Raw genomic sequence first — 110,382 nt, 5'->3', positions numbered from 1 at the left:
CGCGTGGCCGAAGTTCGTCGACGAGTTTTTCAGCAAGAAACATACCGTCGCGATCATCAGATATCACAGCGTGAGCAAGGCGTAGCGCTAAGCGCTTGGTCACCTTGCGATGGCAGTGGTGGGCGATTTCGTGTTCCAAAACCGTTTTAAGGTTTTGGACTTTTGCCGGAAGGTTACCTGCCAGAGTAACAGGATGAAAACGGCTTTGAGATTGATGTTTCATTTGGGTTTTCCCCTATGATGAAGTTACAGGATTGCCCGCAATTGCGATGCATCCTGAGAATTTCAGAACGTGAACCAAAATGCTGGAGCGGCAGACATGGGCAAAAACTCCAAGATTTTTGATGAGATTTCAGAAGCGGCAGAGCTTGAACCCGGCGACGCAAAGAAGGCATGGCGCTTGCTGTCAAAGAGCATTGGTGACAGCGAATTACCTACGTGGGTCAAGGACTATGTTCGTAGATCGGCTGCAGTTGTCGCCGAGTTCAACCTAGAAGACGGGGATCAATCCAAACTTGCGCAGATGCTTGGGTTTTATCGTGAGAAAAACGTTCGACCCGGAGGCAACTATGATCTCGACGACATCTTTGAATGGTTCACGGATCGAATGATGGCCGACCTGAAGATAGGCAAAAAGATCAACGTCTCACGCACAGCCCGTGAATATCGCGAGGAAAAACGACTTTTCAACAGTTCGCCCAATGGCATCCGAAAAGCCTATGAAAAGGCGCGCAACCGGCATGCAAAACAAAGGCAAGCAGATGCCGAACTTGAACGTTTGCTCTCTGAAAGAAGCCGCTGAGGCGCGCTCGTGTTGCACGACAGGATACGGGCCTATCTCATACTTTGGTGAACCTTGCCGACGCCTTCGATGTAGTGAAACGCATCATAGCGCTCTGGTGGATACTCACGTTCAAAGACTTCGATCTGGCGCTCTGTGGGGTATCCAATCCACTGAACCGAAAGCTCGGTGCGTTCGACAGGATCACCCGTCGTTGCGTTTGGGTTTGGTTCAGGAGTTTTGACTACTTGAACGTCGTAAGTCGCTTGTTTGGCCATGTCGTTTCCTTTCCTATGCCCAGCCTTGAAGATGAGAGACAATAATTTTTTGCGCGGACACGTACTGCGACGCGAACGCGCCGACGATCAGCGCAATGCCGAGGTCGCCGTGTCCCGCCGACGACCGCTTCTGTGTGATGATCTGATTGCCCGCGTGCGTCGTTGTCAGCGAGAACGATGCCAAGTCGGCTTCGATCTCGTCACGCAGGGGCAGGTCATGCGCGAACTTGAGGTCGCCAGACGAGAAGAGAACTGATGTGTTCTCGATCATGAACGTCTTGCCCGCGTTGATGTACCGCCCATGATCAGTCGACCAAGATTGCCCGCCTGTCATCTGAACGGCGCGGTGGTCGATGCTTTGGTTCCAAAGCATGTCGGAAACAACGCGCCCGAGCGACGTGCCGTCGATGATTAATTCTGCTTTGCCCGCGAACGGCTTTGCCTCGGTCAGTCGAATGAGGTGGTCGCAGACATCGACATAGGACACACCGCGAAACTTGTCCGCATAAACGACCGTCCGCTGCCGAGGACCAAGGATCACGCCATCGGCATCCAAAATCGGCAAGCATTCGTCCTTAATGCCCACAATCGCCGTGAAGTCGTTTGCCTGTCCGAGATCGGCGGCTAACCAAAACCTTTGATACCCCTCAACGCGAGGGATTGCTGGGTCCTGGCCTGTCTCGTTGATGACCGTCCCGTCATCTTTGAAGATCAGGTCTAGTTTATCGACCCTGTAGCTCACAAAATCGGGCATACTGCTGCCTCCTTGGATGTCGCCGCCTCAATCACGTCCATTGCGAAATACGCCTGACCATCGGCCAGCAATTCGCATTCGATCTCTTGGCGGAATTTCGTTGCCGACATGATGCGCCGCATCCGTTGGACCTTGTCCGACATGCGAGGGATGTCGGTCCCGCGAACAACGATCCGGTGAACGTCGTCGCCTTTGCGGGGGCGTCCGTCGTCGTCGATGAACAGGCGGGCGAAGTAATTGTCCCGACCCGCAGGCGTGGACGAAAAGAACACTTGCCCGTCCTTCGTGAGCATAGGCAGCACGGAGGCGATTAGTCCCTCATCATCGCCCATCTCCGCCTTCAAGAACGCGCACTCGTCAATGATCAGGCATGACACAGCGGAATAACCTCGAATGGTGTCCGACGACCCAGGCAACGCAACCACCCGCGCGCCGTTCGACATTTCAATCTCGGTTTGGTTCGGTCGAATAACGTTGAGATCTGTTTTGCGCAGTTGTCGCGAGATTTCGCGGGCGATAATTTTCGACTGACGCTCGGCGGGCGCGATGCAGATGGTCAACGATTCCGGAACGTGCAATTCCTCGACCGCACGCGCGGCTAGCACGGACGTCTTCCCAGCTTGGCGGCACACTCGCAAAGCCACCTCACTGCTCTTGGACAGAAAAGCATCCAACTGCCACTGGTCGGGCCTATGACCAATCCAGTGTGCCAGCCGCGCGCTCGGGTCGAGCGAGCGTTCTAGGTCCTCGCACCAAGGGACAAGCGCATCAAATGGCATCACCTTGCTCCTCGGTGACAGACAGGACGTTTTTGCGCATATGACGAAGGAACGGTTCGCGTGCCTCCGGCACTTCCGCGCACACCGCCTGAATGATTTGCTTCATGGTTACCCACTCGGGCGACTCCGATAGTTTGACATCCACGGTTAGGTTTGTTGCCATCTTCCCGTGCATCGTCGCGATGTCTTTCAGTACCTTCCGCAGCCCCTCCATGGCCGCGAGCGCGAACCCGTCGTCCTCGTTGTTTTCAGCCTTGGTCACGAGTTTTTCCACGCGGTGGGCAAGCGCCTCATACGTCTGGGCGACGTCCATCCGTTCCTTGTTCAGAACATTTGTTGCCTCTTCAATCGGCTCGCGTTTGATCTTCGCTGCAATCTCGCGACGCATCTCTTCCGTGATGTGGCGGCGTTTAAACGTGTGGAGCGTGTTGACGTTCAACCCGACTTTTTTCGCGATGCGCTCGAACGTTGGCGCACCGGGAACACCTAACTCCCGTTCGACGATCTGCCGGATGATCGAGTTCTTGTCTGGGTGGTTCAGGATGACGCTTGGACGTCCGGATTTCTTGTTGCCAGCCATTACCTATGTCTCCGGTTGGGTGGCATCGTGCGACTGTTTATGTTCGTCCGCGTACCAACGGATACGTGCCCGGAGGGCCGACCACTCAGCATCGGAGACATCAGCAAGATGGTCATGAACGCGATTAGCCAAATTTTTCCCAACGCCCATCCCCAAAAGGTCATTGAGAAGTTGACCCACAGTGCAGCCGAGAAGGTGCAGTTTCATGGTGGCCGCGAGCATCGCGATAACGGCGTCCAAGACGCTGCCTGACGGATCAAGCGCGGTCAGTCGATCCCCATCAAGTAAACGCCCATCAGACGCGACGTAGAACGCGTCTCGCCCGGTCGCCACTTGCGTTGCGTATTGCAGGCAGGCTCGGTCAATTGCTTTCATGTGCCTTCTCCATCAGCTGAAGTTTGCGCTGCATGTGATCCGGCAAATCGGTCGCTAGATCCCAAGACTGCACGGTGAACCCTTCCGAACGCAGCGTCTGGTATTGGCGCGTGTCCCGCATGTCGTCACGCCGCAAGTATGCGACCTTCCGATCCTCGTCTTTGACGAGGCGGGTCTTTAAGGTCGTGTCGGTTTCGGTTCGCGACGTGCGGCGGTGATTATCTTCCGTTGGGTTGTCGTCTCGGATGCGAAGCGTTGCACCAGCATTCTCCGCGGCCTTTTTCGCCGCCTGATACTTCGCTGGATCGCGGGCGTCCGCGCGAGACAGCGTGTGCTCATGATCGGGTTGCGCACCGTTCGGGTACCAATTGCCGTCGTCGCCTTGAACCATGCCCGCGTTTTCCATTTGGGCCTTCACTTCGGGCGAAGACGCGCGTTTGCCGTCCTTGATCTTGTCCAGAAGTCGGTCGTTGTGCTTCTTCATTCCGGCGATGGTGGATTGCTGCGCCTCAACTGTCTCGGTCAGTTTCGAAACCTGTTGGATTAGAGCCTGTAGAGCGGCATTTGTGTCGGTCGTCATGTCCTTGTCCTTTAATCAAAACGGGCGCGGAGGTTGCTAAGCCCGCGCCCGTCGATTTGATCAAGACATGACGAGCGCGCCGCGCACGCCAACAACATAACAACCATGGGTTGCATGTTTGACCGCCGGAATAAGGTCTACGCGGCCTTTTTAAGGTCTCGCCAGACAGAGCGAGCGGCGTCCGCGTAATCATCGTTCGCCCGCTTCTTTGTTTCACGCACGTCAGGCCAGGGGAGGTCACCGTTTAGGATCATGCGAACGCGTTCCGCGAGTACATTGCCGTCGAGGTGGAGGTAGTCGCAAAGTTCATTCCGCCATCTCGCCATCTCGCCGTATGTCGTGGTCAGGAACACCATGGCCGTTCGCGCGTCATTGCGATCCCGCGTCGCTTGGTGGTCGATGTTTGAATTGCCGGGCGACATGTCATTGAACGCCTGTATGAGGATTGCAGCAGCAAGACTTTGCTCCGGCGATAGCTTGCGTCCGGGCTGGAGGATCAGTGCGTTGCCGGTCATTGAGCGTGCAGTTCGCGGATGATGGTCGTTAGCCATTGCCACGGGAAGTCAATGCGTTTTCCAGAATACGGGGGACTTTCAATCCGGACGCCATCAGCGAGTGGGTTGGCGTTGAACGTTGCTCCAAGATAGGGGATGGTCGCGGGTTCGAACATTGTCTCCAGCACGTCGGCCAGCTCGGCTGCGCCCATGATGTCCACGACGACCGAGGAGGTGTTATCGACCTTGGTGACGTGAGCAATGTCGTCGAACACTTCGACTGTGTACTTAGCCGATTGCGTCGGCAGCAATTGCGATGTCATGCGTCTATGTCCTTATCAATAAGCGCACGCACCGAGGTTTCATCATTGCACTGTGCTGAGGAGATCGCACGGTCAGTCACACCAACTTTGCCTCAGTGCGTGCAGGGCGTTGGAAGTGACGTTCAACGCATCGCACAGCGCTGGGTTGAGATGTCATTTCTTTGAGGTCTTTTCGGCGCAAATTAAGGTGCTGTTTGAAAGCGCGTTTGAAAATCAATCAGCGAAATCTGCAACCGCCAGATTTGTAAGTGGTAACAGGCGATTGACCAACTGACAGCATATCAGTCAGGCGTTTCCGAAATGATCAGTCATGGAGAAAGCGCACGTGCCTTGGATGCCAGCAGCACGCGCATACTGCATTCCATATGTCGCCTATGTCACTTCCCCAAAAACCGACATCCGCCCAAACGCTTGTTTTGCTTGGACAGATGTCGCTTATGTCACTTATGTCGTATGAATGAATATTTTGCTGTAGCCGCAGCAGCCGTCGAATTAACTCGCTAAACAAAGTTTTTCTCAGCGACATCCGACATACCGACATACTCAGAAAGGTGCCTCACCCCCATATTTTCGTGTCTCCCTCTCGGCGACCATACGTTCAATGTCCTCGGCAGTCGCTGGTGGTTCGCTATCCGCGTTCGGTTGCGGCACTGCATAAGGCTCCCAATCCCCGTCTGGGTACGTCTCGCCCGTGATGCGCGACATCTTTTCCCGAAACTCGGGCAGCGGTCCCAAATCGAACCCACGCGCCTGTCCTGCGTTGTCATAGACTGGGTGGATCATCGGGTACCCATCACCGTCGACCGTGCGCACAAGATCGGTAATATGCTTCGCGTTGCGAACGGAACCCGTGATGCCTAAAAGTTTGCGTGCCCGTTTCGCGAGTGCAATGGGTTTATCATAAGGTGACGCGCCAAGTTTGCGCGCCTCCCGATGAAGCACACCAGAGGCAATGATCCCATTATCCCGCGAGTTGTCCGGAACGACGCCTGACATGGCGATATTGTGCAACACCTCCAACACAGGGTCAGACGACACTTTATCCTCCCGCTTTGCTTGCGTGATGAATGGCCGCGCGATGAAGTCATGATCCACCTCATACTCGAGCAAGTATGCAAGGACAGCGGCGGGGTCCAAATCATAATAAGGTTGCCATGCCGCGCGGGCCTCGTCGGTCGTCATGTCGTCAAACATCGGTTCAACCTCAATAACAGTCCAGCGGCGGTCATCATCTTCCAAATGAACCGCGTGCTCGTCATTGGTTGTGGCGATCAGGCGGTGAACATTCTTGCCCTCGAAGGACGCGAGGTGTTTTTGTTCATACGTCCAAACGTTCGAAGTGATGAAAACCTTTAGCTGGTTCGCCTGCCGCTTGTCGCCCGTGAAGATCGACTCTTCCGCAAGGACAAAGGTCGCGCCGTACATTGACCGATTAAACTGCTGGAACATGCGCCCAGAGTCCGCGATTTCCTGCGCCTGTGTCGGTTTAAGCAGTTTAGCGATCATCTTTCCCAAGAACGACTTGCCGCCGCCTTGACGCCCGCGCAGCGCGAGAGCTGTGCCGGGATGCAATGACCAAGGTCGTTGAACACCATCCGCAACCCAAGACATGATCCAGCGCGCCAATTCTTTGTCGCCACGGGCAAGGATGCGTTCGACGTAATCCACCCACATTGAGACGTCGCCGTGTCTTGGTTCGACCGCCCAACCTTCAAACAGGTTGAACCCTGGTCCGTCATATTCAGGCTGTTCGATCACGAGGCCTAAATATTCTGCGCGGTCAGGATCGGCGATCCAGAGCGGCGCGATGGGCGTTCGTTTGCCGTTGACCATGGTTGTGAACTTTTGGGCGTAGGTCATGAAGTCGCCGCGCGGGAAGCACATGCCCGTGGAATATTGCATGAACTCCAACTTGCCGTTGATCACGACAATTGCCCAGTCGCGGTTCATTTGTTCGACCGCGTCATAGGCGATGTCCAACACCGATCCGCGTTCGAGCTTTTTGACCTGCTGGATAATCGTGGTCAGGCGGCGTTCGTCGGTGATAGGACCCTTGTGCCCGAATTCCGATGACTCATCCGCGAACTCCTCGTTGACTGCGCGAATGATCTCTTCGACTTGGTCGTCGTCCGCGCCCCGTTCGCGTGCTGACGCGCCGCAGGAGTAAAGGAACGAATTGCGCCCCTCCATACCTTTGCCGCTGGTCGGGCGTTTGAACCCGCCCGATGATTTGCGCTCGCGTGTGGGGCGTCCACGCTTCTTCGGTTTCGGTGTCATGGCGGCGAGGATCGTCTTTGCCATGTCACCTTCCGATACGCGCCCAACCTCGTCCCAATTGCATCCGATACATGCCGTGCCGTCATAACTGTAGGCGAGCGGCGCGCGTTCTTCTCCAAAGCTTGGCAGGTTCATTTGCGACCCGTCGCCGTCATCTTGCTTTGGGAAAATCTCTTGCGCGGCGTCGAGCAATTCACCCTCAAAAATGGCATCCCGTTTCGCCGTCAGATATTGCCGCATCGTGTCCGCGTCCACCCAATCGTCGGCAAAGGCGATGATATGGATACCGCCTGATTTGGAACGACTGATAACGCACGGGTCGCCCCAGTTGCGCAATAGGCCCACGAGGTCGTCGTCTGACAGTTCGAGGGGGTAATAATCGACGTCCACAGCGCCCCATTTTACTTTGCCGTCGCGCAAGGGCGACAGGCCTAGCGATTGCTTGCCGTTGAGGTGCTTTTTCCAGACGTCGTCTGTTACGGGTGTAGACACCGTGCGATACTTCGCGACCAACTTGCCGTCGTCGCGTTTCCGCCCGGTGGTTGTGTAGGTCAGGAAACGTTCCTGATTGCCTTGGAAGAGTTCGATAAATGTTTGGTCCATGATCTACTCAGGGACCCACATCTCCGGTTTTAGTCACACTGACGCACGACGTATGATGCCGCTGTGGGCAACGCCTGCTCTTTTGGCTCGTGTGAGAAAACTCTGGAGGGGTGGGTCATCCTGCCCCTCCAACTTTGTGAGCTTTCGCCCACGCCATTACATCTTCCCGATCATAGCGTACGGTACGTGCCGACCAGTACATGGCCGGGGGCACGTCGCCTTGCTTCTTCCATTCATAGAACTGAACTTCTGAAATGCCGACAAACTCGCACACTTGGCGAGTGGTCATGCAGTGCGGAAGCGAGAGTTTGGTTTCGAGTTCGTTTAGGCGCGACTCGAGCGCGCAAATACGGTCGTCTGACATGGTTGAGCAACCTTTCGTCATTGTCTTTTTCAGACAGACGGACCCTCAGTTGCTAAACGCTGGGGCGGGACCTTTACGTTGCTCTCACTTCCAGCGCGGCGCAGAGCAGGCATTTCTGTGCCCCACCTGAATAGTGCGCGCGTCTCGCGACGGGCATTGGGCGACTTCAACGTAGTGTGCCACCCGAGTTCGTTCAATGGGCGAAAGAAGGTTCTACCTTAATTCGTTCGAACATGACGCTTTCCAACATCGCAGGAGCCGATTTGCCCACACGCTTTGTGTACTTCGCGAGCATCGAACCATCGCCCTTCGTGTCCCCGCGCAAGAACCACATGACGTGTTCTGGCAGCAATGCCTCGTTCGCAGCTTCTTGAAAGAAGCGACGAGTATCGTGCGGCTTGATAACGTCGACCATCCTACCATCGATCTCGGCCCTAAGGCGGTCAAGACCATCACCGCCGCCGAGGTAGCCGGTTTTAGACGACGCCGGGAACACCCATTCCGAGCCGCCTGCACGGATTGCCAGCAGTGCGTTTGCGACGGTATCGCAAATTGGGATTTCTCGGTTTTTCGCACCTGACTTCAGCTTAGGGAACGTGATCGTCTTCCGCTGTAGATCAACCCAACCATGCTCGTCATCGCGTTCCCAGCGCAGCGAGCAGATGTTGCTTGTACGGATGCCCGTGAAAAGCATCACGATCCAAGCTGTACCCATGATTACGTTTTGCTCACGCTTCGCCATGATCGCTTGCCAAACGGTGGATAGGTCCTCGGGATCGAGATCGCGGTTCGTGTCACAAAGGTCATACCAAAGCGCGTTGCTTTCGTTTGCCTTCGGCACGGTAACATTGCGTACTGGGTTCTCTCCGCCGAGACGACGGAAAGCCGCTGATAATGCCGCGCGAACATGACGCTTGGTTGCAGCCGAGTTGTTGCCGCGGCCTGTGTCGATAGCGTTGATTGCGTTCTGGACCATCACGGTCGAAACATCGGTAGGCGCGCAGTCGAGAATGTCCGAGGCCCAGCGTTCAAGTTTCGAGGTCATGTCGATCTCGTTCTTACCGCTCATACGCCCGTCCGATTTGGAAGACTTGCAGTGATGCAACCAAGCGTCTCGTACGGTGCGGATATCCGCGTTCGCCTCGTTGCTATGATGTTTGGTGAGCGCCTCGATCTTTTGTTTTGCTTGCGCTGCTGATGTTTGAGGGAAGGTCGCCTTGAGAGACTTTTGTTGCGACTTGCCGTTTAATCGACCCTTGAAATACCAAGTCGCGCCACGCTTACCGACGCCAAGGTAGAGGCACGGGTATTTGTCGCCATCGTGCGAAAACCAAGCCGTTCCTGCGCTGGGCGCATTGGCTGCTGCTTTGCGTACCTGAGGCACACTGTCGAAGTTGATCGCCGTCGTCATGCTTCGGTCTCCACACGCTAATTTTCAAACGCTTTTTCAAACGCACAACAACGCTTACACAGAGAAAGGCAAACTATCAACCAACTGATTATCGTTTGAAAATCAGCATAAACTATTGTTTTATATAATGAAGCAAACCAACCCTAAGAAATCATATAAATCTATAGAACTGACTTTTAATCAGTGGGTCGCAGGTTCGAATCCTGCACGGCTCACCACTTTTTATCCTTAGATGTAGCAAGTTTGCCTGTGTCGGGCCCGTTTTGCATCGATGGTGTCGCCTCCCGAGCGTGTTCTTGGGGACGCATGGGGGACATTTTGCATTAGTCGCATTGGCGAGATGCTTCATCAGCATTTCTTTGACCCGCCCAAATAGTAAAAGCCCCGCGTTGGCGGGGCCGCACCCAGCGCCGGCTGGGAACTTGAGAGTACCTAAACCTTCTCTGGTTCATTTACCCTTTAGTGTTTTGGTGAGCGATTTCATGGCGTCAGTTACTTTCTTCTTTTTTTCTGCCGCTTTCTTTTGGAGGGCAACAATCTGTTTGCTCATCCTCTCCATTTTGTTCATCGCAGCCTGCAGCTTCGACACGTCGCTGCTCTTGAGTTCTTTCTCGACCTTGTTCAGTTCCTTGTTGGCCTTTTCCAGTTCGGCTTGTGATTTATGGTAAGCAAGCAACTCAGCTTGCACTTTCTTTTTTGCCTCTTCGACTTTCTTGTCGGACCCATCAGACATTTCTTTTTCCTCGTTGGAACTACATTGCGGGGATCGTTGTAGGTATTGGCTTTGCTGGATTCAGTGAACAAAATCACTGAGCGTGATGAAGTTGAATCCGGGTGATTGACCTACGAGCATTCAGGGCGGCGCTGATCCGGCACAGGACTATGGGGCACCTCCTCGGCAGATGTAGTTTCTGGATTAAGTAACCTTAATTCCCACGCAATTTTCTCAGCTAGCATCCATAACCAAATAAGGCTCACCTAATAGGAGTGAGTACCATGAAATACATTGCTGCTTTGGGTCTTGTTGCCCTGAATTTAGCCTACTTGAGCACCCCGGCATTCGCGAACTGCCACTTCGGAACCGATGCCGTGACTGGTTCCGAAACGATTATCTGTGAGACCGACAGTGGTTTTTCCAGTTGGGGAACCATGATCGCCGAAGCCTGAGACGCTGTGGTAATCGCAGGGTATTCGTTGGATTTCTGTTTGAACCCCAAAATTGTCAGCGCGCGCGGAAAGACAGTGTGTTTGGAGGTTGTGATGCAACTCAAGACCGCGCGAAACCAGCAATAGAACTGGGTGCCATTTATCTAACCCATTTCTGCAAACCCTGTTGATCTCTTGCCTGCTCCCAGGTGAATTGCTTGAAGCAGTCTAGTCTCGCTTCAAACTCAACACTGCTTTCACCTCCGTCCCGGCCAACTTTTGCAAATCGACCCGGCCCCCAGTTAACAAGCGCGAAGACGGTAGATTTTTTCTTCGTTCACGTTTCCATCCCTGTCTTCGAACTGCGTCATGACTACGGAGACTGCGGGTTCCGTGCGGCTTACACCTAGCAAATTCAGGCGCGTGGCAGGTTATTGTTGGTGGCGCGACCAACTGCGAGCAGGCAAGCCCTGACAAGTCGCACTGATAGTCCCCGGGGCAACGTGCGTTTGTAACGGAGGGTGGATAATCCAGACCGTCAACAGTGTTCCAATAAAATCGGTGGATGATGTGAGGGGCTGACGAGAGTGAGGGGGTAGGTTTGTCAGCCCCTTATCATGTTGCAACGGATTGAGTTGAGTGGTCCGTTATCTGAACTCTACCTGGCAATTCAGGTGCGCGAAATTGGGGGATTCCCGTAGCAGAGTGTGTTTTTTACAGCCAGACGCGCGGCCAGATCGGCGTGTTACGGCCCTAGGATGGAGGCGTGAAAGTCGGCTTGCGTTCAGGCGCGAAGGAAAACGCCGTATGTTTTTTGTGAGTTATGTGATCCGCATCACTGAACCGTGTGCGAAAGCATGGCAGAGTGGCAATTGTTAACTAGTTTGCGCCCGTGTTTGGTTTGTTGGGCGCGGAATTTCATTATCCTCCCTGTGACTGGGGCGCGCTTGTGGTGGCGCGCCCCGTTTTTGTCTGGAAAGGTTTTCTTGCGCCGGGTGGCTGTGCTTCAGAAATAATAGTGGCGATAGAACACGGCATCGGGCAGGTGGTCGTCGAAGTAACCGGTATCCCGAAGGGCTTTTGCGGATTTAAGGTCAGCTTCTCTTTTCTTCCTGCGCTGCTCGGCCCGATGCTTGCGTCGCTCCCGTTTTTCTGGCGACGTTGAGAACAGACCTTTGAAGAAGCTGCCGGCGCCGGTGTTTGCATAAGACATCTCAGGACCTCCGTTCGTTACGTGCACAAGCTGTGACGGGAATGTGGGGTTCGGAGATGAAAGGGGCACTTCCTAGACATTAAGACTTGTTCGGACAGCAGCGCTGCTGTGTGGGCATAGCGCAGATCCCGGTCGAGTGGTTTTCAGCGTTTGTTAAGGGGATTCGCAAGGTACAGGCCCGGTCGGCCGCAAAAATCGGCTGTGCCTCGGCAGGCGTTTTTGTTGTGACGCCACGTCGCCAAAAACCGCCCACACTTTAAAGCTGATCCGTAGGGTGCCGAATAAACTCGGAAATTTTTACTGCCCGGTCAAATGTGACGTTTTTTATGGTTTTCTTCCCCCTAACGCTCGCGGAACCATCTCCTAAATGAGCGCTGTCGCTGCGGATTACCACTCACGGGTTTACTGATCCTCGAGCCCTTTACCACGGGTTCGGATCGGGTCCGCAGCGGCAAAAATCTTAACTCTGACGTTGAAGGACTATGACGATGCAAATCAAATCATTCCTGAAACGCTTTGACGGCGCGAAAGCGGACCGCCCAATGGCGCAGGGTGAGCCCAAGCTTGCAGACGAACGTCCGGTGGTTTGCAGAACGGAACTCACGACCCTGTTTCGCAGCGTGCTGGACGAAAAACAGAACGACCTGCCGGTGCGGCGCGCACGAAAAGTGCAATCAAATCAATTGCAAGGCGAGTAACATAAGGCGCAATCAATTTGTTTACGCCCGGCGGGTTTGATAGGATGCCAAAAAAAGAGCAAAAACGCCGGAGGCGAAGATCGAGCCAAACCTGAAAAGATCGCCGCGCGTCGTGCGGATAGCGGTGCCCGAACCCCTTAAAGGGAAGCGGGACGGTCTTTTTTTCCTGTGGGCAGAGCTTGAGCGCGCGCGTCTGGGGCTTCCAAGGCAGTCCGATCCGGTTGATACGCCAGAGGCCAGCACGGCTGCAGGGGCCGGCGATGCTCCGCCCTTGGCGATTGACGAGTTTGTGTTTCGGTAACCGGGATCGGCGGCCCAGGGCGGATCGCTATTTCTTTTCGAAGAACAGAATGACCTCACCCAGACGGATGCCATAGCGCGAGACATAGGCGCGGTTCAGCAGGCGGTCGTCGGACAGCAGCCACATCCAGTCGTCGAAATTCACCCGCATGGTGCCGTCTTTGATTGGCAGGTCGATCTTGTAGGTCCAGTTGAAGGTATCGCCACGCTCGATCCCTGTGGCCGTGCCCAGAACGCCGGGGGCGGTGCCGGTCCAGGTATCCTCGCCGGTTTTGGTCAGCGTCCAGATGCGCTGTTCGGTTGCGCCGTCGTCATACACGAAATCCTCGACCAGCGTCAGGGTTTCGCCGTCCCAGGTGCCGTCGATCTCGACGGTGAAGCGGCGCGGGACATTGCCGAGGATGTCCTGAAACTGGCCGTAGGCGACGGTTTGGCCCTCAAAGAACTCTTCAAGGTTCAGTTGCCGGTCGGACAGAAAGGTCTGTGGCACCTTCGGCTTGGCGGAACAGGCCGCCAGAAGGGCAAGGCCCGCGATGGCTGCGGCGGCAATCAGGAACCTGGGCGCTTTCATTGCAGCGGTCTTTGCTCGGCGGTGGCATCATAGCCGTTTGCGCCGTTCAGATGGGCCGTTTTGGGGGCGGGGGCCGGGCGCATGGTTGCGATCAGTTCGGCCACTTTGATGCCGAATTTCCGCATCTCGGACCGGTTCATGATCGCACCGTTTTCGGTCAGGTACATCCAGTCGGTGACATCCAGCGTATGCCCGCCCGCATCCTTGGGCAGGATGATCCGGTAGGTCAGCTTGACGGTAGAGCCCGAAATCGTGCCCCTGCCTTCGCCCACGATATCCTCTGCAGTGGCGATGAACGTGTTGCCGGTTCCCATGGTCAGGTACCATTTGCGGGTCATCTGCTTGCCGTTGGAATAGGTGAAATACTCGGCCAGCGTGCCTGTGTTGCCGTCCCATTCGCCCACCATGCGGGCCACGAAGCTGTTCGATACCTTGCCATTGGGGCCATAGATCAGCCCCTCGGACAGGATATCCCCGTTCAGGTGAGTGCTGAGCGAAAACTCCGGCCCGGTGCCGGTGTAATCCGACGGCGACTGGGCGCGAAAGCTCAGCAGGCGGCTTCGGGCGATGAGGGCAGCAAGGACGGCGAGCAGAAGAAGGACGATGGTGTTCATGTGCGTGTGACCTCTGTCGGCAGGGTCAAAACCAGCCCGAACGCCCCCAGTTTCAGGATGCAAGGCAGCACCGCGTAGGCCAGATTGAGTGTTTCTAGCGCTTGCGCGGAATTGGTTTGACCGGGTGTGAAGCCGCTGCGTTCCAGCAGCGGCAGGGTGAAAAAGGCAGCCAGCGCAAGGCCCAGCTTGCCTGCAAAAGACCAGATGCCGAACGCGGCCGAGGCGTTCAGCCCTGCGCGCGTCAGCACCACCGAGAACATGGCGGGCAGAACCACCATATCCGCCCCAAGTGCGGCCCCGGATGCAAGGCAGATCACCGCGAAGCCTGTAAGGTTCCCGGCAGACAGGGTGGCCGCGCCGATAAAGCCCGCAATCGACAGCGGCATGGCGATGATCAGGGTCTGTTTCGGGCCAATCCGGTTGCTCAGCCGCGCCCAGAGCGGTACGCTGGCTCCGGCGCTGAGGAAGAACAGGATCAGCAAAGGTCCGGCTTTGCCGGGCAGTTGCAGCCGGTCTTCGACGAAGAACAGGAACAGGGTCGAGGTGATCGCCACCGGCAGGCTGTTGACCAGCGCCAGCGCCAGCAGGCGCAGCGCCCCGGCCTGACCCAATTCGGCATAGGTCAGGCCCTGCCCGGTGATCGGTGTGCGCTGCCAGATCGGCCGGGTCAGGACCAGCGTCAGAACGGCGAGCAGGCCCAGAAACAGCCCAAAGGCCGGATAGCCCTGCGCTTGCGCGCCAAAGGCCACGAACAGGGCGGGGGCGCTGGCGGCGATGATCACACCGGTCAGTTGCCCGCCCTCGCGATAGGCGGCCAGCGTCATCAGCTCTTTCGGGTCCGGGCGTTTCGCCAGCGTGGCGCTGCGGCCATACAGCAGGATGGTCCCGAGGCTATAGGCCGAAAACAGCAGCACCAGAATGGCAACCAGCGCCGCGACGCTTGCGCCTTGGGGCAGGGAAAACAGCAAAGGGAACCCAATGGCCAGACCGATGGCCGCTAGTGCTGCGAACATGGCCTGCCCGCCAGGCCAGCGGTCAATCGCCCAGCCAATCGCCGGGTCCTGCACCAGGTCCACCAGCCGGATCACCAGCAAAACGGTCCCGATCACGCCCAGGCCGATGCCCAGATTCACCGCCGCAAACCGCGGCAGGTGGATATAAAGCGGAATACCCGCCGCAGCGAGCATCAGCGCATAGAGGCTGACTCGCGGGTACAGCATCATTGCCCGCGCAGTTTCTGCGTAAAGGCGGCGGACCGGGTCCTGTCCCCCAGAAACACAGACATGAAACTGCGTTTGATGCCCGGATAGGACATCGTGCAGGTCTTGCGCCCGTTCAGCCAGAAGGAAACAGTGTCAGGCCCGTCCGAGACAGCCAGATACCGGTCGCCTTTCTTGACGGGTTTGAAACAGGTCTGAAGCTGATCGCGCACCGGGGCGGCAAGGCCGATGCGCTCCATCTCGTCCAGTGTCGAATTGATCAGTGCTTTTTGCGTCACCTTGCGGCGGTATTTCAGTTCCAGCCCGAAATCCTCGGACCAGTTGAACGGCGCACCGCCGGGGGTGAACAGCTGCGCGTCGTAAAGGGGCAGGCCCAGATACCGGAAGGTGGCCGTGCCGCGCAACTGGGAATCGTCCAGCGCGTTCAGGCCTGACGAGGCCGCCAATTCAACCGGGACCAGCAGCGCGGCTGACAGCAGCGCGCTGCGCAGGATTTCAGATATCTGCCGCGGCCGGGATGGCCGGGTCTTTTGCAGGAATGCCATTGTCAGCTCCGATGGTGTGCGGGGTGCCTTTGATCCGGTCAACGACATGCATCGCGCTGGCAATCCCGTCTTCGTGAAATCCATGCCGGTTATACGCCCCGGCAAACCATGTTCGGTTCTGTCCCTGCATCTCGCGGATTTGCCCTTGTGCTTTCAGGGCAGCCTTGTCGAACACCGGATGGGCGAATTCGACCTGATCATAGATTTTGTCCACGGGAATTTCTGACGACGCGTTCAGCGTCACGAACAGCGGATCGCTGTCCGGAATGTTCTGAAGCCGGTTCATCCAATAGGTCACGCCCACATTCCCGGCTTGCGAGCGATAGGTCCAACTGGACCAGCAGGCGCGACGCCGGGGCATCTGGCGCGGGTCGCAATGCAGGATGGCAGAGTTGGGCTGATACCGGATCGCGCCCAGGGCGGCTTTTTCGGCAGGGGTCGCAGACTCACCCAGAATGGCGAGGGACTGATCGGAATGGGTGGCCAGAATGACCTCATCAAACAGATCGGCTTGACCCTGGCTGTGGAGTGTTACGCCTGCGTCGTCCCGGCGCATATGATCGACCGGTGCACCAAGGCGGATCTCGCAGCCCCGGGCCCGCAGGGCGGCGTCGATGCGGCGGACATATTCGATGCTGCCGCCCTTGACCGTCCACCATTGATGCTGTTTGGCGCGGCCCGAGGCCAGCAAAGCATGGTTGCGGAAGAACTGTACCAACGAGCGCGCCGGGAACTGATCCACGAACTCAACCGGAGTGGACCAGATCGCGCCGCACATGGGCATCAGGTAATTGTGGCGGAACCAGTGGCCGAGGCGCATCTGATCGACCAATTCTCCGATCGTGGTGTCGTCATCGCGGGCGGCATCCGGGGCTTCCTTCGAAAACCGCAGGATGTCGGCGATCATTTTGTAATATGCGGGACGTGCCAGATTGCGCTTTTGCGCGGTCAGCGTGCGCAGGTTGTTCAGACCATATTCGATGCGGCCATTGTCGATGGTGGCGCCAAAGCTCATCTCGGACTTGATCACGGGCACGTTCAGTTCGTCGAACAGCTTGGTCAGATAGGGGTAGGTGGCATAGTTGAACACGATGAACCCGGTATCGACCGGCTGATCCCCGTTCTTGCCCGCCATCACGGTCCGGGCATGGCCGCCCAACCGGGGCTCAGCCTCGAACAATGTGATATCGTGATTTTCTGAAAGGTAATACGCGGCGGAGAGACCCGAAATGCCTGCACCTACTACTGCGATTTTCTTCCGTACGCCCCGGGTTTCGTCAAACATTCCAGCCTCGTTATGTGACATTTTACAATAAGATACGCAGGATAGGCGGGGGTGGATCAATCGGATTAGAAGTTTTTCGATCATGCACTATATTGTGACTTCGCGTCACATCCTTCAGGGGCGTGATCCAACGCAATGGCGGGGCCGTAAAACACGAAACAAGATTGAAACGGTCGGATCATGAGCAGCTTTGACGGAAAAACCTATTGGATCATCGGGGCCAGCGAAGGGCTTGGCCGCGCTTTGGCGCAGGCGCTCAGCCGTCAGGGCGCGCGTCTGATCCTGTCGGCCCGCAATGCCGAGCGGCTGGCCGAGCTGTGCGCCGCCTTGCCCGACGCCCGCGCCGTTCCTTTTGACGTCACCGATACCGAAGCTGTGTGCCGTGCCGTGGCCGAGGCCGGCGCGGTCGATGGGCTGGTCTATAACGCCGGAGCCTATGAGCCGATGCGGACAGCAGAGTGGGACACGCAGGCCGTTCTTGCCATGACCGATGTAAATTACACAGGCGCGCTGCGGGTTCTGGGTGAGACCGTGCCCGGTTTTATCCGCGAGGGGCGGGGGGATATCACCCTGGTCGGATCGCTGTCGGGCTATCACGGCTTGCCTGCAGCGGTCGGATACGGGGCCAGCAAGGCGGCGCTGGTGTCGCTGGCCGAGACCATGCGGCATGATCTGGCAGGCACCGGCGTGACCGTGCGGATCGTCAATCCCGGTTTCATCAAGACCCGCCTGACTGCGAAGAACAATTTCAAGATGCCGATGCTGATGACGCCCGAGGATGCAGCGGACCGCGTGGTCAAAGCCATGTCGCGCCGCCGTTTCCGCACCGATTTCCCGGCTCCGCTGTCCTGGGTGATCCGCGTGATTGATTACCTGCCGGATTGGCTGGTCTATCGCGGAAAATAGACCCTGATCAGGCTAATTCAGCAAAACTGTCCCTGACAGAACCAGCCCGCCGACATCGTGCCGCCATGGCCGTAGAACAGCCACAGCCGCTCGCCCTGTTCCGTCACCACCACCCAGTAATCGCGCACGCCGCTGCGCCAGTTGGGATCGTCCAGCCACCATTCCGGCGCGATCCGCTCTGGCCCGGTGGCCTGCGCCAGTTGCCAGTCGCGCCCGCGCCAGCGGAAAGCACCGGGCACATCCGGGCTTTCCGGGGCCATCACCGGCTCGGGCTGCCACATCTGCAAAGGGCGCGGACGCGGCGGGGCAGGCCAGTCCCGCGCCGGTTCCGACCAGGCCGCCGCCAGCACCTGCGCGGTTTTCTCGGGGATGTGCGAGGCTGCGGGGTGTCGCCGCGTGATCGCATCCAACCCGACCCGCGCGCCCAGCTTGCCGATCAGGTCTTCAACGGCGGTGTTGCCTTCTAACCGGTTGCGCACGGCACGACGGGCCTCGGCATGGCCGGTCATGGTGCGCGCGTGAATGGGCTCGGTCTGGATCGCCTCAAGCCGTAGCATGTCGATGCCATAGCCCGCGTCGATCTGGTCGACTTTCATCTCTAACAAAGGGCGAATGCGATGTTTGTCATAGGTCGGGCGGGCCAGACCAACCTCGATGACCTCAGCCGCCTGATCGGCGCGGTGCGCTTCAAGCCGCAACACCCGCACGCCGCGGCTCTTTTCCTCGAGCTTTGCGCAGAGTGTCGGCAGCACCCGGTCGATGGCGGCCATCACATCCTCGACCAGACCGATCGGGTTGGGCAGCGTCATCCGCACCGCAAAGTGATGCGGCGGGCGGGCGGGCGAGACCGGCTCGGGCGCGCTGCCCATCGCCTGATCCAGCCGCAGCACCAGCCCGCGTCCGAAGCGCCGCGCCAGCGACGCGCGCGGCTGGCCCAGCAGATCGCCAATCCGGCGCAGGCCCAGACGGTTCAGTTGGGTCATCACCTGATCCTCAAGCCGCAGCGCCGCGATGGGCAAGGGGCTGAGCGCGCCATAAGACTGCCCCGGCGCGGCGATCCGGGCACCGCCGCCCAAAGCCATCACCTGCGGCGCGGCCCCGCCCTTGGTCCAGTGCCGCCGCTTGGTGGCGCGGGCACGGGTGGCGCGGGCCTCTTGGCTGATGGCATCGCCGTTGCGGTCGGATGTGGCCTCTTGCCCCGCATAGCGGGCCAGCGCCCAGGCGGCCCCCAGCGTGTCGGCGATGCCCATCTGCACGGTCAGGCCCATATCGGCACAGTCGGTTTCGATCACGCCCAGCAGCGCCTCTTCCCCGCCGAACAGATGCGCGCAGCCGGACAGGTCGATGATCAGCCCGTCCGGCGCTTCTTCGGCGACCCAGGGGCTGAACTTGCCCACCCAGCGGCGCAAAGCGGTCAGGAACGCGGCCTCGGCCGGGGCATTGCGATGGCGGGTGACAAGCGCCGCGCACATGGCATGGGCGTCGCGCACCGGCTGACCGACGCGCAGCCCCGCAGCCTGAGCTTCGGCGTTCAGCGAGGTGACGACCTGCATATTCGCCTGCTCGGCCACCACGGCCAAAGGCCCATCCTGCAGGCCCCGCGCGGCGCGGATCAGCCGTTCAGCCCCCAGACGGGGGAACCACAGGGACAATATTCGGCGTTTGGGCATCGGCAGACATCAAAATGTTCTCATTTTGTTCTTAAATGAGAATCGGCCCCCGAGTCCACGCCTAGCCGCAGGTCAGCCGCTGAATGATGCCGCTGCCATCCACGAACACGTTCAGCCGGTCGATCCGGTAATCCTGCGTGGCGATCCCATCGGGCCCCAGAACGCGCGACCGTTCCGGCAGTTGACCTTGGATGGTCGACACCGGCTGGCCGATGGAACTGGCAAAGGGCTCGCCCTCGCAAAAGGCCAGATCAACAGGGGCGGCTTCGGGCGCAAGGCGGGCGTCTTCGGGCGGTGGCGATGTCTCGGCGCAGGCGGCCAGCAGGGCCAGCGCGGGAATAAAGCGGTGCATTGGCGTTCCTCTTTCCGGCAATGTCGCTTCTGCAATATCAGATGTTTAGCCAAGCTGTCACCAAAGCGCAGTTGAAAACGCCCTGCAATTGACGCAGGGTCGGGCAAAACAGACAGGGAGAGAGTGATCATGCGTACCCGTGCCGCCGTCGCCGTTCAGGCGGGCAAACCTTTGGAAGTGATGGAGGTGAACCTCGAAGGCCCCAAAGCGGGTGAGGTTCTGGTGGAAATCAAGGCCACCGGCATTTGCCATACGGACGAATTCACCCTGTCAGGTGCCGACCCCGAGGGCCTGTTTCCCGCCATTCTGGGCCACGAAGGCGCGGGCGTGGTGGTCGAGGTCGGCCCCGGCGTGACCAGCCTGAAGCCGGGCGATCACGTAATCCCGCTCTACACGCCGGAATGTCGTGAATGCGAATACTGTCTGCACCCCAAGACCAACCTGTGTCAGGCGATCCGCACCACGCAAGGGCAGGGGCTGATGCCCGACGGGACCTCGCGGTTTTCGACGCTGGATGGCGATCCGATCCTGCACTACATGGGCTGCTCGACCTTCTCGAACCACACTGTTCTGCCCGAGATTGCGCTGGCCAAGGTGCGCGAGGACGCGCCCTTCGACAAGATCTGCTATATCGGCTGCGGCGTGACCACCGGTATCGGAGCCGTCATCAACACCGCCAAGGTGGAAATCGGCAGCCGTGCCATCGTGTTCGGTCTGGGCGGTATCGGTCTGAACGTCATTCAGGGCCTGCGTTTGGCCGGGGCCGATCAGATTGTTGGCGTTGATCTGAACCCCGCCAAGGTCGAGATGGCAACCAAGTTCGGCATGACCGATTTCGTGAACCCCAAAGAGGTCGAGGGCGATCTGGTCCCCTATCTGGTCGACCTGACCAATGGCGGCGCGGATTACACCTTTGACGCCACCGGCAATGTGGGCGTGATGCGCGATGCGCTTGAATCGGCGCATAAGGGCTGGGGTGAATCGATCATCATCGGCGTGGCCCCTGCCGGGGCCGAAATCTCGACCCGTCCGTTCCAGCTGGTCACCGGCCGGTCGTGGCGCGGCACCGCATTCGGCGGCGCGCGGGGCCGGACCGATGTGCCCAAGATCGTCGACTGGTACATGGAAGGCAAGATCGAGATCGACCCGATGATCACCCACACCATGGGTCTGGACGACATCAACCACGGCTTCGATCTGATGCATAAGGGTGAGAGCATCCGGTCGGTCGTCGTTTACTAAGAAATCTAAAATAAGTTGTGTGGGCGGGCTTTTGCTCGCCCTTTTCGTTGTTACATTCCTATTCAAGAATAAAACTCATAGTTGAGGGACGGAATTGACTTTAAAGACTACGGATCGCCTTGCGGTTCTGATTGACGCGGACAATGTGCCGGCAAAATACGCGGCGGAAATTTTTGAAGAAGCTGCGACCTTGGGCGAGGCCAGCCTGCGCCGTATTTACGGGGATTTCTCGAATGGCGCTCCGCAGGGATGGGACGCCAAATCTCTGGCCAAATATGCCATTGTCGCGCATCAGCAGTTTGCCAATACGACGGGCAAGAACTCTAGCGACATTGCCCTGGTTATTGATGCGATGGATATTCTGCATACCGAACGGTTCAGCGGTTTTGTTCTGGTGTCCTCGGACAGCGATTTTACCCGTCTGGCAAACCGCATTCGCGAACAAGGGCTCGACGTGTTTGGAATTGGCGAGCGCAAGGCACCGGAATCGCTGGTCGCGGCCTGCAATCGCTTCATTTACATCGAAAACATAAAGCGGACGCCGGTACCCGCCTTGACCGTCGTTAAAGGTGGAGATGTCAAAGAAAAGCAGAGCCTAAATCATGCATTTCAACTGCTTAGAAATGTGGTCAACACAACAAACGACCCCGATGGGTGGGCGACGCTGGCCTTTGTTGAACGGCAATTGGGTAAGATTTACCCAGACTTTGACCCGCGCAGCTATGGCTACAGCAAACTGAGCGATCTGGTACGAGGTCTTGGCCGCTTCGACGAAGCGGATGTCCACGGCAACTTCCGGATGCGGTGTTCAGAGAAGTAATCTGCGCATCACTTCCCCGGCCGCGTCGCCCCCGTATCCGACCTCGGGGACCGCACCCGCAGGACCGGGGTGTTGGCCGAGGCGTTTGTCCGGCTCTCGCGCCAGACCACGAAGACGCCCGAGGCGATGATGATGCTGGCTCCGACGGCGACCCAGCCGTCGGGGTTTTCGCCGAAAAAGACCATGCCGAACAGGGTGGCCCAGATGATCTGGCTGTACTGGCTGGGGGCGACGACCCCGGCGGGCGCGGCGCGGTAGGCCATAATGATCAGGTGCTGGGCGATGACCGAGAACACGCCCACCAGCGCCATCATCCCCAGATGCGGCAGGGATGGCGGCTGATAGACCGCCGGTTGCGCCACACTCATGGCGGCGATGGCCAGCAGCATCGGGTAGAGGATCAGCACAGCGGATCGTTCCTCATTCCCGATCTTGCGCACCAGAACAGACCCAAACGCACTGCAAAACGCCGCCGTTAAGGCTGCAAGATGGCCGAGGGTGATGTCTGTCGCGCCGGGGCGCAGAACGATCAGCACGCCGATCAGGCCGACGCCCACGGCGGCCCAGCGTTGGGCGCGCACGACCTCACCCAAGATCGGGATCGACAGGACGGTGACGATCAGCGGGAACGAGAACAGCAGCGAGTAGACCTCGGCCAGGGGCAGCACCGAGAAGGCGTAGAACACGCAGACCATCGACGTCACCAGCAGGGCCGAGCGCAGCAGTACCAGCCAAGGGTGGCGGGGCAGGAAATTCCCGGTGGTCCGGTCGGTCAGGATGGTCACCGTCATCGGCACAAAGGAAAACAGTGTCGCGAAAAAGATGATCTGCATCACCGAATAGGTCCCGCCCAGCACCTTGATCAGCGCGTCATGGCTGGCAAAGACCGCGAATCCCAGAAACGCGAAACCAAGTCCCCGGAGGGTGGTGTTTTGAGTGCTCATCGATATGGCCTCGGGCGATGTCGGTGTGGTGGGTATGGGCCGTCGCAGCGACGTCTTGCCTCTGACTACCCCCATTTTGGCAGGGCGCATAGCCCCTATTTTACCGCTAACATCGCAAAGCGGCCATGTGATGCGGTCAACGCAGGATCGGCGGCGCATCCTTGGGCTGGCGCGCCGATTGCACGCCTGCCTTCATTCCCACGCCAATGCGCCGGGCCAGAGCGACCCACGGGATAGCGGTTTCCGGGGGCAGGGTCTGGGTCGCAACCTCTTCGAACAGGTCCAGCCAGTGGGCGAAGAATTCCGGTTTGACGTCGGGCCGTTCGATATGGACCCGCTGCGGATTGCCGTCATAGCTGCGCTCGTACAGGATGGCGTTGCGCCAGAATGCGGCGATCTTGGCCTCATGCGCAGTCCAGTCATGCACGTGTTTGTTGAAGACCGGTCCCAGGACGGTATCCTCGCGCACGCGGGCGTAAAAGGCGCGGACCTGCGCGTTGATCTGCGCGGGCGTGGCGGGGAAGCGCGGGGGCAAGGCGGGTCTGGTCATGAGCGTTCCGAATGTGACTTTGTTCAGCGGTCATATCCGGTTTCGGCGTCAGGCAGCAGGCGTGGTTTTGTCGCGCGGCTCGGGTGTCAGCAGATGCCGCAGCAGGGCCACGGGGTGCGCCCGCAGGCTGAGGCGGGTGGCCACGTAATCCTCGACCACCTGCTCGCCCAGCGTCATTTGCGGCAGATGGGCTTCGGGCTCGTCCAGCGCCTCGCCCTCCAGATCCTGCGAGAACAGCGGCAGAGGCTCGGCGGTGGCAATCGCCTTGGCTTGCCACAACGCCTCGCGCCGGATCAGGTCGCAGGCGGCGAAGGCATCGGCCTCGGCCAGCCGTTCGATCACCGACGGCCCCAGCCCGGCGCGCCGCCACACGTCATCGACCTGATGGTAGCCGTTGCCGCGCGCCGCCGTTAACCAACTGGCATCTTCCTCGCTCAGGCCCTTGATCTGGCGGAACCCCAGCCGCAGGGCCAGCCCACCGCGCCCGTCGGGTTCCATCACATTGTCCCAGAAGCTGGCATTGATGCAGACCGGGCGCACCTGCACCCCATGCTCGCGCGCATCCCGCACGATTTGGGCGGGGGCGTAAAACCCCATCGGCTGCGAATTCAGCAGGGCGCAGGCAAAGATTCCCGGATGGTGGCATTTGATCCAGGCCGAGGCATAGACCAGCAGCGCAAAGCTGGCCGCATGACTTTCGGGGAAGCCGTAAGAGCCGAAGCCTTCGATCTGCGAGAAACAGCGCTCGGCAAAGTCATCCTCATAGCCGTTGTTTTTCATGCCGCGTAAAAAGAGCGCGCGGAATTCGCTGACATTGCCGTGCTTCTTGAAGGTCGCCAGCGACCGCCGCAGCCGGTCCGCCTGTTCCGGGGTGAAACCCGCCCCCACGATGGCGATCTGCATCGCCTGTTCCTGAAACAGCGGCACGCCCAGCGTTTTGCCCAGCACGTCGCCCAGCGCGTCCGATGGGAAGCTGACCTCCTCCTGGCCGTTCCGCCGCCGGATGTAAGGATGCACCATGTCGCCCTGAATCGGGCCGGGGCGGATGATGGCGACCTCAATCACCAGATCATAGAAGGTGCGCGGTTTCATCCGGGGCAGAAAGTTCATCTGCGCACGCGATTCCACCTGAAACACGCCGACTGAGTCCGCCTTGCACAGCATGTCATAGACCACTGGGTCCTCGGGCGGCAGGGTCGCCAGCGTATAGCCGGTACGGTGGTGCTGCTGGATCAGGTCGAAGGCCTTTCGGATGCAGGTCAGCATCCCGAGGCTGAGCACATCGACCTTGAGGATGCCCAGCGAGTCGATGTCGTCCTTGTCCCAGCAGATGACCGTGCGGCCCTCCATCGTGGCGTTTTCGATGGGGACCAGCTCGTCCAGACGCCCCTCGGTGATGATGAAACCGCCGACATGCTGGGACAGATGGCGGGGGAAGCCGTCGATCTCATAGACCAGCATTAGGGTCTGTTTCAGGCGTCGATCTTCCGGGTCGAGGCCAATCTCGCGCATCCGCTGCGCTTCGAGCCCGCCAGCTGAGAAGAACCCCCAAAGCTGGGAGCTGAGCCCCGCAATCGTATCCTCGGTCAGGCCCATGGCGCGACCCACCTCGCGGATGGCGCGCTTGCCGCGGTAATGCACAACCGTGGCGCAGAGGCCCGCGCGTTCGCGGCCATAGCGGTCATAGATGTGCTGGATCACCTCTTCGCGGCGTTCATGTTCGAAATCCACGTCGATATCGGGCGGCTCGTCGCGGGCTTCCGAGACGAAGCGTTCGAACACCATGGTGCCCATCTCGGGGCTGACCTCGGTAATGCCGAGGCAGAAGCAGACCACCGAATTGGCCGCCGAGCCGCGCCCCTGACACAGGATATCGCGTGAGCGGGCGAAATGGACGATGTCGCGGACGGTCAGGAAATAGGGTTCGTATTTCAGCTTGCCGATCAGGGTGAGTTCATGGGCGAGCATCTGTTTCGCCTTTTCGGGCGCGCCCGCCGGATAGCGCCAGTTCAACCCCTCATGCGCCAGCCGGTGCAGGCGCTGGGTCGGGGTTTCCTGTTCGCTGCCCTCATTGGGGTATTCGTAGCGCAACTCGTCCAGCGAGAATGTCAGGTCCTCGCTGAGCGCATGTGCGCGTGCGACGGCCCCTTCATGACCCTTGAACAGGCGCAGCATCTCAGCCTCGGACCGCAGGCGTTGTTCACCATTGGCCAGCGCGTCGCGGCCCAGATCGTCGACCTTGCGGCGCAGGCGGATGGCGGTCAGCACATCACCCAGTTTACGGCGGGTGCCGTGATGCATCATCGGTGCGGCGCTGGCGAGGGTGGGGATGCTGAGGTGCTTTGATTCAGTCTCTAATTCATTGAAATACGCGCTGTCGGCCCCATCGTACCGGGGATGCATCAGCAGATGCATCCGCCCACCAAAGCGGCGCGTCAGCTGTTGCGCCTGTGTCCGCCAAGGGCTCGCGCCGCCCTGCAAACGACTCGCCTGTGGCCAGAGGAGCAGGTGGAGACCATCCGCGAATTCCAGCAGGTCCGACAGGTGCAGGATGCAGTCGCCCTTTTCGGCCCGCAGGCGACCCCGGGAGAGGATACGACACAGGTTACCCCAACCCTGCCGGTTCAGCGGCAGTGCGGTGACGGTGGGCGCGTCGGTAAAGATCAGCCGCGCCGCCGGGATCAGGCGGGGCACCGCGTGGACGGGGTATGAGAGCGGTTTCAGGATGTGATCGGGGCAGGGCGGGCCGATGGAGGTGTTCTGCGCCTCCCACTCCAGTCGTTCACGCACCTTGCGGGCGATCTCGCGCCCTTGAGTATGGGCGCGGACGATCCCGGCGACCGAGTTATCATCGGCAATCGCGATGGCGGGCAGACCCAGGGTGACGGCGCGCTCCATATACTCCTCGGGGTGCGAGGCCCCGGTGAGGAAGGTGAAGTTCGATGTGATCGACAGCTCGGCATACATGGCGATTCCATATTATATTCACGTTTTGTTCTTTTTCCGAGTCCTTTGCGCAGGAAACGGGTCGCTTGCGGCTGGTCAGGCAGGCAGGGTCAGGAAAAAGGAGACCCGAGATGTTCAAGATCACCGCCTTACCCACACCCGAAATCCGCGCCCTTCAAGCCGGAGGGCCGGACGCCTATGGCGCCACGCCCGAACGTGCCGTTTCGAAGGGCGCTGGCAACCCCTGCCGTCACTGTCTGCAGAACATTCCCGAAGGCGAAGAGATGCTGATATTGGCCCATCGCCCTTTTTCAGAGACACATCCTTATGCCGAAACAGGGCCGATCTTCCTGTGTGCAGCCCCATGCGAGCGGTATGAGGGCGCGGTTTTGCCCGAGATTTTGACCACCTCTCCGGACTATCTGATCAAGGGGTACGGGGCGGATGACCGCATCGTCTATGGCACTGGGGCGATCACGCCCACGGATCAGATCGGCGCAGCGGTAAGGGACATCTTCGCCCGCCCGGACATCGCCTATATCCATGTGCGATCAGCGCGGAACAATTGCTATCAGGCGCGGATCGACCGGGTTTAAAGCTTGACCCGGTGCATGCCCCGGCGCGGCTGATCCTGATCATCCGCCGGGGTATCGTCTTCGCGCGATGAGGTCAGGGCGAGGAACACATCCTCAAGATCGGCCTCTTCGGTCCGAACATCGCGGATGCGGATGCCCACGGCACGAACCGCCTCCAGCACCTGCTCGGCACTGGTCTGGGCGCTGCGGTACTGCAGCACAAGGCTGCCATCGTCGCGCAGGGTGGCTTCGACACCGTCAGCCACCGGCAAATTGGCCACCGGGCTGTCGGGGATGATCACCATAGTGCGGCTGTCCATCCGACCCAACAGGTTGGCGGTGCTGTCCTGCGCGATCTTTTCGCCGTGGTTGATGATCGCGATCTCGTCGCACATCTCCTGCGCTTCTTCCAGATAATGTGTGGTCAGGATGATCGTCATGCCCTGTTCATTCAGCTTGCGCACATTGGTCCAAAGCATCTGGCGCAGCTCGATATCTACGCCTGCGGTGGGCTCGTCCAGCACCAGAACCTTGGGATGATGCACCAGTGCCTTGGCCAGCAACAGCCGCCGCCGCATCCCGCCGGAAAGAGTGCGGGCATAAGCCTCGGCTTTGTCGCTTAGGCCCACCAGGTCCAGAATCTGGTCGCTGCGGCGCTGCGCCTTGGGTACACCGTACAGGCCCGCCTGCACCTCCAACGCGCCGCGCGGGGTGAAAAACGGGTCGAGGTTCAGTTCCTGCGGCATCACTCCGATGGCGGCGCGCGACTGGCGCGGGTGCTGGTCCTGATCGAAGCCCCAGATCGACACGGACCCGGCCGATTTCACCACCAGACCGGCCAGAATGTTGATCAGGGTCGATTTCCCGGCCCCGTTCGGCCCCAGAAGCCCAAAGACCGAGCCGCGCGGCACCGTCAGGTCAATCCCCTTGAGCGCCTGTTTTTCCGGCTGACCCTTGCCGCCGCGATAGGTCTTGCGCAGCCCTTCGATCCTGATTGCCGCATCGCTCATGTGGCTCTTGCCCCCGGTTTGCTCATCGCTCATAAACGCACCTAATACATGCCCGCGAGGCCGACAACCGAAGAAGGATCGCCAGCCGTGACCATCGAAGCGCCGGAAACCAGGATCGTTGAAACCACCCGTGTCGCCTGTGACGGCGGCGAAGGTGCGTTGGGCCATCCGCGCGTGTGGCTGCAGATCCCGGAAGATACCGGTTGGGTCGAATGCCCCTATTGCGACTGCAAATATGTTCTGAAGGGCACCGAGGCGCAAAGCTGACGCCGTCTGTTCGATGCAAGACGCAGGTAGGACGCCATTTGCAACAGGGCTTTTGCAGCTTTCAGATCAGGATCTGGTCGCAAGCGGTGGCCACCGGAACGTCTACGCTTGCCCGGGTCAGCCAGAACTGCTGATCAAGGTGACACGGCCCCGCAAACGCCCGAACCGATCCTTCACCAAGCGGCTGATCCGGCGCATTTTGCCGGATTCGGTGTACCGCAATGCCCTGAAAGAGATCGAGTGCGAGTTGAAAGCGGCGCTGAAAATCGGGGCCGATATTGCACAACTGCCCTTGGCGCGATCCTTCGGCGTTGTTCAGACCAATGCCGGGCCGGGCGTGGTTGTGGAACGGATACAAGCGGACGACGGGCAGCTTGCTGACCATCTTGCAGCCCTGTGCGAACAGGGTGGCCTGAACAATGACGCTCTGAACGACCTCAACAGCTTCGTGCAGAAGCTGTTTCAGCTTCAGATCGTCGGGCGCGATATTCACGAGACCAATATCGTCTACGGGCGTCGCGGTCCCACCCGGATGTTCTTTCTGATCGACGGGTATGGAGAGCGCAATCTGGTGCCCCTGCGCACGCTCAGCCGCAGGCTGAACGACCGGTCGCTGAACAAACAGATGCAGCGTATTGCCGAAAAGACCGGGTTGATCTGGGACAGAACGCATAGGGTTTTTAACACCACCTGAGGGAACCTGATCCGATGCCTCAGTCTCGCCCAGTTTCGGTGATATCCGGACGACGGACCGAGGGAGTGCGATGACAGACGCAACAGCAACACACATCAACAGCCCGGTTTTCGGCTGGATCGGGTTCTGCGCTGGGGCTGGTGCGCTTTTTGCCGCGCTGTTTGTGTTCTGGGCCGGACCCTTCGCGCCGCAACAGTCGACAGGCGTGTCGCTGGGCGAGCTTGCCGCCGAGATCGGCAAATCCACCTTGCGCGCAGCGGCGGGTCTGGAGCAGCCCGCGCCGGTTGCGCCAACGCGGGATCTGGACGATTTTCTGCAGATCGGGGTTGCCATGCTGGGCGGGGTGGCGATTGTCCTGTCCGCAATCGGCATCCTGCGCCACGAACAGTTGCGCCCGGCGATTGCGGGTGTTGCGATCGGCGTCGGCGCGATCCTGTTTCAGTTCTTTGCCATGGCCTTTTTCGCCTTTTTGGGCGTGCTGGTGATCATGGCGTTGCTGAACAGTTTTTCCGACTTTTTCTCGGGGCTGTTCGGCGGCTAGGCCTTTTCCGACGCTGCAATCGCCCGATGGCCTGCCTTGTAGACGGAGGCCGCGCCGCGGGTTAGGGTCGCAGTGCGACATATTTTTAACGATGATTTTGGAGACAAGTGTAATGAAGCGACTTCTTGGCGCAGCTTTTGGCGTTTTCCTTGCAACAGCGGCCTATTCTCAACAGATCGTTCCGCCCACAGGCCCGGTTATCACCGATACCGGCTGTCTGGTTAAGGGGCTGAACCCCAATGGCGACGGGTTTCTGGCGCTCAGAACCGGGCCGGGCTCGAACTACCAGCAGATCGGCAGCCTGCGGAATGGCGACGCGGCCTATATCCGGTCCTGCAATGGCAAATGGTGCTATGTGGAAAACGGCGCGATCAACAATGTTGAATCGGTGTTCCGGGGCTGGATTCACACCGGCTGGTGCGAGTTCTATCCGTAAGTCCGCCGGAACGCGCGGCCTGGCCTGATCGGCGCGTTCTCCCACTGGTATCCATCTGCGTTCCATGGCAGGACGGATGGGCAAACACAGGGGAGCGCGCGCATGAGCGAATTCGGAAAAGGCTGTCACCTGCATCTGATCGACGGATCGGCCTTTATCTTCAGGGCCTATCACGCCCTGCCCCCTCTGACGCGAAAATCCGACGGGTTGCCGATTGGGGCCGTGTCCGGGTTCTGCAACATGCTGCAGAAATATGTCGAAGGAAACGCCGGGCCGGACGCGCCGACCCATGTTGCGGTGATTTTCGACAAGGGGTCACACACGTTCCGCAACGACCTCTATGACCTGTACAAAGCCAACCGCGAGGCGATGCCCGAGGACCTGCGCCCGCAGATGCCCCTGACCCGCGAGGCGACGAAAGCCTTCAACATCGCCTGCAAGGAGCTCGAGGGGTACGAGGCCGACGACATCATCGCAACCCTCGCCGTTCAGGCGCGCGACGCCGGGGGCCGCGTGACCATCGTCAGTTCCGACAAGGACCTGATGCAACTGGTCGGCGACGGTGTCGAAATGCTGGACGCGATGAAGAACAAGCGCATCGACCGCGACGGGGTGGTCGAGAAGTTCGGCGTCGGCCCGGAACGTGTGGTCGATGTGCAGGCGCTGGCTGGGGATTCGGTGGACAATGTGCCGGGGGCGCCGGGGATCGGGATCAAGACCGCCGCCCTGCTGATCAACGAATATGGCGATCTGGAAACGCTGTTGGACCGCGCCGAAGAGATCAAACAGCCCAAGCGCCGCCAGACCCTGATCGAAAAGCGCGACCAGATCGAGTTGTCGAAAAAGCTGGTGCAACTGGATGCCGCAACGCCTCTGGATTTCACGCTGGACGATCTGGAGGTTAAGGACCCCGAGCCGGATATCCTGCTGGGGTTCCTCGCCGAAATGGAATTCCGCACCCTCACCAAACGCATCGCCGACAAGCTGGGCGCCGAGGCCCCGGTGATCGCCGATGCGCCCGCGCCGGTGGATGAGCCGCAGGCCGAGGATATTCCGTTTGGTGCCGAAAAATACGACTGCGTGCGCGACGCCGGTGCGCTGCAAAAGTGGATTGATCAGGCTTATGAGCGCGGCTGGATCGCTGTCGATACCGAGACCACGGGTCTGAACGAAATGATCGCCGATCTGGTGGGCATTTCGCTGTGTGTTGAAGCGGGCGAGGCCTGCTATATCCCTCTGACCCACCGCGAGGGCGCAAGCGATGATCTGTTCGGCTCGGACGCGCTGGCCGAGGGGCAGATGCCGCTGGATGAGGCTCTAAATATGCTGAAACCTGTGTTCGAGGACCCGTCGATCCTGAAGATCGGGCAGAACATGAAATATGACGCCAAGATTTTCGCGCGATATGACATCGACGTGGCCCCAATCGACGACACGATGCTGATGTCCTACGCGATGCATGGGGGTGAGCATGGACATGGGATGGATACGCTCTCGGAACGTTATCTGAACCACACGCCGATTCCGATCAAACCGCTGCTGGGCTCGGGCAAGTCGGCGATCACCTTCGACAAGGTGCCGATTGACGAGGCCACGGCTTATGCCGCCGAGGATGCGGATATCACACTGCGCCTGTGGCAACTGTTCAAACCGCAACTGCATCAGGTGCAGGTGACGACAGTCTATGAGACGCTGGAACGGCCCTTGGTGCCGGTGCTGGCCGAGATGGAGATGCATGGCATCAAGGTCGACCGCGATGTGCTGAGCCGCATGTCCAACGCCTTTGCGCAGAAAATGGCCGGATTAGAGGCTGATATTCACGAATTGGCGGGCGAGAATTTCAATGTCGGCTCACCTGCGCAACTGGGCGAGATTCTGTTCGACAAGATGGGGCTTGAGGGCGGCAAGAAGGGCAAGACCGGGAAATATTCGACCGGGGCGGATATTCTGGAAGACCTTGCCACCGAGCACGAATTGCCCCGCCGGGTGCTGGACTGGCGGCAGCTTTCCAAGCTGAAATCGACCTATACGGACGCGCTGCAGACCCATATCAACCCGGATACAGGGCGGGTGCATACGTCTTATTCGATCACCGGGGCGAACACCGGCCGTCTGGCCTCAACCGATCCGAACCTGCAGAACATCCCGGTGCGGACCGAGGAAGGGCGGCGCATTCGCGAGGCGTTTATTGCCGAGCCGGGCAACGTGCTGGTCAGCCTTGACTACAGCCAGATCGAGTTGCGGATTCTGGCCCATATCGCCGATATTTCGACCCTGAAACAGGCGTTTTCCGATGGGTTGGACATTCACGCCATGACGGCGTCCGAGATGTTCGACGTGCCGCTGGACGAGATGACGCCGGATATCCGGCGGCAGGCCAAGGCGATCAACTTTGGTGTGATCTATGGCATCTCGGGCTTTGGTCTGGCGCGCAACCTGCGTATCCCCCGGGCCGAGGCACAGGGCTTCATCGACCGTTATTTCGAACGCTTCCCGGGAATCCGGACCTATATGGACGACACAATCGCCTTTGCGAAAGAGAACGGGTACGTGCAAACCCTGTTCGGTCGCAAAATCCATACGCCCGAAATCAACGCGAAAGGACCCCATGCCGGGTTCTCACGTCGGGCGGCGATCAACGCGCCAATCCAAGGCACGGCGGCGGATGTGATCCGGCGCGCTATGGTCCGGATGCCGGGGGCGATCAACGGGCTGCCAGCCAAGATGCTGCTGCAGGTGCATGACGAATTGCTGTTCGAAGTGGCCGAAAACTCAGTGGATCAGGTGATCGGCGTCGCGGGGGATGTGATGGAAGGCGCATCCGATCCGGCGGTGAAGCTAGATGTGAAGCTGAGCGTGGATGCAGGCCAGGGCGCGAACTGGGCCGAGGCGCACTGAAGGCGCTGCTCATCAGGCCCAGCGGGCCCTCTTCGCAGCGGGTCAGTCCTGCGGTCTGACCATGCGGTTGACCAGCCGTTGCACCGTGGGCCCGAACAGAAGGATCACGATGAAGGCGATGGGCCAGCAGAAGGCCCAGGATGCCATCCAGTCAGCCAACGTATTAGGGCCAAAGCCGATGGCCTTCACCGTCGCGATGCCGGTCACGATACAGGACATCAGGCCCGACATGATCAGGCTGAACACGGCGCGGGCGTAACGGGCTGGGATCATTAAACGCATCCTTTAGGCAGGGACGTCTTCATCTGCGGGATTTTTGCCAAAAAGGCCAGCATTCAGACACGCATCCAGCCAAAACTGTCATGGGTACGGGCTGTTGAGGGTGTGTATTCGGCGCTGACCCAGCCGGAATAGCCCGCATTTTCGAAGGCCGAGAACAGCGAGGCGAAATCCGTTGGCCCGCGACCGGGTTCGGATCGGTCCGGGGCGGCTCCGATCTGGGCGTGGACGACCCTTGGGTGGAAACGGTGCCAAATCTCCAGCGCGTCGCCGTGGATCATATGGGCGTGGAAGCTGTCATATTGCAGACCGACATTGGGGCGATCGACTTGGTCCAGAACCTCGGCGGCCAGATCATAGTCATTCAGGAAGTAATCGGGTTGTGAGACCGGGTTGAGCGGTTCAATGGTGAACTGCTGTTGCGGCGCGAAATCGGCGGCCCATTGCAGGTTCTGAATGAAACTGGCCATGGCCTGCGGCCCCGCGGCATAGCCGGACATGATGTGGATCAGCCTTGGGCGCAGCACCCCGGCATAGCGCAGCACCCGGCGGATGTCGGACCGAAACCGATCCTCGCTGCCGGGAACGGCGGCATAGCCCGGCTGGCCGCCGGTATAATTCGGCGGCGGGGCGTTGATCAGAACCAGTTCTAGCCCGTTGGCCAACAAAGCGCGGCGCGTTTCCTTTGCGGCCAGATCGTAGGGGAACAGGATCTCGACGGCCTCAAAACCGGCCTCGGCAGCGGCGGCAAAGCGGTCGAGATAGGGCTGCTCGGTAAAGAGCAGCGAAAGATTGGCGGCAAATCTGGGCATGAGCGGTCCCGGTCTTCTGGTGGTCAAAGCTTAGCGGGCCGGTCTGTTTCGCGAAAGGGACTGAAAACGACAGATTGTCGAAAATCGGCCAGATCGCCTTGTGCTGATCAGACAGCATCGGGCCACTGCGGCGAATCATTTTAACGACGCCGTGCCAACAAAAGGTTTGATCCCGATGGCTCTGAGCCCTGACCCCGTGCGCGGCACCGCTGTTGCTGTGCCCTATGGACCCGGTTCCGCCCTGACCGGCAACGGTCTGGCGGTGGCCTCGATGCTGGCATGGGCGGCCGGATTTCCGGCGGCTGAGGTTTTGCTGCAAACCTGGCCTCCGGTCGCGCTGCTGCTGGCCCGTGTGGGGCTGGCCGTTGTGATTCTGGTGCCGCTCTGGCTGCTGGTCGATGGACCAGCAAAGGTCTTGCGCGCCCGCTGGGGGCATGCGCTGTTTGTCGGAGGTGTTGGCTTCGGGATTGGGATGTTCCTGATTATTCTGGCGCAAAAGCTGACCGATCCGGTGACGGTGGCCATCATCGCCTCTTGCGCGCCGCTGGTGGCCACATTGCTGGAACTGATGGCTCGCACCCGCCGGTTGCAGTGGAACTTTGCGCTGGGTGTTGTGGTTTCCATCTTTGGCGGGTTGATTGCCACCAGCGCTGTTGCGCCTGCGCAGCTTGGGTTGGGGGCGGCCTGTGCGATTGCCTCGACGGGGTTGTTCTGCTGGGCCAGCATGGCCACGGCCCGCGATTTCCCGGAACTTAGCCAGATCGGGCGGGCAACGATCACCTTCATTGGCGGTTTTGTGATGGCGGGGCTTCTGGTCCTGATCGCGGGCCAGATGGGGATGGACGTTATGCCATCAGCGCCCATCGACGGCTCGCAGATGGGTATGCTGGCGATCTATGCGCTGATCGCCATGGCGCTGAGCCAGGTTCTGTTCATCGCCTCGGTCAGCAAGCTGGGGGTGGCGCTGGCCTCGTTCCACATCAACGTGGCGCCATTTTACGTGATGGTGATCATGGTGATGCTGGGCGAGGAGTGGAACTGGACCCGGGCGCTGGGTGCGGCGATTGTGGCCCTGGCCGTGGTGGTAGCGCAGGACCGGAAATTGTCACAGCCCGTTTAGCGCCTCAGCCGAAATCAACGGAAAGAACTGCCCGCCAGACCAGGCACCGAACCAGCCGTCATGTTCGGTTCCGATATCGACTAGGCGGTAAAAGCTTTTGCGGTCGATGCGCGCCTCAAGGTTGGCGCGTATCAATATATAGGGCGCAGGCTCGTCTGTTTCAGGATGGGTGACAATGCGGATGGGGTGATCCGATCCGGCATCAGCGGTGTCGCCCACATGGGTCGTAAAAGTCAGGGTCTGGCCCTCACCATCCCCATCCCGGTCGAAATCCACCGCCACAAACGGCGCGTCCTCGACGGTGATTCCCACCTTTTCGACCGGCGTAACCAGAAAGAACTTGCCGTCTTCTTTCTTAAGAATTGAGGAAAAAAGCTTCACCAGCTCGAACCTGTTGATGGGCGAGCCTAAATAACTCCATGTGCCATCTTTTGCGATCCGGATGTCCAGATTGCCGCAAAACGGAGGATTCCACAGGTGAACAGGGGGCAAACCTCGCGTTTTGGCGGCTTTGACTGATGCGGCCAGACCATCAGGCGAAGGTTTCACAGGTTTTTGTCCGCTCATTGCTTTTGCCATTTCCTCTCAGCGCGATACACTTCAAACATAATAGTCCACGGAAGGGAAAGTCATGACCGAACCCGCCGACCTCGTGTCCGAGATCGAAGCGCTGGAAAACAAGCTGCAAGAGGCCAAGACCTCGATCACCCGCCGCTTTATCGGGCAGGAGCGGGTTGTCGATCTGACCCTGACCGCGCTTTTGTGTGGCGGGCACGCGTTGCTGATCGGTCTGCCCGGTCTGGGCAAGACGCGTCTGGTGGAAACACTGTCGACGGTGATGGGGCTGCATGGCAACCGCATTCAGTTCACGCCCGACCTGATGCCTGCCGATATTCTCGGGTCCGAGGTCTTGGACACTGCCGACGATGGCAGCCGCCATTTCCGGTTTATTTCCGGACCGATCTTCTGTGAATTGCTGATGGCGGATGAGATCAACCGCGCCAGCCCACGGACGCAATCGGCGCTGCTGCAGGCGATGCAGGAACGCACGGTGACCGTGGCGGGCGAGGATCGCTCGCTTGGCGTGCCGTTCCATGTGCTCGCCACGCAGAACCCGATTGAGCAAGAGGGCACCTATCCGCTGCCCGAGGCGCAGTTGGACCGGTTCCTGGTGCAGGTCGATGTGGAATACCCCGACCGGCAGACCGAACGGGACATTCTGCTGGCCACGACCGGGGTCGAAGAGGAAGACGCCCACCAGATTTTCACCAAAGAGGAATTGCTGGACGCGCAGGTACTGCTGCGGCGCATGCCGGTCGGCGAGTCGGTGGTTGAACTGATCCTCGATCTGGTTCGCGCCTTCCGCCCGGAAGAGGCAGGTGTGTCCGAACGTGTGGCCGAAACCGTGGCCTGGGGCCCTGGCCCCCGCGCGGCGCAGGCGCTGATGATGACGGTGCGGGCGCGTGCGATGTTGCAGGGGAGGCTGGCCCCCAATGCCGAGGATGTGCTGGACATGGCGCGTCCAGTGCTCAGCCACCGGATGGCGCTGAACTTCGCGGCGCGGGCGCGCGGCGACAGCCTGTCTGATCTAATCGAATCCACCGCCGCCGGTCTGATCCGCACCGAGGCTGCGGCGTGAATGCGGCGCTGACCCTTCGCGAACGGTCCGAGGCCGAGGCGTCCCGGCTGCCGCCCCTGTTGGCGCGCGCCGAACATCTGGCCGGTACAGTGCTGCTGGGCGATCACGGACGGCGGCGTTCGGGGATGGGCGATGATTTCTGGCAATACCGCCCCGCTCAGATCGGCGACAGCCGCCGGATGATAGACCACCGCCGCTCGGCGCGAGGGGATCAGCAATTTGTGCGCGAGCGCGAATGGCAGATCGCGCAATCCATCATGCTGTGGGTCGATCAGGGCGCGTCGATGCGCTTTGCCTCGGACAAAAGCCTGCCGACCAAGGCGGATCGCGCCCGGTTGCTGGGGCTGGCCACGGCTATCCTGCTGGTGCGCGGCGGTGAGCGCGTCGGGCTGACTGGCACAACCTTGCCGCCCCGGCGCGGCAACGCGCAGATCATCCGGCTGGCGCAGGCGTGGTCCGAGGATGCGCAGACAGATTATGCCCCCCCGGAGCACCGCGCGATGATCCCACATGCGCGGGCGGTTTTCATATCGGATTTCCTCGGCCCGATGGGTGAGGTTGAACTGGCGCTGACCAAGGCCGCGGACCGGGGGGTGCGCGGGGTTGTTCTGCAGGTACTGGACCCAAGAGAGGAAGATTTCCCCTATCGCGGGCGCACCATCTTCGAAAGCGTCGGCGGCACCCTGCGGCACGAAACCCTCAAGGCGGGGGAATTGCGCGGGCGGTATCTGGACCGCCTTGCGGAACGCAAAGACGCCCTGACGCAACTCTGCCGGGCCACAGGCTGGCGGTTGGGTCTGCATCATACAGGTGACAGCGCGCAGGCGGCTCTGTTGTGGCTCTATCGCGCGCTGGATGGGGGCACGCGATGACGGTTCTGGCGGGCATCGGCTTTACCGCGCCGTGGGTGCTGCTGGGTTTGCTGACCCTGCCGATCCTGTGGTTGATCCTGCGCGCTGTGCCACCCGCGCCGATCCGGCGGCTGTTTCCAGCGGTCACCTTGCTACTGGGCTTGAAGGATGACGAAAGCGTCTCGGACCGCACCCCGTGGTGGCTGTTGCTTCTGCGCATGCTGGCGGCGGCGGCGATCATCATCGGGCTGGCCGGGCCGGTCCTGAACCCCTCGCGCGATCAGACCGGATCGGGGTCGCTCTTGCTGGTGCTGGATGCCAGCTGGGCCGGGGCCACGCGCTGGTCGGCGACGCTGGATCAGATCGACGCGCAACTGACCGAGGCTGGTCGGGCGGGTCGCCCGGTCTCGATCCTGCGCCTGACCGAACCGGAACCGCCGGTGTTTCAGGCGGCTGAGGCATGGCGCAGCCGCCTGCCGGGCCTGACCCCGAACCCATGGCAACCGACCGAGGCGCAGGTCTCGCAGGTGCTGACCGTATTGAACGAGGTTGAGGGCGGGTTCGACACCCATTGGTTCAGCGACCGGTTGAGTTTCGACGGACATGACCGGTTGGTTTCAGCCCTGCAATCGCGCGGCGGCGTGACGGTGTACCGCGCGCCCTCAGCCGCATTGGCGGTGTTGCCCGCCGTGTATCAGGACGGGGTTATCCGGCTGACCGTTCTGCGCGCCGAACCGGGGCCGATGGACATGGTTACGCTGCTTGCGCAGGGTCGCGACCCGGCAGGCACGGCCCGTGTGCTGCAATCGGCCGAGGTGAGTTTCGAGGCTGGCGCGACCGAGGCGCAGATCGACCTTGCCCTACCCTCGGAACTGCGCGCCCGGATCACCCGGTTCGAGATCAGCGGCCAGCGCTCTGCCGGTGCCGTGACGCTGACCGATGACAGCCTGCGGCGGCGTGAGGTTGCGCTGATCGCGGGCACCCTGAACCGCGAAGGGCTGGAACTGCTGTCGCCGCTGCACTACCTGACGCAGGTCCTGATCCCCACGGCGGATTTTGTCGAAGGCGGGTTGCTGGACGTACTGCCCGCGAACCCCGATGTCATAGTCCTGTCCGATGTGGCGCAGATGTCCGACACCGAAGAGGCCGGGCTGATCGAATGGGTCGAACAGGGCGGTCTGCTGCTGCGCTTCGCCGGTCCGCGCATGGCCGCCAGCGATCTGGGGCGCGATGAAGAAGACACGCTTTTGCCCGCCCGTCTGCGCACCGGAGGCCGAACGGTTGGCGGCGCGATGAGCTGGGGTGAGGCCAAGACGCTTGCACCCTTCCCCGAGACCTCTCCTTTCTATGGCTTGCAGATCCCGGATGATGTTGTGGTGTCCACGCAGGTTATGGCGCAACCAGACCCTAATCTGGCGGATCGGGTGATTGCGTCGCTGTCCGATGGCACCCCTCTGGTCACGCGCAAGGCGCTGGGGCTGGGGCAGGTGGTGCTGTTCCATGTGACCGCGGATGCGGAATGGTCCAGCCTGCCGCTATCAGGGCTGTTCGTCGAAATGCTGGACCGGTTGGCCGTGGCCTCTGCCGCGAAATCCCGGCAGGTGGCACAGTTGCAGGGCACCACATGGGAGCCGGTGCAGATCATGGACGGGTTCGGCACCCTGTCCGATGCGGGCAATCTGGCCGGCGTGGATGGCGTGGAACTGGTGTCCGGCCAGCTTGGGCCGGACCTGCGACCGGGCCTCTATGAAAGCGGCAAGCAGAAACTGGCGTTGAATGTCCTGGCTGAGGATGCGGTGCTGCAAGCGGCGGTCTGGCCTTCGGACGTGCCGATCAAGGGGCAGGAGGTCACGACCGAAACGCCCTTGGGTGGTATCCTTCTAAGTCTGGCGCTGATCCTGTTGACAGTGGATGTGATCGCCTCGCTAGCTCTGTCCGGACGGCTGGGTCTGGCGCGCGCGGCGGCGGTGGCTTTGGGTGCTGTGATGTTGGCGCCCGAGGCGCAGGCGCAAACGCCGGATGAGACAGATTTTGCACTCGCGGCAACGCATGAGCTGGTTCTGGCCCATGTGCTGACCGGCGACGCGCAGGTGGACGACATCGCGCAGGCCGGGCTGCGCGGGCTGGCGCAGACGCTGTTTTACCGCACCTCGGTCGAACCCGCCGACCCCATCGGCGTCGATCTGGAACGTGACGAGTTGGCATTCTTCCCGCTGCTTTATTGGCCAATCACCCCGGATCAGCCGCAACCCTCGACCGAGGCTTATGCTAAGCTGAACGCCTATCTGCGCTCGGGCGGGATGATCCTGTTCGACACACGCGACGCTGATATCGCCGGGTTCGGGGCCTCCAGCCCGAACGGGCGCAAGCTGCAGCAACTGGCAGCACCGTTGAATATCCCTGCATTAGAGCCGATTCCGCGCGATCACGTGCTGACCCGCACCTTCTACCTGCTGCAGGATTTCCCGGGCCGGTACGCAGGCACCGAGGTTTGGGTCGAAGCCGCGCCGATGGATGCGGAACAGATCGAGGGCATGCCTTTCCGAAATCTCAACGACAACGTGACGCCTGTGGTGATCGGGGGCAATGACTGGGCTGGGGCCTGGGCTGTGGATCGCAACGGGCAGGCGCTGCTGCCGGTCGGGCGTGGTTATGCGGGCGAGCGTCAACGCGAACTGGCCAATCGTTTTGGCGTCAATCTGGTGATGCACGTGCTGACCGGGAATTACAAATCCGATCAGGTGCACGTGCCCGCCCTTCTGGACAGGTTGGGACAATGACAGGAACCGTCATCTTTGACCCGCTGATCCCATGGCCCGTGCTGGCCATCGTGGCGGCCATTGCGGTTGCAGGCATTATTCTGGCCCTGTGGCGCGGCCTGTCCGGCTGGGCCTTGCGGGGTCTGGCGGCGCTGGTCGTGATCGCGGCCTTGACCGGCCCGGTTTATCAGGTCGAAGACCGCGCGCCGCTGACCGACATCGTCCTGATGATCGAGGATGAAAGCGCCAGCCAGACGCTGGCCGACCGCGCCGATCAGACGGCTGAAGCAGCCGAGGCTTTGGCCGCTGAAATCGAATCCCGCGACAACACCGAACTGCGCCGCATTCGAGTTGGCGACAGCGACGGGGATGAAGGCACGCAGGTCATGGCCACGCTGAACGCCGCCTTGGCCGAGGAACCGCGTGCACGCATCGCGGGCATTCTCGTGGTCTCGGACGGCATCGTGCATGATGTCGATCAGGCCCCAGACCTGCCTGCGCCGATGCATCTGCTGCAAACCGGGCGCGACAGCGACTGGGATCGCCGCCTGATCGTGCGCAACGCCCCGGCCTTTGCCATTATCGGCGAGCCGGTGACGCTGACCCTGCGCGTCGAGGACAGCGGGGCCGCCCCGGCCGGGGCTACAACCGCGCCGCTGGAAATCTCGGTCGACGGGGGTGAGCCCGACCAATTCAGCATCCCCATCGGGCTGGATGTCGAATTGCCGATCACACTGCCCCATGGCGGGCGCAACGTGATCCAGTTCTCGGTGCCGCAGGCCGAGGGCGAGTTGACCGACCGCAACAACACCGCGCTGATCCAGATGAACGGGGTCCGCGACCGATTGCGCGTGCTGCTGGTCTCGGGCGAGCCGCATCCGGGCGGGCGGACATGGCGCAATCTGCTGAAATCCGACAGTTCTGTCGATTTGGTGCATTTCACCATCCTGCGCCCGCCTGAAAAGCAGGACGGTGTGCCGGTGGATGAACTGTCGCTGATCGCCTTCCCAACGCGCGAGCTGTTTCTGGAAAAGATCAACGATTTCGACCTGATCATCTTTGACCGCTACAAACGCCGCGGCATCCTGCCCGCGATCTATCTGGACAACGTCACCAACTATATCAACGACGGCGGCGCTGTGCTGATCGCCGCCGGGCCCGATTTCGCGACGGCGGACAGCATCTTCCGCTCGCCTCTGGCCCCGATCCTGCCCGCCCAGCCTTCGGCGCGGGTGATCGAAGAACGCTATGTGCCGATGGTCAGTGACCTCGGCCATCGCCATCCTGTGACAACCAATCTGGGCGATTCCGAGGATTGGGGCGCATGGCTGCGGCAAGTCGACGTGAAACATCGCTCGGGCGAGGTTCTGATGACCGGGGTCGACGAACGCCCGCTGCTGGTTCTGGACCGCGTGGGTGAGGGTCGCGTTGCCATGCTGGCCTCGGATCACGCCTGGCTGTGGAGCCGAGGGTTCGAGGGCGGTGGGCCGCAACTGGAACTGCTGCGCCGTCTGGCCCACTGGATGATGAAAGAGCCCGAGTTAGAGGAAGAGGCGCTGTGGGCCGATGCCAACGGCCAGTCCATGCGCATCATCCGCCAGACCCTTGAGGATGAGGTCGGCCCCGTGACAATCACCCGTCCGAACGGCGAAACGCTTGAGGTGACGCTGGATGAGGTCTCACCGGGCCGGTTCGAGGCGCAGTATTTCGGGCCCGAGATCGGCCTGTATCGCCTGCAAGAGGGCGACCATATGGCGGTGATCGGCCTCGGCCCCGCCGCCCCCCGGGAATTTGAGCGCACCATAGCGACGGGAGAGGTTCTGGAACCCGTTCTGGCCGCGATGCGCGGCGGTGTCATTCGGCTGGAGGACGGGTTGCCGTCGATCCGCAACGTCCGCGCCGGACGGCCTGCGGCCGGGCGCGGCTGGATCGGCCTGACGCCGCGCAACGCTTATGAGACGCGCGATGTCACGCAGGCCGGGCTGTTGCCGCCCTGGCTGGTCCTGCTGCTGGCGGGTGGCTTCCTGCTGGGCGGCTGGTTGCGCGAGGGGCGTCGCTAGGGCGCTGTGCGTTTGATGTGAATCGAAATGCGCTGCCTCTGCCTTCGGTCGACCGCGCATTTCGATAGGCTGGTTCAAATAAAACGTCCTATTCGATCCGGACCGAGACTCGATCCGACCGGCCCTGTGCATCCACCACCACCAGTGCGGCAAATCCGGGCCCGGGATTGGGAATTTCAAACTCGCGCTGGCGCTGGCCGGTCAGCACCGGAACCCCATCGGCCAGAACTGAAAACGGCCCGACGCCACCGCGCAGTTTGACCGTCAGGGGCGCGCCGTTGGTCTCTAACACCGCACGATCCGGGGGAAACAGCAGGTCAGGGGCCGCAGGATCAGCCTCAAACGCGGCCCCGCGCGGGCGGAAGCGCTGCAATGGCTGCGGCAATTGCGCCGCGCCCACGATCAAGGTCGATGGCGGCGGGGGCGGCAATGGGTCCAGCGTGGGTTTCAGGTGTCCGAACGCCTCAAACAGCAGCGGGGCGGCAAGGTCGCCTCCAAACGCGCCCGGAACCGGGGTTCCATCGGCGCGGCCCAGCCAGACACCGATCACGTGCTGCCCGTCGAAGCCAATCGCCCAGGCATCCCGGTGCCCGTAAGAGGTGCCGGTCTTATAGGCCAATCCGTTGGACGACGCGCCTGGCGGCGGTGTGAGACCCGCGAGGATATCCCCGACCTGCCAGGCAGAGGTTTCGGACAGGATGCGTTCGGTCGTTGCGGTGTCCGCCAGCATGTCAGAGTGCAGCATCGGACTTTGCCCGCCCGCCGCCAGCGCCGCATAGAGTTGGACCAGATCGTGCAGGCTCAGGCCCACACCGCCCAGCGAAACAGCCAACCCCGGCGCACCGCCGCTCAGGCGCGGATCGGTCCCGGCATCCCGCAGCGCGGCCATCACGCGGGCCGGTCCCAGCTCGTGCGTCAGGCGCACGACGGGGATGTTCAGCGACATTTGCAGTGCTTCTCGCACCCGCAAATCGCCTCGGAACACACCATCGAAATTGCGCGGTGCATAGCGTCCAAACATCACCGGGCTGTCGCTGATCAGCGTTTCGGGATGCGCAAGCCCCTGATCGAAGGCCAGTCCGTAAATCAACGGTTTCAACGTCGATCCCGGCGAACGAAGCGCGCGGGTCATGTCCACGAACCCTTGCCGTGCATCCTGATAACCCGCCGACCCGACCGAGGCCAGAATCTCTCCGCTTTGATGATCCACCACCATCAGCGCGCCGGACACACGGGGGCCAGCGCGCGATGCCGCTTGGGCGACCAATGGTTCAAGCCGGGCCTGCAGGTCCGCGTTCAAGGTCAGATCGTGGGTGCTGACCTCGGGGTTTTGGCGTTGCGCGCGCTCGGTCAGATGTGGGGCGAGGCGCGAGAAGGGGGTCATCTGTGCGGACATCGCTTCGGTCAGCGCGCTGCGCGTCTCGGACGCCGACAGAACCCCGTAGCGCTGCATCCGGTTCAGCACGCGATCCCGCGCGTCGCGCGCTATGTCAGGGTTGCGGTCGGGCCGCCGGGCCTCGGGCGATTGCGGCAGTGCGATCAGCAGCGCGGCCTGCGCCGGGGTCAGGCGCGCCGGGTCTTTGCCGAACCATGCGCGGGTTCCGGCGCGGATGCCTTCGAGATTGCCGCCATAGGGCGCATGGGTCAGATAGAGGTTCAGAATCTGCTGTTTGCTCAGCCGCCTCTCCAGCGCCAATGCGACCCTAATCTGGCGGATTTTACCGCTCCACCGCCCGGTTGACCCATCCTCGATCAGTCGCGCGACCTGCATGGTCAGGGTCGATCCGCCGGAGACCACACGCCCGTTCCAAAGCGATTGCCCTGCGGCGCGCAACACCGCAACCGGATCGACACCTGCGTGGGTCAGGAACCGCTTATCCTCGTACCGGATCAGCATGTCGGTGAAGGACGGATCGACCGGGCCGGATCGCAGCCGCCAGATGCCGTCCTCGACCGGGAAAACGCGCAGTAGCGCCCCGTTGCGGTCGCGCATTTCGACCGATGTTTCGGCCAGAACCGGCGGCAGAACGGTTGCACCCACCCAATCCTCTGCCCGGTCCCGCGCGAAACCGGCCAGGTAAAGCAGCCCCGCAAGGGCCAGTAGCCAGCGCGAGGGACTAGGCATCGACCCATCCCTCCCACAAATCCGGGCAGTGGGTGCCAAGGCCTGAGATGTGGATGGTCAGTTCCGTCCGGTGGTTTGCCGAAGTACAGAGAAACGTTTCGTCGCTCAACCGTGTGTACACCCGATCGAGCCGCCCCACGGCGCGGCGGTCAGTGCCCTGCCGGTCCAAACGTCGCCCATGGGCGGTGGCTATGGGGGCTCTGCCAGTCATCTGACCTCGACGCGGCCGGTGTCGGTTCGGGCGCGGTTTTGCGGGCGGTACATATCCTCGACCGAGGCTGCCGGGTGGTGGAACTCTCCGGGCGTAACCGCGCGGGCCACATAGGCCAGTGTCACCGTGCGGCGATCGGTCAGGTCGACGGCGGCCAGAAACCGGTCCGAGCGGAACTCGGTATGGGTGGCCTCGGACAGGTCGAGCCAGTCGAGCGACCGCACATCGCCCGAGCGCAGCAGGCTGGGGTTGTCGATCTCGATCCCCGCCGCCAGCGGGTCGTCCACCATCAGCCGTGCACCACCGGACTCGAACGGTGTGACCGTCAGAACGGTCACGAACCGGTCGCCGACTGCGAAGGCGGACGGGTCAAGCGGTTCCCCTTCCATCGAGTAATAGGCGCGCTGGATCGCATAACCGGTCCCCCCCGCCGGAGGCGCGGTTTCCGGGATGCCGGTGACGGTCAAGGTGATGTCCGTGGGGCTTCCATTTACGGCGGTGATGTTCAGTTCCTCTGCGTTTGTGCTGCCCAGAACCTGCACGAAGGGGCCATCAACTGGCGCGCCATTGACCAGCAGGCCCGAGCCAGCGGGGTCCGAGACCAGCGCATGCGCTGCCAGCAGCGACCACGCGGATTCTTGTGTGGACAGATACGCGCCGCCTGCGGCGACCCGTTGGATCAGGGCGTCGCGATCTACCGCCTCGCTTCCGGCATCCACGACCAGTGTCAGCAGCCCCGCCGCATCGCGCAGGTTGGTGCCGTAATCTGCGCGCCAGTATGTCTGGGCTTGATCGGGTTGTCGCGCCAGCATTTGAGCGGCGCGAGCGAACATGGCATCCGCGCGCCTCTGATCGCCATAAGAGGCCAGCGCCGCGCCCAGTTGGGCGGCGGCGAGGGGGGTGTCGAAAGCCTCACCCTTCACATCCGCATAATAGCGCAGATCGCCCATGGCGGCGGCGCCCTCGCGCGCCAGAACCATCAGCGCATAGGCGATGTCCTGCCCGCCCGCGTCGAAATCAGGCGCATAGTTGATGCGGTTGCGCAGGTTATCCATGGCCTGCGCAAAAGCGCGATCCGGGACGGTATGTCCCTGCACCCGCGCGCGCGACAGGAAATCGGTCACGTAAGCATCCAGCCAGAAATCACCGCTGCCCGCGCGCCAGAGGCCAAATGCCCCGTTCGAGGCCTGCCGCGACAGGATGCTGCGGATCGAAGTGCCGATGCGCTGATCCATCGCCGGTCCGTCGCCGAGCCCCGAGGCCTGAGCGACCGAGGACAGGTACAAGAGCGGCAGCGCTTGGCTGGTGATCTGCTCGGTGCAGCCATAGGGGTAGCGGTCCAGCCGGTCCAGCAGGCCGGGTGTGTTGAATTTAGCCAGCGGTCCGGCAGACAGGATCGCTTTGGCTGAACCGGGCCGGAACCCGTCAAAGACATCCTGCGAGAACAAGAAACTGTCGCCGGAGCCCAGCGATAACCGTCGAGTTAGAGCCACAATCGGGTCATTCTCGCGCATTGGCATCCGCAAAGTTTGACTCAGGTCGCGCCCGTCCGGCGTAGTGATGGACAGGCTGATTTCGGGATCGCCAACCGCAGTGGCGCGGAGCGGGATGTCGAACACGGCCTTGCCGCCCTCTTCTAGGGTAAAGCTGGTGGGGGCCTGTCCCAGCTCCAGTCCGCCTGACGAGGCCAGCCTCAGCGCCATCTCACCCGCGCGGCCATCGGCATGCACGATTTCCAGCAGCATCCGGCTTTGATCACCAGGGGCCAGAAAGCGCGGCAGGCTGGCAGTGACGACCACCGGGTCGCGGACGATCATCTCGGCCTCAGCCTGTCCGACCGCCGCCTTTGACCACGCCACTGCCATCAGACGCACGGTGCCGTTGAATGCGGGCAGTGGGATATCGACCTCGGCCTCTCCGTTGGCGTCAACCTGAACGGGGCCGCGGAACACGGCCATCAGGTCCTGCGTCGGCGGCGGAGACTCACGCCGCAGTCCGTTATCGGCGTCGCCACCAGAACGGACCTTGCCCATCGCTCCGTTCATGCCGTCGATCAGGCGGCCATAGACATCCCGCAGGTCCACACCCAGCCGTCGCTGGCCGAAGTAATGCGCCTGCGGGTCGGGGCTTTCGAACCCTGTCAGGTTCAGGATACCCACATCCACGGCGGCCAGTGCCAGCCAGACCGGGTCGCCTTCGTTCGTCTTTTCGACCCTGATACGGGCCTTTTGCGTCTGGCGCGGGGACGTGATGGCTGGGACATCAATCGTCACGTCCAGCTTGCGCCCCACCGGATCAACAGCGGCGTGGGCCACGCCCAGGGCCCGCGCGGGGTTCTGCCCGGCGGTCACATCCATGGGCCGGATCACGGTCGCGGTGACATAGGCTCCGGTGCCCCAATCTTGCGTGACCTCGATGGGGATGACCGTTTCGCCTTCGGGCACATCGATCATCCGGCGCTGGATCAGGCGGTTCGACAGAACCTCGATCTGCGCGACGCCCGCCATGCGCGGAACGATGCGCAACTGCGCCGTGTCGCCCGCACGATAGGTGTCGCGATCCAGCGACATCTCCAACCGGTCCGGCGTGGTCGAGGCGTCGCCGCCCTGATGCCAGCCCGCGTAGAAATCCACCGCCGTTTCGGCATAGGCCCCATCCACGCTTTGCACCACCAGCTCATACCGGCCCCAATCGACCGGTTGCGTCAGTGTCAGCGGGTCTGACGTATAGTCGACCTCCCCCGTGGCGATGCGCGTGCGGCGCGTGGTGGGTTCCCAGTTCCAGTTGCCGTACAGTTGATACCACTGATAGCGCGTCTCGACCCGGTTCAGGGTCCAGCGCAGGCGCATCGGGCTGGGGGTCAGATCGGGCGACAGACCGATGATCTGGAACGCGGCCTCGGTGCCTTCGGGGATCACATCGTCGAACAGGCGTTTGACGCCGATCATCGGCTGTGAGGGTTGGACGGGGGCGACCAATCGGCGCTCGACCGGGCGGCCAGATCCGTCGGCCAATCGTGCGATCACGGTCGCCTCAACAGGTCTGCCTTCGGTCTCTAGCACGGGGACTTTCACTGCGACCGTGGCCTGACCAGCGGCATCCGTGCGGGCATCGCCGAAATAAGTGCTCTTGGTCTGAACGACGGCGTCGTAGCGACCAAAATGGTAACCTTCGAACCCCGGAACGGTGTCCGAAGCGCGGGCGATCACCTGCCCGTCGATGCTCAGATCCGCGCCCGGCGCGCCAAACAGATACCGCGCGTCGATCTGCAAGGGCGGGCTGTCGCCGGGGCGCAGGGGGGCGTCGGGCAGGGACAGGGTGAAATCGATGCGCTCCGGCAGGAAATCTTCGACCAGCACGGTTTGGCGGGCCAGAGCGTTGCCTTTGGGATCGGATTTGACCTCAATCTTCCAGGCCCCGCGCGGGGCATCTGCGGCAACGGGCAGGGCAAACACATGCCCTCCGCCGACGCCGCCATCCGAGACGATGCGGCGGTATTCCACCCCATCCGGGCGATACAGGATAGCGGTTAGTGGTAGGCCTTCGATGGCCTGCGCCTCGGCATCGCGGGAAAGGGCGGTGAGGTGGATCACCTCTCCGGCACGGTATGCGCCCCGGTCGGTGGTCAGGAACACATCGACCGGGCCCGCTGGCGCGCGCCCTTCGACGCCGCGATCGGACAGGTCAAAGGCCGGGTCGGTCAGGGACAGGAAGCTGAAATCCTGATCGCCATCGGCGGCCATAACCAGCGCAGGCGCGCTGGCCCCGGTGCCCCGGGTCAGGCCGGGTTCGAACCTTGCATAGCCGGTGGCATCGGTCCGCGCATTGGCAATCACCGCGTTGGCCTTGGAGACCAGAGAGACCTCGACCCCCGCGCGCGGCAGGGCATCGTGCAACCCGCGCACCGTCACATGCAGACCATCGGTTCCCAGCGCCGTGCTGACACCCAGATCGGTCAGCACGAACCACTGCGTCGCGCCGGGTTCGTCATAAGGATCGGCCCCCGGAACCCGCGCCGTCAGTGCATAGATGCCCGCGGGCTGGTCCTTGATCGCCTCGGCCATCGGCAGGCGGGCGGTCATGGTCTGGTTCAACTGGCTTGGGACCTCGGCGGTGCCGGACCAGATATCCTCGGCGATCTCGTCCGAGAATTCGCGCTCTTGCCACTGGCTGAGCGGGCGGCCAAAGAAATCCTGTTGCACCGCGCGCAGCAGGTTGCGGTCACTGACGCGCCGCAGGGTCAGGTCCAGTTCCGACAGGTTGACGGTTTCCACCGGCAGGGCAGCGTCGGCGGATTTAGGCAACACATAGCTACGCCCCGGAAACCGGACCGATGGCGCGCGGTCGCGCACGTAATGGGTCAGGTCCACATTGCGGTTCAGCACCTCGCCCGAGGCCGCAGGCAGGCCCGCGCGCAGGGTCAGCCGGTACCGTTCACCATGCGCCACGCCGTCGACACACAGGCCTGAACCGTCGACTTGCACGATCAACCCTTCGTCACCGCGCTGCACGAAGGGGTCATAATCGACCCCCGCCTTCACCAGTGGTTCCGAGAATGTGATGCAGATGCGCGGGGCCTCGGCATTGCTTTCCACCGTGCTGTCCAGCACCCGGAAGCCGTATTTCCCGATAGCGTCATTCAGCGCGGCCAGCACATCCTCGCGCGGTTGCAGTTGTTCGGCCAGCCGCAGAACCGGGATCATGTCGCGGCCACGCTCTACCTGTTCCAGCGCTTGTGCAAGCGTCATCAACGCGGCGATCTGAGTGCCGGGGGCTTCGGCCCGAAGATACCCGTTCACCGCCGCATTCAGCGCGCGGGTGCGGAGCGCGCGCTTTTCGTTCCAGTCCGAGGAATTCATCGCCAGCAACAGCCGCGCATACTCGACCCACAAATCCGGTGCATCGCTGAGCGAAACCGCAACCCCGGTCCACTGCATTGCCTGAGTCACGTTTCCGGCACTGCGCGCCGCATCCAGAACGGTTTTCAGATCGTATCCACCAGCGGGATGAACAAAGCCCAAATCCCGCGACTGTTTTCCGGCCTGGATCAGATCGGCGTCTCGCAGGATGTCCAGCGCATCTGCATGCGTTTTGCCCAATGTTAGGGTCGATTCAGTGGTCAGAACCTTTCGGGCCGACACCGCGCCCTCATAGGCTTCCTCACGGTTCACGCCGCTTTTGGGAAAGCAGGCGTTGGACCGGGCGTTATAGGTGAAGGCCGTACACAGATTATTGGCCGAGCAGGCCTGAATGCAGGATTTCAGGTCCGTATCGAACAGTGCATCCAGGTCCGAGCCATAAAAGTCCGCATCCCGCGTGGCGATATAGCGGAACTCGGGCACCGCGTTTTGCGCCCAGACGGTAGCGGGAAGAATGAGATGCAGAAAAACGTAAGTGGTTGAAATCAGGGCAAAGCGGTGCATTGCGGCCTCCTCTTTGTCATCAGCCTTGCATGGCGCGCGCCGGTTGCGCAACGGCTTAAACACTTTTTCACGCTCTGCCGCGATGGTGACAGCAGGCTGATCCGGAATCGCAAAAAATGAGTCTTGCAAACAAACTGGCACAGGAACGACGCGCGCGGCTGGCGGCTGAGCGGTTGTTGCATCTGAAACAGGCGGAACTGTCCGCCGCCAACCGCAAACTGGGCCGTCACGCCATCGCCCTGACCAAACGCATCGGGGAAACGCAGGCCGAGGTGGAAACCGTCCGGGATGAGAATGAAAAGGTCAAATCTGACCTGACCGAGGCCAATGCCAAGATCGAACTGGCCGAACGGCGGCTGTGGCATTCAATCCAGACCATACAGGACGGGTTTGCGTTCTTTGACGGCAACAGCCGACTAATCAGCGCCAATGCGGCCTACCTGAGCGTGTTTGAGGGGCTGGATGAGGTCGCGCCGGGTATTTCCTATAACCGCATTCTGGACCTGCTGACGACCGAGGGGATCGTCGATATCGGCCATGAACCGGCGGCGGACTGGCAGGCAGCGATGCTCGACCGCTGGGCGCGCCCGAACCCGCCGCCGGTGGTGATCCAACTGTGGAACGGCGAGTACATCCGCCTGATCGACCAGCGCGGCAGCAGCGGTGATGTGGTCAGCCTAGCGCTCAACATCACCGCCTCTGTCCGGCACGAGGCCGAGTTGAAAGCCGCGCGCGAACGGGCCGAGGCCGCAAACCGGGCGAAATCGGCCTTTCTGGCCAATATGAGTCATGAGATACGGACCCCGATGAACGGCATTGTCGGCATGACCGAACTGCTGACCGAAACGCCCATGGACGAAGAACAGCGGCTCTATGTGAACACGATCCGCAACTCGGGCGAGGCGCTGCTGGTCATCATCAACGACGTTCTGGACTATTCCAAGATCGAGGCTGACAAGCTGATCCTGCACCCCGAACGGTTCGATCTTGAACGCTGCATCCTTGAGGTGGCGATGCTGATGCAGCCCAGCGTGCGCGACAAGGGGTTGAACCTGCTGGTGGATTACGACCTGTTCATGCCGACGCTGTTCATGGGCGACCCCGGGCGCATTCGGCAGATTCTGACCAACTTGATGGGCAATGCGGTCAAGTTCACCGCCAAGGGCCACGTTCTGGTGCGGGTCACAGGCGTGCCGCATCCCGACCGGCAAAGCTGTGATATTCACGTGGCGATCGAAGACACCGGCATTGGGATCGAGGTGGACAAGATCGGGCATATATTTGGTGAGTTCAACCAGGTCGAGGATGAACGCAACCGCCGTTTTGAAGGCACCGGGCTGGGACTGGCCATCACCAAACGCCTGATCACCCTGATGGATGGAACGGTCTGGGTTGAAAGCGAACCGGGTCAGGGCTCATGTTTCGGGTTCCGCGTGTCGCTGCCTATTGTCGAAGGGGCCCAGCCCGCGCCGCCCGATCTGGCCGGACACCTGAACCACGTCATGATTGTCGAGGATATGGTGGTGAATCGCGCCATCCTGGCCAAGCAACTGGGCCGCCTTGGCGCCCGCGTCACGGTCTGTGCATCGGGCAGGGATGCTCTGTCGCAGATGAGCGCTTCTGTGGAACTGCTGCTCTGCGATCACGATCTGCCGGACATGGACGCGCTGGAGTTGGCGACCTTGCTTAAGGAGCGCGGATGGGGCGAGGTGCCAGTGGTGGTGATGTCGGCAAATCCGGCTCTGATCCACGCGAATTCGGCCCGTCACCTGATCGAAGGCGTGCTGCAGAAACCTATCTCGCGGGCCGAACTCTATGCAAAGCTGAAAACGTTCAAAGGCCCGACCGGGCAGCAGGGCGCGCAGGACGAAGCCGGAATCCCCTCAAAACCGCCGGGCGAGCCCCCCGCAGGTCAGCGGCTGATGCGGGTGCTGGCCGCCGAGGACAACCGGACCAATCAGTTGATCCTGAAGAAGATGGTCAAAGACCTGACCATTGAATTGCGCTTTGCCGATAACGGGATCGAAGCGGTTGAGGCCTATCGGAAGTTCGACCCGGATCTGATCTTCATGGATATCTCGATGCCCGGCATGGATGGCAAGCAGGCCACCGTCGAAATCCGGCGGCAAGAGGTTGAGACGGGGCGTCACGTGCCCATCGTGGCCCTGACCGCGCACGCGCAGGCCGGGGATGATCAGGGCGTATTGGCCGCCGGGCTGGACCACTACCTGACAAAGCCGCTGCACAAGACCCTGATCCATCAGATGATCCGGCAGCATGTGCCCAAGGACGCCAGCCCTTTGATTTCCGAAACCGAGCAGGCGGATTAGGGCGTTTTGCGTTTTGTCTGGGGCAAACTCATCGAAATGCGCGTTCGACCGAAAGAAGAGGCAGCGTATTTCGATTCAAATCAAACGCAAAGCGCCCTAGGCTGAGCCAATGTCAAAAACCCGCGAATTCCGCCCCCGTGCCTTGGGCGAAATTGCCATCCGCTGCGCCGATATGCAGGCGATGGTTGCGTTCTATGAAAACGTCATCGGACTTGAGCGTCTGCACGGAGATCACAACAGCGCCATCACCTTTTTTCGCATTGCCGAAGGGTTTGGCGGGCACACGCAGGTTCTGGCGCTGTTTCACCACAACACAGGGCCGCGCCCCGGTTTGCATCCGACCAGCGAAACGCAGCCTGTGACTGGCGGCGGATCATCCTTGCATCACATCGCCCTGTCCCTGCCGTTTGCGGAACAGCAGGCCGTGATGCGCTGGTATGACGAACTCGGGCAACCCTATCGGGTTGAAACCTTCGGCTGGATCGGCTGGCGCGGGATATTCACCGAGGACCCCGAGGGCAACACGGTCGAACTGGTCTCTTACGATCCGTCGCTCTTGGATCAGGCCTGATAGGGGCGCAGGAATACCGGCTTGTCCTCATCCGACAGGTCGGGGCGGTAGGCATAGCCGCCGATGTCGAAATCCAACAGGCCTTTCGGGTCTGTCAGACGGTGCTGGATGATGTAGCGCGCCATCGCGCCCCGCGCTTTCTTGGCAAAGAAGCTGACGATCTTTGGCGTGCCCGCCTTGTCTTCCATAAAGACCGGAGTGATCACGCGGAGCTTCAGGGCCTTGAGGTCGACCGCGCCAAAGTACTCCTGACTGGCGCAGTTGATCAGCACGTCGCTGCCAATCTCTCTGGCCTGCGCGTTCAGGGCTTTGCTGAGTTGATCGCGCCAGTATTCGTACAGGTTCTTGCCGCGCCGGGTTTTCAGTTTGCTGCCCATCTCAAGCCGATAGGGCTGAATGGCGTCCAGCGGGCGGAGCACACCGTAAAGGCCGGACAGGATGCGCAGATGGTCCTGCGCCCAGGCCAATTCCTCGGTATCCAATGAGGCGGCTTCCAGCCCTTGATAAGTGTCACCTGCAAAGCCCAACGCGGCGGGCCGGGTGGTATCCGCGCACGGCGCATCGGAAAAAGCGCGATAGCGGTCGCGGTTCAGGCGGGCGAGGTCATCGCTTAGGTCCATCAGTTTTTTCAGATCGCCCAAGGTCAGGTTGCGGGCGGTTTTCGACAGCCGGATCGCGTCGTCCTGAAAATCGGGCTGCGTCAGCTCAACATCGCGCTCGGCCCAGTCCAGCCGCTTGGCCGGGGAAATCACTGTCAGCATATCCGCCCTCGTTCCTTGCCTGTTGGGCCGTATCTAGCTCGCTTGCCGCAGCACGTCCAGAAAGGCTGAGCCAAACCTTTCGTGACGACGATCGCCCAGCACCTGTTCCATCCCGCGCGGATCATCGGGGCGCAGTTGTGCCACCTTGGCCAGTTGCGAAGCGGTGCAGGTCAGCGGCTTGTCGATGCCATCTGGCCCGCGTGCCAAGTTGTTTTGCACGGCCAGCAACTGATCGTAGATATCGCCCTGTTCCCGGCCCGCAAGTTTGCGGCGGGCGGGGTGGACCGCTTCGGCCTCTCCGGCGATCACTTCGAGGAAGGTGTCGCCGTAGCGCTCCAGCTTTTTCGCGCCCACGCCGCCGATCCGGGCCATGTCGTCCAACGTCATCGGGCGTTTCTCGGCCATTTCGATCAGGGTGCGGTCGGGGAAGATGACATAGGCTGGGACGCGCTGGGATTCCGCCAGCGCACGTCGTTTGGCTTTCAGCGCGCTCAGCAACGGTGCGTCTTCCTCGGACACCATCGCCTTGACGGCGGGGCGGCGGGTGGCCTTGCGGATCGTGTCCTTGCGCAGGTCGATCTGCGCCTCACCCTTCAGGATCGGTTTGGCAGCCTCGGTCATGCGCAGCGCGCCGTGGCGGTCGGGGTCGGGGCGGACAAGATCGTGGCCCATCATCTGCCGAAAAATCGCTTGCCATTGCGCGCGCGACCAGTCCTTGCCGATGCCATAGGTCGGCAGCGCATCATGGCGACGGGCGCGGATTTTGTCCGTCTCATTGCCCAGCAGGATGTCGATCAGGTGCCCCGCGCCGAACCATTCCTCGGTGCGCAGGATTGCGGACAGGGCCATGCGAACCGGTGTGGTGCCGTCGAACACCTCGGGCGGCGTATCGCACAGATCGCATTTCCCGCAGGGCTCGGCCTGTTCGCCGAAGTAACCCAGTAGGGTCTGACGGCGGCAAACCAGCGCCTCGGCCAATCCAAGCAGAGCATTCAGACGGGCGTGGTCAGCCATGCGGCGTTCCGGTGGGGCCAACCCCTCGTCAATTTGCGAGCGGCGCAGGCGGATGTCATCGGGGCCAAACAGGGTCAGCGTCTCGGCGGGCCCACCATCGCGGCCCGCGCGGCCGATTTCCTGATAATACGCCTCGATCGATTTCGGCAGGTCCGCATGGGCGACCCAGCGGATATCGGGCTTGTCGATGCCCATGCCGAAGGCGACAGTGGCGACCACGATCAGCCCATCCTCGCGCGCAAAGCGGGTCTCAACAATGCGCCGGTCTTCGGGGTCCATGCCGCCGTGATAGTGGCAGGCCGAGTGCCCTTCGGCGCGCAGCGCTTGCGCCAGCACCTCGGTCTTGTTGCGGGTGCCGCAATAGACGATGCCGGATTGGCCCTGACGCGCCCCGGCGAAATCCAATATCTGCTTGCGCGGACCATCCTTGGCACCAAAGGCCAGATGGATATTGGGACGGTCAAAGCCACGCAGGAATTTCCGGGGTTCGCTGCCGTCGAACAGCTTCTGAACGATCTCGTCCTGCGTTTCGGCGTCTGCCGTCGCTGTAAACGCCGCCAGAGGCACATTCAACGCGCGCCGCAGCTCTCCGATCCGCAGGTAATCGGGGCGGAAATCATGGCCCCATTGGCTGACGCAATGGGCCTCATCGACGGCGATCAAGCTGACATTGATCCGGCGCAGCATGCCCAAAGCGGACCCGGCGGCCAGGCGTTCGGGGGCCATGTAAAGCAGTTTCAGCCGCCCGGCCTCCAACGCCTCCCACACAGCGTCGGTTTCCTCAGGCGTGTTGCCCGAGGTCAGCGCACCGGCCTCAACCCCCGCCTCCTGCAGTCCGCGCACCTGATCGCGCATCAGAGCGATCAGCGGAGAGATCACCACCGTCACCCCGTCGCGCAGCAGCGCAGGCAGTTGAAAACACAGGGATTTGCCACCGCCCGTGGGCATGATCGCCAGCACGTTTTCGCCCGCCGTGACGGCATCGACAATCTCCTCCTGCCCGGGGCGGAAGGTGTCGAATCCAAAGACGTCTCGCAACAAGGGTGCGGAGTCGAACATGCGTCGGGAAGCCCTGTATTAGGAATTATCTGCTCTTAAAACAGGACAATCACATACTAAGATTCGGTGAACAAGAGGTCAGACGAAATAGACCGCATTGTTGATCAGGATGATCCGCAAAGCGTAGACCGCGATCAGCACCACCAGCGGCGTCAGATCCAGCCCGCCCATATTGGGCAGGATGCGGCGGATCGGACCATAGATAGGCTCTAACAAGCGGTTCAGCCCGTACCAGATCTGCGCCACCAATTGCTGGTGCAGGTTCAGCACCTGAAAGTTGATCAGCCAGCTCATGATCACATGGGCAAGGATGATGAACCAGACAATGTCCAGGATCAGCAGCAGGATTTGGATCAGCGACAGCATGGGCCCTCCGGTCGTCAATTGCCCTGAGACCTAAGCGCCCCCGCGTCAAAGAGCAAGTGCGCGCCAACAGAACGCTTGCGAATTGCCCCAAAGCCCCGTCTTATGAAAACAACGATAACAGGGGCAGAGATGGCTGAGATTTCCAGGCGCAGGCGCATTTGGGGCTGGTGGTTTTTCGACTGGGCGTCGCAACCCTTTCACACTTTGCTGGTGACCTTTGTGTTCGGCCCCTATTTCGCCGGGGTGGCTGCGGGATATTTCGCGGGCACCGGACTGGATGCGCAGGCCGCGGCTGCGCGGGCGCAGACGGTCTGGGCAAACTGCCTGACCATCACAGGGCTGATCATCGCGTTCGGAGCGCCCCTGCTGGGCGCAATGGCGGACGTCTCGGGGCGGCGCATTCCATGGATTTTCGCGTTCTCGGTGATGTATGCCGTGGGCTCTGCCGCGTTGTGGTACACGATGCCGGACGGGTCGAACATGTGGCTGATGCTGTCGGCCTTTGGTCTGGGCTTTGTGGGTGCCGAATACGCGCTGATCTTCATCAACTCGCAACTGCCCGAACTGGGCGATGACGATGAGGTGGGCGAGATTTCCGGCTCGGGCTTTGCCTTTGGCTATTTCGGCGGGCTGATTTCCTTGGCGATCATGCTGACACTGTTTGTTGAACAGCCCAACGGCAAGACCCTGATCGGGATTGATCCGGCCTTTGGGCTGGACGCGGCGCAACAGCAGGGCACGCGGTTCGTCGGGCCATTCACCGCCGGTTGGTTTGTCCTTTTCATGGTGCCCTATTTCCTTTGGGTGCGGGATGATCCGGGCAGCGGTAAGCATGGATCGCTGGGTGAGGCGCTGCGGCTGCTGGGCAAATCCATTTCCGACCTGCGGCACCGGGTCAGTCTGGCCAGCTATCTGGGCTCGTCCATGTTCTACCGCGATGCGCTGAACGGGCTTTACAGTTTCGGCGGCGTCTATGCGCGGCTGGTGCTGGAATGGGGGCTGATCAAGATCGGCGTCTTCGGGATTGTCAGCGTTCTGGCCTCGGCCGTCTTCGCGTGGATCGGAGGCAAGGCCGACAAGAAATTCGGCCCTAAACCGGTCATTCTGGTGGCGATCTGGGTGCTGATCTTCGTCTGCCTCACCGTTGTATCGATGGACCGGACGCAGATTTATGGCATCTCGCTGCCCCAAGGGTCCGGCCTGCCGGATATCGTGTTCTTCGGCTGCGGCGTGTTGATCGGAGGGATGGGCGGCATCCTGCAATCGGCCAGCCGGTCGCTGATGGTGCGCCATACCGATCCCGCCGCGCCAGTGGAAAGCTTTGGCCTTTACGGCCTGTCGGGCCGCGCCACCGCCTTTGCCGCGCCGCTGCTGATCGGGATTGCAACAACTGTTACCGGCAACGCGCGTCTGGGGGTGTCACCGATCATCGGGTTGTTTATTCTGGGGCTAATCCTGATGCGCTGGGTGAGGCCGGAAGGGGATCAGAGCAGATGATTTTATTACGTTTTCTGGCCGTTCTGGCCGCATTGACACTGGCAGGCACGGCGGGGGCGCAACCTCTGGCCAAGCAATTGTTCGGGGCGCAAAAGGTCAGTTCACAGCAAAAACCGGCGGCTTTCGGCAGTTATTCGCGCGGGTGTGCGGCGGGGTCTGTGCAATTGCCCGAGACGGGGCCCACGTGGCAGGCCATGCGCCTGTCGCGCAACCGCAACTGGGGGCATCCGCAGGCGATCGACTATGTGCAGGACCTCAGCCGGTTTGCGGCCAGGCAACCGGGATGGAACGGTCTCTATGTCGGGGATATCAGCCAGCCGCGGGGTGGGCCGATGACCTCGGGGCATCGGTCGCATCAGTTGGGGCTGGACATTGATATCTGGATGCTGCCCGGCGACAATATGCGTCTCAGCCGCAAGGCGCGCGAGAATATCTCGTCCATCTCCCTGCGCCGGGCGAACGGGGCTTATGTAAACGGCAACTGGACCAAACAGCATCATGCGGTGTTGCGTGAGGCCGCAAAGGACAAGCGCGTCGCCCGGATCTTTGTCTTTCCCGGCGCAAAAGTGCAGATGTGCAACGATGAAAAAGGCAACAAGGCTTACTTGCGCAAGATCAGGCCGTGGTGGGGGCATCACTATCATTTCCACGTGCGTCTGAAATGCCCCAAGGGCTCGCGCGGTTGCGTCAATCAGGACCCGCCGCCCAAGGGTGATGGCTGTGCCGATGCGCAGCAATGGGTGCAGAATATCCTGAACCCGCCGCCACCCGACCCGAACGCGCCTCCACCCAAGAAACGCCGGGAGTACCGGTTGGCCGATCTGCCCCAGCAATGCGCCGCCGTCTTGCAGTCCAACTGATCGCCTCGCTGCTGCTGGCCCTGCCTGTGCAGGCGGTTGAGGTCAAAACCGCGACCCTTCTGGACAGCTTCACCTGGCACCACAGCGCCGACTGGTTCGGAGGGTTCTCGGCGCTGCATCTCTCACCAGACGGGCGCAACGCGATGATGCTGAGCGACCGCGCCCTGCTGGCCTCGGCGCAGATTGAACGTGACGGGGACCGGATCACAGGCATTCGGATATCAGACCAATGGCCGGTTCTGTCCAGCACCGGGCGCAGACTGCCAGGCTATGTGGGCGATTCCGAAGGGATCGCGATTGCGCCCGAAGGCGGCTTTTACATCTCGTTTGAAGGCGTCCACCGCGTGGCTTACTACGCGGAGCCGGGAGCAAAAGCCCGCGTGTTGCCACGCCCCGCTGCGTTTGACCGGCTGGATGGCAACGGCTCGTTCGAGGGGTTGGCCATCGACGACGAGGCCCGACTTTACACCCTGACCGAAAAAAGCCGCACCGAGCAGGGCGACATACCCGTGTACCGCTGGGACGGGCAGACATGGTCCACACCCTTTGTTCTGCCGCAACGGGGCAAATTCCTGCCCGTATCCGCCGATTTCGACCCGGACGGGCGGTTCTACGTGCTGGAGCGCGCAGTGTCCGTGCCCGGCTTCCGCTCCCGCCTGCGGCGCTGGACCCTTACCGACGATCACCCGAGCGCCGAAGAAGTTCTGTTTGAAACCACCACCGGAACCCATGACAACCTCGAAGGCCTGTCGATCTGGCGCGACGATCAGGGCCGGTTGCGCGCCACGATGATCTCGGACGATAACTTTCTGGCCCTGCAGCGCACCGAGTTGGTCGAATATCTGCTGCCCGATTGACAGGCCTTGGGCAAAGGTCTAAAGGCACGGCTTGCCTTGGGATGAGCCTGGGGCCAAGTCGCCGCTACCTTGTCAAAACGGGCATCAAAACATGCAACGCAGCTTTATTCCCGGCATTCTTGCCATGGCCGCCATCGTCGTGGCCTCGAACATCCTGGTCCAGTTCCTGATCTTTGACGGGCTGTTGACCTGGGGTGCCTTCACCTATCCGCTGGCCTTTCTGGTCACCGACATCATGAACCGCGTCTATGGCGTGGCGACCGCCCGCAAGGTGGTGTTTGCAGGTTTCATCACCGGCATCATCTGCTCGCTGATCGGTAGCCAGATCATGCTGCAGGGCGACGGCTTCACCTATGCCGCCGTGCCGTTGCGCATCGCCGTGGCATCGGGCACTGCCTTCCTGATCGCGCAACTGACCGATGTCACCGTGTTCAATTCGCTGCGTGGGGGCCGCTGGTGGCGCGCGCCGCTGGTCTCGACTCTGGTTGGGTCGGCGCTGGATACCGCGATTTTCTTCACGCTGGCCTTCTCGGCCTCGGTCACGATCTTCGGGGCCAATGCCGACGCCGCGATCAACTGGGCGTGGGAGCCGGTGCCGTTTATGCTGTCTGGCCCGTTGGTGCCGCTCTGGGTAACGCTGGCCTTTGCCGACTGGCTGGTGAAACTGTCGCTGGCGCTGATTGCCCTGATCCCCTTCAAGGTGATCGTCGCCCGCCTGACCGCCGCCCAGCCCGCATAAAAAAGTTCTTTGAGAATGGCGCATCTTGTGTCACCATCCTTATCAACCGCAACAGATAGAAAAGGAGGTGATCCAGTGTCGAGAAAGAGATTGGAGAGAGGTGTCGGAACAACCGGGGGGATCGCCTGCTAGGGCAGCCCTTGGTGGGGCGCTCGCTCCGGCTGGTCGATTGATCTAACCGACCCGACCTCCTGAACTTTCGAAGGGCCGTCCCGCCGGGGCGGCCCTTTTTGTTTCTGCGCAAGCCAAGTAAGGTCGCCCTCATGTTGCGCATCACCGACGATATCATCCTGCAAGACTGGGAAATGACGGAAAGCTTCGTCCGATCGTCCGGTCCCGGCGGGCAGAACGTGAACAAGGTGTCCACAGCGGTTGAGCTGCGGTTCGAAGCCGCGCGCTCGCCTTCCTTGCCCGATCCCGTCAAGAACAGGTTGAAACGTCTGGCCGGTCGCCGCTGGACCAAGGACGGCGCGATCATCATCCAATGCGAAGAAACCCGGTCTCAGGCCCGCAACCGCGAGATCGCTCGCGCCCGGCTGGCCGAACTCATCACCCGCGCGTTGGTGAAACCCAAACGCAGGATCGCAACAAAACCCACCTATGGCTCGGTCAAACGGCGGCTGGCGGCCAAAAAGGCGCGCGGAGACGTCAAGGCCCTGCGGGGCAAAGTCTCGGAAGAATAATCTGGTAACTTCGCACGGCCTTGCTAGTCTGACCCGGGCAGGGGAGGGCAAGGTCATGAGGTTAGAGGGCAAAACCGCAATCGTCACCGGCGGCGCGTCCGGCTTTGGCGCAGGCATCGTGCAGAAATTCCTGACCGAAGGGGCCCGCGTGATGATCGCCGATATCAACGGCGACGCTGCGCAAGACATGGCCGCACAGCTTGGCCCGAACGCCATCGCGCAGCAGGTGGATGTGGGCGACAGGGCCTCGGTTCAGGCGATGGCCGACGCAGCCCATGCGGCCTATGGACAGCTCGACATTCTGGTCAACAACGCGGGCGTCACCCACCTGCCAAGCCCGCTGGAAGACGTCAGCGAAGACGATTTCGACCGCGTCTTCACCGTGAACATGAAATCCGTCTACCTGACCGCTCGCGCCTTCGTACCCGCCATGAAACAGCGGGGCGCCGGAGCAATCCTGAACGTGGCCTCCACGGCGGGCCTGTCCCCGCGTCCCAACCTCAACTGGTATAACGCCTCCAAAGGCTGGATGATCACGGCGACAAAAACAATGGCCGTCGAGCTCGCCCCATCCGGCGTCCGCGTCAACGCCATCTGCCCGGTGGCGGGCGAGACCCCGCTGCTGAAATCCTTCATGGGCGAGGACACCCCCGAAATCCGCGCCAAATTCCTGTCGACCATCCCGCTGGGCCGCTTCTCCACCCCCGAAGACATGGCCAACGCCGCCTTGTTCCTCTGCTCGGACGAAGCCAGCATGATCACCGGCGCAGCATTGGAGGTCGACGGAGGCCGATGCATTTGATCCGCCTCTTCATCTGTCCAAAAATATCCCCGCCGGAGGCAGCGCGCATCAGCGCGCTCCCCCGCCAACGCCAAAGACCGACATGACCCCCGGACCGCGAAACCTGATCACCGATATCCCCGGCCTGAAGGTCGGTAACGCACAGGACGCAAGGCTGAAATCAGGCACAACTGTCCTGACGGCGGATCAACCGTTCACCGCCTCGGTGCATGTGATGGGCGGCGCGCCCGGTACGCGGGAAACCGACCTGTTGGCCCCGGACAAATCGGTCTCACACGTGGATGCGATCAGCCTGTCCGGCGGATCGGCCTTTGGGCTGGACGCCTGTTCCGGGGTGTCGGATGCGCTCAGAGCGCATGGCCGGGGCTATCCGGTTGGCGATGTCCGAGTGCCTATTGTCCCGGGCGCGATCCTGTTCGATCTGCTGAACGGAGGCGACAAGACCTGGTCCGAAAACCCTTATCGCGCGCTGGGCCGAACCGCATTTGAAAGCGCCGCTCAGGATTTCGCCCTGGGTTCAGTTGGCGCGGGAACCGGGGCGCTTGCGGCGATGCACAAAGGGGGGCTCGGTTCGGCCTCGCTGGTGCTGGCGTCGGGCATAACGGTCGGCGCGCTGGTGGCCGCAAACCCTCTGGGTAGTGTCACAACGCCCGGAGACCGCCATTTCTGGGCCGCCCCCTTTGAGGTCGGCGATGAATTCGGCGGGCTGGGGCCAGATCCCGCATCCGGCCTTGGCCGCCCCCATGTCAGCCGCAAGGCGCAACTTGTCAGACCGTCGGGCGCCGAACGCGGCAACACGACAATCGCCATCGTCGCCACCGACGCGCGGCTGACCAAAGCCCAATGCCACCGCATGGCCGTCGCTGCCCATGACGGCATCGCGCGATCGGTTGTGCCGTCGCACACGCCCGGCGATGGCGATCTGGTGTTTGGGGTCAGTGCCGGGCAGCGGCCCTGCTCCGACGAGGTGCAACTGGGCCTTGTTGGACACGCCGCCTCGCTCTGTCTGGCGCGGGCGATTGCGCGAGCGGTCTATCTGGCGTCCCCGGCGGCGGGCGATCTTTTGCCCTGCTGGTCTGATTTACATGACAAAAGTTAAGGATCGGGCAATCACCGCCGCTACCATATGCCACCACGCGGCAATCCGCGCGTTGACTCTCTGCTGTCTCGGCGGTCCTGTCTTGGCAGCCAAATTGTATCGGAGCTATGACCATGAATCGCATCCTTGCTACTGCCATTGTCGGCCTGTTGGCCGTTCCCGCTTATGCCGAAGGTGACGCAGAAGCCGGCAAGAAAGCCTTTAACAAGTGCAAATCCTGCCACATGATTGCTGATCCCGCTGGCGAAGTGATTGTCAAAGGCGGCAAGACCGGCCCGAACCTCTATGGGATCGAAGGTCGCACTGCAGGTACATATGAAGGGTTCAAATACGGTGACAGCATCGTCGCGGCTGGCGAAAACGGGCTGGTCTGGGACGAAGAAACCTTTGTCGCCTATTCGCAGGACCCCAAAGCGTTTTTGAAAGACTATCTGGGCGAAACATCGGCCAAGTCGAAAATGACGTTCAAGCTGAAAAAAGGCGGCGCGGACGTGTACGCCTATATCGTCAGCGTGTCCGGCGAATAACGCCTGACCTCAAGACCCTTATGAACAAGGACGAAAGGCCGCAGCCCCTGCGGCCTTTCGTGCGGTTGATCTGATGCAGCATCGCGGCCACTTTGGGTCCGACGGCGCGACAGATCGTGCGCCGCAACGCCAAGCCGATCCGGCCGCAGCACAATCCTACATTCCCGCCGGGCAGGCGGATCGGCAGCAGGAGACAACAGATGGGAATCATGATCCCGGCCTGGGTGGACGGAGAACTGGCCCCCGTAGACAAGCTTGAGGCGCATGAGAAAGGCCTGAGGCACAAGGCCGTGTCTGTCTTCGTCGTGCGGGGAACCGAGATACTGTTGCAGCGCCGGGCGCTGGGCAAGTATCACACGCCGGGGCTTTGGGCGAATACCTGCTGCACCCATCCCGACTGGAACGAAAGCTCATCCGCCTGCGCGGTTCGCCGCCTGCGCGAAGAACTGGGGATCACCGGTCTTTATCCGGAATACCGGCATCGGCTGGAATACCACGCGGATGTGGGCAACAGCATGGTCGAAAACGAAGTGGTCGACGTGTTTCTGGCCCATGTGCGCGGAGCGCTGAAGATCGAGCCTAATCCAAGCGAAGTGATGGATATCCGCTGGATCGACTACCACGATCTGCTGGCCGAGGTGGCCCGCCACCCGGACCGGTTCACGCCCTGGCTCAAGATTTATCTGCACAGCCATGCTGACACGATTTTCGGCCCCGATCTGATCATCTCGGCCAAGACCTGAGCGCAAGCGCTTGCAAGGGCGGCGCAACGCGCCTAAATCAACGCGTCATGGCCAAGCAGAAGCAGAAAACAGACCCGAATTACAAAGTGATCGCCGAAAACCGGCGGGCGCGCTTCGATTACGCGATCGAGGACGATCTCGAATGCGGCATCGTGTTGGAGGGGTCTGAGGTTAAATCCCTGCGCGCGGGCGGCTCGAACATCGCCGAAAGCTATGCCTCGGTCGATGAGGGAGAGCTGTGGCTGATAAACAGCTACATCGCGCCCTACGAGCAGGCCAAGGTCTTCAGGCACGAGGAACGTCGCCGCCGCAAGCTGCTGGTCTCACGCAAGGAACTGTCCAACCTTTGGAACGCGACCCAGCGCAAGGGCATGACGCTGGTGCCGCTGGTTCTGTATTTCAACCACAAGGGCCGGGCGAAGCTGAAGATCGGCATCGCCAAAGGCAAAAAGCTGCACGACAAGCGGGAAACGCAGGCCAAGCGCGACTGGTCACGCCAGAAGCAACGGTTGATGAAGGATCACAGCTAGAACGCCATCGCCGCCTGAACCGCCCGCTGCCAGCGGGCATAGGCGGCGTCGCGGTCCTCAGCCGACATCTCTGGTTTGAAACGGCGATCCAGCGCCCATGTGTCCGAAAACCCCTGCTGATCCGGGTAGACGCCTGCGCGCATCCCAGCCAGCCAGGCCGCGCCCAGGGCGGTGGTCTCCTGCATCACCGGGCGGTCGACCTCGGCCCCCAGGTAATCCGACAGGCCCTGCATGGCCCAGTCCGAGGCGCTGGCCCCGCCATCCACCCGCAGCGTGACACCGGTTTCCGCGCCCCAGTCGCCCTGCATTGCATGCCACAGGTCGCGGGTCTGGAAGGCGATGCTTTCCAGCGTCGCCTTGGCAAACTCGGCCCGGCCCGAATTGCGGGTCAGGCCAAACACCGCGCCGCGGCAGTCAGGCTTCCAATACGGCGCGCCAAGCCCGGTAAAGGCAGGCACCAGCACCACATGCTGGGTCGGATCGGCCTGCTGCGCCAGATCACCGCTTTCGGGGGCCGCATCAATGATTTTCAACGCATCACGCAGCCATTGCACCGCCGCCCCGGCGACAAAGATCGAGCCTTCCAGCGCATAGGTGCGCTGGCCGTCCAACTGATAGGCGATGGTGGTCAGCAAGCGGTTCTTGGATTCAACCGGTTTATCGCCCGTGTTGAGCAGCGCGAAACATCCCGTCCCGTAGGTGGATTTCATCATGCCGGGCTGGAAACAGGCCTGTCCGATAGTGGCCGCCTGCTGATCGCCCGCGACGCCCAGAATCGGAATATTTCCCCCAAACAGCGTCGTATGTCCGAAGTCAGCCGCGCAATCCTTTACCTCGGGCAGCATGTTCAAAGGAACATCCAGCAGATCGCAGATCTCGGCGCTCCACGCGCCTTTGTGGATGTCGAAAAGCAGGGTGCGGGCGGCGTTGGTGGCGTCCGTCACGTGGCTGCGGCCCTCGGTCAGCCGCCAGATCAGAAAGCTGTCGATGGTTCCGAACAAAAGCTCTCCGGCCTCAGCGCGGTCGCGGGCACCCGGGACTGTGTCCAGCAGCCATTTGACTTTGGTACCCGAGAAATACGGGTCCAGCAACAGGCCGGTCCGGGCAGTGACATCATCCTCGTGCCCGGCCTGACGCAGACCGGCGCAAATCTCGGCAGTGCGGCGGTCTTGCCAGACGATGGCATTGTGAATGGGTGTGCCGGTGGCCTTGTCCCAGATCACCGTGGTCTCACGCTGGTTGGTGATGCCAATCCCGGCGATTTGCTTGGCAGACACACCGGTCGTTTCCATCACCTCTCGGCAGACGGTCAGGACACTGGTCCAGATGTCCTCTGGGTCATGTTCGACCCAGCCTTCCTGTGGGAAATGCTGCGGAAACTCGTGCTGAGCGGTGCCCGCAGGCCGCATCTGCGCGTCGAATAATATCGCGCGTGAGGACGTTGTGCCCTGATCGATTGCCAGAATATAGGTCATGCCTGCGCTCCTCCGCCCGCGTCGTTTCGCGGGACTTTAGCGCAAACAACCGCGCCGGTGCCAGAGCGGAAATCAGGCCGCAGGAACCGCGATATTGTCGATCAGCCGAACGCCGTCGGCCCAGGCGGTGATGAACAGGCGGGCCGGGCAGGTGGCATGGGTCAGCGCCGCCAGCGTCTCGGCGCAGCGCAGGTCGATATATTCGACCTCGGTGAACCCGGCGGAGATCAGGTCTGTCTTTGCCTGCTGCGCCAGCGGCGCAAAAGCGTCGCCCGCAGCCAGGCGGTCCGCGACCCCCCGCATGATTTCACTTTTCTTCGCGGCAATCTTCAGCCCTTCGGGCGATAGCAACAAATTGCGCGAGGACATTGCCAGCCCCGAAGGTTCCCGCACCGTCGGGCAGCCAATCACCTCGATCGGAATGTCCAGATCGCGGGCCATCCGGCGGACGACCATCAGTTGCTGATAGTCCTTTTCCCCAAAATAGGCCCGATCCGCCTGCGTTTGCAGGAACAGTTTGGCGACCACAGTGGCGACGCCCTCGAAATGCCCAGGGCGGAAAGGGCCCTCCATCACATCGGTCAGGCCCGAGACCGTGACGGTGGTCGAGAACCCTTCGGGGTAAATCTGGTCAGGGTCCGGTACATAGATTGCGTCCACGCCAAAGGGGGCCAGTTTCTCTGCGTCCTCGTTTTCGGTGCGGGGGTATTCGGCAAGGTCTTCTGGATTGTTGAACTGTTTGGGGTTCACGAAAATCGTGACAATGACGCGGTCGCAATCACGACGGGCCGCCTCGACCAGCGACAGGTGGCCCTGATGCAGTGCACCCATTGTGGGAACCACGCCGATGACCTCGCCCCTGTTGCGCCATTCCGAGGTCAGCGCCCGCAGCTCTGCCAACTGGCGCAGGATGGGGGCTGTCATGTCCGGGGCCCCTTGGCCGGGGCCTGATCGGCAAAGACATGGTCGTCGGTCGGGAAGCTGCGCGCGCGGACCTCGGCGGCATATTCGGCGATGGCGGCCTCGGCCTGCGGCCCAAGATCGGCATAGCGTTTGACGAATTTCGGTTTGAAAGCGGTGAAAAAGCCCAGCATGTCATCCACCACCAGGATTTGCCCGTCGCACCCGGCCGAGGCTCCGATGCCGATGGTGGGGATCGCAACCTCGGCCGTGATCCGGTTGGCCAGGCCTTGCGGAACCTTCTCTAACACGACCGAAAACGCGCCTGCCTCGGCCACGGCGCGGGCATCAGCCAGCACCGCTTCGGCCTGTTCGTCGCGGCCCTGTACCTTGTAGCCGCCCAAAGTGTTGATTGATTGCGGCGTCAGGCCGATATGCGCCATCACCGGGATGCCGCGTTTGACCAGAAAGCGGATGGTCTCGGCCATTTCAACCCCGCCTTCCAGTTTCACCGCGCCCGCGCTGGTTTCTGACATCAGCCGCGCGGCGTTGCGGAAGGCCTGCGCCGGGTCGTGTTCATAGCTGGCAAAGGGCATGTCGATGACCATCATGGCGCTTTCCAGCCCGCGCGCGACGGCTTGGCCGTGCAGGATCATCATCTCCATCGTCACGCCAAGGGTCGATTCCAGTCCGTGCAGCACCATGCCGACGCTGTCGCCGACCAGAACAAAGTCGCAATGGGCATCCATCAGCCGCGCCATCGGGGTTGTGTAAGCGGTCAGCGAGACCAGCGGATCGCTGCCTTTTCGGGCGCGAATATCCTCGGCATTCGGGGCTTTTTTGCGGGCGGTGGCGCTCATGCTCGCTCCTGCGACATTCATTTTGCAGCGCGGCATAGCAGATCGGGCAGGGTGATAGAAACCCCGGTTGCGCGAACATTTCCTTGATTGACCTAGGGTTTATGGCGACATTGAGGGCTGAAAAGCCTGCGCCCGAAGCAGGCGCGACACGTTCAGCGGGGAGAGATTTTTATGACAAAGCAGATGTTTCGGTCCTTTGCCTCGGCCCTGGCGCTGGGGGTCAGTGTGATGGCCAGTCAGGCGCTGGCCCGGTCGGATATCACCATCGCGATGCAGCTTGAGCCGCCGCATCTGGACCCGACCAGCGCCGCCGCGCAGGCCATTGATTCGGTGGTTTACACCAATGTCTTCGAAGGTCTGACCCGGTTCATGGGCGATGGCTCGGTCGTGCCGGGGCTGGCGGAAAGCTGGGAGATTTCGGATGACGGCAAGGTCTATACCTTCAAGCTGCATAACGGTGTGACCTTTCACGACGGCAATGCGATGGATGCCGAGGATGTCAAATTCAGCCTCGACCGCGCCCGCGCCGAAGACAGCGTAAACGCACAGAAGGCCCTGTTTGCCGGGATCGAAAGCGTCGAGGTCATTGATCCGCTAACCGTCAAAGTCACCCTGTCCGAGCCCAATGGCAACTTCCTGTTCAACATGGCCTGGGGGGATGCGGTGATCGTCGGGCCCGAGAGCATCGACGACATCAAGACCAATCCGGTTGGCACCGGAGCATTTACCTTCGGCGAATGGGTGCAGGGCGACAGCATCACGCTGAACCGCAACCCCAATTACTGGGGTGAACAACCCGCGTTAGAGACGGCGACGTTCAAGTTCATCTCGGACCCGACGGCCGCCTTTGCCGCCATGATGGCCGAGGATGTAGACGTGTTCGACAACTTCCCCGCGCCGGAAAATCTGCCCCAGTTCGAGGCTGATCCGCGCTTTCAGGTGCTTGTCGGCTCGACCGAGGGGGAAACGATCCTGTCCACCAACAACAAGCAGGCCCCCTTTGACGACATCCGCGTCCGTCAGGCGCTGGCCCACGCCATCGACCGTCAGGCGATCATTGACGGCGCGATGTTCGGCTATGGCACCCCCATCGGCACCCATTTCGCGCCACATAACCCGGCCTATGTCGATCTGACGGCGGGCTCGGCCTATGACCCGGAAAAAGCCAAAGCTCTGCTGGCCGAGGCGGGCTTTGAAAACGGGTTCGAGACCACGCTGCACCTGCCGCCGCCCGTCTATGCCCGCCGGGGGGGTGAGATCATTGCCGCGCAATTGGCCGAGGTCGGGATCACCGCCGAGATCATCAATGTGGAATGGGCGCAATGGCTGGAATCGGTGTTCAAGGGCAAGGATTTTGGCCTGACCATCGTCAGCCATACCGAGCCGATGGATATCGGCATCTACGCCCGCCCGGAATATTACTTTCAGTATGACAGCACCGATTTTCAGGCGCTAATGGACACGCTGAACATCACCACCGACCCGGATGAGCGCGCCAAGATATTGGGAGAGGCCCAGCGCCTGATCGCCAGCGACTATGTGAACGGCTATCTGTTCCAACTGGCCAAGCTGGGCGTTGCCAAGGCCGGTGTGCAGGGCCTGTGGAAAAACGCGCCAACGGCCGCCGTTGATCTGACCGCGATCAGCTGGTCCGAATGACCCTTGCGGGGCCGTTTGCGCGGCCCCGGCCCCAGCCTGCCTGACCCGGATTGCCCATGTTCTTTCTGCGTGCCATTTGTCTGATTGTTTTTGCGGCCTGTCTGACAGCCCTATCGGCTGATCGGGCGGACGCGCAGAACGCGCTCGGGACCCGACTGGATGCTCTGACCGGGACGCCGGAAAACCCGCTTGAGGTCGGGATCGGCATCCGCATCGACCAGATCACCAGCGTCGATCAAAAAGCCGAAAACTACGGGGCTGTGGTGGTGCTGCGGGTCGAATGGACCGATCCCGCCCTGGCCTTCGACGCTGAAGAGCTGGGCCGCGACATCCGGGTCTTCAACCCACAAGACCTTGCCGATCATGCCGCGCAGATCGGGACGGTCCTGCCCGCCTTCGTCATTCAGAACCAGCAGTCGAACAAGTGGATTCACCAATCCGCAGCCTCGCTGCGATCTGACGGGAGCGTGGTCTATCTCGAAAAATCCTCTCTCACCCTGCAGGCCCCGTATTTCAATTTCCGCAAATACCCGTTCGACACGCAGGATTTCTATTTTGAGGTCGTCTCGATTTTCCCCTCGGATTACGTAACCTACTACCCGCTCGAAGATCACTCGGGCCTTGGCAATCTGTTGGGTGAGGAAGAATGGATCCTCGGCAACGCCCAGCTTGAGACATCGATGGTCAAAGGGCTGTCGGGGCGGGACAGCGATCAGGTCGCGCTGGCGTTTCAGGGCAATCGGCATCAGACCTACTACGTCATCCGGGTGTTCCTGCCGATGCTGGTCCTGATCACGGTCGGCTGGGCGCTGTTCTTTCTGGATGAATACCGCAAGCGGATCGAGATTGCCGGGGCCAACCTGCTGGTCTTTGTGGCCTTCAACTGGGCGATTTCCGAGGATTTGCCCAAGCTGGGCTATCTGACCTTCCTCGATTTCATCCTTCAATGGATGTTCCTGATGACCGGGGCGCTGATCGTGTTCAACGTAGCCCTGCGCAGGCTCAAGGTTTCGGGGCGAGAGAGGTTGGCCAGCACGCTGGACAACTACGCGATCAAGTGGTTCTACCCGCTGGGCTACGCGGCCATCGTGGGCTACGCGGTTTTCGCCTATCTTCTGGTGCCTTAGGTGCTGGACCCGCCCCGCCTGCGACCCTAACGTGGCGGGGATGCTACGTTACGCCCTCAAACGCCTGATCTCATTGATCCTCAGCCTGGCGGTCGCCTCGGTGGTGATCTTTGCCGTGATCGAGATTGCGCCGGGCGATCCGGCCTCGTTCATGCTGGGTGTGAACGCGCAAGCTGACACGCTGGCCGCGCTGCGGGCCGAGCTTGGGTTGGATGTGCCCAAAGTGCAGCGGTATTTCGACTGGGTCGGCGGCATGCTGGCCGGTGATTTCGGCACCTCTTACACCTATCGCACGCCGGTGTCGCAGATGATCGCGGACCGGCTGTGGGTGTCGCTGCCGCTGGCGCTTTTCGCGCTGACCCTGTCCACCCTGATCGCTTTTCCAGCCGGTATCTACGCCGCCGCGCGCCGGGGCAAGGCGGGGGATCAAGCGGTGATGGGAGCGACGCAGTTGGGCATCGCGGTCCCCAATTTCTGGTTTGCCATGATGCTGGTTCTGATCTTCGCCATCAATCTGCGCTGGTTCAACGCCGGAGGGTTCGCAGGCTGGGACAAGGGCATTTGGACCGGGCTGCATTCGCTAACCCTGCCCGCCATAGCGCTGGCCTTGCCGCAAGCGGCGATTCTGGCGCGGGTCATGCGATCGTCCCTGCTGGATATTCTGGGCGAGGATTTCATGCGCACCGCCCGCGCCAAGGGTCTGACCCGCCGTCAGGCGCTGTGGCGGCACGGGGTGCGCAATGCGCTGATCCCGGTGCTGACCATCATCGGGCTGCAGTTTTCCTTCCTGCTGGCAGGCTCAATCATCATTGAAAAGGTGTTCTACCTGCCCGGTCTGGGCCGGCTGGTGTTTCAGGCTATTTCCGCCCGCGATCTGATCGTGGTGGAATCGGTGGTGATGCTACTGGTCTTTGCCGTCATCACAGTGAATTTCCTGGTCGATCTGGCCTATGCCGCCGTTGATCCCCGCCTCAGGAGCCGCACATGAGCCGGAACCTGATCCTTGGCGGGTTCCTGTCCTCGCTGGTTCTGCTGGCCGCCCTTGTGTCCTTTGTCTGGACCCCCGCTGATCACGCGGCGCTGGATATTGCGTCCAAGCTGCAGACGCCAAACGCGCAGAACTGGTTCGGAACGGATCATTTTGGGCGCGACATGTTCTCGATGATCATGGTGGGCGCGCGCACCTCGATCGCCGTGGCGCTGGTGGCGGTGGGCATCGGCATGGCGCTGGGCGTGCCGCTGGGCCTGACGGCGGCGGCGCGCAAGGGCTCGTGGCTGGATGAGGTCATCATGCGCGGCAACGATCTGGTCTTTGCCTTCCCCTCGCTGGTCATCGCGATCCTGATCACCGCCGTTTTTGGGGCCGGGGCGATCAATGCCATCATCGCCATCGGTATCTTCAACATCCCTGTCTTCGCCCGCATCACCCGCGGCGCGGCGCTGTCGCTGTGGGAGCGCGAGTTCATCCTCGCCGCCCGCGTCGCAGGCAAAGGGGCCGCGCGGATATCGGTCGAACATATCCTGCCCAATGTCGCCAACCTGCTGATCGTGCAGGGCACCATCCAGTTTTCATTGGGGATACTGGCCGAGGCGGGCTTGTCCTATGTCGGTCTGGGCGCACAACCGCCCACGCCAAGCTGGGGCCGCATGCTGGCGGACGCGCAGACAATGGTCAGTTTTGCCCCGCATTTGGCTCTGATCCCGGGGTTGGCGATCATCGTCACGGTGCTGGGACTGAACCTGCTGGGCGACGGCCTGCGCGACTGGCTGGATCCAAGAATCCGGGTGGCGCGCGCATGAGTTTGCTTGAGGTCAAAGACCTGTCGTTGTCGATCCACGGCACCCCGATCCTGAAACAGGTCAGCCTGTCCATTGCGCCCGGTCAGATCGTGGCCGTAACGGGCGAAAGCGGCTCGGGCAAATCCATGACCGCCCTGGCGGTGATGCAATTGCTGCCGAATGGGGCTGAGGCGACAGGCGCGATCCGGCTGGACGGGAAGGACCTGCTGACCACGCCCGAGGGTGCCATGTGCGACCTACGCGGCGCTTCCATCGGTATGGTGTTTCAAGAGCCCATGACCGCGCTGAACCCGGTCAAAACCATCGGCGATCAGGTGACCGAGACGATCCTGATCCACAAAGCCATGCCACCTGCACAGGCCCGCACCCGCGCGGCAGAGGTGCTGACCCGTGTCGGTTTGCCGCCGGACCGGTTCCCCCTGTCCCGCTATCCGCATGAACTGTCTGGCGGTCAGCGGCAGCGCGTGGTTATCGCTATGGCCATCGCCCTGCGCCCCCGCCTGCTGATCGCGGATGAGCCGACAACGGCGCTGGATGTCACCACGCAGGCGCGGATTCTGGACCTGCTCAAAGGGCTGGTGTCGGAATATGGGATGGGCCTGTTGATGATCACACACGATCTGGCGGTGGTGGCCGATATGGCGGACTGGATCGTGGTGATGCGCCGGGGCGAGGTGGTGGAAACCGGCGCAACGGATCACCTGCTGCGCCATATGCAGCACCCCTATACCCGCATGCTGTTCGAGGCCTCAGACCATCAGGTTGCGCTGCCCACCACGCCACCGCCGGTGCCTCTGCTTGAAGTGAAAAATGTGGTGCGCGACTACCGCCTGTCGCGTCAGGGTCTGTTCGGCCCGCACGGCCATCACCGCGCCGTCGATCAGGTCAGCTTCAAGCTCAACAAAGGCGAGCGTCTGGGGCTGGTGGGTGAATCCGGATGCGGGAAATCGACCCTAACACGAGCGATCTTGGGGCTTGAGGAAGTGCAGCAGGGCCAGATTCTGCTGAACGGACAGCCGGTTTTCACTGGTCATAAACCCAACCTTGAAGTGCGCCGCAAGATGCAGGTGGTGTTTCAGGACCCGTTCGGCAGCTTCAACCCGCGCCACAAGGTCTCGCGCCTGATCACCGAGCCGTTTCATCTGCTGGAAAACCCGCCGACCGGGTCCGAGAAAGCGGATCGCGTGGGTGAAATGCTGACCGCCGTGGGCCTCAGCCCCGATGACGCGGGGAAATACATCCACGAGTTCTCGGGCGGGCAGCGGCAACGCATCGCCATCGCGCGGGCTTTGATCATCAAGCCCGAGCTGATCCTGTTTGATGAGGCGGTCTCGGCCCTTGATGTCTCGGTCCGGGCGCAGATTCTGGATTTGCTGGCCGAGCTCTGCGCGGCTTATGATCTGACCTATCTGTTCATCAGCCATGACCTGAGCGTTGTCCGCACGATCACCGACCGCGTTCTGGTGATGCAGGCCGGGCAGATCGTCGAACAGGGGGAGACCGCGCAGGTTTTCGCAGACCCGCAGCATCCCTACACCCGATCCCTGATCGACGCCGCGCCTGTATTGCCTGACACTCTGGGAGCCGCGTGAACGATGAAAGCACCTGTTTAGAGCCTGTTTTGAAAGGAGAACCACATGACTGACCCGCTTTGGTTCGATCCCGGCCTCTGCCTGATCGGCGGTGCGTGGGTGCCTCCCGCGTCCGGTGCAACCTTGCCGTTGATCAACCCGTCAGACGGAACTGAGCTGTGCCGGATCGCCCGAGGTGGTGCGCCGGATGTGGACGCAGCGGTTGCGGCAGCGCATTCGGCACGGGACGGGACATGGGGGCGTATGACTGCGCTTGAACGGGGGCGCATCCTGACCCGTCTCGGGCAGCTTGTGCTGGAGCGGCTGGACGACCTCGCCCTGATTGAGGCGTTGGATGTGGGCAAGCCGTTAACACAGGCGCGGGCGGATGCGGTGGCCTTGGCCCGTTATTGCGAATTCTACGGCGGTGCGGCGGACAAGGTGATGGGGCAGACGATCCCCTATCTGGAGGGCTACACCGTCTACACCCTACGTGAGCCACACGGGGTGACGGGGCATATCGTGCCATGGAATTACCCGATGCAGATCATCGGTCGCTCGGTCGGCGCAGCGCTGGCGATGGGCAATGCCTGCGTTCTGAAACCGGCGGAAGAGGCCTGTCTGACCGCGCTCGCCTTCGCCCATCTGGCGATGGAGGCCGGGCTGCCCGAAGGAGCGCTGAATGTGGTGCCCGGTCTGGGGGCCGAGGCGGGCGCGGCGCTGTCGGGGCATCCGGGTGTCGACCATATCTCCTTCACCGGCTCAGTCGCGACCGGGGCGCTGGTGCAACAGGCGGCGGGGCGCAATGTGGTGCCGGTGACGCTGGAACTGGGCGGCAAGTCGCCTCAGTTGGTTTTTGACGATGCCGATTTGAATGCGGCGTTGCCGTTTCTGGTGAATGCGGGCATTCAGAATGCGGGTCAAACCTGTTCCGCTTCGTCTCGCATTCTGGTTCAGCGCGGTATCTACGATTTGGTCAAAATGCGTATGGCTGAGTCTTATTCCGAACTGACAGTAGGGCCTGCCACCGCTGACCTGCGCGTTGGGCCGCTGATTTCCAACCGGCAGAAAGAGATCGTCGCTGGGTATCTGGCGCAAGGGGCTGACTTGACCCTTGCGGCGCAGGGACAGATCGTGGGCTACACGCCCGAAACCGGCGCTTACGTTCTACCTACCTTGTTCGCAGACGTGCCTCCGGATCACATTCTGGCGCAGCAGGAGATCTTTGGCCCGGTGCAAGTCTTGATCCCGTTTGAGACCGAAGAACAGGCTCTAACCATAGCCAACAGCACCGAGTACGGCCTTGTCGCCAGCATTTGGACCTGCGATGGCGCGCGGCAGATGCGGCTGGCGAAACAACTGCGGTCGGGGCAGGTATTCATCAACAATTACGGGGCCGGGGGTGGCGTGGAACTGCCTTTTGGCGGCGTGGGCAAATCGGGGCATGGCCGCGAAAAGGGGTTTGAGGCCTTATATGGCTTCTCCCAGCTCAAAACGGTTGCCGCCTATCACGGCTGATCCACCGCTTAGACGATGACCTCGATCGGTTCCTGGGCACCCACGCCGAACACCCGTTTGTAGCGGCTGATCTGGTCTGCTGGACCCATCGCCTTTTCCGGGTTGTCGGACAGTTTGACGGTCGGGCGTCCATTGGCGGAAACAGCTTTGCACACCAGCGAAAACGGGGCCAGCGCATCATCCGGGACAAGCCCCCGGAAATCGTTGGTCAGCAAGGTGCCCCACCCGAACGAGATATTGGCACGGCCCGCAAACTGGCTGTGCAATTCCCGGATTTTCTCAACATCCAGCCCATCCGAGAAGATGATCCGTTTCTGCGCCGGGTCCTCGCCACGCGATTTCCACCAATCGATGGCAATCTCGGCCCCCGCCGCCGGGTCGCCGCTGTCGATACGGATACCGGTCCAGCCCGCAAGCCAGTCGGGGGCATGATCCAGAAACCCCTTGGTGCCGTAAGTATCGGGCAGAATGATGCGCAGGTTGCCGTCATGTTCGTCATGCCAGTCGCTGAGAACATCATAGGGCGCTTGCGCCAGCCCCTCATCGGTATCGGCCAGCGCGGAATAGACCATGGGCAGTTCGTGCGCGTTGGTGCCAATCGCCTCGACTTCGCGCCGCATGGCGATCAGGCAGTTCGAGGTGCCGGTGAACGCGGGCCCCAGCCCCTCGATCATCGCCTGCACGCACCAGTCTTGCCACAGAAACGAATGCCGCCGCCGCGTGCCGAAATCGGCGATGCCAAGCCCGTCGATGCGCCCCAGCGTTTCGATCTTTTCCCAAACCCGCGTCATCGCGCGGGCATAAAGCACCTGCAACTCGAACCGCCGCATGTCGTTCAACACCGCGCGCGAGCGCAGTTCCATCAACACCGCCAAAGCCGGGATTTCCCACAGCATGACCTCGTGCCATTTGCCCTCGAACGTCAGTTCATACTGATCGCCTTTGCGTTCCAGATGATAGGCTGGCAGGCGCAGATCCTCGAACCATTCCATGAAATCCGACCGGAACATCTGCCGTTTGCCGTAGAACATATTGCCCCGCAGCCAGGTGCTTTCGCCCCGGCTGAGGCTGAGCGAGCGGATGTGATCCAGTTGTTCCCGTAGCTCTCCTTCGTCGATCAAACGGGCCAATGGCACGTGATTCGAGCGGTTGATCAACGAGAACACCACATCGGTTTGGGGCTTGTTTCGAAACACTGACTGGCACATCAGCAGTTTGTAGAAGTCCGTGTCGATCAAAGACCGGACAATCGGGTCGATCTTCCATTTGTGATTGTAGACACGGGTCGCGATATCGACCATGGGGAACTCCTGCGATTTCCGTTGTTAGATCAATCGGCACGGTGAATGGCAAGAGTCGCTGATTTGGTGACAATGCCAATGTCCAGTCACAAAGCGGGCATATTGTGTGTTGTTTTCACAGGTTAGTGAGGTGGGGGATGGAAAGACGGAACTGAGTTTGTGAATGGGTCTCGAGTACGATTTTGACATTGTAAAGGTTGCACAGGACCAGAACGATCCTGCAAAGGCGGGGGATCAACCCGATACGGAGCGCCCGGTGCGCGCGGTGTTTCGCGACATCCGGACGGCGGACGCGTTGCGGGGAACGTCGCCGAAAATCCGGGCCATGTTTCTGGATGCCGGGTTCAGCCTGGAGTCGCGGCGCAGCGGAATTGCAGCGGACATTTACCCGGCCGAGGATCTGACGGACCGGATTGGGGTTCTATACGATCTTTTTGACAACATCAGACACCAGGGCCTGCAAGGCGAGTATTGCGGCGATTTCGACCTGTCGCAGTTTCTGGACCATGTCAGGCGTGCGCGCCCCGCAACTGGGGTCATCCGCCCTGCGCCCCGCCGGGTTCCGCCGCAACGTGCCGAGGCAAAACCAAAACGCCGCCCTCTGTCGGGGCGCATCGGGTTCGCCCTCGGGATTGCTGTTATGCTGTTTGCGCTGCTGAAGTACCTGGCGGCAGCGGGGGCGTCGCCCTAAGCCAGTGTCACCCCGGCCTTTTGCATGGCCTGTTTAGCGGCCTCGAGCGAGCCGTCCATGTCGATAGCCCGGCAGGCGTCCATCCTGACGGTGACGTCGAAGCCAAGCTTTGCGGCATCAACGGCTGAGAAATGCACGCAGAAATCCGTGGCGAGCCCGACCAAGGTCAATTCCGTAATCCCGCGCGAATCCAGATAGCCTTTGAGCCCGGTTGGCGTTGTCTGGTCGTTCTCAAAAAACGCCGAATAGCTGTCGATGCCCGGGCGAAAGCCCTTTCGGATGACCAGATCGGCATGGGTGCGCAGATCGGGATGAAAATCGGCCCCTTCCGTGCCTTGCACGCAGTGATCGGGCCACAGGACCTGCGGGCCATAAGGCATCTCGGTCATCTCGAACGGGTTTTTGTCGTCATGTGAACTGGCGAAAGAGGAATGGCCTGCCGGGTGCCAGTCCTGCGTCAGGATCACGGCGTCGAAGTCATCCATCATGGCGTTGATCGGGGCGACAACCTCATCCCCTCCGGCCACGGCCAGCGCACCGCCGGGACAGAAATCGTTCTGGACATCGATTACGATCAGGGCGTGGGTCATGGTGGCCTCCTTGCACAGGTGTATCGGTAGGGGGCTGCGGGCCGGGCGTCAATGCGGTGCCTTGCGACTCTGGCCCGGTGGGTTTAGACCGCGCGGATGTACACCATCGCTGCCCTGTATCACTTTACCCGCTTCCCGGACCCCGCTGCGTTGCGCGACCCGCTGCTGAACCTGTGCCACGCGCAGAGCGTCAAGGGCACACTTCTGCTGGCGCAGGAAGGGATCAACGGCACCATCGCGGGCCCGCGTGCGGGGATCGACGCGGTGCTGGCCCATATTCGCGCCCTGCCGGGCTGCGCCGGGTTGGAGTGGAAAGAGGCCACCGCCGATCACCCGCCCTTCGGCAAGATGAAGGTTCGCCTGAAAAAAGAGATCGTCACCATGGGGCAGCCTGACGTCGATCCGCGCGCCAGCGTCGGTCACTATGTCGAACCGCAGGACTGGAACGATTTGATCCGTCAGGACGATGTGGTGGTGATCGACACCCGCAACGACTACGAAGTGGCGATTGGCACGTTTGAAGGCGCAATAGATCCTGAAACAGCCAGCTTCCGCGATTTTCCAGTTTGGTGGGAACAGAACAAGGACCGCTTCCACAACAAGCGCGTTGCCATGTTTTGCACCGGCGGCATCCGTTGCGAGAAATCCACCAACTACCTGCTGGGGCAGGGGGTCGAGGATGTCTATCACCTCAAAGGCGGCATTCTGCGCTACCTTGAAGAAATGCCCGCCGAGGACAGCACCTGGCAGGGCGACTGTTTCGTGTTCGACAACCGGGTTTCGGTCGGACACGGGCTGGTCGAGGGGCCGCACAAGCTGTGCCACGGCTGCCGCCGCCCGATCTTGCCCGAGGATGTGAAACGCCCGGAATACGAGCATGGCGTGGCATGCCACCAATGCGTCAACGAGACCTCCGAGGCCGACAAGATGCGCTTTCGCGAGCGGCAAAAGCAAATCCTGCTGGCCCGTGCGCGCGGCTCGGAGCATCTGGGGTCAGACTGAATTCAGCTTGCGGGCCCGCTCCGGAAACCGGAATATTCTGGGCAGGTCAGCAAGATGGAGCAGGAATGTCCCGCGAACCGGTAACCTTGGAAGAATGGAAATCGACGCTGCTGGCGGCGGTCGGGATGATCGTGGCCAGTTTTCTGGCGTGGTTCGGTCTGTCGCGCCTGAGCGAGGCCGCCGCAGGCGACACAATCGGCACCATCGCATCCGTAGGGCTGGTGCTGTGGATCGTGTCGCAATCCTGGTTCTACATGACTCAGGTGAAATCCCCGCGCAGGCTGCTGTTCCTGATGGGCGTGTCCTTCATTCAGGTCGTGCCCTTCCTGTTCGCCGCCGTCTACGGAGCCTTCGGGTACAACGACAATTGCGTCGTCGGCGCGCGTGGCCCGGCGGATATCTTGTATTTTTCTTACGTCACCTTTACCACCGTGGGCTATGGCGACATGGCCCCGACCGGGCTGTGCCGGGCGCTTGCGGTATCCGAGGCGGTGACGGGCTACATCCTGCTGGGCATGTTCGTGGCGGCCGCCGTCGCGCTTTATGCGCGCAACCACGGCAAGTAGCGCCTTACTTATTCTGGTCGATCCAGCGCGACATCATCTGCTTGTCGCGAAAGCACTCGGACGGGACCGGGCGGCGCTTGCTGCGCGAAATCCGCTCGGCAAAGGCCACCTGCTTGCCCGTCGGGTAATTGTCGAATTGCGAGGTGGCGCTGGGCTTGTGCGCCGAAATCCAGTTCGACAGCGCGCGGCGGTCGCGCTGCGCCTCAACCGGAATCTCCAGTGCCGATTGCTGCGCGATGGCGCGGGCATAGCGCATCTGCCGGTCGGTGACAGGCAGCATATGATAATCGTTGCTGGGTGCGTCATACCAGCTTTGACGGGCAGCGTTGGTCATGGCTCAGATACCTCCGTTCCGCCTTGGACATCCTTGCGGAACAAATATAGAACATTTTAGGAACTTTTTCAAGATTTCCACTGATCCCGGCGATTTTCACCGCTTTTTGAACCAGCCTGTCCCGTCGCGTTTCGACCTGTTCCACACGGTTTTCCGTGCCTTAAGGTCAATGAAAGAATCAGCGCAGGTCATTTCAACTCACAACTGCTCACCGCGGCGTGCGCAGGGTCGTGAAAGGCGATGATCCGCCGACGCTGCGCTTGTTTCCGCTGCCCAAGGCGCCTTTACCGACATTTCACGTCGGGAACAGAGCATAAGCCGCCGCACGCCTGTGGCTGACTTTGCCACAGGGCAATGTTGCGCATGAGGAGAGCAAACCCATGAAAACCCACGCTCAGGCCGTTGTGATCGGAGGGGGGCTGGTCGGCTGCTCGATCCTGTACCATCTGGCCAAGCTTGGCTGGACCGATGTGGTCCTGCTGGAGCGGGATGAGTTGACCAGCGGCTCTACCTGGCACGCCGCCGCCGGTATCCACGGGCTGCACGACAACAACAACGTCACCCGCATCCAGCACTATACGATGAACCTGTACAAAGAGCTCGAGCAGGAAACCGGGCAGGGCTGCGGCGTGTTCCAGCCCGGCTCGCTGTATCTGGCGCAGACCGAAGAGCGCGAACAGCAACTGCGCCTGCAGGAGGCCAAGGCGCGGTTTTATGGCTTGAACTTCTACGAAATCAGCCGTGAACAGGCCATGGAACTGCACCCGCTGGCGCAGTTCGACGACATCCGCTGTATCATGTTCGAACCCGATGGCGGCAATGTGGACCCTTCGGGCGTGACCCATGCCTATGCCGCCGGGGCGCGGGCGATGGGGGCAACGATTGAGCGGTTTTGCCCCGTAATAGGCACTGATCCGCAGCCCGACGGCAGCTGGATCGTGCGCACGGAGAAGGGCGATATTCACACGCAATGGGTGGTGAATGCCGGGGGCCTGTGGGGGCGCGAAGTTGCGGCGCTGGCGGGCCTTGAACTGCCCCTGCAACCAACCGAGCACCAGTATTTCGTCACGGATTCGATTGAGGAGGTCGCCGCGATCGGTCGCCGATTGCCCTCAATCGCTGATCGGGATGGTGAGTATTACTTCCGGCAGGAAGGCAACGGGTTGCTGATCGGCGCTTACGAAAAAGACATGCGGTTCTGGGCCGAAAACGGCACCCCACTGGATTTTGCCCATGATCTGTTCCCGGACGATCTGGACCGGATCATGGAAAACGTCATCCGCGCCACCGAACGCGTGCCGGTGGCCGCCACCGCCGGAGTGAAGCGGGTGATCAACGGTCCGATGATCTGGTCGCCGGATGCAAACGCGCTGTGGGGGCCGGTGCCCGAGTTGCAGAACTATTTCTGTTGCACCGGGATCATCCCCGGGTTTTCGCAATCCGGCGGTCTCGGCCTTCTGGCGGCGCAATGGATGATTGAGGGCGAGCCACAATATGACATGTTCGCCTGGGATCTGGCTCGGTTCGGTGACTGGGCCGACAAGGCCTTTACCAAGGCGCGGGTCGAGGATCAGTACACCCACCGTTTCGCCATCCATTTCCCGAACGAAGAACGCAGCGCCGGTCGTCCCGCCCGTCTGCGCCCGGCCTATGAGATGCAGAAGCAGATGGGCTGCGTCTTTGGCCTGAACTGCGGCTGGGAACACCCCCTTTGGTTTGCCGATCAGCCCGGCGTGACCGACACCAACGGCTTCACCCGCCAGAACTGGTGGGAACCAGTGGGTCGTGAAGTGCGCATGCTGCGCGGCACTGTCGGCGTCATCGATATCTCGAACTTCGCCAACTACGTGATCAAGGGGCCCGGCGCGCGGGACTGGCTGGATCGCCTTGTCGCCAACCATGTGCCGACCGAAGTCGGGCGATCTTGTTTGACCCCGATGATCTCGGTGCGCGGCGGTGTCGCGGGTGATTTCACCATCACCAAGACCGCCGAGGACGAATTCATGATGATCGGCTCGGGCATGGCCGAGCGCTATCATCAACGGTTCTTCAACATGGTCGACCTGCCCGAAGGCACCTCGTTCGAGGTCGCAACCGACCGCATCGCAGGCTTCAACGTTGCCGGTCCCAAGTCCCGCGATCTGTTGCAAAGGCTGACCAATTCCGACCTGTCGAACGAGGCGTTCCGCTTCATGCGCTCGCAAACCATCGACGTCGCCGGGGTCACCTGTCTGGCCATCCGCGTCAGTTTCACCGGCGATCTTGGGTGGGAATTGCATTGCGCCGAAGCTGACCAGATCAGGCTCTATTCCGCGCTTTTGGACGCTGCCGATGCGCTGGGTGGTGGCCCGGTCGGGGGCCGTGCTCTGGGTTCGCTGCGCATCGAAAAAGGCTATGGCTCGTGGGGTAGGGAGTATTCGCAGGAATACTGGCCGCAAGAGGTTGGTCTGTCCGGCCTGATCAAGCTGGACAAGGATTTCCTGCACAAAGACGCTTATCTGTCCATCAAGGACAACCCCGCGCGCGAGGTTCTGTCGATCTTCGAGGTTGACGCGATGGATGCCGATGCCGCCGGGGGCGAGCCCATCTTCACACCGGATGGTAAACCTGTCGGGCGTGTGACCTCGGGCGCATTCGGCTATTCGGTCGGAAAATCGCTGGCCATCGGATATGCCGACCCGAACGAGGCTGGCCCCGGTGACACGGTCGAGATTTTCCTCCTCGGCAAGCCGCACATGGCCAGACTACTGTCTGAGCCTCCGTTCGATCCCAAGGGCCTGCGCCTGCGCGATGTCCAGCCGGTGATGGAGGCCGCTAAGTGACCGACACCTTCGCCCGCGTTGCCGAGTTTACGCTCAATCGGGCGGTGGAGGACATACCCGAAAGCGTGCGCGAGGCCGCCGCGCTGTTGATGCTGGACACGATGGGTATCCTGATTGCCTCGGGCCCGATGCAGGCCGGGGTGATCGCGCGCAACACGGCGGCGCTGCTTTACGGCAGTTCTGATCCAGCGTTCACCGCGCGTATGTTGTTTGACGGGCGCGCGGTCAGCATGGCGGGCGCGGCTTTTGCCGCCGCCACGCAAACGGACAATCTGGATGGGCATGACGGGTACAATCCGGTCAAAGGCCATATCGGTGTCGTGGTTCTGCCCGCCCTTGCCGCGCTGGCCGAGCAGTGCCCCGATCTGACCGGCTTCGAGGCTTTGGCGGCCGTGGTCACCGGATACGAGATCGCCGGGCGCGCTGGGCTGTCGCTGCATGCCAGCGTCAGTGACTATCACACATCCGGTGCCTGGAACGCGCTGGGCGTGGTGGCCATGGCGGCGCGGTTGCGCGGGCAAACGCCCGATCAGATGCGGCAGGCAATGGGCATCGCCGAATATCACGGCCCCCGCAGCCAGATGATGCGCGAGATTGCCAACCCCACCATGCTGCATGACGGGTCCGGCTGGGGGGCTCTGGCCGGGATGTCCGCCGCCATTCTGGCCGAACAGGGCTTTACCGGCGCACCCGCCGTCACCATCGAGGCGGAAGAGGCCGCGCCGTATTGGGCCGATCTAGGCCAGGTCTGGCAGGTCGAGGATCAGTACATCAAACCCTATCCGATTTGCCGCTGGGCCCATGCGGCAATCGACGGTGTTCGGGCTGTGATGCGTGATCACGATCTGACTGCGGCGCAGATCGGTGCGATCCATATCAACAGCTTCCGGCAAGCCGCCTGCCTGTTTGCGGGTCTGCCGGAAACCACGTCTCAGGCGCAGTATTCTCTGCCCTTCGCCGTTGCCGTTCAAGCGGTGCATGGGCGGATTGGTGTCGAGCATATCTCGGGCAAGGGCCTTTCGGACCCTGCCGTTGCGGACTTGATGACAAAGATCAGCGTCGCTGAAAGCGAACGCCACAACGCGCGGTTCCCGCAGGGCCGCTGGGCAGATGTCGAGATCAAGACAACCGATGGGCGCGTTCTGACATCAGGTGATATTCCCGCCCGAGGCGGATCGGAAGATCCGCTGACCAAAGACGAGATCGTGGCAAAATACATGCAATTCGCATCCCCAGTTATCGGCACCGAGCGCGCCGCCGCCATTCGCGCGGCAATCCTTGGCTGGACCGAAAATGGGTCTCGCTATGCAGACCTCGCCAAACACTTATATGCCCCACCTGCACCTTGACTTTGCAGCAGGTTTCACGACCCACCCGAACTGTTTCGCGGTCTTAGTCTTGCTGGATACCCGCAAACAGGTCCAAAATCCTTTGCCGTGTCTCCCGGCTGTCCTCTAACAGACCCGCTGCATCCGCCAGCGGCGTGTCCGGCAGGCGGGTCGGCAGTTCGGATAGGGCTTGTGTGGTTTCGGTTATCTCAGCATACTTCCCAACCGTGCCCACCTGATCCGGCAAATCGCTCAGCCAAAAGTAACGGTCGGCAGTCGGCATGTCGCCCAGATCGCGCAGCAGATTTCCGGCCCCTGTGTAGTCTTGGGCCGAGGCCATAGCCTGCGCCCGTAGCCGCGCCGCATCCTCTGAAAGATCATCGGCAAGCTCCAGCATCGCCTGATGCGGGCGGCCGTTCAAAATTGCGGCCCGCGCCCGCAACCGCGCCCGTTCAAATCGTCTGTTGCGGTCTTGCGGCCTGTTGGCAAGGGAAAAGGCCCGCGTTGGGAAACCAAGCGTCGCAAGGCGGTCGGACAGGGCAACCGCTGTGTCTGTGGACAGGTCATTTGGGAACTCTGCCTGCACCGCAAATGTCTGCCGCAAAAAGGTGATATCATCCGACCGTTCGGCCAATATCTGCAGGTGCCTATTCAAGGTGCCCGGAAAACCGGCATCTTTGGACAGGGTCTGGATCAGATCAAACGCCTGATCAAACTCCTGACTAAGACCCAGAGCAATCGCATGCGTTCTGGCCGTTATCGCGCCAAGCTCTGATCGTCGATACTCGGTGCCATAGGCGGCGGCCAGACCAAGCTCTTGCGCCGAGACCGAACCGCGATCGACCCAACGTTTCTCAATCAGCCGGGCCAGCGCCAGAGGTGCTTCGACGGACGCATCCGATGCTGTAACAACCTCCGTCAAAAGGGACTCAGCCCGCTCATCCTGCCCCTCCACCTCTGCGACCTGTGCCTTGACCTGTTGGACATTAGGCCGGGTCTCGCCCTCAAGGCGGTCGACTGAGCGCAGCACGCGACGCGCGGCCTCGGTCTGCTGCCCGTCCACAAGGATCGACGCCAGCCGTGCCCCAAGGGCGCGGCGCAAATGATCCGGCAGACGCGCAAACGACTGTTCGATGGCTTGCACTTGCGCGTCCGATGCCAGCGACTGCTCTGCCAGTACCGCCCAAAGCGCCACATCGCCTTCGCATTTCTGCATTCCAATGAACGGGGACTGCCCGGTTACCGGTTGCTCATCGACAATCCGGGCAATCGCTGAAACCCATTGCGTTTCTTGCGCCGGAGCCCGCGACAGATCCAGCACTCGGACAGCTTCGACCCCAAAACCATGAAACGCGTAAAGCTTGGCAAGCTTTTCGGCCCGCGCCTGATCGACGCGATCAAATTCCTGATACAGCCCAGCCCTCAATTCTGAGGCTTGATCGGGAAAGGGGCGCCTGTCTGACCAGCCTGCGACTCCCAGCTCAGCGTCCGCGATACAGGCGGGTTCGGTGTCGAGCTGCCGCAACTCCGCGCCGAGCAGGTCTGGAAGCTCATCTAGGATCGAGGACATGTTGATGTTGCCCCCCAATTTCTCCGGCACCGCGATGTTTTCAGGCGCGAAGGAAGCCCGGGGCCCAACGGGCGCGAGGTTCAAATCGAGGATTTCCCGGTCGACCCCCTGCAGTAGCCGGGCGGATAGCTGATCCACAAAACCCTGCCGTGTCCGGTTCAAGAGCGGCAGATCAAATTGCGACATTGGGTCGGGTGTTTTTTGTGACACTTGCCGCGGCACGCCCTGCCAGAATACCGGCGGGGGAATGTCTGCCGCAACTGGTGGCAGCGGATTCCCCGGTGCAATATCCAACACAATCATTCTGTTCTGGAACAGAAATGAAGAGGCCACGCAGTCGCACCCGAACTCCAGCTCAAGCGGTGCTCCGGGCCGGGTCTGCGATACCGAATCCAGCCGACCGGTGGTCAATCGACTGAAGACCGAACCGGTGCGGAACGTGACCTCATCCAGCGCCAGCGTCAGCCGTGCCCCGTTCTTTCGTTGCGCCAAAGTCCAGCCTGTATCGGGAGGGACGTTTACCACCAGTCGCGTGAAACCATCATGTTCGCCGGAACGAACGGTCACCTCCTGCGACATGGCACCTGTCGCCGCAGCGATCAGGACCGTCACCAATGCGCCAAACCGCGTCATGCCGCCGCCTGCTTGAGTTCTTTCAGCGCATCCTCCAACTCGGAAAAGCCCGGTCGGTTATGGGTTGGCGTGTTCTGTCGACCCACCTCAATGCACATGGCAGCGTTGTGGTTGTGCAGGTTTGCGACCAGAACCTCTTTGATCAACTGGTAGAAATGGTTGTCTTCCTCGACCACGGTTTTCAGCTTGCCCGCAAAGGGGCCGACCAGCCCATAGGCCAGAAACACGCCGAGAAATGTTCCAACCAGCGCGCCGCCGATCAGTTTTCCCAGCACTTCCGGCGGCTGGTCGATTGAGCCCATGGTCTTGATCACACCCAGAACTGCCGCGACGATACCCAATGCGGGTAGGCCGTCCGCCACGGTCTGCAGCGCGTGGCTGGAATGCATGGCGTGATGGAAATTCGCCTCCATCCGCTTTTCCAGAACTTCCTCGACCTGATGCGGATCGTCGTAGTTCATAGACGCGGAGCGCATGGTGTCGCAGATCAGATCCACGGCCTCTTTATCCGCCTGAATCTTCGGATAGGCCGAGAACAGGGTCGAGGTTTGCGGGTCTTCGATATGCTGCTCAACCTCGACCGGGTTGGCGCGGGCGATACGGATTAGCGAGAACAGCAGGCAGAGCAGGTCGCGGTAATCCTCGGGCTTCCATTTCGGGCCCTTGAAGACTTTGCCCATATCCTTGATCGTATGTTTGACGCCACCCATGTCGTTGCTGATCAGAAACGCGCCGACCGCAGCGCCGCCGATCATCATCATCTCAAAGGGCAGGGATTTCAGAATGATGGTCATCTTGCCGCCTGCGGCCAGATAACCGCCGAACACCATTACGAAAATGACGACAATCCCAACAAGTCCAATCATGTGTGATCTCCGGCGATTTGCAGTTCAGATGTGAATGGCACAGGCGGCTACTCCTGCGGGGCAAGGGCGTTGCGCCCGGCCATGACAACGCTGATCGTATAGGCGGCTTCGGGGCTGAGGCCCGCCATTACGCCCGCCGCCGCATCCGCAGGCATGCGCGACAGGAAGCCCGCCGCAAATGTCGGGTCCATGTTTTCGAACAACTCGGCGGCATCTTTCGGCTTCATGCTCTGGTACACCTCGGTCAGCCGCGTCAGATCGGTTTCGGCAGCTTTGTCGGCGACGGCCAGCGTCGCGCGCAGCGCCTCCTCCGCATCCTGCAGAGCAGTCAGGCGGGTTTCGATTGCCTGATCCGCAATTTTCAGCGCTTTTTCTTTGTCGCGCAGCGCGTCCTCGCGTTGCTTTACCTGCGCTTCGCGGCGCAAAAGTTCCGTCAGAACCACCTGAAGGTCCCGGCTGTCTTGCGCAGGCGGAGGGCTTACGACCTTTTGCGGCTCGGTCGTTTTTGCCAGCGCGGGACCGGCTTCCAGCCCCACCCGAATCGCCGCAGAGCCGATCATCAGCAATGAGATCAACGTCAGGACGCCGCTGCGCGGACGCTTGTTGGCGATCCGGCGACCCGTCATTCCGCCGCCTCTTGCCGTTTTCGGTCGTGACGGAAGAACATCAGCCCTTCGGGGGCTTTTGCGAGCGGTTCCGGTGCAACCGGTTCGGTGGGCTCGGTCCTGAGGTCATCCGCTTGTTCATCTGTATCCGATGGGGTTTCCTGAGAGTCCTTCGGGGTTTCCACCTGTTCGTCTTGGCTTTCGGATGGTTCCACGGGCTCGTCCACTTTTTCAGGCTGCACCGGTCCCGGTTCCTCCTCCGGAATGACGTCATGCATCGACGCCATCATCAGTTCCAACCGCTGCGCCACTGACTCGGCCCGTTCGGTCAGACCTTTCAACGTGTCGCCCGACCGGTCCGACGCAGATCGCGCGCTGTCCAGGGATTTTTTCAACTCGTCCGCCTGCGAAGACAGAACTGCAACCGCCCCGCCGACCCCTTGTTCCAGATCGGTGAACCGCCTGAGCCGCCGCGACAGGACAAAACAGTAAAGGCCCGCGCCCAGCGCGCCTGCGACAAGCAAAATATCCGCAATCAGCTCCAATTCCGCCTCCTAATTCAGTACAAATTCCATGACCAGCACGTCGCGCACGCGGCCTTCGCCAACAACAATCGCGATGCGCCGCAACAGGTGCCCGCGGATGCGAATCAACGCCAGAGGTCCTTCGATATCCGAGACCTCGATCGCCCGCAGATAGCCGTTCAGAACGTCCATGATTCGCGGCATCATTTTTTCCACATCAGCGATGTACGGGGCGTTAACTTCTAACTGTGCGTGAAACTTAAGATGGCGCGACCCGCCCGCATTCACCGATACAACGACCGGGGGCAGATCGACGAAGCCGACATCCGCAAGCGCCTTGGGCGGCGTGTCTGTTTCAGCCTCATAAGTGTCTGTTTTACTGCCCTTTCCCGCAAAGGGAAGCAGCCCGAATGACGTCAGCCCGTAACCGCTTGCCGCCCCGATCAGGGCAAGAATCACTCCGACGACCAATCCTTTTTTGCCCTTTTTTTCAGGGGCCTCAGCCTGTTCGGCAGTTGCGTCTGTCATGACGTCCTCATCCGTTTCTGGTGCATCCGTCATAACCCCGCAGGGACTAACCGATTGTTAAGGGCAATCGTCCAAACAAGAGGTGCACCGGGCAGAACGCCGGTGAGTCGGAGGTGAGCGTGCAGCAGATCGGAACTGTCTGGGCTGGGTTGGACAGGCGAAAACAAATCATCGTTGTCGGTGCGGCTGTGGTGGTGTTTCTGGGGGTTCTCGGGTTGTCGCGTGTGGCGACGGCCCCGTCGATGACCTTGTTATATGCGGGGCTGGAAAGCGGTGCCGCCGGGGATATCGTCCGGTCGCTGGATCAGCGCGGAGTTCCATATGAGATTCGCGGCGGGTCGATCTATGTTCCCGACGGACAACGGGATGAGTTGCGCATGACCCTCGCCAGTGAGGGGTTGCCTGCGAATGGCAACAGGGGGTACGAGCTGCTGGATTCCCTCAGCGGCTTTGGCACAACATCGCAGATGTTCGATGCCGCCTATTGGCGCGCGAAAGAGGGGGAGTTGGCGCGGACTATCGTCGGCAGCCCACATGTCAGCCAGGCGCGGGTTCACATCGCCAACGGATCGGCCAACCCGTTTCAGCGCAGCGTGGCCCCCACGGCCTCGGTCTATCTGGTGCCCTCGGGGGGGCAGATCACCGGGGATCAGGCCAAGGCCATTCGGTTTCTGGTGGCCTCTGCCGTCAGCGGTCTGGCACCTGAAAACGTCACGGTGGTTGATTCGAACGGGTCCGTGATAGGCGGTCAGGAAACAGCCGTGGCCGCTAATACCGCCGACGACAAGTCGCGCCAGTTGCGTGAACGGGTCCTGCGGCTGGTTGAGGCGCGCGTTGGCGCGGGCAATGCGGTTGTCGAGGTCAGCGTCGATACGGTGACCAAAACGGAATCCATCCGCGAGCGGCGTTTTGACCCGAAAGGGCGGGTGGCGATCAGCACCGATGTTGAAGAACGTTCCGACAGCGCCCGGAATCAGTCATCCGACGTCACGGTGGCTTCGAACCTGCCGGATGGGGACGGCGCGGTTGGGGACGAGTCCAATTCGACCGCCACAGAGACCCGCGAACGGGTGAATTATGAGGTCTCGGAAACCGAGTTGCAGGTTCACAACGCCCCCGGTGCCATCAAGCGGCTGACCGTTGCGGTTCTGGTCAACGGAACGCGTGCGGTGGATGCGACGGGCGCGGAAAGTTTCACTCCGTTGCCGCAGGCAGAGCTTGAGGCGCTAGAAGAACTGGTCGCCTCTGCAGTCGGGTTCGATGCGGCGCGGGGGGATGTAATCACGTTGAAATCCCTGAACCTGCCGGTGGTTGAGCCTAAGGGGACGCTGATCTCGGCCTCTGCGTGGCAGAATATCCATCTGGATGCGATGTCGCTGATTCAGATGACGGTTCTGGCAGTTGTCTCGCTGGTTTTGGCCTTGTTCGTAATCCGCCCGATCCTGATGAAACCGGCTGTGGCCCCGGCCTTGCTGCCAGCAGGCTCGGGCACTGAGGACACCACTGTTCTTACAGGTGAGATCGCGACGGATGACGGGTCCGGCTTTGCGCAATTGCCGGCTCAGGCCGATGTTCCGACCTTGGGAGCGGTTGCAGAAGACCCGGTGCAACGTCTGCAGGCGATGATCGGCGACAAGCAGGAAGAGACGGTCGAGATTCTGCGTAGCTGGCTGGAAGAGGGTGAGGAGCGCGTGTGATGACCATTGCTCATCTTCTTGAGGATTTCGCGACCGCATCGGCGGATGGCAGAGTGCACGTTCTGAACGACGACACGCTGGAAGAACACCGGCTTGCGGCTTTTGAACAAGGCTATGGCGCGGGGTGGGAGGATGCGGTTCAGGCGCAGGAGCAAAGCCGGACCCACATCTCTGCCGAGCTGGGGCAGACCCTGCAGGACATGTCCTTCACCCATCATGAGGCGCTGTCGCGCGTGACGCTTTCCCTGGAGCCGATGTTCCAAAGCCTGGTCCGCGTTGTTCTGCCCGAGAGTATCGAAAAGGGCCTTGGCACACGGGTTGTGGAACAGTTGTGCAGCATGGCCCGCGAGCAGATCGGGCAGCCTATACAAATCCTGGTTCCCGAGGGGCAGGGCGAGGCGGTGCAATCCCTGATCCCCGGCGAAATCTCTCCGCCCCCCAGCGTGATTGAAGACCAGTCGCTTGAGGTCGGTCAGGCACGGCTGCAGGTGGGCATGTCGCGGCGCGAGGTTGACTGCAGCGCCCTGCTGGCGTCGATCGCCGGGGCATTTGAAGCGTACGTATTTGAGGCAAACGAGGCATTGGCAAATGAGTGACCCGCAGACCCCGACACAGCAAAAACCCAACCCGTTCGATTCGGTTCCCATCGAAGTGACAGTCTCGGTCGGCCGCGCCCGCCCGTTGATCCGGGACTTGCTGAACATGGGCGCGAATGCCGTGCTGACGCTGGACAAACGGATCGAGGACCCGGTTGACCTGTATGTCGGGGATCAACTGGTCGCGCGCGGCCTGCTGGAAGAGATAGAGGGCGAGCAGGCGGGTCAGCTTGCCGTGCGTCTGACGGAAATAGCCGACCTGCAAAACGGGATCGGGTGATGCGCCCTCTGATCTGGCTAGCATGCGCGGTCCTCGTCCTGACGCCGTCACTGGCGCTGGCGCAGGATGTGACGCTTTCGCTGGGCGAGGGCGGGTCGATCTCGGCCCGGACGGTTCAGTTGATCCTACTGATCACGGTGCTGAGCCTCGCGCCGGGGCTGGCGATCATGATCACCTGCTTCCCGTTTCTGATCACCGTTCTGGCTATCCTGCGGCAGGGGATCGGGCTGCAGCAATCGCCGCCCAATATGCTGATCGTCAGCCTGGCGCTGTTTCTGACCTATTTCATAATGGACCCCGTCTTCACCGAGGCCTGGACCACTGGCATCCGCCCAATGCTGGAAGAACGGATGGAGGTTGAACCAGCGTTGGAACGCGCCCTGATCCCGTTCCGGGAGTTCATGGCCGCAAGGCTGGATGCGGACACGTTCTATGCAATGGCAGCCCTGCGCCCCGAAGGCGACGCGCTGGCCCTGTCGCCGCAGGCCCCGCTGTCGGTTCTGATGCCGTCTTTCATGCTGTCAGAAATCGCCCGCGCCTTTCAGATCGGGTTTCTGATTTTCCTGCCCTTCCTGATCATTGACCTGGTTGTTGCTGCCGTTCTGATGTCGATGGGCATGATGATGGTGCCCCCAGCCATCGTATCCCTGCCGTTCAAACTGGCGTTTTTCGTCATTGCAGATGGGTGGGCGTTGATCGCCAGCGCGTTGGTGCGCAGTTATATGCCTTAGGCCGTGCTGAGCGTGGGGAGGGGCGTTGGGTCGAGTTTGGACGGGTTCCAACGTTAGCGGAGGGGCAGTTCTTCAGCGCGGTGCTCGCCTGATCCGTATTCAGATCAGGCGCATCAAAGCGTGGAAATCTAGGAATTGCGCCTGTCCAAAAGTAAAGCGGCGCATCCGAAATGCTGTAAGCCCGGAGAATTTGGTGCGAAAACTGCACCACTGCTCAAAGGCAATCAACCTGACCTCGGCCAGCGCGGTGCAAGCGGATCAGCTGGTCCGGTCCAGATCCTTGATCAACTGGTTCAGATTGCCCTTGCGCGCATCCAGCATCGCGCCGATCTCGGTGCGCTCGGTCAGCAGCAGGTTCACGCCTTCGATGAACATGTTGTAGAACTTGTCGCGCCCGGATTTGTCAGAGACCAGAAAAGTCACATCGAACGGCGAAGACCCGCGCAGTTTGACCGACGTTCTGACCTCGTAACCCGCTTTGATCTTGCGGGCGTTGCGGACATTCACTTCACCCCCGATAAACTCGCGGAACCGGCGACCGTATTTGCGGGAAATATAGCCCTGAAACGCATTGGTGAAGCGCCGTAGCTGTGCCGGGGTGGCCGTACGGGCATCCGCGCCCAAAGCATAGCGGGCCATGATCGGCACGTCTGCATATTGCACAAAAATCTTCTCAAATTCGCGCAGCATGGCGTTTTCGGATTTGCCGGAGGCGATCACCCGGTTGATATCGGCAACCACGCTGTCCACCAGAGCCTTGGCGCTGGCCTCGGTCTGGGCGAAGGCGGGCAGGGGCAGGGCGGCCAATGCCAGGCCTGCGGCGATAAATCCACGTCGGTTCAATGCGTTACTCGGCATATGGGTCCTCGTAGGGGTCAAGAAAGGGGTCTCTGACTGGGTCAGTCCCAATTTCTGCGTAGGGATCGTCATACAGCCCCAGATAGGCGTCCTCATCATCTCTTGCCAGTTCGAAGCGGCGATTTTGAAGATAGATCAGCCGCGCCTGCGCATAACTGTCCGCGCTGTCATACAAAATCGAATCCACCGTGTCCGAGAACCGGCCCCGGTCGCCCATGCGCCGCACAACCTCGGCGTAAACGCCGATGTTGTCCACGGGACGGGTCGGGCTGAAATTGATCGGGTTCGAGAACAGGTTGACCACAACGCCGATCGCGTCGCGTTGCGTCGAGGGGCCGTAGAAGGGCAATTCGACATAAGCCCCTTCGCCAACGCCCCAGACATGTAGGGTTTCGCCAAAATCGGTGTCCACCGGTGGCAGATTCAGCTCATCGGCGGGCGCAGACAGGCCGAACCCGCCCACGGTCATGTTGATGACAAAGCGCAACAAAGCGTTGCCGGTCTGCTTCGGGTTGCCCTGCAGCAGATAGTCAAGCGCCTGACCGGGAAGGGAAATATTCTCGGCGAAGGTGCTGAAGCTTGTCACCATCGGGTCGGGAACGATCTTCACATAGCCTTTCGAGGCCGGGCGGAACAGGAACCGGTCAACCCCAAGATTGAACTTGTGAACCGCGCGGTTGTTGCCCTCATAGGGGTCAAAAACCTCGCCCGGGGGGGCGTCTGCCGAGGGCCGGGTCGCGCAGGCCGACAAAACGGTCATCAGGGACAGGACAATAATGTGCTTCAGGCCAAATCTGCTCGACACGGGTCTCGTTACTCCAAAGTTGCCCTTTGATTTGGATGCAGGGCTTTCAATCAATACGCCTGTGCCGGTTGAGCACAAGTTTTCGAGTCATAGATGGTTCACGCCTCGAATGAAACACCTAGCGTTTAACCTGTCTGTCGGCGCGCCGTAAAGTGACACAGCTTCAACAGTTCGCAATAAGAGAAGTTATGCCCAGATCGCGGGCGTTCGGCAAAATGACGGTTTCCTTCTTTTCCAAACGTCACTTCCCGGTTAGCGTCCGCCCGAGTCGAACACAGGGTGAGGAGCATCACATGACCATCGCAGCAAAACTGGAAAGCCTGGGCGTCACGTTGCCGGACGCGCCCGCGCCAGCGGCCAACTATGTGCCCTTCGTGCGCCTGGGTAATATCGTCTACGTGTCGGGCCAGATCTCGAAGGCGGATGAGCTGATCACCGGCAAACTGGGCGATGACATGGATGTTGACGCAGGCGCTGCTGCTGCAAAGGTCTGCGCCATCAACCTGCTTGCGCAGGTCAAGGCCGCGTGTGGCGGCGATATCGAGAAACTGGTGCGGGTGATCAAGCTGACCGGTTTCGTGAACTCGACCGCCGATTTCACCGCCCAGCCACAGGTGATCAACGGCGCGTCGGACTTTCTGGTCGAGGCGCTGGGCGATGCGGGTCGCCATTCCCGCTCGGCCGTCAGTGCCGCGTCGCTGCCCTTGGGTGTGGCGGTCGAAATCGAAGGTATATTCGAGATCCAATGACACCGCCCCTGCCTTCTGAATTCCTGCAGGCCCCGATTGCGCATCGGGCTCTGCACGATATCCCCGATGGTCGTCCGGAAAACAGCCGCGCGGCCATTCGTGCGGCTGTTGACGCAGGCTATGGGATTGAGATTGACCTGCAACTGACGTCAGACAACCGGGCGATGGTCTTTCACGACTATGACATGGGGCGACTGACCGGGCAGCCCGGACCGATCCGGCAGGTTTCATCGGCACAGGCGCAGGCGACGCCGCTGCTGCATGCGGATGACGGTATCCCGACGCTGGACGAGGTGCTTGGGATGGTGGCGGGCAAGGTGCCCCTGTTGATCGAGTTCAAGGATCAGGACGGCGCGATGGGCCCCGATATCGGCGCGTTAGAGGCCGATGCCGTCCGCGCGCTGCAGGGCTATGACGGCCCCGTGGCCGTGATGTCGTTCAACCCCAACAGCGTGGCCGAACTGGCCCGTCTGGCCCCGCATCTGCCACGGGGTCTGGTGACATGCTCTTACAGGCCCAAGGCCGAGCTGTTGGCGCCAGACATTTGCGACTATCTGCGTGACATTCCTGATTTCGACCGGGTGGGGGCCAGCTTCATCAGCCATGAGGTGCATGATCTGACCCGCCCCCGCGTCGCCGAGTTGAAAGCGCGCGGCGTGCCGGTCCTGTGCTGGACCGTCCGCTCGCCCGAACAAGAGGCAGAGGCCCGCCAGGTTGCCGATAATGTGACCTTCGAACGCTACATGGCCGCGCATCCGGCTTGATCCCACCCGCTTGGACCACAGATAAAGACGGGGCGCGGAGGGCACATGGATCAGGCACAGATCGAGGTTCAGGTACTGGCATCCCTGTCGCAGATATCTGCGACAGAGTGGGACGCCTGCGCCTGCCCCGAGGTTGCAGAGGGCGGGCGACCGCTTGATCCCTTCACCACGCATCGGTTTCTGCTGGCGCTTGAGGAAAGCGGCTCGGTCGGCCGCGGCACGGGCTGGCAGCCGCAGTACCTGACCGCCTATCTGGACGGGATGCTGATCGCGGCGGCTCCGATGTACGCCAAATCGCATTCTCAGGGCGAATACATCTTCGACCATAGCTGGGCCCATGCCTATGAAAGCGCGGGCGGGCGGTATTATCCCAAACTGCAGATCGCGGTGCCGTTTACCCCCGCAACCGGTCGCCGTTTTCTGGTGCGACCGGGATATGAGGCGATTGGCATGTCGGCGCTGACGCAGGGCGCGGTGCAACTGGCGGCCGACAATCAGGTCTCCTCGCTGCACGCCACCTTCTGCACCGAGGATGAGGCGCTGGCCGGGGAACAGATGGGCCTGATGGTGCGCCATTCGCAGCAGTTTCACTGGCTAAATGACAATTACGCTGATTTCGACGGGTTTCTGGCGGCTCTGTCGTCACGAAAACGCAAGAATATCCGCAAGGAACGGGCGCAGGCCTGTGGGTTCGGTGGTGAGATCCGCACGTTCACAGGCGACGACTTGCGCCCCGAACATTGGGATGCGTTCTGGCGGTTCTATCAGGATACCGGGTCGCGCAAATGGGGTTCTCCTTATCTGACGCGGCAATTCTTTGACATCGCTCAGGAAACCATGACCGATGACATCGCCTTGGTGCTGGCCGAACGCAACGGCTATCCCATCGCGGGCGCTTTGAACTTTATCGGGCGCGAGACGCTGTTTGGCCGCTATTGGGGCTGCGTCGAACACCATGCCTGCCTGCATTTCGAACTGTGCTACTATAGGGCGATCGATTTTGCCATCGCCCAGGGCCTGAATCGGGTCGAGGCCGGTGCGCAGGGCGAACACAAGCTGGCGCGCGGGTATCTGCCCACGCGCACGCATAGCCTGCACTGGGTTGCCGATCCCGGATTTGCCGATGCGGTCCAGAAATTTCTGGACGCCGAGGGCCGGGCGGTGGGAGAAGAGATCGAGATTCTGACCGAATACGGACCGTTCAGAAAATCGAACCCGGAGGAACACCAATGACCGAACTTTTGTCGACCGAGACGCGCGGACCGCTGCTGGACCCGCTGTTCAAGAACGGCTGGACCATGGTTGAAGGCCGGGACGCGATTACCAAGACCTTCATTTTTGACAATTTTGTCGCCGCATTCGGCTGGATGACGCAGGTGGCGATCTGGGCCGAGAAGTGGAACCACCACCCCGAATGGTCGAACGTTTACCGCACGGTCGAGGTGGTGCTCTCTACCCACGACGTAGGCGGGCTGTCGGCGCTGGATGCCAAGCTGGCGCGCAAGATGGATGGTCTGGTCTAACCCCGGTCGCTTTGCGAGCCCTCACCACCGGCCAGCGAGGCCGTGATGCCCAGTTGCCGGAACTCATCCGGCGTCACCGTACCATCGCTGACATCGATATTGCCCGGGATACCCGTGACCCGATTGCCGATGGACCGGACACTGCGCGCCGCTGGATTGATGTCCAGACAGCGCGTGTTGTAACAGGTCAGCCCGCTGGTATTGATCTGGATGCGCTGCTGCCCGTCCGGCCCGGTGACAACCGGGGCTTGCGGCACATCGCAGGCCGCGACCAGAGCCAAAGCCCCCAGACCGATCCATTTGTTCATCGCTCGCTCCTAGTCCAGCTGACCGTTGCCATCCAAATCCGCAGAGGTGAAATCGCTGTCCATCTGCGCATCATATTCTGCTCTGGAGATAAGGCTGTCATTGTTGCGGTCAACATTTTGGAACTGATTGATGTCCAGAAACGGTTTCGCTTCATCCAGACCCAGCGTGCCGTTCTTGTCCTCGTCCATGGCCTGAAAGGCATAGTCGGAAAAGGCGTTGAACTCGTCCTTGGACAGGAAGCCGTCATTGTTGGCGTCGATGGCTTTCAGTTCGTTTTCATGCAGCTCGCCCACGGTTTCGGCACTGGCGGCTCCGGCCAGCAGGGTTGCTGCGATGACGATGATCTGACGTTTCATGGCGGCACTCCTCAGCATGCGAATCTCTGACCTTCAAAGCCGCCCGCGGCGGCCCCGGCCGCGGTCAGGATGGTTTTGCCGGATCCGCCGCCGAACTGGTTGCCGATGGCCCCGCCGATCAATGCGCCGCCCAGCGTTCCTCCAAGGCAGGCAATCTCGTGCTGGCGGGCGGCTTGTTGTTGCGGGGTGGGTGCCGGTCCGCAGGCTGCCAACAGCCCCGCGCCGGTCAGGATAAGTGAAAAAGCCTTGAGTTTCATAAATTAACTCCCCGGTTCATCTGCGCCGAGTATTCGCGCATCGGGGCGTTCTAGCAAGTTAAATACGGCTCGGTCGGCCCCGGTATTGCCGGGGCCGGGCCGGGTTACATGGTGGCCAGCAACGTCTCACCGGCGGACACCTCGCAGGTGCCGGGGCTTTCTTCCAGATTCAGCGCCGCGACCTTGCCATCGTCAACCAGCATCGCATAGCGCTTGGACCGTGCGATCAGGCCCGCAGGCGGGGCGTCAAATTGCATGCCGATGGCCTTGGTGAACTCGGACGCGGCATCTGCCAGCATGGTCAGGCCAGCATCGGTTGCGCCGGTGGCCTCGCCCCAGGCTTTCATCACGAAGGGGTCGTTGACCGAGATGCAGATGACCTCGTCCACGCCCTTGGCATCGAACTGACCCTTGGTGCGCATGAAGCTGGGCACATGGGCGGAACTGCAGGTTGGGGTATAGGCGCCGGGCACCGCAAAAATCACGACTTTGCGCCCTTTGACCTTGTCGGACAACCGCACCTCTTCCGGGCCCTCGGCCCCGATCCGGGTCAGCGTTGCATCGGGCAGAGTGTCACCTGTTGAAATCATTTTTAACCTCCTGTCGTTTGGATTTGCAGAGTCGGGCTCAGCCGCAATATAGGTGAGCGAACACAGTTAACCACGGGAATTCGACAGGGTGGGAGGAGCATGAGCCATATTGTCGTGATCGGTGCGGGGCAGGCGGGGTCATCGCTTGTCGCAAGGCTGCGCAAGGACGGGTTTGAGGGGGACATTACCCTGATCGGGGCCGAGCCGCATCTGCCCTATCAGCGCCCGCCTTTGTCCAAGGCCTATCTGCTGGGCGAGATGGAGCTGGAACGCCTGTTCCTGCGCCCCGAGAGCTTTTATGCCGACAACAACATCACCCTGCGTCTGGGCCAGCGCGTCACCGGCATCGACCCGCAGGCCAAGACCGTGATGGTGGGGGATGAGGTCATCACCTATGACGAGTTGGCCCTGACCACCGGGTCCGACCCGCGCCGCCTGCCTGCGGCGATAGGCGGCGATCTGGACGGTGTGCATGTGGTCCGCGATCTGGCCCATATCGACGAGATGGAGCCGCGTGTCACCGACGGTGCCCGCGCACTGATCGTGGGGGGCGGATATATCGGGCTTGAGGCCGCCGCCGTCTGTGCCAAGCGCGGGGTGAAGGTCACTCTGGTCGAGATGGCGGATCGCATCCTGCAACGGGTCGCGGCCCCCGAGACCAGCGATTATTTCCGCGCGCTGCATTCTGAATACGGCGCAGATATCCGCGAAGGGGTCGGGCTGGATCGTTTGATCGGGGAAGATGGCTATGTGACGGGGGCCGTTCTGACGGATGGCGCGGAACTGGCGGTGGATTTCGTCATTGTCGGCGTCGGCATCGCGCCCGCGACCCAACTGGCCGAGATGGCGGGGCTGGAGCTGGACAACGGTATCAAGACCGACGCCCATGGCCGCACCTCGGATCCCTCGATCTGGGCGGCAGGCGATTGCGCGTCTTTTCCGCATGGCGAGGGGCGTATCCGGCTGGAAAGCGTGCCCAACGCGATAGATCAGGCCGAGATCGTGGCTCAGAACATGCTGGGCGCGGCCAAGGGTTACACCGCGACACCGTGGTTCTGGTCGGATCAGTATGACGTCAAGCTGCAGATCGCGGGCCTGAACACCGGCTATGACCGCGTCGTGACCCGCAAGGGCGAGGGTGCGACGGTGTCCTTCTGGTATTACAAGGGGGACCAGCTGATCGCAGTGGACGCGATGAACGACCCGCGTGCCTATATGGTCGGCAAGCGCCTGATCGACGCGGGCAAGACCGCTGATCCCGACGTGGTAGCTGACCCGGATGCGGACCTGAAGCCGCTGCTCAAGGCGTGAGGATCATCGCCGGAGACTTCCGGGGCCGTGCCTTGACCTCGGTCGGCAAAGGGGACGCAGGCGCGCATCTGCGCCCCACCACCGACAGGGTGCGCGAAAGCCTGTTCAACGTGCTCACCCATCTGATCGATTTCGAAGGCCTGCGGGTTCTGGACCTGTTTGCAGGCACCGGCGCGTTGGGGCTCGAGGCGCTGTCTCGCGGCGCGGATCATGCCACATTTGTCGATGACGGTCGGGTGGCGCAGGGTCTGATCCGCAAGAATATCGACCTGACCCGCAGCGCCGACCGGACGAGCCTGATCCGCCGGGATGCCACTAAACTGGGCGAAAACCCCGGCGCGGCCTATGACCTAATCTTCCTCGACCCGCCGTATGGCAAGGCGCTGGGCCAGAAGGCCGTTGACGCTGCTCTTGCGGGCGGATGGATCGCCGATGACGCGCTGCTGGTCTGGGAAGAAAGCACCCCGATGGCCGCACCGAGCGGGTTCACCCAGCACGACACGCGGAAATACGGAGACACCCATATCTCATTGATGTGGCGTGATATTTCAGACTGAAGAAGGCAAGGACCCTCATGCACGATCTGGTCATTTTCGATTGCGACGGCGTTCTGGTCGATAGCGAACCCCTGTCCAATCAGGTGCTTGTCGACAACCTGGGCCGCTATGGTCTGGACCTGACGCTGGAGGACAGCGTCGGTTTCTTTCTGGGCGGCACGATGACCGGCGTGCGCGACAAGGCCCGCGATTTGGGGGCGGACCTGCCAGACGATTGGGTCGATCAGGTCTATGCGGAAACCTATGCGCGTCTGCGGCAGGGCGTGTCGCTGATGCCCGGAATTCGCGTGCTGCTGGACACGCTGGACTACCACGGCATCCCGTTCTGCGTCGCCTCGAACGGCAGCCCGGACAAGATGGAGATCACATTGGGCCAGAACGGTCTGTGGGATCGTTTTCAGGGGGCCATGTTTTCGGCGCATCAGTTGGGGACAGCGAAACCGGACCCCAAGATGTTTCAGCTTGCGGCGGAACAGTTTGGCGCATCCGCGCCGGTCGTCATCGAGGACAGCCACAATGGTGTGACCGCCGCGATCCGTGCCGATATGCGCTGCCTGGCCTATGCACCGCACGGGGACGGTGCCAAACTCACGGAAATTGGCGCAGAAGTGTTTTGGGACATGGCCGAGGTTCCCCGGCTTTTGGGACTCTGACCCAAAAACATGCTATGGTCCGCATCATGGACCGCGCTTTATCTCCGCCGCTCTGGGTTTTCGAACCGGAAACCGACACCGTGACCGGCCCGCCGCCGAAACCCCGGCGCGCGCCTGTGTTCATCCATGACGCTGTAATGCCATGGGGGTCCGAGACGATGTTGCTGAAGCTTCTGCGCGATCAGGCGCAGGATCAGGACGAATAGGTCGGATGGAACTTGTCGCCCGGTGACAGGGTGAAGATCTCGACCCCGTCTGCCGTTACTCCCACCGAATGCTCAAACTGCGCCGACAGCGATTTGTCGCGGGTCACGGCGGTCCAGTCATCGGCCAGCGTCTTTGTCTCGGGGCGGCCCAGATTGACCATCGGTTCGATGGTGAAGAACATACCCTCTTCCAGAACCGAGCCCGTCCCCGGACGCCCGTAATGCAGCACATTCGGCGGCGCGTGGAATACCCGGCCCAGCCCGTGGCCGCAGAAATCGCGGACAACGGACATCCGGTGCGCCTCGACATAGGCCTGAATGGCGTGGCCGATATCGCCGAAGGTGTTGCCCGGCTTGACCATCTCGATGCCCTTGAACAGGGCGTCATGGGTGACCTGAATCAACCGTTCCGCCTTGCGTGGCAGTTTGCCCGCCACATACATGCGCGAGGTGTCGCCGAACCAGCCGTCAACGATGACGGTCACGTCGATGTTCAGGATATCGCCATCCTTCAGCTTCTTGTCGCCGGGAATGCCGTGGCAGACCACGTGGTTCACGCTGATGCAGCTTGCGTGCTGATAGCCCTTGTAGCCAATAGTGGCCGAAGTCGCGCCCGCATCCTCGACCATCTGAGTGATCAGCCCGTCGATGACGCCGGTGCTCTGGCCCGGAAAAACATGCTCCGCGATGTCGTCCAATATCCGCGCGGCCAAGGCCCCTGCGGCGTGCATGCCAGCAAAGTCTCCCTGTTCGTAGATGCGGATACCGTCCTTGGTCAGACGGCCACGATGTTCTTTCATCGACGCTAGGCTCCAAATGTTTCGCGCAGCGCCCCTTTTACGCTGCTTGTGCAGAAAGTACCAGAGGGTGCTGTTTTCAATCGTTCAAATGGCGTTGAAGGGGCCGAGATCAAGCTTTGGTAGCCGCAGGATTGCGCTAGGGTGGCAGCCAGCACTACGCAGGAAGCGGGGAAAACCAATGCCAAAATGGGCCGTTGTCCTGATCATGGTCGCCCTGACCGGATGCCGGGAAGAAGTCACCTTGCTGTCGGGTCCTCAACTGGCGAACCTGCTGGCCGATGACCGCCAGATCGCGTTTGACAGGTTTCACATCAGCGGCACAGCCCATTTTCACCCCAATAGGACGTTCGAGGTTTCGATCCCCCGGCTGGGTCAGGATACCGGAGAGTGGTGGCTGGAAGACAATCAGATTTGCAGCCGCTGGACGAGTTTCCGGCAGGGGCGCAAATTATGTGCTTTGGTTGGCCAAACCCGCGACGGGACCTATCGCGGGCAAAGCCCGAAATCCGGGGTGTTTCTGGGAACATTCCGATTTCAGGACTGATCTCGCCTAGCTGACCTGCCATTGGCGGGTGGGGTCGGCCCAAACGCCCTCGGGGGTGATCTTGGTGCCGACGATCAGCCGCTCAACCCCCTTGGCCGCCTGAAAAGCCGCCGCATAGGCCGGATCGATATCCGCAGCCAGCGCGAACCGGTCGCAGTCGGTGCGCTGCACCAGATACAGCATCATCGCCCGGTGCCCCTGCGCCGCCATGGCCGCCAACTCGCCCAGATGCTTGGTGCCGCGCGCCGTCACGCTGTCGGGAAACTCGGCCAGACCGGGCTGGCGGGACAGGGTGACGCTTTTGACCTCGACATAAGCATCCGGCAGGCCCGGCTGGGTCAGCAGGAAATCGATGCGGCTGCTCTCGCCGTATTTCACCTCGGGGCGGACGGTTTCATAGGCGGCCAGTTCCGGGATCTCGCGCGCCATCAGCGCCGCCCGCAGCGCCCGGTTCGGCAGCGAGGTATCGACCCCGGTGAAATGCCCGTTCTCATGGTCCACCAGCCGCCAGCCGTATTTCAGCTTTTTTTTCGGATCATCGTTGGGCTCCAGCCATATCCGCTCTCCCGGTTCCGCCAGCCTCATCATCGAGCCCGGATTGGCGCAATGGGCGGTCACCTCGCGCCCGTCCTCCAACGTGCAATCGGCCAGAAAGCGTTTATAGCGGCGGATCAGGCGGGCGGGGACAAGGGGGGTTTCAAATCGCATGTCCAAGGGCCTATACCTGCCCCAAGGGCCGATCAAGAGGGAGGGCGCGCCATGGCCAATCCAACCGCAGCAATGCTTGTGATCGGGGATGAGATCCTGTCGGGCCGCACCCGCGATGCCAACATGCATTATCTGGCGCAGGAACTGACCAAACACGGCATCGACCTGAAAGAGGTCCGCATCGTCAGCGATGACGCCCCCGCGATCGAAGAGGCGGTCAAGGCGTTGTCCGAGGCGCATGACCATGTCTTCACCAGCGGCGGCATCGGGCCCACCCATGACGATATCACCGCCGATTGCATCGCCCGCGCCTTTGGTGCCCCCATCGACATCCGCGCTGATGCCCGCGCCTTGCTGCAAGCCCACTATGACAAATCCGGGCTGGAGCTGAACGCCGCCCGCTTGCGCATGGCGCGTATCCCGGACGGGGCGGCTCTGATCGACAACCCGGTCTCGACCGCGCCGGGCTTCACCCTTGGCAATGTGCATGTGATGGCCGGGGTGCCCTTGGTGTTTCAGGCCATGGTGGCCAGCGTTCTGCCCACCTTGACCGGCGGCAGCCCGCTGTTGTCGCAGACCCTGCGGGTGGATCGGGGCGAGGGCGACATCGCCGCCACCCTTTCCGCGCTGGCGGATGCGTTCGAGCAGCTTTCGATCGGCTGTTACCCGTTCCAGATCAACGGCGTGTTCGGGGCCAATGTGGTGGTGCGAGGCACGGACGGGGCTCAGATCGACGCTGCCATGACTCGGTTGGCGAAGGAGCTTGAGCTTTGAACGTCAACTGGGCCGAGGTTGTCGATGGCACCTGGCCCGCAGCCCGGTATGACACCTGCGGACCCTTCCAACTGCGTCAGGGGCAGGGCGGCGGATCACGCGTCTCTGCCGCTAGCGCGCTGGGGCCAGCGACCGAAGGTGATATCGACGCCGCCGAGGCCGCGATGCTGGCGATGGGTCAGAAACGGATCTTTTGCCTGCGCCCGGGGGATGATGCGCTGGACGAACAGCTGGCCGCACGCGGCTATGACATCCTCGATCCAGTCAATATCTATCGCTGTCCTGTCCGCCAGTTGACCGACACTCCCGTACCGCCGCTGGTGGCCTTCGACATCTGGGAACCCCTTGCAATCATGCGTGAGATCTGGGCGCAGGGCGGTATCGGGCCCGAGCGGGTCGCCGTGATGGAACGCGCGCCCGGCCCGAAAACCGGCCTGCTCTTGCGCCATGACAACCGCCCCGTCGGCACGGCATTTGTGGCCATCCACGAAGACATCGCCATGGTACATGCGCTGGAAATCCTGCCCGCCCATCGCCGTCAGGGCGTCGGCCAATGGGGCATGCGCGCTGCGGCCTTCTGGGCTCTGGACAATGGCGCGCAGACCCTTAGCGTGATCTGCACCAAGGCCAATGCCGGGGCCAACGGCCTGTACCGCGCTCTGGGGATGGAGATCGCGGGCGAATATCACTACCGTCAGCGTGTCTGACAAGAGGGACCAACGTGACCACAAAAGACCTGCCAACCGCGCTGGACCTGCCCATGGTCGATCCGCTGCCGCCCGAGACTCAGAAATACTTCGATATCTGCGTCGAAAAGCTGGGCATGGTGCCGAACGTTCTGAAAGCCTATGCGTTCGATATCGACAAGTTGAACGCATTCACCACCATGTATAACGACCTGATGCTGGCCGACAGCGATCTGTCGAAACTGGACCGTGAAATGATTGCCGTCGTCGTATCTGCGATCAACAAATGCTTCTATTGCCTCGTGGCACATGGCGCGGCGGTGCGGCAGCTTTCCGGCGACCCGCAACTGGGTGAGGCGTTGGTGATGAATTACCGCGTTGCACCTCTGGACACGCGGCAACGCGCGATGCTGGATTTCGCGGCCAAGATGACCACCGCCAGTGCCGAGATTGAAGAGCCTGATCGCCAGCGTCTGCGCGATGCCGGGTTCAGCAACCGGGATATCTGGGACATTGCCAACGTGACCGGGTTTTTCAACATGTCGAACCGTGTGGCCAGCGCCACGGGCATGGTTCCGAACCCCGAATACCACGCCCAATTTCGATGATCCGACGTCTTGCCCTTTGCGCCGTGTTGCTTGCGGGTCCTGCCGCCGCGCAGGACCTGGCCCTGCCGTCCAGCGCCCGGCAGATCAGCGACCGCACCTCGCCGCTGGACAGCTATGACCTGCCCACCGGCCCCTATGCCGATGGCGCAGTGCCCGCCCGCACCGTCGAAGGCCGGGTCGAGCGCTATACCTGGCGGCTGCAGGCGGGCTCCAGCACCACGCTGCAATTGCTGGCCCCTTTGCGCGACCAGATCGAGGCGCAGGGCTTTGACATCCTCTTTGAATGCGAGGCCCGCAACTGCGGCGGTTTCGATTTCCGCTTCGGCACCGAGGTCGTCCCGACCCCCGACATGTATGTGGCCATTCAGGATTACCGGTTCCTGTCGGCCACCAAAGGCCCCGAGGTGCTGAGCCTGCTGGTCAGCCGCAACCCGCCCGACGGCTATGTCCAGCTGATCCGCGTCACGCCGGTGGACGCCCCCGATCCCGCCCCGGTGGTGATCGAGGAAACCGTGGATCAGGCGGGCGGCCTGCTGGAAGACCTTCAACAGAACGGCCACGTTATCCTCGACGATCTGCATTTCCGCACCGGAGAGGTGACGCTGGGCGAGGGACCGTTTGCCTCGTTGTCATTGCTGGCGGGGTTCCTGTCCGACAACCCCGATCTGCGGTTGGCGCTGGTGGGGCATACAGATGACACCGGCACCCTGCAGGCCAACACCGATGTCAGCACCAAACGCGCCCAATCCGTCCGCGCCCGCCTGATCGAAGCGCACGGCGTCGCTGCGGATCGGATCGAGGCGGATGGCGTGGGCTATCTGGCCCCCCTCACCTCGAACACCACCGCCGAGGGGCGCGACCTGAACCGCCGGGTCGAGGCGGTGTTGCTGGTCAATTGAAGCGGGGTGCAGCTGGCGGGGCGCTTGCGCGTTAATTTGAAGGGAATCTCACGTGCGAAAGCGACTGCGGCCCACGCTTGAGGTAAACTACTGACGCGAGTTTATGCGCAGTGATGCGAATAAAGCTTTCACGTGACCCGCTGCCTCACGCCATTGGTCTATTTCACCCAGTGGAAGGTAAAAGCTGTAGCCCAGCGATCCTTCAAAGACCTGAGCGCGGCAAACCTGATCAGTGTAAGGCCCACTTAGGCAATACAGGATTAAGCGTTGTTCTGTATTCTCGTCAAACCCATCGACTATCATCCTGTTTCTCCCCATCAAGTCATCAGCTTTCAACTCGTCAGGGTCGGGCATCATCTCCAGCGATATGGCATCTTCAAACACATCTGGTTGAAGTGGGTTGTAGATCAGTTCCATTGTTTCGGTGATCGAAGAATAGGTTCCGTCTGACCCGATCAGTTTATTGCTGCGGATGGAAAGCCGATCCGTGTAGGCGCTTGGGTGAAGCTCTGGCCCGATGGAGTATACATCTGGACCCACGCCGTAGATGGTGTTCTCAACCTCCCCGATTTTGATTGCTTCGGCGAAATTCTGGATAGGATAGCAGGTTGGAACGCCCCAGGTTGCTTTGACGTTTTTGACGAATTCTTGCCGCCGTATTGACCAATGCGCGGTTAACGAGCTCTGGTTGTCAACGCGTTTCAAAAGCCCGAGATTTGGGTATGTATGGCCCTTTGGCAGAGCGAAAAAACCAAGCTGTTGAATTTCAGAAACAGGCCCTGACCTATCTGAGGCTGTCAAGCACCAAGCCTCACCTTCCGCAAGCGCTTCGGCGGCGGTGAGTATACGGTTGGGTTGCTGTGCACCCATGGTTGCGGCGACCGCCAAAGCGACAAAGCTGACGGCCAGCGTGATCGCCAGTTTTCGTCTTGAAATTGCAAGAATCACGGCAGCGGCGGAAGACGCCAGAATAGCGATACCAATATCGAGTTTCACACCCGCGGACACACCCGAGAGCATAAAAGCAAGCGATATCGCCAGAGCCAGGCCAATACAGCACCCTACGGCTGCCAAAGCGGCAATATCGAAGCAATCCATGAAGCGGTTTTTGGGGCCAGCCAAGTTGTTGACGTTCAGCGTTTTACGTATCGCAGAAACCGCCAATCTTATGAGTATTGCGAGTGCGATAACGAATGTAAAAAGAACAATTATCGCCGTGCCGATAGTGTAGCCAAAGTTTTGATCGGACCAATGAACAGGTCCTTCCAAGAGCTTTCCTGCTATGTAAGCAGTGGCGGAAAGGCCCGCCAGCCTCCACATAAGAAATGCGGGCAGAAATGGGCTGATTAACGCGAAGATAAGAAAGGCTGAGTAGCAGAAAGTAGCTATATCGTGAATCATGTCCGGATCGCCAAAGTTCTCAGGTGTGGTCACAGAAACGTCTGTGAACTTTTATGAAACTCATTTGCCACGTCTGGATGGCAGAATTTGATGGGAGTTTGCGCAGTTTTTCCTGAATTGTGAGCCTGTTATCTATATGTCCCGTGGCATCCGCGACCGAGCGGCTCAAAGCCTTAATGCGCGAAGGTTTCCCCCGCCCCAGTAAAAAAAAGACCCGCACAAAGTGCGGGCCGTCTGAGTTCACCGGGAGAAATTACCAATCCATCGGGCCTCGGTCGTGGAAGGCCTCGGCCAGGAAATCTATGAAAGCGCGTACCTTGGGCTGTGTGAAACGGCCGGGCGGGTAGACGGCGTAGACGCCCTGGACCTCATCCGGGAGCGAGGGCATGGCGTCCACCACCTCGCCGGATTTGATCGCCGAGGCGTAGAGATAGCTGGGCAGATACGCGATCCCCAGACCCGAGATCGCCGCGTTCAGTAGGGACTGGCCGTCATTGACGCTCAGCCAGCCGGCGGTGCGGACCTGCCGCTTTTCACCCGACGGCGCGGTCAGTTTCCAGACATTGCCCGAAGACTGGCTGGAATAATGCAGCAGCTTGTGTTCGTTCAGATCGTCGATCTTCTGCGGGCGGCCGAATTTCTCGACATAGCTGGGGGCCACGACCATCCGTTTGACGGTTTCGGTCAGCTTGCGGGCGCGCAGGGTGCTGTCTTCCAGCTCGCCAATGCGCACGGCCACGTCGAAACCTTCGGAAATCAGTTCCACGTAGCGGTTGTTCAGCACCATATTGACGGTGATTTCGGGATAGGCCGACAGGAAATCCGACAGCACCGGCGACAGGTGATTGACGCCGAAATCGGTCGCGACGCTGATCCGCAGCAGGCCGGACGGGGCCGATTGCATGGAGGTCACCAGCGAATCCGCCTCGCCCGCGTCATTCAGCACGCGGCGGGCGCGGTCATAATAGGCCAGCCCGATCTCGGTCGGTGAAACACGGCGTGTGGTGCGGTTCAGCAGCCTTGCACCAAGTCGGGCCTCAAGGCTCGACACGTGCTTGGACACGGCTGATTTGGAGATGCCCATCTTTTTTGCCGCATCGGTGAAGCCACCCTGGTCCACCACGTTGGCAAAGGCTTCCATTTCCGTCAGTCGATCCATTCTAATACCCCAGGCATTGGTTATTGTCCCGACTTTGGCCCCCAATCTGGGCGGAAACGGGGCAGACATGGGATAATATCAGGGATTTAAAGTGGATCGTTTGCAGATGGGAAACGCGGAAACAGTTTGAGCGCAACCGGCCAGTCTGCCCGTTCACAACAGGTTTTCTGGACATTCTGGACGACGTGCTATCATCAGAATGGCATTTTTGTGACGTGGGAGGAAATCATGAAAGCCATTTTAACCGTTGCCGCGCTGTGCCTGTCTGCCACGTTTGCGCTGGCCGGAGGAGAAACGCCATCCAACCCCGACGCGAAGGTCTACTTCGTGAATCTGGCAGATGGCGACACGGTGCAATCGCCGGTGACAATCGTCTTTGGCCTAAGCGGCATGGGCGTCGCACCCGCCGGGACCGAGGCCGAGAACACTGGCCATCACCACCTGCTGATCGACCGCCCGCCGCTGGGTGAGGGCGAGGACGGCGCGGATGAGCTGGCCTATGGGTTGCCCGCCGACGACAACCACATCCATTTTGGCGGCGGCCAGACCGAGGTAACGCTTGAGATGACGCCCGGCGAACACACGCTGCAACTGGTGCTGGGCGATGCGGGACACGTACCGCATGCGACACCGATTGTGTCAGAGGTGATTACGATTACCGTTGAGTGAGCGGCCAGGGTCTTTGACTGACCCCGCCAACTGATCTACCGACTCGGTGTGAACGGGGCTGGTCTCTTTACAGTTCCGCCGCCAGTCGCGTCCCCTGATTGATCGCGCGTTTGGCATCCAGTTCGGCGGCCACATCCGCGCCGCCGATCACGTGGCAGGGGATGCCGCGGTCGCTCAGCGCATCCGCAAGGCTGCGTTCGGAGACCTGACCGGAGCATAGCACAATCGTATCCGCGGCGATCACGGTGGGGTCGGCGCGGGTCTCGCCGAAACTGATATGCAGGCCCGCGTCGTCGATGCGTTCATAGTTCACGCCGCCCACGAAATTGACGCCCTTCATCTTCAGCGTCGCGCGGTGAATCCAGCCTGTCGTCTTGCCCAGCCCCTTGCCATGCCGCTGCGCCTTGCGTTGCAGCAGCGTGACTTCACGGGCCGGGGCTGCGGGCTGCGGCCCTTCCGGGGCCAGCCCCGAGCGATACTGTTCCGGGTCCGTCACGCCCCATTCTTTCATCCACGCGGGCAGGTCGGTGGTCGGGCTGTGACCATCCTCCAGCAGAAACTCCGAGACATCGAACCCGATCCCGCCTGCACCGATCACGGCCACGGATTTGCCCACCTCGGCCTTGTCGCGCAGCACGTCGATATAGCTGAGCACATTGTCCCGATCCTGCCCCGGTATCTGCGGATCGCGCGGGGTGACGCCGGTGGCGATCACCACCTCGTCAAAACCGGTCAGATCGTCGGCGCTGACCTCGCGGATCAGTTCGACCTTGACACCCAGATCGTCCATCATGGTGCGGTACCAGTCGACAAGGCCCCAGAATTCCTCTTTCCCCGGCACCTGTTTCGCCATGTTCAACTGG

The 110,382-nt window shown here is 61.2% G+C and carries 113 protein-coding genes (2 of these 113 running past the window's edge); 58 read left to right on the top strand and 55 right to left on the bottom strand.

Going from position 1 to position 110,382, the window contains the following annotated elements:
* Window positions 1-223, bottom strand: partial view of a hypothetical protein gene (locus ACR0JN_RS09650; RefSeq protein WP_480885332.1) — the 5' portion only. The gene continues 56 nt to the left of window position 1, outside the view; the window shows 223 of its 279 coding nt (coding positions 1-223); its start codon is at window positions 221-223; its stop codon lies off the left edge, out of view.
* Between the two features lie 96 nt (window positions 224-319).
* Between ACR0JN_RS09650 and ACR0JN_RS09645 the strand changes: the two genes are divergently transcribed.
* Complete coding sequence (locus tag ACR0JN_RS09645) at window positions 320-802, top strand: hypothetical protein (RefSeq protein WP_480885331.1); 483 nt, start codon at window positions 320-322, stop codon at window positions 800-802.
* Between the two features lie 32 nt (window positions 803-834).
* Here ACR0JN_RS09645 and ACR0JN_RS09640 read toward each other — a convergent pair whose 3' ends face one another.
* The 12 genes from ACR0JN_RS09640 to ACR0JN_RS09585 form a co-directional block, all read right to left on the bottom strand.
* Window positions 835-1,059 carry a hypothetical protein gene (locus ACR0JN_RS09640; RefSeq protein WP_480885330.1) on the bottom strand — a complete coding sequence of 75 codons (225 nt, stop codon included), beginning with the start codon at window positions 1,057-1,059 and terminating at the stop codon, window positions 835-837.
* A gap of 13 nt (window positions 1,060-1,072) precedes the next feature.
* The gene (locus ACR0JN_RS09635) at window positions 1,073-1,813 is read right to left on the bottom strand and encodes a hypothetical protein (protein ID WP_480885329.1); all 741 of its coding nucleotides are present in this window, start codon (window positions 1,811-1,813) and stop codon (window positions 1,073-1,075) included.
* A complete protein-coding gene (locus tag ACR0JN_RS09630; protein WP_480885328.1) occupies window positions 1,798-2,592 on the bottom strand; it encodes a terminase large subunit domain-containing protein in 795 nt (264 codons plus the stop codon). Before ACR0JN_RS09630 ends, ACR0JN_RS09635 begins: the two co-directional genes overlap by 16 nt.
* A complete protein-coding gene (locus ACR0JN_RS09625; protein WP_170571165.1) occupies window positions 2,582-3,172 on the bottom strand; it encodes a hypothetical protein in 591 nt (196 codons plus the stop codon). Before ACR0JN_RS09625 ends, ACR0JN_RS09630 begins: the two co-directional genes overlap by 11 nt.
* Before the next feature lie 3 nt (window positions 3,173-3,175).
* Complete coding sequence (locus ACR0JN_RS09620) at window positions 3,176-3,547, bottom strand: hypothetical protein (protein WP_480885327.1); 372 nt, start codon at window positions 3,545-3,547, stop codon at window positions 3,176-3,178.
* Window positions 3,534-4,127, bottom strand: a complete 594-nt coding sequence (locus ACR0JN_RS09615; protein ID WP_480885326.1) for a hypothetical protein — start codon at window positions 4,125-4,127, stop codon at window positions 3,534-3,536. The genes ACR0JN_RS09620 and ACR0JN_RS09615 overlap by 14 nt, the downstream gene beginning before the upstream one ends.
* A 137-nt stretch (window positions 4,128-4,264) precedes the next feature.
* Complete coding sequence (locus ACR0JN_RS09610; RefSeq protein ID WP_480885325.1) at window positions 4,265-4,642, bottom strand: hypothetical protein; 378 nt, start codon at window positions 4,640-4,642, stop codon at window positions 4,265-4,267.
* Window positions 4,639-4,944 carry a hypothetical protein gene (locus tag ACR0JN_RS09605; protein ID WP_480885324.1) on the bottom strand — a complete coding sequence of 102 codons (306 nt, stop codon included), beginning with the start codon at window positions 4,942-4,944 and terminating at the stop codon, window positions 4,639-4,641. The genes ACR0JN_RS09610 and ACR0JN_RS09605 overlap by 4 nt, the downstream gene beginning before the upstream one ends.
* Before the next feature lie 543 nt (window positions 4,945-5,487).
* Window positions 5,488-7,824: a DUF5906 domain-containing protein gene (locus ACR0JN_RS09600; protein WP_480885323.1), complete on the bottom strand. Its 2,337-nt coding sequence runs from the start codon at window positions 7,822-7,824 to the stop codon at window positions 5,488-5,490.
* 115 nt (window positions 7,825-7,939) lie between these two features.
* A complete protein-coding gene (locus tag ACR0JN_RS09595) occupies window positions 7,940-8,113 on the bottom strand; it encodes a helix-turn-helix transcriptional regulator (protein ID WP_480885497.1) in 174 nt (57 codons plus the stop codon).
* Between the two features lie 268 nt (window positions 8,114-8,381).
* Entirely contained in the window at window positions 8,382-9,599 is a 1,218-nt protein-coding gene (locus ACR0JN_RS09590) for a hypothetical protein (protein WP_480885322.1), read from the bottom strand.
* Between the two features lie 448 nt (window positions 9,600-10,047).
* Window positions 10,048-10,332 (bottom strand): hypothetical protein, encoded by a 285-nt coding sequence (locus ACR0JN_RS09585; protein ID WP_480815589.1) that lies wholly within the window; start codon window positions 10,330-10,332, stop codon window positions 10,048-10,050.
* 263 nt (window positions 10,333-10,595) lie between these two features.
* Between ACR0JN_RS09585 and ACR0JN_RS09580 the strand changes: the two genes are divergently transcribed.
* The gene (locus ACR0JN_RS09580) at window positions 10,596-10,766 is read left to right on the top strand and encodes a hypothetical protein (protein ID WP_480815590.1); all 171 of its coding nucleotides are present in this window, start codon (window positions 10,596-10,598) and stop codon (window positions 10,764-10,766) included.
* 985 nt (window positions 10,767-11,751) lie between these two features.
* On the opposite strand, the gene ACR0JN_RS09575 is transcribed toward ACR0JN_RS09580, so the two are convergent.
* Window positions 11,752-11,958, bottom strand: a complete 207-nt coding sequence (locus ACR0JN_RS09575; RefSeq protein WP_480815591.1) for a hypothetical protein — start codon at window positions 11,956-11,958, stop codon at window positions 11,752-11,754.
* Window positions 11,959-12,446: 488 nt separating this feature from the next.
* Here ACR0JN_RS09575 and ACR0JN_RS09570 point away from each other — a divergent pair, with 488 nt between their 5' ends.
* Complete coding sequence (locus ACR0JN_RS09570) at window positions 12,447-12,656, top strand: hypothetical protein (protein WP_480885321.1); 210 nt, start codon at window positions 12,447-12,449, stop codon at window positions 12,654-12,656.
* Between the two features lie 328 nt (window positions 12,657-12,984).
* Here the strand turns inward: ACR0JN_RS09570 and ACR0JN_RS09565 are convergent, their stop codons facing one another.
* From ACR0JN_RS09565 to ACR0JN_RS09545, 5 genes are read right to left on the bottom strand one after another with little or no spacing between them, the layout of a single operon-like run.
* On the bottom strand, window positions 12,985-13,527 hold the full coding sequence (locus ACR0JN_RS09565; protein WP_480815593.1) for a DUF3833 domain-containing protein: 543 nt from the start codon (window positions 13,525-13,527) through the stop codon (window positions 12,985-12,987).
* The gene (locus ACR0JN_RS09560; RefSeq protein WP_480815594.1) at window positions 13,524-14,141 is read right to left on the bottom strand and encodes a DUF3833 domain-containing protein; all 618 of its coding nucleotides are present in this window, start codon (window positions 14,139-14,141) and stop codon (window positions 13,524-13,526) included. Before ACR0JN_RS09560 ends, ACR0JN_RS09565 begins: the two co-directional genes overlap by 4 nt.
* Window positions 14,138-15,361 (bottom strand): MFS transporter, encoded by a 1,224-nt coding sequence (locus ACR0JN_RS09555; RefSeq protein ID WP_480815595.1) that lies wholly within the window; start codon window positions 15,359-15,361, stop codon window positions 14,138-14,140. The genes ACR0JN_RS09560 and ACR0JN_RS09555 overlap by 4 nt, the downstream gene beginning before the upstream one ends.
* A complete protein-coding gene (locus ACR0JN_RS09550; protein WP_480885320.1) occupies window positions 15,361-15,906 on the bottom strand; it encodes a chalcone isomerase family protein in 546 nt (181 codons plus the stop codon). The genes ACR0JN_RS09555 and ACR0JN_RS09550 overlap by 1 nt, the downstream gene beginning before the upstream one ends.
* Window positions 15,857-17,191, bottom strand: a complete 1,335-nt coding sequence (locus tag ACR0JN_RS09545) for an NAD(P)/FAD-dependent oxidoreductase (protein ID WP_480885319.1) — start codon at window positions 17,189-17,191, stop codon at window positions 15,857-15,859. Before ACR0JN_RS09545 ends, ACR0JN_RS09550 begins: the two co-directional genes overlap by 50 nt.
* A 180-nt stretch (window positions 17,192-17,371) precedes the next feature.
* Between ACR0JN_RS09545 and ACR0JN_RS09540 the strand changes: the two genes are divergently transcribed.
* Window positions 17,372-18,097 carry an SDR family NAD(P)-dependent oxidoreductase gene (locus ACR0JN_RS09540; RefSeq protein WP_480885318.1) on the top strand — a complete coding sequence of 242 codons (726 nt, stop codon included), beginning with the start codon at window positions 17,372-17,374 and terminating at the stop codon, window positions 18,095-18,097.
* Window positions 18,098-18,114: 17 nt separating this feature from the next.
* Here the strand turns inward: ACR0JN_RS09540 and ACR0JN_RS09535 are convergent, their stop codons facing one another.
* Complete coding sequence (locus tag ACR0JN_RS09535) at window positions 18,115-19,767, bottom strand: DUF6504 family protein (protein ID WP_480885317.1); 1,653 nt, start codon at window positions 19,765-19,767, stop codon at window positions 18,115-18,117.
* Between the two features lie 61 nt (window positions 19,768-19,828).
* The gene (locus ACR0JN_RS09530) at window positions 19,829-20,119 is read right to left on the bottom strand and encodes an I78 family peptidase inhibitor (RefSeq protein WP_480885316.1); all 291 of its coding nucleotides are present in this window, start codon (window positions 20,117-20,119) and stop codon (window positions 19,829-19,831) included.
* 129 nt (window positions 20,120-20,248) lie between these two features.
* On the opposite strand from ACR0JN_RS09530, the gene ACR0JN_RS09525 reads away from it, so the two are divergent.
* Both ACR0JN_RS09525 and ACR0JN_RS09520 read left to right on the top strand, forming a co-directional pair.
* The gene (locus ACR0JN_RS09525; protein ID WP_480885315.1) at window positions 20,249-21,361 is read left to right on the top strand and encodes an S-(hydroxymethyl)glutathione dehydrogenase/class III alcohol dehydrogenase; all 1,113 of its coding nucleotides are present in this window, start codon (window positions 20,249-20,251) and stop codon (window positions 21,359-21,361) included.
* A gap of 94 nt (window positions 21,362-21,455) precedes the next feature.
* Window positions 21,456-22,181 (top strand): NYN domain-containing protein, encoded by a 726-nt coding sequence (locus ACR0JN_RS09520; protein ID WP_480885314.1) that lies wholly within the window; start codon window positions 21,456-21,458, stop codon window positions 22,179-22,181.
* Between the two features lie 8 nt (window positions 22,182-22,189).
* Here ACR0JN_RS09520 and ACR0JN_RS09515 read toward each other — a convergent pair whose 3' ends face one another.
* The 3 genes from ACR0JN_RS09515 to ACR0JN_RS09505 all read right to left on the bottom strand — a co-directional run bounded on the left by ACR0JN_RS09515 (window position 22,190) and on the right by ACR0JN_RS09505 (window position 26,642).
* The gene (locus tag ACR0JN_RS09515) at window positions 22,190-23,125 is read right to left on the bottom strand and encodes a DMT family transporter (RefSeq protein WP_480815603.1); all 936 of its coding nucleotides are present in this window, start codon (window positions 23,123-23,125) and stop codon (window positions 22,190-22,192) included.
* A 136-nt stretch (window positions 23,126-23,261) separates the two neighbouring features.
* Window positions 23,262-23,675 (bottom strand): group III truncated hemoglobin, encoded by a 414-nt coding sequence (locus ACR0JN_RS09510; protein ID WP_480885313.1) that lies wholly within the window; start codon window positions 23,673-23,675, stop codon window positions 23,262-23,264.
* A gap of 48 nt (window positions 23,676-23,723) precedes the next feature.
* The gene (locus tag ACR0JN_RS09505) at window positions 23,724-26,642 is read right to left on the bottom strand and encodes an error-prone DNA polymerase (RefSeq protein WP_480885312.1); all 2,919 of its coding nucleotides are present in this window, start codon (window positions 26,640-26,642) and stop codon (window positions 23,724-23,726) included.
* A 110-nt stretch (window positions 26,643-26,752) separates the two neighbouring features.
* On the opposite strand from ACR0JN_RS09505, the gene ACR0JN_RS09500 reads away from it, so the two are divergent.
* Complete coding sequence (locus ACR0JN_RS09500; protein WP_480885311.1) at window positions 26,753-27,217, top strand: DUF1203 domain-containing protein; 465 nt, start codon at window positions 26,753-26,755, stop codon at window positions 27,215-27,217.
* Here ACR0JN_RS09500 and ACR0JN_RS09495 read toward each other — a convergent pair.
* A complete protein-coding gene (locus tag ACR0JN_RS09495) occupies window positions 27,214-28,206 on the bottom strand; it encodes an ABC transporter ATP-binding protein (protein WP_480885496.1) in 993 nt (330 codons plus the stop codon). The genes ACR0JN_RS09500 and ACR0JN_RS09495 overlap by 4 nt on opposite strands.
* 87 nt (window positions 28,207-28,293) lie before the next feature.
* Here ACR0JN_RS09495 and ACR0JN_RS09490 point away from each other — a divergent pair, with 87 nt between their 5' ends.
* The 5 genes from ACR0JN_RS09490 (at window position 28,294) to polA (ending at window position 33,042) form a co-directional block, all read left to right on the top strand.
* Entirely contained in the window at window positions 28,294-28,473 is a 180-nt protein-coding gene (locus ACR0JN_RS09490; protein ID WP_480815607.1) for a zinc-finger domain-containing protein, read from the top strand.
* A gap of 52 nt (window positions 28,474-28,525) precedes the next feature.
* The gene (locus ACR0JN_RS09485; protein ID WP_480885310.1) at window positions 28,526-29,167 is read left to right on the top strand and encodes a YrbL family protein; all 642 of its coding nucleotides are present in this window, start codon (window positions 28,526-28,528) and stop codon (window positions 29,165-29,167) included.
* Between the two features lie 70 nt (window positions 29,168-29,237).
* A complete protein-coding gene (locus tag ACR0JN_RS09480) occupies window positions 29,238-29,708 on the top strand; it encodes a hypothetical protein (RefSeq protein ID WP_480885309.1) in 471 nt (156 codons plus the stop codon).
* A 112-nt stretch (window positions 29,709-29,820) separates the two neighbouring features.
* On the top strand, window positions 29,821-30,144 hold the full coding sequence (locus tag ACR0JN_RS09475; RefSeq protein ID WP_480815610.1) for an SH3 domain-containing protein: 324 nt from the start codon (window positions 29,821-29,823) through the stop codon (window positions 30,142-30,144).
* Window positions 30,145-30,246: 102 nt separating this feature from the next.
* Window positions 30,247-33,042, top strand: a complete 2,796-nt coding sequence (polA, locus tag ACR0JN_RS09470; RefSeq protein WP_480885308.1) for a DNA polymerase I — start codon at window positions 30,247-30,249, stop codon at window positions 33,040-33,042.
* 42 nt (window positions 33,043-33,084) lie between these two features.
* On the opposite strand, the gene ACR0JN_RS09465 is transcribed toward polA, so the two are convergent.
* Together ACR0JN_RS09465 and ACR0JN_RS09460 are read right to left on the bottom strand one after the other, a co-directional pair.
* Entirely contained in the window at window positions 33,085-33,315 is a 231-nt protein-coding gene (locus ACR0JN_RS09465) for a DUF2798 domain-containing protein (RefSeq protein WP_480885307.1), read from the bottom strand.
* Window positions 33,316-33,377: 62 nt separating this feature from the next.
* A complete protein-coding gene (locus tag ACR0JN_RS09460) occupies window positions 33,378-34,133 on the bottom strand; it encodes a hydroxypyruvate isomerase family protein (RefSeq protein WP_480885306.1) in 756 nt (251 codons plus the stop codon).
* Between the two features lie 175 nt (window positions 34,134-34,308).
* Here ACR0JN_RS09460 and ACR0JN_RS09455 point away from each other — a divergent pair, with 175 nt between their 5' ends.
* Entirely contained in the window at window positions 34,309-35,253 is a 945-nt protein-coding gene (locus tag ACR0JN_RS09455) for a DMT family transporter (RefSeq protein WP_480885305.1), read from the top strand.
* Here the strand turns inward: ACR0JN_RS09455 and ACR0JN_RS09450 are convergent.
* The gene (locus tag ACR0JN_RS09450; RefSeq protein ID WP_480885304.1) at window positions 35,239-35,832 is read right to left on the bottom strand and encodes a DUF1285 domain-containing protein; all 594 of its coding nucleotides are present in this window, start codon (window positions 35,830-35,832) and stop codon (window positions 35,239-35,241) included. The genes ACR0JN_RS09455 and ACR0JN_RS09450 overlap by 15 nt on opposite strands.
* Before the next feature lie 52 nt (window positions 35,833-35,884).
* Between ACR0JN_RS09450 and ACR0JN_RS09445 the strand changes: the two genes are divergently transcribed.
* Genes ACR0JN_RS09445 through ACR0JN_RS09430 form a run of 4 tightly spaced genes read left to right on the top strand, consistent with a single transcriptional unit; the run spans window position 35,885 to window position 42,562 of the window.
* Window positions 35,885-36,892: an AAA family ATPase gene (locus ACR0JN_RS09445; protein ID WP_480885303.1), complete on the top strand. Its 1,008-nt coding sequence runs from the start codon at window positions 35,885-35,887 to the stop codon at window positions 36,890-36,892.
* A complete protein-coding gene (locus tag ACR0JN_RS09440; RefSeq protein WP_480885302.1) occupies window positions 36,889-37,764 on the top strand; it encodes a DUF58 domain-containing protein in 876 nt (291 codons plus the stop codon). Before ACR0JN_RS09445 ends, ACR0JN_RS09440 begins: the two co-directional genes overlap by 4 nt.
* Window positions 37,761-40,523, top strand: coding sequence for a DUF4159 domain-containing protein (locus ACR0JN_RS09435; protein WP_480885494.1), 2,763 nt, complete (start codon window positions 37,761-37,763; stop codon window positions 40,521-40,523). The genes ACR0JN_RS09440 and ACR0JN_RS09435 overlap by 4 nt, the downstream gene beginning before the upstream one ends.
* A complete protein-coding gene (locus tag ACR0JN_RS09430) occupies window positions 40,520-42,562 on the top strand; it encodes a hypothetical protein (RefSeq protein ID WP_480885301.1) in 2,043 nt (680 codons plus the stop codon). The genes ACR0JN_RS09435 and ACR0JN_RS09430 overlap by 4 nt, the downstream gene beginning before the upstream one ends.
* 88 nt (window positions 42,563-42,650) lie before the next feature.
* Here the strand turns inward: ACR0JN_RS09430 and pbpC are convergent, their stop codons facing one another.
* Window positions 42,651-44,687 carry a penicillin-binding protein 1C gene (gene pbpC / locus ACR0JN_RS09425; RefSeq protein ID WP_480885300.1) on the bottom strand — a complete coding sequence of 679 codons (2,037 nt, stop codon included), beginning with the start codon at window positions 44,685-44,687 and terminating at the stop codon, window positions 42,651-42,653.
* Between the two features lie 207 nt (window positions 44,688-44,894).
* Entirely contained in the window at window positions 44,895-50,321 is a 5,427-nt protein-coding gene (locus ACR0JN_RS09420; protein WP_480885299.1) for an alpha-2-macroglobulin family protein, read from the bottom strand.
* 116 nt (window positions 50,322-50,437) lie between these two features.
* Here ACR0JN_RS09420 and ACR0JN_RS09415 point away from each other — a divergent pair, with 116 nt between their 5' ends.
* Entirely contained in the window at window positions 50,438-52,651 is a 2,214-nt protein-coding gene (locus ACR0JN_RS09415; protein ID WP_480885298.1) for a response regulator, read from the top strand.
* Window positions 52,652-52,760: 109 nt separating this feature from the next.
* On the top strand, window positions 52,761-53,222 hold the full coding sequence (locus tag ACR0JN_RS09410; protein WP_480885297.1) for a VOC family protein: 462 nt from the start codon (window positions 52,761-52,763) through the stop codon (window positions 53,220-53,222).
* Here ACR0JN_RS09410 and yaaA read toward each other — a convergent pair.
* The 3 genes from yaaA to ACR0JN_RS09395 form a co-directional block, all read right to left on the bottom strand.
* Complete coding sequence (gene yaaA, locus ACR0JN_RS09405; RefSeq protein WP_480885296.1) at window positions 53,213-53,983, bottom strand: peroxide stress protein YaaA; 771 nt, start codon at window positions 53,981-53,983, stop codon at window positions 53,213-53,215. The two genes, ACR0JN_RS09410 and yaaA, sit on opposite strands and share 10 nt — an antisense overlap.
* A gap of 33 nt (window positions 53,984-54,016) precedes the next feature.
* A complete protein-coding gene (gene recQ, locus ACR0JN_RS09400) occupies window positions 54,017-56,056 on the bottom strand; it encodes a DNA helicase RecQ (RefSeq protein ID WP_480885295.1) in 2,040 nt (679 codons plus the stop codon).
* Between the two features lie 78 nt (window positions 56,057-56,134).
* Window positions 56,135-56,422, bottom strand: coding sequence for a YggT family protein (locus ACR0JN_RS09395; protein ID WP_480612054.1), 288 nt, complete (start codon window positions 56,420-56,422; stop codon window positions 56,135-56,137).
* 129 nt (window positions 56,423-56,551) lie between these two features.
* On the opposite strand from ACR0JN_RS09395, the gene ACR0JN_RS09390 reads away from it, so the two are divergent.
* The 10 genes from ACR0JN_RS09390 to smpB all read left to right on the top strand — a co-directional run bounded on the left by ACR0JN_RS09390 (window position 56,552) and on the right by smpB (window position 64,759).
* Window positions 56,552-57,919 (top strand): MFS transporter, encoded by a 1,368-nt coding sequence (locus ACR0JN_RS09390; protein ID WP_480885294.1) that lies wholly within the window; start codon window positions 56,552-56,554, stop codon window positions 57,917-57,919.
* A complete protein-coding gene (mepA, locus tag ACR0JN_RS09385; RefSeq protein WP_480885293.1) occupies window positions 57,916-58,779 on the top strand; it encodes a penicillin-insensitive murein endopeptidase in 864 nt (287 codons plus the stop codon). The genes ACR0JN_RS09390 and mepA overlap by 4 nt, the downstream gene beginning before the upstream one ends.
* Window positions 58,752-59,636, top strand: coding sequence for an esterase-like activity of phytase family protein (locus ACR0JN_RS09380; RefSeq protein WP_480885292.1), 885 nt, complete (start codon window positions 58,752-58,754; stop codon window positions 59,634-59,636). The genes mepA and ACR0JN_RS09380 overlap by 28 nt, the downstream gene beginning before the upstream one ends.
* A 91-nt stretch (window positions 59,637-59,727) precedes the next feature.
* Complete coding sequence (locus ACR0JN_RS09375) at window positions 59,728-60,375, top strand: queuosine precursor transporter (protein WP_480815630.1); 648 nt, start codon at window positions 59,728-59,730, stop codon at window positions 60,373-60,375.
* Between the two features lie 263 nt (window positions 60,376-60,638).
* Window positions 60,639-61,058 (top strand): alternative ribosome rescue aminoacyl-tRNA hydrolase ArfB, encoded by a 420-nt coding sequence (gene arfB, locus ACR0JN_RS09370; RefSeq protein WP_480824181.1) that lies wholly within the window; start codon window positions 60,639-60,641, stop codon window positions 61,056-61,058.
* Between the two features lie 55 nt (window positions 61,059-61,113).
* Window positions 61,114-61,860 carry an SDR family oxidoreductase gene (locus ACR0JN_RS09365; protein WP_480885291.1) on the top strand — a complete coding sequence of 249 codons (747 nt, stop codon included), beginning with the start codon at window positions 61,114-61,116 and terminating at the stop codon, window positions 61,858-61,860.
* An 82-nt stretch (window positions 61,861-61,942) separates the two neighbouring features.
* Window positions 61,943-62,959: a P1 family peptidase gene (locus tag ACR0JN_RS09360; protein ID WP_480885290.1), complete on the top strand. Its 1,017-nt coding sequence runs from the start codon at window positions 61,943-61,945 to the stop codon at window positions 62,957-62,959.
* Window positions 62,960-63,072: 113 nt separating this feature from the next.
* Window positions 63,073-63,486: a c-type cytochrome gene (locus tag ACR0JN_RS09355; protein ID WP_480885289.1), complete on the top strand. Its 414-nt coding sequence runs from the start codon at window positions 63,073-63,075 to the stop codon at window positions 63,484-63,486.
* 200 nt (window positions 63,487-63,686) lie between these two features.
* Window positions 63,687-64,229 carry an isopentenyl-diphosphate Delta-isomerase gene (gene idi / locus ACR0JN_RS09350; RefSeq protein ID WP_480885288.1) on the top strand — a complete coding sequence of 181 codons (543 nt, stop codon included), beginning with the start codon at window positions 63,687-63,689 and terminating at the stop codon, window positions 64,227-64,229.
* Window positions 64,230-64,276: 47 nt separating this feature from the next.
* Window positions 64,277-64,759 (top strand): SsrA-binding protein SmpB, encoded by a 483-nt coding sequence (gene smpB, locus ACR0JN_RS09345; RefSeq protein ID WP_480885287.1) that lies wholly within the window; start codon window positions 64,277-64,279, stop codon window positions 64,757-64,759.
* Here smpB and glpK read toward each other — a convergent pair.
* The 3 genes from glpK to panB form a co-directional block, all read right to left on the bottom strand.
* Window positions 64,756-66,234 (bottom strand): glycerol kinase GlpK, encoded by a 1,479-nt coding sequence (gene glpK, locus ACR0JN_RS09340; RefSeq protein WP_480885286.1) that lies wholly within the window; start codon window positions 66,232-66,234, stop codon window positions 64,756-64,758. The two genes, smpB and glpK, sit on opposite strands and share 4 nt — an antisense overlap.
* Before the next feature lie 72 nt (window positions 66,235-66,306).
* The gene (gene panC / locus ACR0JN_RS09335) at window positions 66,307-67,158 is read right to left on the bottom strand and encodes a pantoate--beta-alanine ligase (RefSeq protein WP_480885285.1); all 852 of its coding nucleotides are present in this window, start codon (window positions 67,156-67,158) and stop codon (window positions 66,307-66,309) included.
* Entirely contained in the window at window positions 67,155-67,994 is an 840-nt protein-coding gene (gene panB / locus ACR0JN_RS09330; protein ID WP_480885284.1) for a 3-methyl-2-oxobutanoate hydroxymethyltransferase, read from the bottom strand. Before panB ends, panC begins: the two co-directional genes overlap by 4 nt.
* A gap of 171 nt (window positions 67,995-68,165) precedes the next feature.
* On the opposite strand from panB, the gene ACR0JN_RS09325 reads away from it, so the two are divergent.
* Genes ACR0JN_RS09325 through ACR0JN_RS09300 form a run of 6 tightly spaced genes read left to right on the top strand, consistent with a single transcriptional unit; the run spans window position 68,166 to window position 75,669 of the window.
* Window positions 68,166-69,653, top strand: coding sequence for an ABC transporter substrate-binding protein (locus tag ACR0JN_RS09325; protein ID WP_480885283.1), 1,488 nt, complete (start codon window positions 68,166-68,168; stop codon window positions 69,651-69,653).
* A gap of 56 nt (window positions 69,654-69,709) precedes the next feature.
* Window positions 69,710-70,780, top strand: coding sequence for a ligand-gated ion channel (locus ACR0JN_RS09320; RefSeq protein ID WP_480815641.1), 1,071 nt, complete (start codon window positions 69,710-69,712; stop codon window positions 70,778-70,780).
* A 40-nt stretch (window positions 70,781-70,820) separates the two neighbouring features.
* Window positions 70,821-71,768 (top strand): ABC transporter permease, encoded by a 948-nt coding sequence (locus ACR0JN_RS09315; protein ID WP_480885282.1) that lies wholly within the window; start codon window positions 70,821-70,823, stop codon window positions 71,766-71,768.
* A complete protein-coding gene (locus tag ACR0JN_RS09310) occupies window positions 71,765-72,580 on the top strand; it encodes an ABC transporter permease (RefSeq protein ID WP_480885281.1) in 816 nt (271 codons plus the stop codon). The genes ACR0JN_RS09315 and ACR0JN_RS09310 overlap by 4 nt, the downstream gene beginning before the upstream one ends.
* Window positions 72,577-74,172: an ABC transporter ATP-binding protein gene (locus ACR0JN_RS09305; protein WP_480885280.1), complete on the top strand. Its 1,596-nt coding sequence runs from the start codon at window positions 72,577-72,579 to the stop codon at window positions 74,170-74,172. Before ACR0JN_RS09310 ends, ACR0JN_RS09305 begins: the two co-directional genes overlap by 4 nt.
* A gap of 45 nt (window positions 74,173-74,217) precedes the next feature.
* Window positions 74,218-75,669 (top strand): aldehyde dehydrogenase family protein, encoded by a 1,452-nt coding sequence (locus ACR0JN_RS09300; RefSeq protein ID WP_480885279.1) that lies wholly within the window; start codon window positions 74,218-74,220, stop codon window positions 75,667-75,669.
* Window positions 75,670-75,677: 8 nt separating this feature from the next.
* Here ACR0JN_RS09300 and pncB read toward each other — a convergent pair whose 3' ends face one another.
* A complete protein-coding gene (gene pncB / locus ACR0JN_RS09295) occupies window positions 75,678-76,970 on the bottom strand; it encodes a nicotinate phosphoribosyltransferase (RefSeq protein WP_480885278.1) in 1,293 nt (430 codons plus the stop codon).
* A gap of 163 nt (window positions 76,971-77,133) precedes the next feature.
* Here pncB and ACR0JN_RS09290 point away from each other — a divergent pair, with 163 nt between their 5' ends.
* On the top strand, window positions 77,134-77,661 hold the full coding sequence (locus tag ACR0JN_RS09290; protein WP_480885277.1) for a hypothetical protein: 528 nt from the start codon (window positions 77,134-77,136) through the stop codon (window positions 77,659-77,661).
* Here ACR0JN_RS09290 and pncA read toward each other — a convergent pair.
* Window positions 77,658-78,251 (bottom strand): bifunctional nicotinamidase/pyrazinamidase, encoded by a 594-nt coding sequence (gene pncA, locus ACR0JN_RS09285; protein ID WP_480885276.1) that lies wholly within the window; start codon window positions 78,249-78,251, stop codon window positions 77,658-77,660. The genes ACR0JN_RS09290 and pncA overlap by 4 nt on opposite strands.
* A gap of 96 nt (window positions 78,252-78,347) precedes the next feature.
* Between pncA and trhO the strand changes: the two genes are divergently transcribed.
* Entirely contained in the window at window positions 78,348-79,253 is a 906-nt protein-coding gene (gene trhO, locus ACR0JN_RS09280) for an oxygen-dependent tRNA uridine(34) hydroxylase TrhO (protein WP_480885275.1), read from the top strand.
* A 65-nt stretch (window positions 79,254-79,318) separates the two neighbouring features.
* Window positions 79,319-79,819: a potassium channel family protein gene (locus tag ACR0JN_RS09275; RefSeq protein WP_480885274.1), complete on the top strand. Its 501-nt coding sequence runs from the start codon at window positions 79,319-79,321 to the stop codon at window positions 79,817-79,819.
* A 4-nt stretch (window positions 79,820-79,823) separates the two neighbouring features.
* On the opposite strand, the gene ACR0JN_RS09270 is transcribed toward ACR0JN_RS09275, so the two are convergent.
* Window positions 79,824-80,153, bottom strand: coding sequence for a hypothetical protein (locus tag ACR0JN_RS09270; RefSeq protein ID WP_480815651.1), 330 nt, complete (start codon window positions 80,151-80,153; stop codon window positions 79,824-79,826).
* Window positions 80,154-80,533: 380 nt separating this feature from the next.
* On the opposite strand from ACR0JN_RS09270, the gene ACR0JN_RS09265 reads away from it, so the two are divergent.
* Window positions 80,534-82,975: a GcvT family protein gene (locus ACR0JN_RS09265; protein WP_480885273.1), complete on the top strand. Its 2,442-nt coding sequence runs from the start codon at window positions 80,534-80,536 to the stop codon at window positions 82,973-82,975.
* The gene (locus ACR0JN_RS09260) at window positions 82,972-84,324 is read left to right on the top strand and encodes an MmgE/PrpD family protein (protein WP_480885272.1); all 1,353 of its coding nucleotides are present in this window, start codon (window positions 82,972-82,974) and stop codon (window positions 84,322-84,324) included. The genes ACR0JN_RS09265 and ACR0JN_RS09260 overlap by 4 nt, the downstream gene beginning before the upstream one ends.
* 43 nt (window positions 84,325-84,367) lie before the next feature.
* Here the strand turns inward: ACR0JN_RS09260 and ACR0JN_RS09255 are convergent, their stop codons facing one another.
* From ACR0JN_RS09255 to ACR0JN_RS09235, 5 genes are read right to left on the bottom strand one after another with little or no spacing between them, the layout of a single operon-like run.
* Window positions 84,368-86,506: a hypothetical protein gene (locus ACR0JN_RS09255; protein WP_480885271.1), complete on the bottom strand. Its 2,139-nt coding sequence runs from the start codon at window positions 86,504-86,506 to the stop codon at window positions 84,368-84,370.
* Entirely contained in the window at window positions 86,503-87,372 is an 870-nt protein-coding gene (gene motA, locus ACR0JN_RS09250; protein ID WP_480885270.1) for a flagellar motor stator protein MotA, read from the bottom strand. The genes ACR0JN_RS09255 and motA overlap by 4 nt, the downstream gene beginning before the upstream one ends.
* 47 nt (window positions 87,373-87,419) lie before the next feature.
* Window positions 87,420-87,998 (bottom strand): MotE family protein, encoded by a 579-nt coding sequence (locus ACR0JN_RS09245; RefSeq protein ID WP_480885268.1) that lies wholly within the window; start codon window positions 87,996-87,998, stop codon window positions 87,420-87,422.
* The gene (locus ACR0JN_RS09240; protein WP_480885267.1) at window positions 87,995-88,522 is read right to left on the bottom strand and encodes a hypothetical protein; all 528 of its coding nucleotides are present in this window, start codon (window positions 88,520-88,522) and stop codon (window positions 87,995-87,997) included. Before ACR0JN_RS09240 ends, ACR0JN_RS09245 begins: the two co-directional genes overlap by 4 nt.
* 9 nt (window positions 88,523-88,531) lie before the next feature.
* A complete protein-coding gene (locus tag ACR0JN_RS09235; RefSeq protein ID WP_480885266.1) occupies window positions 88,532-89,029 on the bottom strand; it encodes a flagellar basal body-associated FliL family protein in 498 nt (165 codons plus the stop codon).
* 119 nt (window positions 89,030-89,148) lie between these two features.
* Between ACR0JN_RS09235 and fliF the strand changes: the two genes are divergently transcribed.
* The 4 genes from fliF to fliP are packed head-to-tail and all read left to right on the top strand — an operon-like array spanning window position 89,149 to window position 92,333.
* Window positions 89,149-90,726, top strand: coding sequence for a flagellar basal-body MS-ring/collar protein FliF (gene fliF, locus ACR0JN_RS09230; RefSeq protein ID WP_480885265.1), 1,578 nt, complete (start codon window positions 89,149-89,151; stop codon window positions 90,724-90,726).
* Window positions 90,726-91,322 (top strand): FliH/SctL family protein, encoded by a 597-nt coding sequence (locus ACR0JN_RS09225; RefSeq protein ID WP_480885264.1) that lies wholly within the window; start codon window positions 90,726-90,728, stop codon window positions 91,320-91,322. The genes fliF and ACR0JN_RS09225 overlap by 1 nt, the downstream gene beginning before the upstream one ends.
* Window positions 91,315-91,602 (top strand): FliM/FliN family flagellar motor switch protein, encoded by a 288-nt coding sequence (locus ACR0JN_RS09220; RefSeq protein WP_480885263.1) that lies wholly within the window; start codon window positions 91,315-91,317, stop codon window positions 91,600-91,602. The genes ACR0JN_RS09225 and ACR0JN_RS09220 overlap by 8 nt, the downstream gene beginning before the upstream one ends.
* Entirely contained in the window at window positions 91,602-92,333 is a 732-nt protein-coding gene (gene fliP, locus ACR0JN_RS09215; protein ID WP_480885262.1) for a flagellar type III secretion system pore protein FliP, read from the top strand. The genes ACR0JN_RS09220 and fliP overlap by 1 nt, the downstream gene beginning before the upstream one ends.
* A 258-nt stretch (window positions 92,334-92,591) precedes the next feature.
* Here the strand turns inward: fliP and ACR0JN_RS09210 are convergent, their stop codons facing one another.
* Window positions 92,592-93,191, bottom strand: coding sequence for an MlaC/ttg2D family ABC transporter substrate-binding protein (locus ACR0JN_RS09210; RefSeq protein ID WP_480885260.1), 600 nt, complete (start codon window positions 93,189-93,191; stop codon window positions 92,592-92,594).
* Entirely contained in the window at window positions 93,181-93,951 is a 771-nt protein-coding gene (locus ACR0JN_RS09205) for an MlaA family lipoprotein (RefSeq protein WP_480885492.1), read from the bottom strand. Before ACR0JN_RS09205 ends, ACR0JN_RS09210 begins: the two co-directional genes overlap by 11 nt.
* Before the next feature lie 338 nt (window positions 93,952-94,289).
* On the opposite strand from ACR0JN_RS09205, the gene ACR0JN_RS09200 reads away from it, so the two are divergent.
* The 4 genes from ACR0JN_RS09200 to ACR0JN_RS09185 are packed head-to-tail and all read left to right on the top strand — an operon-like array spanning window position 94,290 to window position 97,032.
* Window positions 94,290-94,745: a RidA family protein gene (locus ACR0JN_RS09200; protein WP_480885259.1), complete on the top strand. Its 456-nt coding sequence runs from the start codon at window positions 94,290-94,292 to the stop codon at window positions 94,743-94,745.
* Window positions 94,742-95,509: a glycerophosphodiester phosphodiesterase family protein gene (locus ACR0JN_RS09195; protein WP_480885258.1), complete on the top strand. Its 768-nt coding sequence runs from the start codon at window positions 94,742-94,744 to the stop codon at window positions 95,507-95,509. The genes ACR0JN_RS09200 and ACR0JN_RS09195 overlap by 4 nt, the downstream gene beginning before the upstream one ends.
* A 45-nt stretch (window positions 95,510-95,554) precedes the next feature.
* On the top strand, window positions 95,555-96,742 hold the full coding sequence (locus tag ACR0JN_RS09190; RefSeq protein ID WP_480885256.1) for a GNAT family N-acetyltransferase: 1,188 nt from the start codon (window positions 95,555-95,557) through the stop codon (window positions 96,740-96,742).
* Complete coding sequence (locus tag ACR0JN_RS09185; protein ID WP_480612096.1) at window positions 96,739-97,032, top strand: 4a-hydroxytetrahydrobiopterin dehydratase; 294 nt, start codon at window positions 96,739-96,741, stop codon at window positions 97,030-97,032. Before ACR0JN_RS09190 ends, ACR0JN_RS09185 begins: the two co-directional genes overlap by 4 nt.
* Here ACR0JN_RS09185 and ACR0JN_RS09180 read toward each other — a convergent pair.
* From ACR0JN_RS09180 to ACR0JN_RS09165, 4 genes are all read right to left on the bottom strand, one after another.
* Window positions 97,029-97,340, bottom strand: a complete 312-nt coding sequence (locus ACR0JN_RS09180; RefSeq protein ID WP_480815667.1) for a hypothetical protein — start codon at window positions 97,338-97,340, stop codon at window positions 97,029-97,031. The genes ACR0JN_RS09185 and ACR0JN_RS09180 overlap by 4 nt on opposite strands.
* 9 nt (window positions 97,341-97,349) lie before the next feature.
* Window positions 97,350-97,697 (bottom strand): EF-hand domain-containing protein, encoded by a 348-nt coding sequence (locus ACR0JN_RS09175; protein WP_480885255.1) that lies wholly within the window; start codon window positions 97,695-97,697, stop codon window positions 97,350-97,352.
* A gap of 11 nt (window positions 97,698-97,708) precedes the next feature.
* A complete protein-coding gene (locus ACR0JN_RS09170) occupies window positions 97,709-97,954 on the bottom strand; it encodes a glycine zipper 2TM domain-containing protein (RefSeq protein WP_480612099.1) in 246 nt (81 codons plus the stop codon).
* 104 nt (window positions 97,955-98,058) lie between these two features.
* A complete protein-coding gene (locus ACR0JN_RS09165; RefSeq protein ID WP_480885254.1) occupies window positions 98,059-98,544 on the bottom strand; it encodes a redoxin family protein in 486 nt (161 codons plus the stop codon).
* A 99-nt stretch (window positions 98,545-98,643) separates the two neighbouring features.
* Between ACR0JN_RS09165 and ACR0JN_RS09160 the strand changes: the two genes are divergently transcribed.
* From ACR0JN_RS09160 to ACR0JN_RS09145, 4 genes are read left to right on the top strand one after another with little or no spacing between them, the layout of a single operon-like run.
* The gene (locus tag ACR0JN_RS09160) at window positions 98,644-99,855 is read left to right on the top strand and encodes an NAD(P)/FAD-dependent oxidoreductase (RefSeq protein ID WP_480885253.1); all 1,212 of its coding nucleotides are present in this window, start codon (window positions 98,644-98,646) and stop codon (window positions 99,853-99,855) included.
* A complete protein-coding gene (gene rsmD / locus ACR0JN_RS09155) occupies window positions 99,852-100,412 on the top strand; it encodes a 16S rRNA (guanine(966)-N(2))-methyltransferase RsmD (RefSeq protein ID WP_480885252.1) in 561 nt (186 codons plus the stop codon). The genes ACR0JN_RS09160 and rsmD overlap by 4 nt, the downstream gene beginning before the upstream one ends.
* Window positions 100,413-100,429: 17 nt before the next feature.
* The gene (locus tag ACR0JN_RS09150) at window positions 100,430-101,065 is read left to right on the top strand and encodes an HAD family hydrolase (RefSeq protein WP_480885251.1); all 636 of its coding nucleotides are present in this window, start codon (window positions 100,430-100,432) and stop codon (window positions 101,063-101,065) included.
* Window positions 101,066-101,091: 26 nt separating this feature from the next.
* Window positions 101,092-101,271 carry a hypothetical protein gene (locus ACR0JN_RS09145; protein ID WP_480815673.1) on the top strand — a complete coding sequence of 60 codons (180 nt, stop codon included), beginning with the start codon at window positions 101,092-101,094 and terminating at the stop codon, window positions 101,269-101,271.
* Here the strand turns inward: ACR0JN_RS09145 and map are convergent.
* Window positions 101,259-102,071 (bottom strand): type I methionyl aminopeptidase, encoded by an 813-nt coding sequence (gene map, locus ACR0JN_RS09140; RefSeq protein WP_480815674.1) that lies wholly within the window; start codon window positions 102,069-102,071, stop codon window positions 101,259-101,261. The genes ACR0JN_RS09145 and map overlap by 13 nt on opposite strands.
* 178 nt (window positions 102,072-102,249) lie before the next feature.
* Between map and ACR0JN_RS09135 the strand changes: the two genes are divergently transcribed.
* A complete protein-coding gene (locus ACR0JN_RS09135) occupies window positions 102,250-102,615 on the top strand; it encodes a hypothetical protein (RefSeq protein ID WP_480815675.1) in 366 nt (121 codons plus the stop codon).
* A 6-nt stretch (window positions 102,616-102,621) separates the two neighbouring features.
* Here ACR0JN_RS09135 and sfsA read toward each other — a convergent pair whose 3' ends face one another.
* Window positions 102,622-103,323, bottom strand: a complete 702-nt coding sequence (gene sfsA / locus ACR0JN_RS09130) for a DNA/RNA nuclease SfsA (RefSeq protein WP_480885250.1) — start codon at window positions 103,321-103,323, stop codon at window positions 102,622-102,624.
* A 51-nt stretch (window positions 103,324-103,374) separates the two neighbouring features.
* Here sfsA and ACR0JN_RS09125 point away from each other — a divergent pair, with 51 nt between their 5' ends.
* From ACR0JN_RS09125 to ACR0JN_RS09110, 4 genes are read left to right on the top strand one after another with little or no spacing between them, the layout of a single operon-like run.
* Window positions 103,375-104,097, top strand: a complete 723-nt coding sequence (locus ACR0JN_RS09125) for a competence/damage-inducible protein A (RefSeq protein ID WP_480885249.1) — start codon at window positions 103,375-103,377, stop codon at window positions 104,095-104,097.
* On the top strand, window positions 104,094-104,804 hold the full coding sequence (locus ACR0JN_RS09120; protein ID WP_480885248.1) for a GNAT family N-acetyltransferase: 711 nt from the start codon (window positions 104,094-104,096) through the stop codon (window positions 104,802-104,804). The genes ACR0JN_RS09125 and ACR0JN_RS09120 overlap by 4 nt, the downstream gene beginning before the upstream one ends.
* A gap of 14 nt (window positions 104,805-104,818) precedes the next feature.
* Window positions 104,819-105,391 (top strand): peroxidase-related enzyme, encoded by a 573-nt coding sequence (locus ACR0JN_RS09115; protein WP_480885247.1) that lies wholly within the window; start codon window positions 104,819-104,821, stop codon window positions 105,389-105,391.
* Window positions 105,388-106,290 (top strand): OmpA family protein, encoded by a 903-nt coding sequence (locus ACR0JN_RS09110; protein WP_480885246.1) that lies wholly within the window; start codon window positions 105,388-105,390, stop codon window positions 106,288-106,290. The genes ACR0JN_RS09115 and ACR0JN_RS09110 overlap by 4 nt, the downstream gene beginning before the upstream one ends.
* A gap of 87 nt (window positions 106,291-106,377) precedes the next feature.
* On the opposite strand, the gene ACR0JN_RS09105 is transcribed toward ACR0JN_RS09110, so the two are convergent.
* Together ACR0JN_RS09105 and ACR0JN_RS09100 are read right to left on the bottom strand one after the other, a co-directional pair.
* Window positions 106,378-107,724: a hypothetical protein gene (locus ACR0JN_RS09105; protein ID WP_480885245.1), complete on the bottom strand. Its 1,347-nt coding sequence runs from the start codon at window positions 107,722-107,724 to the stop codon at window positions 106,378-106,380.
* 220 nt (window positions 107,725-107,944) lie between these two features.
* Window positions 107,945-108,850: a LysR family transcriptional regulator gene (locus ACR0JN_RS09100; RefSeq protein WP_480612112.1), complete on the bottom strand. Its 906-nt coding sequence runs from the start codon at window positions 108,848-108,850 to the stop codon at window positions 107,945-107,947.
* A gap of 228 nt (window positions 108,851-109,078) precedes the next feature.
* Between ACR0JN_RS09100 and ACR0JN_RS09095 the strand changes: the two genes are divergently transcribed.
* Window positions 109,079-109,519 (top strand): DUF4399 domain-containing protein, encoded by a 441-nt coding sequence (locus ACR0JN_RS09095; RefSeq protein ID WP_480885244.1) that lies wholly within the window; start codon window positions 109,079-109,081, stop codon window positions 109,517-109,519.
* Between the two features lie 67 nt (window positions 109,520-109,586).
* Here ACR0JN_RS09095 and ACR0JN_RS09090 read toward each other — a convergent pair whose 3' ends face one another.
* Window positions 109,587-110,382 carry the end of a 2,4-dienoyl-CoA reductase FMN-binding domain-containing protein gene (locus ACR0JN_RS09090; protein WP_480885243.1) on the bottom strand. Its footprint extends 1,232 nt past the window's final position, so 796 of the gene's 2,028 nt are visible here — the last part of the coding sequence; the start codon falls outside the window, past its right edge; its stop codon occupies window positions 109,587-109,589.

The sequence above is a fragment of the Ruegeria sp. G12 genome, assembly GCF_056533565.1.
This window is presented reverse-complemented; position numbering and strand designations above follow the sequence as displayed.

What these genes read in the sequence shown, in the direction of transcription:
- ACR0JN_RS09195 (WP_480885258.1), top strand. Translation starts at nt 94,742, where the DNA reads ATGACACCGCCCCTGCCTTCTGAATTCCTGCAGGCCCCGATTGCGCAT.
- ACR0JN_RS09515 (WP_480815603.1), bottom strand. Translation starts at nt 23,125, where the DNA reads ATGAGCACTCAAAACACCACCCTCCGGGGACTTGGTTTCGCGTTTCTG.
- ACR0JN_RS09550 (WP_480885320.1), bottom strand. Translation starts at nt 15,906, where the DNA reads ATGGCATTCCTGCAAAAGACCCGGCCATCCCGGCCGCGGCAGATATCT.
- mepA (WP_480885293.1), top strand. Translation starts at nt 57,916, where the DNA reads ATGATTTTATTACGTTTTCTGGCCGTTCTGGCCGCATTGACACTGGCA.
- pbpC (WP_480885300.1), bottom strand. Translation starts at nt 44,687, where the DNA reads ATGCCTAGTCCCTCGCGCTGGCTACTGGCCCTTGCGGGGCTGCTTTAC.
- ACR0JN_RS09495 (WP_480885496.1), bottom strand. Translation starts at nt 28,206, where the DNA reads ATGAGCGATGCGGCAATCAGGATCGAAGGGCTGCGCAAGACCTATCGC.
- ACR0JN_RS09620 (WP_480885327.1), bottom strand. Translation starts at nt 3,547, where the DNA reads ATGAAAGCAATTGACCGAGCCTGCCTGCAATACGCAACGCAAGTGGCG.
- ACR0JN_RS09110 (WP_480885246.1), top strand. Translation starts at nt 105,388, where the DNA reads ATGATCCGACGTCTTGCCCTTTGCGCCGTGTTGCTTGCGGGTCCTGCC.
- ACR0JN_RS09480 (WP_480885309.1), top strand. Translation starts at nt 29,238, where the DNA reads ATGACAGACGCAACAGCAACACACATCAACAGCCCGGTTTTCGGCTGG.
- trhO (WP_480885275.1), top strand. Translation starts at nt 78,348, where the DNA reads ATGTACACCATCGCTGCCCTGTATCACTTTACCCGCTTCCCGGACCCC.
- ACR0JN_RS09190 (WP_480885256.1), top strand. Translation starts at nt 95,555, where the DNA reads ATGGATCAGGCACAGATCGAGGTTCAGGTACTGGCATCCCTGTCGCAG.
- ACR0JN_RS09630 (WP_480885328.1), bottom strand. Translation starts at nt 2,592, where the DNA reads ATGCCATTTGATGCGCTTGTCCCTTGGTGCGAGGACCTAGAACGCTCG.
- ACR0JN_RS09310 (WP_480885281.1), top strand. Translation starts at nt 71,765, where the DNA reads ATGAGCCGGAACCTGATCCTTGGCGGGTTCCTGTCCTCGCTGGTTCTG.
- ACR0JN_RS09135 (WP_480815675.1), top strand. Translation starts at nt 102,250, where the DNA reads ATGCCAAAATGGGCCGTTGTCCTGATCATGGTCGCCCTGACCGGATGC.
- ACR0JN_RS09635 (WP_480885329.1), bottom strand. Translation starts at nt 1,813, where the DNA reads ATGCCCGATTTTGTGAGCTACAGGGTCGATAAACTAGACCTGATCTTC.
- ACR0JN_RS09265 (WP_480885273.1), top strand. Translation starts at nt 80,534, where the DNA reads ATGAAAACCCACGCTCAGGCCGTTGTGATCGGAGGGGGGCTGGTCGGC.
- ACR0JN_RS09465 (WP_480885307.1), bottom strand. Translation starts at nt 33,315, where the DNA reads ATGATCCCAGCCCGTTACGCCCGCGCCGTGTTCAGCCTGATCATGTCG.
- ACR0JN_RS09165 (WP_480885254.1), bottom strand. Translation starts at nt 98,544, where the DNA reads ATGATTTCAACAGGTGACACTCTGCCCGATGCAACGCTGACCCGGATC.
- ACR0JN_RS09510 (WP_480885313.1), bottom strand. Translation starts at nt 23,675, where the DNA reads ATGACCAGACCCGCCTTGCCCCCGCGCTTCCCCGCCACGCCCGCGCAG.
- ACR0JN_RS09275 (WP_480885274.1), top strand. Translation starts at nt 79,319, where the DNA reads ATGTCCCGCGAACCGGTAACCTTGGAAGAATGGAAATCGACGCTGCTG.
- map (WP_480815674.1), bottom strand. Translation starts at nt 102,071, where the DNA reads ATGAAAGAACATCGTGGCCGTCTGACCAAGGACGGTATCCGCATCTAC.
- recQ (WP_480885295.1), bottom strand. Translation starts at nt 56,056, where the DNA reads ATGTTCGACTCCGCACCCTTGTTGCGAGACGTCTTTGGATTCGACACC.
- ACR0JN_RS09590 (WP_480885322.1), bottom strand. Translation starts at nt 9,599, where the DNA reads ATGACGACGGCGATCAACTTCGACAGTGTGCCTCAGGTACGCAAAGCA.
- ACR0JN_RS09500 (WP_480885311.1), top strand. Translation starts at nt 26,753, where the DNA reads ATGTTCAAGATCACCGCCTTACCCACACCCGAAATCCGCGCCCTTCAA.
- motA (WP_480885270.1), bottom strand. Translation starts at nt 87,372, where the DNA reads ATGATTGGACTTGTTGGGATTGTCGTCATTTTCGTAATGGTGTTCGGC.
- polA (WP_480885308.1), top strand. Translation starts at nt 30,247, where the DNA reads ATGAGCGAATTCGGAAAAGGCTGTCACCTGCATCTGATCGACGGATCG.
- ACR0JN_RS09305 (WP_480885280.1), top strand. Translation starts at nt 72,577, where the DNA reads ATGAGTTTGCTTGAGGTCAAAGACCTGTCGTTGTCGATCCACGGCACC.
- ACR0JN_RS09095 (WP_480885244.1), top strand. Translation starts at nt 109,079, where the DNA reads ATGAAAGCCATTTTAACCGTTGCCGCGCTGTGCCTGTCTGCCACGTTT.
- ACR0JN_RS09585 (WP_480815589.1), bottom strand. Translation starts at nt 10,332, where the DNA reads ATGTCTGATGGGTCCGACAAGAAAGTCGAAGAGGCAAAAAAGAAAGTG.
- pncA (WP_480885276.1), bottom strand. Translation starts at nt 78,251, where the DNA reads ATGACCCACGCCCTGATCGTAATCGATGTCCAGAACGATTTCTGTCCC.
- ACR0JN_RS09435 (WP_480885494.1), top strand. Translation starts at nt 37,761, where the DNA reads ATGACGGTTCTGGCGGGCATCGGCTTTACCGCGCCGTGGGTGCTGCTG.
- ACR0JN_RS09555 (WP_480815595.1), bottom strand. Translation starts at nt 15,361, where the DNA reads ATGCTGTACCCGCGAGTCAGCCTCTATGCGCTGATGCTCGCTGCGGCG.
- ACR0JN_RS09540 (WP_480885318.1), top strand. Translation starts at nt 17,372, where the DNA reads ATGAGCAGCTTTGACGGAAAAACCTATTGGATCATCGGGGCCAGCGAA.
- yaaA (WP_480885296.1), bottom strand. Translation starts at nt 53,983, where the DNA reads ATGCTGACAGTGATTTCCCCGGCCAAGCGGCTGGACTGGGCCGAGCGC.
- ACR0JN_RS09200 (WP_480885259.1), top strand. Translation starts at nt 94,290, where the DNA reads ATGACCATCGCAGCAAAACTGGAAAGCCTGGGCGTCACGTTGCCGGAC.
- ACR0JN_RS09210 (WP_480885260.1), bottom strand. Translation starts at nt 93,191, where the DNA reads ATGCCGAGTAACGCATTGAACCGACGTGGATTTATCGCCGCAGGCCTG.
- ACR0JN_RS09220 (WP_480885263.1), top strand. Translation starts at nt 91,315, where the DNA reads ATGAGTGACCCGCAGACCCCGACACAGCAAAAACCCAACCCGTTCGAT.
- ACR0JN_RS09160 (WP_480885253.1), top strand. Translation starts at nt 98,644, where the DNA reads ATGAGCCATATTGTCGTGATCGGTGCGGGGCAGGCGGGGTCATCGCTT.
- ACR0JN_RS09600 (WP_480885323.1), bottom strand. Translation starts at nt 7,824, where the DNA reads ATGGACCAAACATTTATCGAACTCTTCCAAGGCAATCAGGAACGTTTC.
- ACR0JN_RS09595 (WP_480885497.1), bottom strand. Translation starts at nt 8,113, where the DNA reads ATGACCACTCGCCAAGTGTGCGAGTTTGTCGGCATTTCAGAAGTTCAG.
- ACR0JN_RS09395 (WP_480612054.1), bottom strand. Translation starts at nt 56,422, where the DNA reads ATGCTGTCGCTGATCCAAATCCTGCTGCTGATCCTGGACATTGTCTGG.
- ACR0JN_RS09175 (WP_480885255.1), bottom strand. Translation starts at nt 97,697, where the DNA reads ATGAAACGTCAGATCATCGTCATCGCAGCAACCCTGCTGGCCGGAGCC.
- ACR0JN_RS09455 (WP_480885305.1), top strand. Translation starts at nt 34,309, where the DNA reads ATGGCTCTGAGCCCTGACCCCGTGCGCGGCACCGCTGTTGCTGTGCCC.
- ACR0JN_RS09505 (WP_480885312.1), bottom strand. Translation starts at nt 26,642, where the DNA reads ATGTATGCCGAGCTGTCGATCACATCGAACTTCACCTTCCTCACCGGG.
- ACR0JN_RS09185 (WP_480612096.1), top strand. Translation starts at nt 96,739, where the DNA reads ATGACCGAACTTTTGTCGACCGAGACGCGCGGACCGCTGCTGGACCCG.
- fliP (WP_480885262.1), top strand. Translation starts at nt 91,602, where the DNA reads ATGCGCCCTCTGATCTGGCTAGCATGCGCGGTCCTCGTCCTGACGCCG.
- ACR0JN_RS09225 (WP_480885264.1), top strand. Translation starts at nt 90,726, where the DNA reads ATGACCATTGCTCATCTTCTTGAGGATTTCGCGACCGCATCGGCGGAT.
- ACR0JN_RS09355 (WP_480885289.1), top strand. Translation starts at nt 63,073, where the DNA reads ATGAATCGCATCCTTGCTACTGCCATTGTCGGCCTGTTGGCCGTTCCC.
- ACR0JN_RS09570 (WP_480885321.1), top strand. Translation starts at nt 12,447, where the DNA reads ATGCAAATCAAATCATTCCTGAAACGCTTTGACGGCGCGAAAGCGGAC.
- ACR0JN_RS09605 (WP_480885324.1), bottom strand. Translation starts at nt 4,944, where the DNA reads ATGACATCGCAATTGCTGCCGACGCAATCGGCTAAGTACACAGTCGAA.
- pncB (WP_480885278.1), bottom strand. Translation starts at nt 76,970, where the DNA reads ATGGTCGATATCGCGACCCGTGTCTACAATCACAAATGGAAGATCGAC.
- panB (WP_480885284.1), bottom strand. Translation starts at nt 67,994, where the DNA reads ATGAGCGCCACCGCCCGCAAAAAAGCCCCGAATGCCGAGGATATTCGC.
- ACR0JN_RS09375 (WP_480815630.1), top strand. Translation starts at nt 59,728, where the DNA reads ATGCAACGCAGCTTTATTCCCGGCATTCTTGCCATGGCCGCCATCGTC.
- ACR0JN_RS09415 (WP_480885298.1), top strand. Translation starts at nt 50,438, where the DNA reads ATGAGTCTTGCAAACAAACTGGCACAGGAACGACGCGCGCGGCTGGCG.
- ACR0JN_RS09365 (WP_480885291.1), top strand. Translation starts at nt 61,114, where the DNA reads ATGAGGTTAGAGGGCAAAACCGCAATCGTCACCGGCGGCGCGTCCGGC.
- ACR0JN_RS09235 (WP_480885266.1), bottom strand. Translation starts at nt 89,029, where the DNA reads ATGACAGACGCAACTGCCGAACAGGCTGAGGCCCCTGAAAAAAAGGGC.
- ACR0JN_RS09565 (WP_480815593.1), bottom strand. Translation starts at nt 13,527, where the DNA reads ATGAAAGCGCCCAGGTTCCTGATTGCCGCCGCAGCCATCGCGGGCCTT.
- ACR0JN_RS09560 (WP_480815594.1), bottom strand. Translation starts at nt 14,141, where the DNA reads ATGAACACCATCGTCCTTCTTCTGCTCGCCGTCCTTGCTGCCCTCATC.
- ACR0JN_RS09625 (WP_170571165.1), bottom strand. Translation starts at nt 3,172, where the DNA reads ATGGCTGGCAACAAGAAATCCGGACGTCCAAGCGTCATCCTGAACCAC.
- ACR0JN_RS09255 (WP_480885271.1), bottom strand. Translation starts at nt 86,506, where the DNA reads ATGACGCGGTTTGGCGCATTGGTGACGGTCCTGATCGCTGCGGCGACA.
- ACR0JN_RS09290 (WP_480885277.1), top strand. Translation starts at nt 77,134, where the DNA reads ATGGGTCTCGAGTACGATTTTGACATTGTAAAGGTTGCACAGGACCAG.
- ACR0JN_RS09100 (WP_480612112.1), bottom strand. Translation starts at nt 108,850, where the DNA reads ATGGATCGACTGACGGAAATGGAAGCCTTTGCCAACGTGGTGGACCAG.
- ACR0JN_RS09575 (WP_480815591.1), bottom strand. Translation starts at nt 11,958, where the DNA reads ATGTCTTATGCAAACACCGGCGCCGGCAGCTTCTTCAAAGGTCTGTTC.
- panC (WP_480885285.1), bottom strand. Translation starts at nt 67,158, where the DNA reads ATGACAGCCCCCATCCTGCGCCAGTTGGCAGAGCTGCGGGCGCTGACC.
- ACR0JN_RS09530 (WP_480885316.1), bottom strand. Translation starts at nt 20,119, where the DNA reads ATGCACCGCTTTATTCCCGCGCTGGCCCTGCTGGCCGCCTGCGCCGAG.
- ACR0JN_RS09535 (WP_480885317.1), bottom strand. Translation starts at nt 19,767, where the DNA reads ATGCCCAAACGCCGAATATTGTCCCTGTGGTTCCCCCGTCTGGGGGCT.
- ACR0JN_RS09150 (WP_480885251.1), top strand. Translation starts at nt 100,430, where the DNA reads ATGCACGATCTGGTCATTTTCGATTGCGACGGCGTTCTGGTCGATAGC.
- ACR0JN_RS09180 (WP_480815667.1), bottom strand. Translation starts at nt 97,340, where the DNA reads ATGAACAAATGGATCGGTCTGGGGGCTTTGGCTCTGGTCGCGGCCTGC.
- ACR0JN_RS09420 (WP_480885299.1), bottom strand. Translation starts at nt 50,321, where the DNA reads ATGCACCGCTTTGCCCTGATTTCAACCACTTACGTTTTTCTGCATCTC.
- ACR0JN_RS09170 (WP_480612099.1), bottom strand. Translation starts at nt 97,954, where the DNA reads ATGAAACTCAAGGCTTTTTCACTTATCCTGACCGGCGCGGGGCTGTTG.
- ACR0JN_RS09390 (WP_480885294.1), top strand. Translation starts at nt 56,552, where the DNA reads ATGGCTGAGATTTCCAGGCGCAGGCGCATTTGGGGCTGGTGGTTTTTC.
- ACR0JN_RS09315 (WP_480885282.1), top strand. Translation starts at nt 70,821, where the DNA reads ATGCTACGTTACGCCCTCAAACGCCTGATCTCATTGATCCTCAGCCTG.
- ACR0JN_RS09640 (WP_480885330.1), bottom strand. Translation starts at nt 1,059, where the DNA reads ATGGCCAAACAAGCGACTTACGACGTTCAAGTAGTCAAAACTCCTGAA.
- idi (WP_480885288.1), top strand. Translation starts at nt 63,687, where the DNA reads ATGGGAATCATGATCCCGGCCTGGGTGGACGGAGAACTGGCCCCCGTA.
- ACR0JN_RS09360 (WP_480885290.1), top strand. Translation starts at nt 61,943, where the DNA reads ATGACCCCCGGACCGCGAAACCTGATCACCGATATCCCCGGCCTGAAG.
- ACR0JN_RS09245 (WP_480885268.1), bottom strand. Translation starts at nt 87,998, where the DNA reads ATGACGGGTCGCCGGATCGCCAACAAGCGTCCGCGCAGCGGCGTCCTG.
- ACR0JN_RS09270 (WP_480815651.1), bottom strand. Translation starts at nt 80,153, where the DNA reads ATGACCAACGCTGCCCGTCAAAGCTGGTATGACGCACCCAGCAACGAT.
- ACR0JN_RS09430 (WP_480885301.1), top strand. Translation starts at nt 40,520, where the DNA reads ATGACAGGAACCGTCATCTTTGACCCGCTGATCCCATGGCCCGTGCTG.
- ACR0JN_RS09525 (WP_480885315.1), top strand. Translation starts at nt 20,249, where the DNA reads ATGCGTACCCGTGCCGCCGTCGCCGTTCAGGCGGGCAAACCTTTGGAA.
- smpB (WP_480885287.1), top strand. Translation starts at nt 64,277, where the DNA reads ATGGCCAAGCAGAAGCAGAAAACAGACCCGAATTACAAAGTGATCGCC.
- ACR0JN_RS09580 (WP_480815590.1), top strand. Translation starts at nt 10,596, where the DNA reads ATGAAATACATTGCTGCTTTGGGTCTTGTTGCCCTGAATTTAGCCTAC.
- ACR0JN_RS09125 (WP_480885249.1), top strand. Translation starts at nt 103,375, where the DNA reads ATGGCCAATCCAACCGCAGCAATGCTTGTGATCGGGGATGAGATCCTG.
- ACR0JN_RS09460 (WP_480885306.1), bottom strand. Translation starts at nt 34,133, where the DNA reads ATGCCCAGATTTGCCGCCAATCTTTCGCTGCTCTTTACCGAGCAGCCC.
- ACR0JN_RS09610 (WP_480885325.1), bottom strand. Translation starts at nt 4,642, where the DNA reads ATGACCGGCAACGCACTGATCCTCCAGCCCGGACGCAAGCTATCGCCG.
- ACR0JN_RS09445 (WP_480885303.1), top strand. Translation starts at nt 35,885, where the DNA reads ATGACCGAACCCGCCGACCTCGTGTCCGAGATCGAAGCGCTGGAAAAC.
- ACR0JN_RS09645 (WP_480885331.1), top strand. Translation starts at nt 320, where the DNA reads ATGGGCAAAAACTCCAAGATTTTTGATGAGATTTCAGAAGCGGCAGAG.
- arfB (WP_480824181.1), top strand. Translation starts at nt 60,639, where the DNA reads ATGTTGCGCATCACCGACGATATCATCCTGCAAGACTGGGAAATGACG.
- ACR0JN_RS09450 (WP_480885304.1), bottom strand. Translation starts at nt 35,832, where the DNA reads ATGGCAAAAGCAATGAGCGGACAAAAACCTGTGAAACCTTCGCCTGAT.
- ACR0JN_RS09545 (WP_480885319.1), bottom strand. Translation starts at nt 17,191, where the DNA reads ATGTTTGACGAAACCCGGGGCGTACGGAAGAAAATCGCAGTAGTAGGT.
- ACR0JN_RS09145 (WP_480815673.1), top strand. Translation starts at nt 101,092, where the DNA reads ATGGACCGCGCTTTATCTCCGCCGCTCTGGGTTTTCGAACCGGAAACC.
- ACR0JN_RS09380 (WP_480885292.1), top strand. Translation starts at nt 58,752, where the DNA reads ATGCGCCGCCGTCTTGCAGTCCAACTGATCGCCTCGCTGCTGCTGGCC.
- ACR0JN_RS09325 (WP_480885283.1), top strand. Translation starts at nt 68,166, where the DNA reads ATGACAAAGCAGATGTTTCGGTCCTTTGCCTCGGCCCTGGCGCTGGGG.
- sfsA (WP_480885250.1), bottom strand. Translation starts at nt 103,323, where the DNA reads ATGCGATTTGAAACCCCCCTTGTCCCCGCCCGCCTGATCCGCCGCTAT.
- ACR0JN_RS09410 (WP_480885297.1), top strand. Translation starts at nt 52,761, where the DNA reads ATGTCAAAAACCCGCGAATTCCGCCCCCGTGCCTTGGGCGAAATTGCC.
- ACR0JN_RS09300 (WP_480885279.1), top strand. Translation starts at nt 74,218, where the DNA reads ATGACTGACCCGCTTTGGTTCGATCCCGGCCTCTGCCTGATCGGCGGT.
- ACR0JN_RS09320 (WP_480815641.1), top strand. Translation starts at nt 69,710, where the DNA reads ATGTTCTTTCTGCGTGCCATTTGTCTGATTGTTTTTGCGGCCTGTCTG.
- glpK (WP_480885286.1), bottom strand. Translation starts at nt 66,234, where the DNA reads ATGACCTATATTCTGGCAATCGATCAGGGCACAACGTCCTCACGCGCG.
- ACR0JN_RS09615 (WP_480885326.1), bottom strand. Translation starts at nt 4,127, where the DNA reads ATGACGACCGACACAAATGCCGCTCTACAGGCTCTAATCCAACAGGTT.
- ACR0JN_RS09475 (WP_480815610.1), top strand. Translation starts at nt 29,821, where the DNA reads ATGAAGCGACTTCTTGGCGCAGCTTTTGGCGTTTTCCTTGCAACAGCG.
- ACR0JN_RS09205 (WP_480885492.1), bottom strand. Translation starts at nt 93,951, where the DNA reads ATGACCGTTTTGTCGGCCTGCGCGACCCGGCCCTCGGCAGACGCCCCC.